At 67.4% G+C, this 95,866-nt stretch carries 64 protein-coding genes and 2 pseudogenes (1 of these 66 cut by a window edge); 33 read left to right on the top strand and 33 right to left on the bottom strand.

What is annotated here, in order from left to right:
* Positions 1–269 precede the first annotated feature (269 nt).
* Positions 270–1,463 carry a hypothetical protein gene (locus IEY87_RS31620; RefSeq protein ID WP_189142475.1) on the bottom strand — a complete coding sequence of 398 codons (1,194 nt, stop codon included), beginning with the start codon at positions 1,461–1,463 and terminating at the stop codon, positions 270–272.
* Between the two features lie 214 nt (positions 1,464–1,677).
* Here IEY87_RS31620 and IEY87_RS31615 point away from each other — a divergent pair, with 214 nt between their 5' ends.
* Positions 1,678–1,941 (top strand): hypothetical protein, encoded by a 264-nt coding sequence (locus tag IEY87_RS31615; RefSeq protein WP_194511347.1) that lies wholly within the window; start codon positions 1,678–1,680, stop codon positions 1,939–1,941.
* 2 nt (positions 1,942–1,943) lie between these two features.
* A complete protein-coding gene (locus IEY87_RS31610) occupies positions 1,944–2,243 on the top strand; it encodes a hypothetical protein (RefSeq protein WP_189142473.1) in 300 nt (99 codons plus the stop codon).
* A gap of 774 nt (positions 2,244–3,017) precedes the next feature.
* Here IEY87_RS31610 and IEY87_RS31605 read toward each other — a convergent pair.
* The 7 genes from IEY87_RS31605 to pglW all read right to left on the bottom strand — a co-directional run bounded on the left by IEY87_RS31605 (position 3,018) and on the right by pglW (position 23,649).
* Positions 3,018–5,171: a DEAD/DEAH box helicase gene (locus tag IEY87_RS31605; protein ID WP_189142472.1), complete on the bottom strand. Its 2,154-nt coding sequence runs from the start codon at positions 5,169–5,171 to the stop codon at positions 3,018–3,020.
* A 31-nt stretch (positions 5,172–5,202) separates the two neighbouring features.
* Positions 5,203–6,507, bottom strand: coding sequence for a BREX system ATP-binding protein BrxD (brxD, locus tag IEY87_RS31600; RefSeq protein ID WP_189142471.1), 1,305 nt, complete (start codon positions 6,505–6,507; stop codon positions 5,203–5,205).
* The gene (gene pglZ / locus IEY87_RS31595; protein ID WP_189142470.1) at positions 6,504–9,116 is read right to left on the bottom strand and encodes a BREX-2 system phosphatase PglZ; all 2,613 of its coding nucleotides are present in this window, start codon (positions 9,114–9,116) and stop codon (positions 6,504–6,506) included. The genes brxD and pglZ overlap by 4 nt, the downstream gene beginning before the upstream one ends.
* A 41-nt stretch (positions 9,117–9,157) precedes the next feature.
* Positions 9,158–12,859, bottom strand: coding sequence for a DUF6079 family protein (locus tag IEY87_RS31590; protein WP_189142469.1), 3,702 nt, complete (start codon positions 12,857–12,859; stop codon positions 9,158–9,160).
* 7 nt (positions 12,860–12,866) lie between these two features.
* Positions 12,867–16,433: a BREX-2 system adenine-specific DNA-methyltransferase PglX gene (gene pglX / locus IEY87_RS31585; protein ID WP_189142468.1), complete on the bottom strand. Its 3,567-nt coding sequence runs from the start codon at positions 16,431–16,433 to the stop codon at positions 12,867–12,869.
* A gap of 199 nt (positions 16,434–16,632) precedes the next feature.
* Positions 16,633–19,131: a GmrSD restriction endonuclease domain-containing protein gene (locus IEY87_RS31580; protein ID WP_189142467.1), complete on the bottom strand. Its 2,499-nt coding sequence runs from the start codon at positions 19,129–19,131 to the stop codon at positions 16,633–16,635.
* Between the two features lie 336 nt (positions 19,132–19,467).
* A complete protein-coding gene (gene pglW / locus IEY87_RS31575) occupies positions 19,468–23,649 on the bottom strand; it encodes a BREX system serine/threonine kinase PglW (protein WP_189142466.1) in 4,182 nt (1,393 codons plus the stop codon).
* A gap of 764 nt (positions 23,650–24,413) precedes the next feature.
* On the opposite strand from pglW, the gene IEY87_RS31570 reads away from it, so the two are divergent.
* The 3 genes and pseudogenes from IEY87_RS31570 to IEY87_RS31560 all read left to right on the top strand — a co-directional run.
* Complete coding sequence (locus IEY87_RS31570) at positions 24,414–25,376, top strand: protein NO VEIN domain-containing protein (protein WP_225277821.1); 963 nt, start codon at positions 24,414–24,416, stop codon at positions 25,374–25,376.
* A gap of 100 nt (positions 25,377–25,476) precedes the next feature.
* A complete protein-coding gene (locus tag IEY87_RS31565; protein ID WP_189142465.1) occupies positions 25,477–27,438 on the top strand; it encodes a DNA/RNA helicase domain-containing protein in 1,962 nt (653 codons plus the stop codon).
* Between the two features lie 277 nt (positions 27,439–27,715).
* Positions 27,716–28,014 (top strand): annotated as a pseudogene (locus IEY87_RS31560) (transposase); the annotation flags it as partial.
* Positions 28,015–28,132: 118 nt separating this feature from the next.
* On the opposite strand, the gene IEY87_RS31555 reads toward IEY87_RS31560, so the two are convergent.
* Complete coding sequence (locus tag IEY87_RS31555; RefSeq protein ID WP_189142464.1) at positions 28,133–29,047, bottom strand: hypothetical protein; 915 nt, start codon at positions 29,045–29,047, stop codon at positions 28,133–28,135.
* A gap of 553 nt (positions 29,048–29,600) precedes the next feature.
* Entirely contained in the window at positions 29,601–33,350 is a 3,750-nt protein-coding gene (locus IEY87_RS31545; protein WP_189142462.1) for an AAA family ATPase, read from the bottom strand.
* A gap of 942 nt (positions 33,351–34,292) precedes the next feature.
* On the opposite strand from IEY87_RS31545, the gene IEY87_RS31540 reads away from it, so the two are divergent.
* The 5 genes from IEY87_RS31540 to IEY87_RS31520 all read left to right on the top strand — a co-directional run bounded on the left by IEY87_RS31540 (position 34,293) and on the right by IEY87_RS31520 (position 41,638).
* Positions 34,293–36,233 carry a hypothetical protein gene (locus IEY87_RS31540; RefSeq protein ID WP_189142461.1) on the top strand — a complete coding sequence of 647 codons (1,941 nt, stop codon included), beginning with the start codon at positions 34,293–34,295 and terminating at the stop codon, positions 36,231–36,233.
* Positions 36,234–36,268: 35 nt separating this feature from the next.
* Complete coding sequence (locus tag IEY87_RS31535; protein ID WP_189142460.1) at positions 36,269–36,808, top strand: hypothetical protein; 540 nt, start codon at positions 36,269–36,271, stop codon at positions 36,806–36,808.
* A 3-nt stretch (positions 36,809–36,811) separates the two neighbouring features.
* Positions 36,812–37,114, top strand: coding sequence for a hypothetical protein (locus tag IEY87_RS31530; RefSeq protein ID WP_189142459.1), 303 nt, complete (start codon positions 36,812–36,814; stop codon positions 37,112–37,114).
* A gap of 578 nt (positions 37,115–37,692) precedes the next feature.
* Positions 37,693–39,567, top strand: coding sequence for a DUF2075 domain-containing protein (locus IEY87_RS31525; RefSeq protein ID WP_189142458.1), 1,875 nt, complete (start codon positions 37,693–37,695; stop codon positions 39,565–39,567).
* A gap of 202 nt (positions 39,568–39,769) precedes the next feature.
* On the top strand, positions 39,770–41,638 hold the full coding sequence (locus IEY87_RS31520; RefSeq protein ID WP_189142457.1) for a DNA/RNA helicase domain-containing protein: 1,869 nt from the start codon (positions 39,770–39,772) through the stop codon (positions 41,636–41,638).
* 300 nt (positions 41,639–41,938) lie between these two features.
* On the opposite strand, the gene IEY87_RS31515 is transcribed toward IEY87_RS31520, so the two are convergent.
* Together IEY87_RS31515 and IEY87_RS31510 are read right to left on the bottom strand one after the other, a co-directional pair.
* On the bottom strand, positions 41,939–43,138 hold the full coding sequence (locus IEY87_RS31515) for a lipase family protein (RefSeq protein WP_189142456.1): 1,200 nt from the start codon (positions 43,136–43,138) through the stop codon (positions 41,939–41,941).
* 367 nt (positions 43,139–43,505) lie between these two features.
* A complete protein-coding gene (locus IEY87_RS31510; RefSeq protein ID WP_189142455.1) occupies positions 43,506–45,002 on the bottom strand; it encodes a helix-turn-helix domain-containing protein in 1,497 nt (498 codons plus the stop codon).
* A 123-nt stretch (positions 45,003–45,125) separates the two neighbouring features.
* Between IEY87_RS31510 and IEY87_RS31505 the strand changes: the two genes are divergently transcribed.
* The 9 genes from IEY87_RS31505 (at position 45,126) to IEY87_RS31470 (ending at position 58,833) form a co-directional block, all read left to right on the top strand.
* Positions 45,126–48,734 carry an nSTAND1 domain-containing NTPase gene (locus IEY87_RS31505; protein ID WP_372462272.1) on the top strand — a complete coding sequence of 1,203 codons (3,609 nt, stop codon included), beginning with the start codon at positions 45,126–45,128 and terminating at the stop codon, positions 48,732–48,734.
* A gap of 59 nt (positions 48,735–48,793) precedes the next feature.
* Positions 48,794–49,447 carry a hypothetical protein gene (locus IEY87_RS31500; protein ID WP_189142453.1) on the top strand — a complete coding sequence of 218 codons (654 nt, stop codon included), beginning with the start codon at positions 48,794–48,796 and terminating at the stop codon, positions 49,445–49,447.
* A complete protein-coding gene (locus IEY87_RS31495) occupies positions 49,444–51,975 on the top strand; it encodes an NACHT domain-containing protein (protein WP_189142452.1) in 2,532 nt (843 codons plus the stop codon). Before IEY87_RS31500 ends, IEY87_RS31495 begins: the two co-directional genes overlap by 4 nt.
* Positions 51,976–52,373: 398 nt before the next feature.
* Positions 52,374–53,507 carry an RNA ligase RtcB family protein gene (locus IEY87_RS31490; RefSeq protein WP_189142451.1) on the top strand — a complete coding sequence of 378 codons (1,134 nt, stop codon included), beginning with the start codon at positions 52,374–52,376 and terminating at the stop codon, positions 53,505–53,507.
* Positions 53,504–54,127, top strand: a complete 624-nt coding sequence (prfH, locus tag IEY87_RS31485) for a peptide chain release factor H (protein WP_189142450.1) — start codon at positions 53,504–53,506, stop codon at positions 54,125–54,127. Before IEY87_RS31490 ends, prfH begins: the two co-directional genes overlap by 4 nt.
* Before the next feature lie 112 nt (positions 54,128–54,239).
* Entirely contained in the window at positions 54,240–55,475 is a 1,236-nt protein-coding gene (locus IEY87_RS31480) for a serine hydrolase domain-containing protein (protein WP_189142449.1), read from the top strand.
* A 27-nt stretch (positions 55,476–55,502) separates the two neighbouring features.
* Positions 55,503–55,625 carry a ScoMcrA-related endonuclease gene (locus IEY87_RS47445; RefSeq protein ID WP_504822947.1) on the top strand — a complete coding sequence of 41 codons (123 nt, stop codon included), beginning with the start codon at positions 55,503–55,505 and terminating at the stop codon, positions 55,623–55,625.
* Positions 55,626–55,651: 26 nt separating this feature from the next.
* A complete protein-coding gene (locus tag IEY87_RS31475) occupies positions 55,652–56,005 on the top strand; it encodes a ScoMcrA-related endonuclease (RefSeq protein WP_504822945.1) in 354 nt (117 codons plus the stop codon).
* 119 nt (positions 56,006–56,124) lie between these two features.
* Complete coding sequence (locus IEY87_RS31470) at positions 56,125–58,833, top strand: SpoIIE family protein phosphatase (protein WP_225277820.1); 2,709 nt, start codon at positions 56,125–56,127, stop codon at positions 58,831–58,833.
* A 94-nt stretch (positions 58,834–58,927) separates the two neighbouring features.
* Here the strand turns inward: IEY87_RS31470 and IEY87_RS31465 are convergent, their stop codons facing one another.
* The 3 genes from IEY87_RS31465 to IEY87_RS31455 all read right to left on the bottom strand — a co-directional run bounded on the left by IEY87_RS31465 (position 58,928) and on the right by IEY87_RS31455 (position 61,125).
* Complete coding sequence (locus IEY87_RS31465; protein ID WP_189142447.1) at positions 58,928–59,152, bottom strand: hypothetical protein; 225 nt, start codon at positions 59,150–59,152, stop codon at positions 58,928–58,930.
* A 108-nt stretch (positions 59,153–59,260) separates the two neighbouring features.
* On the bottom strand, positions 59,261–59,917 hold the full coding sequence (locus tag IEY87_RS31460) for a response regulator (RefSeq protein ID WP_189142446.1): 657 nt from the start codon (positions 59,915–59,917) through the stop codon (positions 59,261–59,263).
* Positions 59,914–61,125, bottom strand: coding sequence for a sensor histidine kinase (locus IEY87_RS31455; protein ID WP_189142445.1), 1,212 nt, complete (start codon positions 61,123–61,125; stop codon positions 59,914–59,916). The genes IEY87_RS31460 and IEY87_RS31455 overlap by 4 nt, the downstream gene beginning before the upstream one ends.
* 376 nt (positions 61,126–61,501) lie before the next feature.
* Here IEY87_RS31455 and IEY87_RS31450 point away from each other — a divergent pair, with 376 nt between their 5' ends.
* From IEY87_RS31450 to IEY87_RS47255, 5 genes and pseudogenes are all read left to right on the top strand, one after another.
* Positions 61,502–61,954 carry a hypothetical protein gene (locus tag IEY87_RS31450; RefSeq protein WP_189142444.1) on the top strand — a complete coding sequence of 151 codons (453 nt, stop codon included), beginning with the start codon at positions 61,502–61,504 and terminating at the stop codon, positions 61,952–61,954.
* Positions 61,955–62,351: 397 nt separating this feature from the next.
* The gene (locus IEY87_RS31445) at positions 62,352–67,799 is read left to right on the top strand and encodes a LamG-like jellyroll fold domain-containing protein (protein ID WP_189142443.1); all 5,448 of its coding nucleotides are present in this window, start codon (positions 62,352–62,354) and stop codon (positions 67,797–67,799) included.
* A 77-nt stretch (positions 67,800–67,876) separates the two neighbouring features.
* Positions 67,877–68,314 (top strand): hypothetical protein, encoded by a 438-nt coding sequence (locus IEY87_RS31440; protein ID WP_189142442.1) that lies wholly within the window; start codon positions 67,877–67,879, stop codon positions 68,312–68,314.
* Positions 68,212–69,062: pseudogene (locus tag IEY87_RS47260) on the top strand (carboxylesterase family protein); the annotation flags it as partial. The gene IEY87_RS31440 and the pseudogene IEY87_RS47260, both read left to right, overlap by 103 nt.
* A gap of 150 nt (positions 69,063–69,212) precedes the next feature.
* Positions 69,213–69,521: a carboxylesterase family protein gene (locus IEY87_RS47255; protein ID WP_372462273.1), complete on the top strand. Its 309-nt coding sequence runs from the start codon at positions 69,213–69,215 to the stop codon at positions 69,519–69,521.
* Here the strand turns inward: IEY87_RS47255 and IEY87_RS31430 are convergent.
* The 4 genes from IEY87_RS31430 to IEY87_RS31415 all read right to left on the bottom strand — a co-directional run bounded on the left by IEY87_RS31430 (position 69,499) and on the right by IEY87_RS31415 (position 71,368).
* Positions 69,499–69,831, bottom strand: a complete 333-nt coding sequence (locus IEY87_RS31430; protein ID WP_189142441.1) for a YnfA family protein — start codon at positions 69,829–69,831, stop codon at positions 69,499–69,501. The two genes, IEY87_RS47255 and IEY87_RS31430, sit on opposite strands and share 23 nt — an antisense overlap.
* A gap of 198 nt (positions 69,832–70,029) precedes the next feature.
* Positions 70,030–70,476 (bottom strand): MerR family transcriptional regulator, encoded by a 447-nt coding sequence (locus IEY87_RS31425; RefSeq protein ID WP_189142440.1) that lies wholly within the window; start codon positions 70,474–70,476, stop codon positions 70,030–70,032.
* Positions 70,473–70,820, bottom strand: coding sequence for a hypothetical protein (locus IEY87_RS31420; RefSeq protein WP_189142439.1), 348 nt, complete (start codon positions 70,818–70,820; stop codon positions 70,473–70,475). The genes IEY87_RS31425 and IEY87_RS31420 overlap by 4 nt, the downstream gene beginning before the upstream one ends.
* A gap of 110 nt (positions 70,821–70,930) precedes the next feature.
* Positions 70,931–71,368, bottom strand: a complete 438-nt coding sequence (locus tag IEY87_RS31415; RefSeq protein WP_189142438.1) for a MarR family winged helix-turn-helix transcriptional regulator — start codon at positions 71,366–71,368, stop codon at positions 70,931–70,933.
* A gap of 175 nt (positions 71,369–71,543) precedes the next feature.
* Between IEY87_RS31415 and IEY87_RS31410 the strand changes: the two genes are divergently transcribed.
* From IEY87_RS31410 to IEY87_RS31395, 4 genes are all read left to right on the top strand, one after another.
* Complete coding sequence (locus IEY87_RS31410; protein ID WP_189142437.1) at positions 71,544–72,530, top strand: NAD-dependent epimerase/dehydratase family protein; 987 nt, start codon at positions 71,544–71,546, stop codon at positions 72,528–72,530.
* Positions 72,531–72,669: 139 nt separating this feature from the next.
* Positions 72,670–73,140, top strand: a complete 471-nt coding sequence (locus tag IEY87_RS31405) for a hypothetical protein (RefSeq protein ID WP_189142436.1) — start codon at positions 72,670–72,672, stop codon at positions 73,138–73,140.
* A 64-nt stretch (positions 73,141–73,204) separates the two neighbouring features.
* Complete coding sequence (locus IEY87_RS31400; RefSeq protein ID WP_225277818.1) at positions 73,205–73,717, top strand: GNAT family N-acetyltransferase; 513 nt, start codon at positions 73,205–73,207, stop codon at positions 73,715–73,717.
* A 77-nt stretch (positions 73,718–73,794) separates the two neighbouring features.
* On the top strand, positions 73,795–74,229 hold the full coding sequence (locus IEY87_RS31395; RefSeq protein ID WP_189142435.1) for a DNA-binding protein: 435 nt from the start codon (positions 73,795–73,797) through the stop codon (positions 74,227–74,229).
* Positions 74,230–74,355: 126 nt separating this feature from the next.
* Here the strand turns inward: IEY87_RS31395 and IEY87_RS31390 are convergent, their stop codons facing one another.
* From IEY87_RS31390 to IEY87_RS31330, 13 genes are all read right to left on the bottom strand, one after another.
* Positions 74,356–75,288 (bottom strand): 2-hydroxy-3-oxopropionate reductase, encoded by a 933-nt coding sequence (locus tag IEY87_RS31390; RefSeq protein ID WP_372462271.1) that lies wholly within the window; start codon positions 75,286–75,288, stop codon positions 74,356–74,358.
* Complete coding sequence (locus tag IEY87_RS31385; RefSeq protein WP_189142434.1) at positions 75,285–76,079, bottom strand: hydroxypyruvate isomerase family protein; 795 nt, start codon at positions 76,077–76,079, stop codon at positions 75,285–75,287. The genes IEY87_RS31390 and IEY87_RS31385 overlap by 4 nt, the downstream gene beginning before the upstream one ends.
* Positions 76,076–76,762, bottom strand: a complete 687-nt coding sequence (locus IEY87_RS31380) for a GntR family transcriptional regulator (RefSeq protein ID WP_189142433.1) — start codon at positions 76,760–76,762, stop codon at positions 76,076–76,078. The genes IEY87_RS31385 and IEY87_RS31380 overlap by 4 nt, the downstream gene beginning before the upstream one ends.
* A gap of 48 nt (positions 76,763–76,810) precedes the next feature.
* Positions 76,811–77,740, bottom strand: a complete 930-nt coding sequence (locus IEY87_RS31375) for a D-2-hydroxyacid dehydrogenase (protein WP_189142432.1) — start codon at positions 77,738–77,740, stop codon at positions 76,811–76,813.
* On the bottom strand, positions 77,737–78,624 hold the full coding sequence (locus tag IEY87_RS31370) for a carbohydrate ABC transporter permease (RefSeq protein WP_189142431.1): 888 nt from the start codon (positions 78,622–78,624) through the stop codon (positions 77,737–77,739). Before IEY87_RS31370 ends, IEY87_RS31375 begins: the two co-directional genes overlap by 4 nt.
* Complete coding sequence (locus IEY87_RS31365) at positions 78,624–79,514, bottom strand: carbohydrate ABC transporter permease (RefSeq protein ID WP_189142430.1); 891 nt, start codon at positions 79,512–79,514, stop codon at positions 78,624–78,626. The genes IEY87_RS31370 and IEY87_RS31365 overlap by 1 nt, the downstream gene beginning before the upstream one ends.
* 9 nt (positions 79,515–79,523) lie before the next feature.
* Positions 79,524–80,810: an ABC transporter substrate-binding protein gene (locus IEY87_RS31360; RefSeq protein WP_225277817.1), complete on the bottom strand. Its 1,287-nt coding sequence runs from the start codon at positions 80,808–80,810 to the stop codon at positions 79,524–79,526.
* A complete protein-coding gene (locus IEY87_RS31355) occupies positions 80,807–82,825 on the bottom strand; it encodes an alpha-amylase family protein (RefSeq protein WP_225277816.1) in 2,019 nt (672 codons plus the stop codon). The genes IEY87_RS31360 and IEY87_RS31355 overlap by 4 nt, the downstream gene beginning before the upstream one ends.
* Positions 82,822–84,900, bottom strand: a complete 2,079-nt coding sequence (locus IEY87_RS31350; RefSeq protein WP_189142429.1) for an alpha-amylase family protein — start codon at positions 84,898–84,900, stop codon at positions 82,822–82,824. The genes IEY87_RS31355 and IEY87_RS31350 overlap by 4 nt, the downstream gene beginning before the upstream one ends.
* A gap of 143 nt (positions 84,901–85,043) precedes the next feature.
* Positions 85,044–86,204: a glycoside hydrolase family 68 protein gene (locus IEY87_RS31345; protein WP_189142428.1), complete on the bottom strand. Its 1,161-nt coding sequence runs from the start codon at positions 86,202–86,204 to the stop codon at positions 85,044–85,046.
* A 42-nt stretch (positions 86,205–86,246) separates the two neighbouring features.
* Complete coding sequence (locus tag IEY87_RS31340; protein WP_189142427.1) at positions 86,247–87,071, bottom strand: carbohydrate ABC transporter permease; 825 nt, start codon at positions 87,069–87,071, stop codon at positions 86,247–86,249.
* Positions 87,068–87,997, bottom strand: coding sequence for a carbohydrate ABC transporter permease (locus IEY87_RS31335; protein WP_225277815.1), 930 nt, complete (start codon positions 87,995–87,997; stop codon positions 87,068–87,070). Before IEY87_RS31335 ends, IEY87_RS31340 begins: the two co-directional genes overlap by 4 nt.
* Before the next feature lie 5 nt (positions 87,998–88,002).
* Positions 88,003–89,364: an ABC transporter substrate-binding protein gene (locus IEY87_RS31330; RefSeq protein WP_189142426.1), complete on the bottom strand. Its 1,362-nt coding sequence runs from the start codon at positions 89,362–89,364 to the stop codon at positions 88,003–88,005.
* Between the two features lie 147 nt (positions 89,365–89,511).
* Between IEY87_RS31330 and IEY87_RS31325 the strand changes: the two genes are divergently transcribed.
* The 4 genes from IEY87_RS31325 to IEY87_RS31310 all read left to right on the top strand — a co-directional run bounded on the left by IEY87_RS31325 (position 89,512) and on the right by IEY87_RS31310 (position 94,202).
* Complete coding sequence (locus IEY87_RS31325; RefSeq protein ID WP_189142425.1) at positions 89,512–90,585, top strand: LacI family DNA-binding transcriptional regulator; 1,074 nt, start codon at positions 89,512–89,514, stop codon at positions 90,583–90,585.
* Positions 90,586–90,933: 348 nt separating this feature from the next.
* Positions 90,934–92,253, top strand: coding sequence for a hypothetical protein (locus tag IEY87_RS31320; protein WP_189142424.1), 1,320 nt, complete (start codon positions 90,934–90,936; stop codon positions 92,251–92,253).
* A 136-nt stretch (positions 92,254–92,389) separates the two neighbouring features.
* Entirely contained in the window at positions 92,390–93,718 is a 1,329-nt protein-coding gene (locus IEY87_RS31315) for a serine/threonine-protein kinase (protein WP_189142423.1), read from the top strand.
* 199 nt (positions 93,719–93,917) lie between these two features.
* Positions 93,918–94,202: a hypothetical protein gene (locus tag IEY87_RS31310; RefSeq protein ID WP_189142422.1), complete on the top strand. Its 285-nt coding sequence runs from the start codon at positions 93,918–93,920 to the stop codon at positions 94,200–94,202.
* Positions 94,203–94,335: 133 nt separating this feature from the next.
* Here the strand turns inward: IEY87_RS31310 and IEY87_RS31305 are convergent, their stop codons facing one another.
* Entirely contained in the window at positions 94,336–95,298 is a 963-nt protein-coding gene (locus tag IEY87_RS31305; protein WP_189142421.1) for a hypothetical protein, read from the bottom strand.
* Positions 95,299–95,838: 540 nt separating this feature from the next.
* Between IEY87_RS31305 and IEY87_RS31300 the strand changes: the two genes are divergently transcribed.
* Positions 95,839–95,866, top strand: the 5' portion of a protein-coding gene (locus IEY87_RS31300) for a hypothetical protein (protein WP_189142420.1). 551 nt of this gene lie beyond the right edge of the window; the window shows 28 of its 579 coding nt (coding positions 1–28); its start codon is at positions 95,839–95,841; its stop codon lies off the right edge, out of view.

The following is a 95,866-nucleotide window of genomic DNA, read 5'->3' as shown; positions in this document are numbered from 1 at the left end:
GGTCTGCGTGCCCGGCTGCGGCTCTTCGGCCGGTCCGGGCACGCACCGCCCAGCGCGCCCACAGATGTCAGACGTCACCAGTTAACGCCGTGACGATCGCTCACTTCGGCGATCTCCGAACTGGCGGGGCGATCGGCTGCCGCGCGGCTTCCGGTGCTCGGGCCTGGCGGCCCTGCGCTCCGGGTCCGCTTGCCACCGGATGACGGGGTTCTCCGACTGTCGACGGACGGCCCCATGTGCCGTGCCAGGTACAAGCAGCGGGGCCCTAACTAGGCAGGACCATTGGAAGCTTGTACCTCATACTTCTTGAAGTGCACACTAGATGAAATGCTATAAGCGACAGAGCGTAGGGCCAGGATATATTTCACATATTCTTCCTCACTCAGACCCTGCCCTTCCTTTCCCAAAATAGCAGATCTAGCATCTGACGCCTCATGCACTAGAATGTTTCTTCGTTCCTTAATGTCGATAAGCGTGCTGTAGGTTGCTTCATGACGCTTACCTTTATAAACATACCAAGCCTTGTAGGGATCGCGTTTGAAGCGGAAAGCACTCTTGAGAAAATTGATCATTCCATGGATTGAGCGACCATTTGAGCGGAGCCTCTCGATCTCCATGTCGATCAGTTCTTGGCGTAGACTCTCTATCGAAGAGAGCTTGTTAGTCATCGAAAATAGCTGCCCATAGGACAGGCTCTCCTTCTTTCCTGCCGAGTCGAGAATTACCTGAGGATGTCTTACCAAGAGTTCCTCAATCGTCTCTCGAAGAAACACTTCGAAGCTGGTCCACTGAAGCAGGAAGGCTGCGCGAAATAGGAGAAATTCGGCCCGTTTTACTACTTTATCGACCTCCCCTAGCGAACTGGCCAACTTCAGAAAATGCTTCTGAGCCACCTCGGCCTGCACCGGGTCGGATGGATCAAATGTTAAATCGGCCGCAACCTTGGCCTTAACCACAACGTTCAACTTGATGCTGCGAAAACCGATCTCGGGCGCCTTAAAATCTGCTTCTCTCTCGCTTTCAGGCGGCCAAAGAATGACCGGGGCGCCATCGGGAGGGCGGATCCGAACCGGACCAAGCAGGCCAGCCTCTGCCTGATTGGCTACGTCCTGAGGATTTCGACCCGTTTTCTGGGCGTATTCTTCATATAAAAGCCAGCCGGCCGACATTCCAAGGATGTCTCCAATAGCGACATCGGCCATTGAAAACGACCGACGCTCAGACGTCGAATTGTCAAACGTAATATCGGTGAGCTGTTCTGGGGGAGTGGAAAGAAGGAGTTGCTGGGAAAGCGCGTATGATATCGAGGTGAGTGAGATGAGTTCCTCGATTTCCTCACTCCTGGCGACATAGGCAGCGTAAGGCGAGAACCCTTCCAGGTTGCGAGGAGCAGCCGAGGAATCATCATTGACTATCTCGATATTGTTGATGTTCGCACCTTCCGGCAACCCAGACATGTCCATAGGAGCATCTTAGCCTGGTTCCACGGCATGAAGCCCGAAGTTCGATCCTGAAAGTCACATGAGGTGCCATTTGATCTGGGAGAACGAGTGCTCTTTATGCTGCCGTCGGCCCACTGCGAAGGACACCTCGTAAGGTAGAAGCCTTACCACGAGCCGCATTCCGTGTAGTTGGTAGGGCTGGAGACGCGAATTCGGGGGTGTGAGCTGGGGTGACATGGTGGTGGCTGCAAGCCTCCATGAACAGGAGGGAGGAACTGTGAGGGGATACCTCAAGATCCCGAGCAAGGCGGATCTGCCTCCCCTTGTCGATCGCGGCCTCGTAGAACGCGTCGGCGAGCGCCACGATGATTCCCTTGATCGTAGGCCCGTCGGGTTCAAGCGGATCGATCCATCGCAGATCAGAGGAGCCTGGAAGCCGGGCAAGTACGGGAGCGCTGACGACGTCTGGATTCCGAACCCCCACTACGTGCCTAGGTGAGCATGCACGACCTCGAGTTGGTCAACTTGGCGGACGAATCCCTTCTGCCATGCCAGGTGACAGCGCAGAACGATGACGAGACATACGAGCTCCGGCTGAACCGCGCTGGCGCTTCATCGATCAAGGTTCGCTCGTCGATCGACTTCGAAGACACCTTGCGCCAGCTGAGAGCGGAGCTGCAACAGCAGAACCTGCTGTTGCTCTGTAACGGGTTCCGCCGCGATGCGTTCGTCTCCTCGATGTCGCCTCAGATGAGTGAGGGCCTGTCGTGCTACCTGGTCGTCACGGGGGAGCCCGTATGACCAGAATTGCTCGTCGAGAGCCTCGGCCTCGCGCCCAGGAGCGATGTCGTCACCGCTGACGAGGCGTCGAAGTTCATCAACGAATGGATCGCCAGCTTCGACGACTAACGAGTCTCCCCGAGCAGGCCATCGGTCCTCGGTCAGTCCTATGCCGCGCTGGCAAGAAGTCGCTAGCCACGATGATCTTGCTAACGCCGATGCTAACAACGTCCCTGGACAGCGGTGGACCCCGTTGGAAGGTGATCAAGCCAGAGAGGCCGCCGAGCAGGCTCTACTGTCAGCGGTAGACGCCCGTGCACGATCTCGAACTGGCTACGGATAAGAAGGCCGCATGGTAGCTGAGGCCGTGACGATCGCAGACTTCGGTACCCGCCATACGGGCTGGGGCGATCGCCGGCAAGGCCCTCCTACGTCGGGCTTTGCCACCGGGTGACCATGGCTGAGGTGACAGCAGCGCTGACAGCAACGTCCCCGCACGCCGACGCTGCGCGTCACCGTCCACGCACCTGACCACCGTCTCAATCAGCCAGCCAGGATGATTGATCCGCCTGAAAGCGGATGGTCAGGCTGCCACGGGGGCTTCCCTTCCTTGGGCCTGGAGGCCCTGCGGTACGGGCCCTTACCGCCGGACGGAGAACTGACCCGCTCTCAGTGGTGCCATACAGCAGCGGCATACAGCAACGCTGCCGTATAAGGGTAGGCACCATCAGCCATCACCTGCAGCTTTGACCAGGGGAAAGGCCGCTCAACGTTGTGGCTGGCTCCCGTTCCTAATCAGCGCATCGTCCAACGGGATGGTTCCGCGAGTACGGCTGCCGCCTCCTCAGGGCTAGCCAGCCGGGAGGCCAGCGTGGCGATCGCGAGTCGTCTCGGAAGGGCGACGCCGAACTTCAGTCCGGCCAGCGCCTTGTCGTCAATCTCCGGCAGGGACAGAACTGCGCCGGCTATCGCCGCCTTCCACTTCTCCGGCGTCACGTCGTCGCGGAGCCGCAGGTATTCCTCATCGACGCGCTGCCCCTCGTCCGCGATCCCGGTCAGTGTGGCCGCGAGCGTGGCGTTGGTGCAGAACCCGCCCCACGTCCACCACCGCATGTCGCCCTCCGGGTCTCGGGTTATGACGGTCCCGCCGGGGTGAACGATGTCCACGGCGTCCTCCCTGAGAACGGCGAGCCGGTCCTTGGCCCGCTGGGTGAGGCCACCCGGTGGATCATCACCGAGCAGCACCGAACGCATGGCCCGCGTCAGCGCGAAGGACAGGCCGCTGGCTCCACCGCTGCTGTTCCAGCGGGCCCGCCCCCGCCCGTCGGAGGGCTCGACGAAGCAGCGGCGCCGGCGCCAGTCGATGTAGGTGACCCGCCAGGTCCGCCCGGCGAGCAGCAGCAGCCGGGGCCCCTCCACCTCCCCGCTCAGCAGGGCCGGGTCAACGCGCCCGACCTCCTTGCGCCCCCACAGCACATTGAACTCCGGGTCGGCGGTGAACACCGAGGTCATCTCCATAAAGTGCCGGAACCCGAAGCGCCGTTCGGCCTCCGGGCCGATGAACAGCATCCCGGAATCGGAGTCCAGGTACCCATGTGCGACCAAATGCCGCACGATCGGCTCGGCTCCGCGTCCGAAGGGGGCGAGCCCATTCCACCACTCCGGCCAGAGCCGGTCCCCCACGCGGTGCTCCTGCAAGCACAACGCGAGGATCTGCTGCGCGACAATGTGCCTGGGTTCGGGGGGCGGGACAACGGGCTCGACCCAGCCGCGGCCCCACAGCAGCAGCAATCCGGCTGCCTGCAGCAGCGCATCCTCAGTGAGTGTGAGGAACAGGCAGTTGCGCACGGTACCAGCGCGGCGGCCGGTGCGACCGATGCGCTGCAGGAAGGAGGCGACGGTGGCGGGTGCATTGATCTGAATGACCCGGTCGAGATCGCCGACGTCGATACCGAGCTCCAGCGTGGAAGTGGCGACGATGACGCAGTCGCGTTCCTGCGCGAACGCCTCCTCCGATCGGCGCCGCTCATCCACAGACAGGGAAGCGTGGGAGAGGAAGGTGGTGACGCCGAGCGCCCGCAGCGAGTGGCCCAGTTCCTCAACGAGCTGTCGAGAGTCGCAGAAGACCAGCCGCTTCTCGCCCCGGTGCAGCACGGCGATCACCTTGGCGGCATTGGCCGCCGATCCGACATAGTCAAGCTGGATCTCTCCGGCCGGTACGGCTTGAGCCGCAGGCTGGGCGGGGTCCGGTGCGGCCCCCGGGACAGGACCCGATACGGCCGGCCGGGCGAGGTCCGGTGCAACAATCTGACCTGGGCGGCTCCCCAGGGCGGAGCCCTGCAGCCAGTTCAGCAGTTCGGGCGGGTTGCCAACGGTGGCCGACAGGCCGATGCGCTGGATCGGGCGGCCGAGTAGGTGGGTGAGCCGTTCCAGTACGGCGAGCAGGTGCCAGCCGCGGTCGTCCCCGGCGAAAGCGTGCACTTCGTCCACGACGACGGCCCGTACCCCGGAGAAGAACTGCCGGTGGTCGACGTTAGCGCTGACCAGCATCGCCTCTAGCGACTCGGGCGTGGTCAGCAGGATGTCGGGCCGGTCGCGCAGGATCTGCTTGCGTCGGGCCGAGGTGACGTCCCCGTGCCAGAGAGCGGCCCGCCGCCCGATCCAGCTCGCGTACCCCTCCAGCCGGGGCAGCAGGTTGTTGAGCAGCGCCTTGATCGGGCACAGGTAGACCACCGAGGTGCCCTGCCAGTTGTCCGCGGCCATCCTCGACAGCAGCGGGAACGCCGCCGCCTCGGTCTTGCCGCCCGCGGTCGGGGCGAGCAGCAGCGCGTCCGCCCCAGCGAGCACGGGTTCGATCGCGGCCTGCTGAAGCGGACGCAGATCGTGCCAGCCGAGTGTGTTGACGATGTGGTGCAGCACCACCGGGTGGAGCTCGGCGGAGCTCACCATCGCACCGTCCTCACCTGGGCGGCGGACTCCTTCATGGGACGTCCAGCGGGATGTCATCGAGTGAGGCCGCATTGCGTTCGACCTCGTTGAGCTCACCGGCCCCAACAGTCAGCTGGTAGTGCACGCGCGGGTCGAAGTCGGGGAACTGGTCGACCCGGTCGAGCACCTCGCCGACCAGCTTCTTCAGGAACACCCGGGGGGCAACGCCGACCTTGCCGCCGAGCGAGCCAGCCACGGCGCGGGCAAGGGCGGCGATGTACGCGTCGTCGACCACGCTGGCGATCCGCGACGAGGCTCCGACGGCGTACAGGTCGCGCACCCGGGTGCCCAGTTCTAGCAGGCCGTCATGGGCGAACCCGGGCAGGCGAATCTGTACGGCACGTGGGTTGTCGAACCGTGGTTCGGTAGTGAAGTCCGTGGCGAGCCGGGAAGCGAGCGGCGCGAGCCGCTGTATCCCTTGCGGCCCTTCGAAGAAGGCGGGAGTACCGGTAATGAGCACATACAGGCCAGGGAAGCGGCCGGAGTAGACCTCGTCGACGAGCTGGCGCAGCGCGTTGAGTGCCTTATCGCGCACGTCTGAGCGAACCCGCTGCAGGGTCTCGACCTCGTCGAGCACGAGCAGCAGCCCCCGGTGGCCAGAGTCACGCAGCACGGTCAACAACCCCTGCAGGAAGCCCAGGGCGCCGAAGTGGTCGAGATCGCCGCGAACTCCGGCGGCGCGTTTGGCAGACGCGGCCACGTGCGGTTGCCCGCCCAGCCAAGCCAGCACGCCCTCGGCAGTGGCCGCGTCCCCCTCGGCGACAGCCGTACGGTAGCCGCGAAGCGCGGCGGCGAAGGTGGGAGCGGACCTGCTCACCTCAGCAAGCCGCTTCTCCAGCAGCACGGCCACCGCCTCTTCCAGGGCGGCGGTGTCGGTCTCCGGTACCCCGGCGGCGAGAGAGTCCTCCTCCAGGGTGAACATCCATGCGTCGACGATCGAGCGGAGCGCGCTCGGTGAGAACTCGGCGGTGGAGAGGTTCTCGCACAGCCGCCGGTAGACGGTCTCCAGCTTGTGCAGCGGCGTCTCGGTCTCGGATATCTGCACCTCGGCGACGGCCAAACCGTGCTGTTTGGCCCGTTCGGCCAGCCAACGCGCGAAGAACGTTTTACCCGCGCCGTACTCGCCTCGGACCGCCTTGAAGACCGAGCCGCCCTGAGCCGCCGTGACCAGCTCGGCGTCGAGCGCCTCGGTGAACCGGTCGAGACCGACTGCGAGCAGGTCGAGTCCGGCCGACGGCACGGTCCCCCGCCGCAGGGCGTCGATCACCTCGCGGCGGCGGCGTTCGCTGACCTTCATGGCGCCGCCACCCCGAACTGCTCGGCGAGCACGTCGACCGAGATGACCACGGTGACCCCGTCGGGGTCGTAGCTGATCGGGTCGTAGCCATCGACGCTGAGCACCCGGCGGACCGCGGCCAGCACGCTCCGCAGCCGCGCGGCCGGCACCTCGGCCACCGCGGAGAGCGTGGACTCGTGCAGCCGTCCGCCGCCCTCGAGCAGCGCCGCGAGCACGCCGCGGACCCGGGTGACGTCGGGTGCGGCCCGGCCGGCGCGAACCCGCTGCGCAGCGTACAGCTCGGAGCCGAGCAGCTCATCCAAGAACCGCTCCAAGGCGGACTGCTGGGGCGATGCCACCTCGTCCAGGGCGATCAGCGCGCCCTGCCCCTCCGGAGCCTTCCGCGCGCGGGGGGCTGCAGCGAATTCCCTGCGGTGGGTGACGGTGGTGTTCCACCAGGCGGGCTCCTGCGCCGGAGCGGGCTTCCACCCAGCGAGATCTTTCACTGGCGACGGGCTGAACACGGCAAACGGCACGGCCACCTCGGCGGCCGAGGCCCCTCCGTGGTAGCCCGCGCGCTTGCTGCCGTAGCGCAGGTCCTCCCTCCAGGGGAGCACGACACTGCCGCCGCCGAGCAGCACGCGTTTGCCCTGTACAGCGATCTCCCCTTCGGACACCTGTCCAGTGGCAGGCCGCCAGCGGGCGGAGGTCGCGTTCGTCCCGGTTAGTGGAATGCTGCCTCGTTCGACCACGTGCCCGTGGTCGGAGGTGAGGATTAGCGTACGGCCAGCGATGCGGGCAGCCTCGGCGAGCGCCTGCAAGTGCTGCACCTGGGCGAGGGTCCAGGTGGTGCCCCCCGGGTCCATCTTGTCGAGGGAGTCATCGACGGCGTTGAGCACGACGCCGATCACCTTGGCCGATCCGTCAATCGCGGCCTTCACCTCCGGGTCGAGGCTGTGGCCGCCGGGGGTGCGCAGGTCATTCTTGTGGAACAGGCAAGCTTGAGGATCGCCGGTCACGGCCGAAAAGGCCGTCTTCTCATCGTGCTGCCCGCCGGTGCGCAGGGTCCCTGTGAGCAGGCTGGTACGGCATACCTCGGTGACGGTAGGCAGCACAGGCAGCAGGACCCTACGGTGGCCGAGGGCGGAGTCGACAAGCTCGGTCCACCGGCTACGGACGAGCTCGTCGGCCAGTTCGGCGAGAACTCCTGCGGACATGCCGTCGAGCACGACCAGCAGCGAGCGACCAAGAGGGCGCACCAGCGTGGCGAGCGCGGACTCGATCGGAACGAGGCTGCCGGGGTCGCTGTCGGCGGCGACCGCAGTGGCCAGGTGCTGGGCGAGCACCCGGTCGCGACCGCTCCGCCGCTCGGCAACCGCGTCCAGCAGCGTCCGGTAGGCCTTGGCGACCTTGTCGTCGGGGTCGCCGGTCCACACATCGGCGAAGGCCCACTCCACGTAGGCGCCGGTGCGGACCTGGTCGTGCAGCGCGTCGGCCAGCGTGGGCGCAGGCTCGTCGGAGGTGGCGAGCCAGCGCACCAGTCGCAGCGCCATCCGGGCCGTCGCCGTACGTGAGATCAGCGGAGGCAGCGCGGCTAGCTCGTGGGAGACCAGGTGGACGTGCGCGTCTTCGGCCTGGCGCAGCGTCGCCGCGTCAGGGGCGGACAGCGCCTGCCGTACAGCTTTCGCAAAGTTGCGCAACCGCACGTCGTAGGCGCCGGGGAGCAAGGCGGACTTGGCAATCAGGGTGGTGGCGTTGAACTCGAGCAGCAGGGACTCGGCACGGTCCAGCAGGCTGCCGGGGTAGTCGAGCCGGCCGATCAGTGCTACAGCTGCCCGTGCCCAGGTCTGTGCCTGTTCGGCAGGCAGATCGGCGCCACCCAGCCGGGCGCGGACCAGGCCGCGGGCCTCGGTCGCCACCGACTGGACGCCGTCTTGCCATAGCAGCCCGGCGACCAGGGCGAGCGGCACGGCGTCTCCGCCGTGCCCCGCCGCCACCGCGCGCAGGGTCCAGACGCCCGCCGGTCCGGTGACGTCGCCCAGCCACCGAGTCAGCCCCTCGCGCACGTCGGCGGGAAGCGCGGCCAAGCGGCCGAGGGCGACCGGGTCGAGCGTCCAGCGCAGCAGGCTGAGCGTGTCTGGATGCTCAGGGAGGAGGTAGGGGGCGCCGCCGATGTCGTCGCCGAACACGACCGAGGCCAGGTGGCCGAGGGCATGGTCGCGGGTGAGCGCGCCGCCGGGTACAGGCGGCCATCCCTCAGTGGGCTCCCAACGGGCCAGTGCGCTCGCTGCCCAGCCCTCGTTCAGCAGGAGCGGGTCGAGAGTGCGCGCCTCAAAGGACTGCTTGATCATCTCCCATGGTCGCAGTGCAAACAGCCTGCCGTTTGCCAGGTGAGCCCGAAGCCCGATGCCGAGGTCGCCGTCGTCCACGTCGGTGAGCACAACCAGGTAGCCGTCGCGGTGCTGCTTCACCGCCTCCCATACGGCCAGCGCCGAGGGGCAGGGCCGGACGTGGACGACGGTGTCGCCCAGCGGGAAGGAGGGCTCGCCAGCCCATTCGGGGCGGGCGTGGATGCCCACCACCCGCTGCTCCCGGTCTGCGCGCTGGACCTTGCCGACGATGGCGCGCACCACGGGCAGGGTAGCGGCGGCCAGTGGAGGCCGGAGGCCGGTCACTTCCGCACGCTCCAGGTGATGGTGATCTCCGCGTCGGGGTGCTGGGAGGCGAAGGCCCGCAGCTTTTGGACCGCCTCGTCGATCCGCGCGCCGCGCACGCTCACCGAGCCTGCCCCCTGGCCGTTGCGCGAACCCGATGTGCTGCCCGCCGTACCACCGGATCCGCCGACCGGAGAGGTGCCGCCGCCGGTCTTGTCCGGTCCGGGCCCGGGCGAGGGGTCAGGCACCCGGCTGGCCAGGAGCATCCGGGCGCGGCGGCGGGTCTCCGACAGGACGGGCCCCAGAGCCTCCTGGAACTCGTTGCGCCGGGCCGCCTCCCGCAGCCGCTCCAGGATGGCTGTGGCCTGCTGATCGCCGCTCATGGTCCCGATGGCGTCGAGCAGGTCCCAGTCCGTGCCCTCCAGCGCGGCCACGACATCGCGCGCGGACTTCAGCGACCGCCCGAGCACCTCCTCGGTGGCCCCCATCGGCGCACGGGCCAGCAGCTCAGCCAGCCCGGTCGCGTCGCCCTCCTCGGCCAGGTTCCCGACAAGCGAGGCGGCATCCCTGGCGGTGGCGAGCCTGCCGGTGTCCTGTGCGAGGCCGAGCATCTCGCGGTGGGCGGTGAGCACGGTGACGAGCTCACGAGCCGCCGTCTGAAGCTCATGCGCCTCGGCGCGGACCTTACCTGCAAGGCGGCCCACATTGGCCGCCGACTTCAGCGCCGTCACGTGCACGCCGAAGATCTTGGCCGCGCGGTCCACGGCCCGCCGCCAGTCGGGGTCGCCGGGAAGCCGGGGCAGCCGCAGTTCGTAGCCGCCGTCGATGCGGTCGAGCGGGGGCCGGGCGACGGGGCCGCTACCGTTGTGGTACCACTCGCGGTCCTGCATCAGCGCGAACGCCGCGATGACTAGGCCGCGGGTGTGGGCGTCGAGGCCGCGCGGGTGCGGCCGATCCAGCCACTCGATCAGCCTGCTGACTCCAATGGTCTCGTTCAAACCCTCCTGTGCTGCGAGCTGGGTGAAGTGCTTGCGCCAGGGGAAGGTGTCGGGGCTGAACAGGAAGGCGTTCTCCAGCCTCTCGCCGACCCCGAGTGGGTTGGCCACCCTGCCCAGGACCTCCCGGTCCTTGGCGGCCACCGGAACCCGGCCCGACTCCTCCGCCGCGGCGGCGTCGAGATACTGCAGCACGATGTTCGCGTCGCTCTTGCGGACCTCGCCGGGGAACTTGGGGTGGTCAGGGTACTGCGCCGACAGCATCTGATCCAACAGGTGAGCCAGGCAGTCGGCCAGCCGAGCGCCGACGGGCGCCCCCGGCAGGGTGATCTGCGGGTCCAGCGCGGCGAAGAACGAGCTGTGACCGCGGGCGCCGTCAATGTCGGCCGGCTCCCGCTTGGCCGCACCGTACGCCTGCTGGATGACCTGCCGGAGCTTGTCCTCCAGCGTGGCTTTGCGGTTCTTCAGCAGTGCCTTGGCTGTGGCCCTGTCCTGGATGGACAGATTGCTGGCGTTCTGCTCGTAGCGGTCGTCGGAGGCGAGCAGGTAGCGCAAGCAGACCAACTCGCCGAGATCCTTCTCACGGGCCTCGGTGAAGAATGCCGGGACCCAGGCGACAGTACGGCTGCGCACGCCGTCGCGTTCGAGGTTCTCAAACCGAGCGATGTCGTCGTTGGGGCCGTGCCCGGCCTCGTCGAATGGGAAGTCAATGACGATCTTCCACCGGTCGCCGTCGGCGAGCAGCGCCGAGTCTGGCAGCTCCTCGGCATTGCGGATGTTGCCGTAGACGATGTCGACGACGCGCCGGCTGCCTCGCCACACGAACGAGTGGCTGTAGCCGCCGCCGAGCGTATCGGCGCCGGCTCCGGACACACCGAGCGAATCGAAGATCAGCTCGCGAAGCAGGCGGCGCCGTTCGCCCTTGGTGTCCTGATTGCTGACCCGATCCAGCACGCTCTCGTAGTCCACCCCGGCGAGCTGGATGGTGATCAGCGGATTGGCCGGCTCGTCGGTGAGGTGGATCTCGCTCACTCCGGAGGCGGCGAGGTCCCTGAACAGCGCCAGCACCCGCTGGGCCTCCATGCCCTTGAGCGGGGTGGCGATGGTGCCGTGGTTGAGCGCGGCCAGCTTCTGCGCGGTGAGGGTGCGCAGCGCGGGGACGTTCGGCGCGAGCGCGGCCAACAGCGCGGTCTTGACAAGCCGGGCGTCGGTGACGAACGGGTGGGTGCGCGGCAGGTCCTTGGCGTCGTCGGCAGTGGCAAGCCGGTGCCGGTCGAGCAGCCGCGGCAGCAGCTTCTCCTCGTACAGTGTGCGCGCGTTGGCGAAGTGCTGCTTCATCTCGTCGGTGAGCGGCACGACGCCGGAGTCCATCAGCACGTCATAGATGTCCCCGACAGGGATGATGTCGTCGACGGTCAGCTCGCCCCGGCCGCGGCGCAGCAGCTCGGCCATGGTGCGCAGCGCCGTGCGCTCCCGCTGCAGCAGACTGGAGAGGGCGACCATGGTGGAGACCAGCGCCGGAGAGAACGGGTAGGTCCGCCGGAACGCCGCCGCGTCGGACGACTCGTCCAGGCCCTCCAGGAGAACGTTCCACACCTTCGGCTCGCGGGTCACCTTGGCGAACGCCGCCTCCAGCGCGCCCTCGGCTCCGGGCAGAGGAGCGAGCAGCCGCCGCTCCACGATCAACGGAAGGTTGCGGTCCTGCAGGGTGATCTTGTTGAAGCGGTCCTCCCACCAGCGAAACGTCTCGCCGATGGCGTACTTCTCCGCGCCGGGCACGTTCGCGCCGAGGAAGTCGCGCAGGTCCCGCTGTCTGGCCACGAACGACACCAGCGGCACCGCGCGGTGCGCCGCGGCCGACTCGACCAGTTTGGCGACCTTGGAGCCCTCCTTGCCGACGAACGCCGAGTCGGAGGTGCGGGAGGCGAGCCAGAGCACCAACTCGTCGAGGAAGAGCACTACGCAGTCGTAGCCGAGTTGCCTGGCGTGGGCGCTGACAACCTCCAGGCCCTCGTCCAGCGACAGGTAGGCCGCGCCCCGGGTGTAACTGCGGAAGTAAGCGTCCACGAGGGCGGACACCAGGCGGCCCCGCTCGGTGTCGCCTACCTCGGCCTGGCGGGCCCGCACATAGGAGTCGGCGTCCCATCCGGTGGCGAGCGCGCCCCAGCCGGGGTTCGCTCCGCTGCCGAGCCCGGTGAAGAACGCCTCGTCGCCGAGCCTGAAGCGCAGGTTGTCGGCATCGGCGAACAGACTGTCGGTGCTGTGCACCTCGGGCAGCGCCGCGTCCGGATGCAACCGGCGGACCTGCTCGACGTACCCGCCGAGCACTGCCTCCTCGACGGAGGACGCGCCGATCAGGTGGTAGGTGAGGCAGAGGATTTTCCGCCCGGCCAGCCACGCGTCGTGCTTGGCGAGCACGCCCTCCAGACCGCGCAGCCCGCGGGCGTCCGGGTCGTGCCGGAGTACGGCGTGCAGCACGGACATGAAGTGGCTCTTGCCGGAGCCGAACGAGCCGTGCAGGAACGCCGCGTCGCTGCGGCCCTTCTCCAGGGCCCCCTTGATATAGGACAGCGCCTCGTCGAAGGAGCTCGCGAGCTGTGGCGTGACGACGTAGCTGGCCAGGGTCGCCTTGACCGCGGAGACGCCGTCGCTGAGCTTGAGCACGAAGTCGTTCGCACTCAGCTCCTCGGGGATGGCGATGACGTCCTTGAGCAGAGTCGCCATATAGGGGTCAGGCTCCCTTCTTGGCGCGGTGGCCGCGCTGCTTGGGCTCTGGGCGCCAGGCTGCCAGCGCCTCGCGGGTCAGGCCGTGCTCGGTGAGCTGGGTCTCCAGCCAGCCGGTGAAATACTCTGCCGGGCTCGCGGCGTAAAGCGCGTCGTAGTCTCCGTACCACTGGTGCAGCCAGGACTCCAGCTCGGCGACGCCGGCCAGCAGTGGCACCGCCCGCGGATCGCCCGCCGGATAGGCGCGCTCGATCAGCAGGTTGGCCAGCGCGGTGGCCTGCTGGAGGTGGTCCCAGCCCGCCCAGCCGTACACCGGGGTGGCGTCACCCTCGCGCTCGGCCCCCGGGTAGCCGGTGAACCGCTCCTTGGGCACGTCGAGCTTTCCGCGGTGCCTCCAGTAGCTCGCGGCGATGAAGTTCTTGGACGCGTACTTCGGCGGCACCGGGATCTCAACCTTCTCCCCCGCGTCCTCCTGGCGCTGCAGGGCCCAAACGTGCTCCCAGTCCTGCCGCAGGAGCAGGCCGGCGGCAGTGTAGCGGTGGGCGGCGAGGTACGGCACGTGCTCGTTCTTGAGGAGAGCGACGAGCTCGGAGGTGACGTCGTAGTCGGGGCGGCCGAGATAGATCTCCATGACCTGCCGGAAGTGAGCGTCGGTGCGGACCAGGTCGGCGAGCTGCGCCACGCTCAGCGTCCGGGGCGCACCGCCATCGATCCAGAGGCGCTCGTCCTCCAGCCGATCGAGCAGCCAACTGCGCAGCGCCTGGGACTGCATCTTGTCGTACGGCTCCGTCGCCCAGCGCCGCTTGCACTCAGGGCGTTCGACGAGGCCGAGGAGCGGCTTGTTCGCCGTGATCTCGATCCGACGCTGGACCAGGTCACGGTATGCCTGCGGCAAGTGTGCGGGGATCTCCCGGATCGGGGTGGAGCCATGCCGGGCGAACCACTGGGTGTCGGTCTCACCGTCGAGAAGCTTGCGGCCAAGCACGATCTCGAACGCGCGCTGCCCGAGGGCCAGCGCTGGCAGGTCGTCGCCGGGGTAGGTCAGGTCCTCGTCCACGATGCCGTAGAGCTGGTAGACCTCCCAGTCCAACTCCTCCTGGACGGCGATCATCTCGGCTCGGATGGCGTCATAGCTGCGCCGGGCCTCGATCAGGGCTTCACGCGTGGGTACGGCTTGCGCGCAGACGGCCTGAGGGGTGACGAAGGCGAGTTCCTGGGCGAGCCTATCAAGCCGTCGAGCCCGCTCCAGTGGCGCGCCACTGGACAGTGGAAATTCCTGCAGTTTTGTCCCGGTGAACTCGTAGAACCGCTCCCATTCCTCGGCAGCGATGCCACCACCAATTCCTCCATTACCTTTGTCGTGACAAACTTGTTTGAGCCAGAAGCAGGCGGTGGAGGAGTTGAGCAGCCCGAGCAGCCGCAGATAATCATCTTCGGTGGCTGCCTTCGGCAGCTTGATCACTGGTGCGGTACGATTGAAGACCTTCCCACCCCGGTCCAGCACGAAGTGGTTATGCGTCGCCACAAACGCAAATGCAACGGACAACGGCATGCGATGACGATCAGCAAAGAACATCCCGAGATCGAACCAACGAAGACCGCGCTGCTCAGGAATCTTTCCGAAGTACAAGCGTTTCTTCAGATTAGTGCGCCACGCCCAGATATATTGATTTGCCTGCTTCGTCAGTTCACGCCGATCGCCGTTCCACTCCTGCGGCATCAACGTGAAATTGGAATCCTCAATCTTAAAGTCGCGAACTTCATCCCCACTGACGAGCGGGACACACAGATTGGCTAGAGCCCGCCGGCGAACCAAGTCTCGGGGGACTAGATAGACATCGTCTTCAAGAGTAAGGCAGGTCATACCGATTTCGGCGGGAATTGCTCCTAGCGTCATGCTCCGCTTACCGAGAAGCTCAGAAAGCTCTGGCGCGCCACCTCCAGAGAGCGACCATGGATGGCTGGAAAGCCGCTCGCGGGGCATGTCTGCAGCAGAGATGTATTCGGTCTCCGAAGCAGGCTGATCAACGTGATCGACAATGGAGCGCCAGACCAAACCCAGAGCGGGAATTTCCGGCTGAGTAGGCTCGCCCCGGACACCAAGAACAGCGCGAACACTGCCCAGGCGATTCGGGTATCGGTTCTTTCCGATTAGAATGACCGTCGGCGTTCCGTGACCTGGAATATAGGCGCCAGAGGTATCGATGACATGCGTCAAATCAACATTCCCGGCAAAAAACCCCTCGATCAGCTTCTTGCCGAACTCCCGCTTCATGAACGAGTTCGCGGTGATCTGGCCGACATACCCCGGTCGATCGGCGTCCCTGACCGCCAGCCGGAAGAACAGCTCAGCGAAGGGCGCCGAGAGCGCGTACTTTCCAGCACAGGTCTTCTCGTACCGCTCCCGGTACGCCTGATTGAGCGCCTTGTCCTTGACCTGGATATACGGCGGGTTGCCGACGACCACGTGGTAGCGGCCGTAGTCGAGAATGCCGGGAAACCGGTCGACGTCCTCCCAGTCGTACAGGTGCGAGGCGAGCAGGTCGTTCTCCACCAAGCCCAGCGTCATCTGTCGGCCGCCGCTCAAGCCTCCGCCGTACAACAACGTGTCCCCGGTGGCGATGTTGAGGTCGAGCGCCGGGGCATCCGGGGCATCCAACCGGGCGACACCGCACGCCTTCAGCGCCGCCACCATCAGCCGGAACTTGGTGATCGCAGTCGCGGCCGGGTTGATATCGACCCCGTGCACGCTGTCGAGCACCTTCTGCACCCGCACCCGCTCGTCCAAACCCGGCGCCTGCTCGCCCCACGCCTCCAGCAGCCGGTCGAACGCCCCCAGCAGGAAGTGCCCCGACCCGCATGTCGGGTCGATCAGCTTTAGTCCGTCAAGCCCGAAGTCGTCCAGAGCGGGCGTGAGCGTGAGGTCGAGGATGAACTCCTCCACGAAGACAGGGGTTTGCAGCAGCGCGTACCGCTTGCGGATGTGTTCGGACAGGTCCTGGTATAGGTCGCCGAGGAACCGGGTGTCCAGCTCTGCACTGTGGAAGTCGTGCGCCAGTCGTACACCGTCCTCGTCGCGCCGCCGGAACGCGGCGATCAGCGCCTCGGCCCGATCGGCGGAGATGTCCCACCACCAGATGAAGTCAGTGTCGGGGAAGAGCCCGTGCCCTGCCCGGGTGGAGCGGAGCCAGGTGAACGCCTCCCGCAGCCACTCGCGGGCGGTCAGCCGGGGGTTGCGCTGGATCCAGGCGGCCTCGGCATCGGCCGCGTCGGAGATGGCGTTGCCGGCGGCGTCGCGGGAGGCGATCCACCGGTGCCTAGTGAGGTCGTTGTCCTCGCAGAACCGGATGAACGCACAGGCGATCACCCACGAGCTCGCGGCCTGGTTACATTGCGCGGTAAGCCAGTCGTTCCAGGTCTCCCCGGTCCGACCGACCTGGTCGGCGGCCCGGTGCATCCCCTTCAACCGCGCCCCGATCTCAGGGACTCGCTCCACCTGCTCCCGCAGGTCATCAGCGACCAGCGCCGCCTGCCTCTGAAGGTCCTTAAGGAGTGCGGCGGAGACGATCGACACCTGGCTCACCTTCCCGTGACGTTACCGACCGACGACCCTGCCAGGGCCTGTGCCAGAGCGTGCCCTGCTATGCCCTACTAGTTTGGCGCACCCACCGCACCCCGCCTGACCAGCCGCATAACAATTACGAGTACTCGAAGATCCAATACGGCGCGAAGATGGCCACTCCGCTCAGCCAGGCATTCCCACCCGTCGGAGCTCAGGGCTCCTGCTGCACTATGTCCTGGAACCAGTCGAGGGCACCGAGCACCACATCCCAGACCGCCTCGTCAGCGAGCAAGGTCACACGGAATGACGGGTAGTTCTGTAGCTTCGTCACCGGGATGTCCACACCAGGAGCAGCGTTGAGTCGATCCCGGAACGCCTTACGACGTGCAGCATCATCGAGCGGCGCTCTTCGCTTGAGCGTTCCGAAGGGAATCTCAACTTTCTCAGCGTAGAAGCGGAGCGCGGCTAGAACCTCGCGTCCCCTTCGGAGAATGGGGGCACAGGAGGCTCCACCCCGGGTGTACTCCAACTCACCACCGCGGGACCTCCAGTGATCCAACAGCCGTTGCACCGCTCCGGCGACCTGAGGGCCGCTCGTCTCCCCGAGCCGCTCAAGGTAATGCCGTTGTGGGTCGCTGATGTACTGGTGCTCGCCATGGGAAAGCTCCGATTCTCGCAGGCCCTTCGCACCCAGCAGCCCCAGCTCCTTGGCCAGCTCCCGGACAATGATCCGCTGTTCAGCACGTGCCCGCCCAAGCTCGTCGAGCTCGATCCCATCGTCCACCAGCGACTGCATCGCCTGTCGCAACTCGTTTCTGGTCACCGATCGGCCATCGGACGGCGGCTCTCCGTCCGAGGTGAGCACTCGATGCCTGCCGGGTACGGATTCCTTGTCGAGGTACACCCGTACTGGTACAGCATGGGAGCCAATCAACCATGCCAAGTCACCATACGAGACCCAGGTTGCGGGTGGAATCGCGGCAAGAATCCGTGTGAGCGGCGCCCAGTCAGGCACCGGAACCTCGACGCGACTGGACTCGTCCGGGCCCGGCCAGATCTCAATGGCCCGGTCTGCAAGCTCCTCGGCTCTGGCAAGGATCTCTTCCTTCCCCCACTTATCATGCTGGGCGATCTTCTGGTTCATCGCGATGCCGCTGCCCCGAAAGAGCTCACGTTTCTGCTCAAAAGGCGTGTTGCCAAGCTCCGGGTTGTACCCAGTGAGCGTGAGGTTGCCTAAGGTGTGGACTAATTGACGGTGCATAAGCCGAGGATCATCGCCCTCTCCTGCGAGCCCGTTGAGCCAGCTTTCCGTCGGATTCTGCGGTAGTACATGCTCAATAGTGATATCCGTGGAGGAAAGGTCGGCGCGCTCCTTCGAAGGATAGCTCTCCTCCAAACGCCTTAGAATGAACTTCTGCTGCGACTGAGAGCCCCAACCGTAGAAGTTCTTCTCGGTAACGTCCCTGCGAAATTCCTTGTCTGACGACCATTTCAGTTGAGGACGAGATAATTCTGCCATAACCGTCTCAGTCACCGGCTGGTTGGGGGTGAGGAGGCGGGCGAGTCGCTGGAATACGGGGGTCAGAGAAGCCGGCACACGCCCGATGAACCGTCGCACAAGGAAGCTTTCGATGTACTGCAGAGCCTGGACGACCTCTTGATCAGCCGCATGTCCATCATCCAGAAATTCAAGAAGCTTCATGATCACCGGGTACGTTGAGGTGGTTCTGAATCCACCCAGGAAAGCGATGCTGACACCGATCGACGTCGTCTCATCGGGTTTCAATATGCGTTCCAGGTGGCCCGCTCGCCGAGCTAGCTCGACCACGTACTGCTCGACATTTTCCTCATCACCACGGGCATTATGAAGCAGCTTTTGATGGCCGCGATAGACATCCATCCTCTGAGCTTGCTCACCATACGTGAGCACAAGCATCAGACGCATGAGCTCTTCGAGTCCTTTGATGCCCAGGCGACGCTGGGCCGGCAACCAGTGTTGCTCGTAAACGTCCTCACTTCGCGTCGGCAGACACATGAAGACATAGTTGCGGATGAGATCAGCCTCGCTAAGTCTCATCCCGGTATTATTGATCGACTCGAAGATCTGGAAGACATCGTCGTCCCTCCCAGCTGCGATCTGTACAAGATCGAGGCAGTCAAGAATCACCGTCTCGATGCGCCGAATACTGTCCGGATCTGCAGGGTCATCAACCTCGATCAGCTTCTCTCGAAAAAATCGGTAAGCTTCGCCGATCTTGCCGTCGACATCTTCGCCTACCCCTTCGACGCACAACTGGAATTCCTGCCTGTCAGCGTGAGTTGGCAGAAGTCTATAGCGTCGCTCTTCCTGCTTGTCTGCATTTATAAGACACAGGCCATTTATGCGGCTCCGGTGTCCGGGATCCTCCATTGCTAGGTGATCTCTAATCACACATAACGCCAAAAGCAACGTGGTCAGCCGCTGCTGTCCGTCCACGACGATCCAACGGACATCCCACTGCACTGAATCGGGACTTGGTGCGAGCACGACCGAGCCCAAGAAGTGGCCAGCCACACCGTTCTCCTTAAGAGCAGCAGCCTGTCTGCTGATATCAGACCAGAGTCGCTCCAGCTGATCACGCCCCCAAGAGTAGGGACGCTGATAGAGAGGAACTACCATCTGCTGTTCAGCCTTGAACAGGCTGCGAAGCGTGATCTGAACGGCCTTCACCGCGACCCTCCGGCGCATGTATCGCGAGAGATCTCGACCTTCTGGATCTTCCCATGATGCCAAGGAGAGCGCAAACACGACAAAACATAACAAACGTTATCTAACGCATCATTTTGTTGAGTCGAGATATACAAACCCGCGCCTCGGAGAACGCCCAGAAGAGTGCCTCGATCGCAGCCTCGGGTCCCGGTAGACCCGGCACATCACGATCCGTCTACCCTGCAATGGCGACTCCGGTAAGGGCGGATGACTCTCACCGCCCTAACCTGATCGCCGAGATTTCACTTCAAATAGTGAGCAACGATCTCAGGTGAGACTCTGCATCTAAACAGATGACTACGAGGCAGCCGACTGCTGATGCCCGTTGACCCACGTCGTGGAGAGCCGGAGCGCACCGAGCGCGCCCGGGGCCGGGCGATGATCGAGGTACGGTCGGCCGTCCCGGTCGACGGGCACGAGCAGCCACCGGGCGGCAGGCCGTGCGGTAGCCTTGTCGGCGAGCCGCTCCAGCACGGTGAGCCGGTCGTAGCGAGCCAGCGGGGCCGCCTCCACAACGAGCAGCGGAGCCGGGTCGGTCAGCAGCATCTCCTCCAGCCCGGCCGCGGCGAGCTCGACGAGCCGGCGGAGGTTCGCAACGTCCTGCGGAGCGGCGTCCGGCCGGTCGGCTCGGAGCACGATCGACCAGTCCACGTTGTAGGCGTCGGCGCTCGCCCGCATCGCGGTGAGCAGCTCGGCGGTGACGTCCAGCACCTGGAGGCCGAACCGGTCCCGCAGCGCGGGGATCGCCCGGACGTACAACGGGTAGTCGACGCTGATCGTGACGGAACCGCGCTCCTGCAGCGATACCTCCATCTGCCGCTCGAAGTCGGCGAAGTTCCGGTCGACCGACGAACCACCTCTGAGCCGGGTCCTCGTCGGCCAGTGGGAGGTCGGGAGGTTGCTGGTCTGGATGTCCCTTGGCCGGTAGACACCGCCGCTGAAGACCAGCGGGACCTTGGCGAGGTGGAGCAGCGCGTCCAGGTCGTGGCGGCTCTCCGGCAAGTCGCCGACCTTCGGATAGCGGGCGCGAACCCGGGCCTTAAGCTGATCGAGGTCCATCCCGTGCCGGACTACACCGAGCGAGGAGGCGAGCTGCTCCAGGGCCCGCCTCGGGTCTATGCCGTGCGGATAGATCTCGCCACGACCGTTGGCCGCCGCCTTCTCCGAGGCCGCCGCGCCGAGTGCCGCGAGTCGATCGGCCGGCAGTTCGGCCATGCCTTGCGGCAGCCGTACCCCGCGGAGCACGGTCTCGGTCTGTGCGGCGCTCGGAAGCGGGTCTTCGGCGGCCAGCAGGTCGGCGACCTTACCAAGCCGTACCGCGTAGTCGAGCAGGTCGGTGCCGGGCACCGCGTCAGGATCGGTGGGCTTCTCCAAAGCGACCACGGCCGAGTCGTGGCAGCGCCGGTGCAGCAGTCTCGCCTCTCCGCCACGCTCGCCCTCGACCTCGACAGCGGCCCGCACCAGGCCCAGTGCACGGCGCGTCCGCTGGTCACCCGCTGTCTCCGAGCCACGAGAGGTGAGCAGCGCTTCCGCGATCCCCTCCGCGGAGAGCACGCCTCCCGCATCTGCGACAAGGTCGACGATCTCGTCGCGGACCTCAGTGAGGGACCTGCGCTGACGCCAGCCCTTACGAGCAGTAGGGAGGATTTGCCCCGCCCGACCCGCGGTAACGCCAGCGGCCGACCCCAGCTCGGTGTTGCTCGGCCAAGCGGACTCTGTCTCCTCCAGCCCGAGGTAGAGGCGGAGCACGCGTGCCTCTGTGGAGTCCTGCTTCGCGGCCTTCGATATCAGCGAGCGCAGCACCGCGTCGACCCCGCGCCCGGATCCGGCCGGGTTGTCGTCCTCGGCGACCGCCACAGGGGCGGACGACTGGAGCCGTGCCCGCCACTGCTTTGCCCTGCGCCTGATCTCACGCTTGGTCGGGTCTGCCACGCCAGATAGCCGGGAGAGCTCGAACGGCGAGCGGGCCAACAGGTCCCGGACGGTCCGGACGTCGATGCGGTGCAGCGCGTCGACCGCTCGCGGGGTGAGACCGGCGGAAGCAAGCAGCGTGTCCAGCGCTGCCCTACCCGCCGCCTCATCGAGCTCCTGACCGGTGACCGGGTTGACGCTGGTAGGCGTGGCCGCGGCGGGTGGGACGGCGTCGAAGACGGCCCGCCACTCGATCCGCATGCTCTCGATGGAGTCGTGACGGTCGGCGACGTTTCGGGCGAGTGCCTTGCGTAGGAAGGCGATCACTCCGTCGCGGGCCGGGCCGGGCTCGAATGCGTCCGGGTCGATCGTGACGTCGCTGTCGATCAGCGCGGGGTGGCTGTTACCGGTGCCATAAGCCGGGGCCTGCCCGGTCGCCATCTCGTGCAGCGTCACCGCCGCGGCGTACCGCTCGGCCGCCGCATCGTAGCGGGGCCGGTGCACGGGGTCGAAGAACGGGTCGAGATAGGGCGGGGTGCCGACACCGGTCTGCTCCAGCGGCGCCCTCGACAGCGAGAAGTCGAAGAGCGTGAGGTGGACCTCGCGGCTTTTGCCCAGCTCACGGAAGGCCAGGTTGTCGGGCTTGATGTCGCGGTGGTTGACGCCCGCCAGGTCGAGTGCGGACAGGATCTCGAGCAGGTCCTTGCCCCAGCGGCCCAGAAAGTCGAGAGAAAGCCGGCCTTCGCGGCGAATCATAGCCGCCAGGCTCTCCCTGCCCGCGTTCTCCAGAAGCAGAGCGGTCCGGCCGCCCACGAGCATCGGCTCTTCGAGGTTGCCCGCAATGCGCAGGTCCCGGACGAGCGGCAGCACCTCGGCCTCGTCCAGTAGCCGCTTTCGGGCTCCGTCCTCGTCCAGCGCCACCTTTAGTACGGCCTGGCCGTGCTTGGCGTCCTCGGCCTTTTTGGTGTCCTTAACGAGCAGAGCGAGCGCGGTGGAGCCCTGGCCCAGCCGCTCGACGACCTCGAACCGGACCGGATCATCGGCGGGGCCGATCTTCGAGCCGGGTACCGCGTCCAGCGGATCGACCTGCTGCGCGGCCTCCTCGGTCGCGGTGAGCTCGCCGACCAACTGCTCCAGGCCCTGGACGAACCTCTCCACCGACTCGGTCCGCAGATCGACGTCGCCCGCAGTGGCGTCCTTGACCAGGTCGATCATCGCCTGCGCGGCACCGTCCAGCTCAACAGCGACGTCAAGACCCCGTTCGCGGGCCAGTCGCTGCTGCAGCACTTCGCTGGTCTCGGCCGGTGCACTTCCCGTGAAGACCAGGTATGAGACGGCGCCGAGCCCGAATACGTCGGCCAGGATCGCGTCGGCCGCCGGGTTGTGCAGCGTCTCAGGCGCGATGTACCCGTGGGCGCCCTTGTCGGTCAGGGCCTCCAGCGTGCGGGTGCCCGCCACGTAGGTGCTGTGGCTGGGCGAGCCGGGCACCAGTTGGCCTGCGGTGTGCCAGTCGCGGATGCGTACGCCGTACCGACTATAGGCAAGGGTGCGGACGAAGATGGACAGCGGGCTCAGCCTGCGGTGCACCAGCCGCCGGGAGTGGGCATATCGCAGCGTGTTGGCGAGCGTGCGGACAAGGTCGATACGCTGATCGACAGTCAGCTCGCCGGCCTTCTGCTGTAGGAAGTGGTCGAGGCGCGTCTCGGTCGGGTCGTGCTCGAACACAACGGCGGGGCCGCGCTCGTGCTCGTAAAACTCAATCGCGCGGGCGATGCCAGGGTGGTTGAGGTTCTCCAGCGTGACGAACTCGCGCTTGGCGGCCCTCAGGATCGCGCTGCGGTCCTCCTGGGACGCAGCCTGGTTGACCAGGTAGAAGCGGACCCGGCGGACCCGTTCCAGCACCGGGTGCTTGGCCAGGTAGTCCTGCCAGCCCGGCCCCTCCGCCAGCGGGTCGTCCTCGAGCAGCATGTTGCCGACCTTGCGGTGCCGAACGCTGCGGCGCACGCCCGCTTTCTCGATCAACCTGGCCAGCTCCGCGGAGCGCCTGCCGTTGATCAGGTCTCGAGGCATCCGCGGCTCGGCGGCCAGCGCGTCCTTGACCAGCTCATCCAGCCCACCGGGCCCCTGCCCGTCGATCCGGTAGACACCGCGTCGGCCGCGTTCGGTGAGGCGCACCTGGGCGTCCGGCTGGTGGAGCACCACACCGGCGTGCACGAAGGGCAGGTCGCGCCCCCCGGCGTCGAGGAGCAGCTGTTTGAAGTGTTTGGCCTTGTTGTCGGCGAGGATGCGCGGGTTGTCCTCGGCGTCACCGTTGTGGAACCAGGTCTGGTGGTCGCCGGTGATGGTCCCCGACCAGTGCTTGAGCTCCAGGAGGTAGATGCCGCCCTTCCCGATGACCAGCAGGTCGACTTCGTACTGGCGACCGCTGCGCGTGGTGAAGGTGAAGTTGCTCCACGCCCGGTAGGGATCGGCGTCAGCAAGCCGGGCCCGGATGCCGGCAAGGCCACCGCGCTCGTGCGCGTGCTCCGAAGGTGTGACCTCGACCCACCGTTTGCTTCCGGGTTCCACCCGATCCCTCCGTTTCTCTGCGGGGAGTCTAGCGCGAGAAAGAATTCCCGCTCATGGGATCGCCGACCGAAGCAGGGGCACCGCCACGACTGTCGACCTAGCGGCAGCTCGTGCACCCGGAGCCACGGGCGTCAGGCGGGAAGGGCAGCTGGATCAGCCGCCAACGTGCGCAGCCCCGCCGACCGTACTATCGGAACGTAGCGCTCGAACTGCGTGCAGACCTCGTCCCTTGAATACTGCCCGTGACGCCAGGTACGCGAGAGAACGCCACATCAGTACGCGCCGGTCGCCGCGCCTCGCCGACACCCGCCGCGACATCCGTAGGAGACTCCAGCCCGTAGTAGTCCTTCGCCACACCGAGCACCATTGCCGAGCCTGGGCACATCACGCACAGCTCCAGGTTCGCAGCCATGACCAACGGCGCAGGCCGAGGCTTCCATCCAGGCAGCGATCCGCGTCCTCCATGGCCAGCAAAGTCAGAATGGGCCAAGCGGCTGCCCTACCCGTGCTCCTGCGCCCACGCACGTGGGATCACCTCCTCGTCACCCATGGCGACCACCGCTCCGACAGGCAACTCCGGACATGAACTTGCGAATCACCCTTCCATGTCTACTCCCGGAGGCCTCTCAACCCTCCTGCCTCACCCTGCCAGCGAGCGTCCAACCACGAGAACGCATCGGTCATGCCCTAGACTGCGAGATCCAGCCTCCGAAGTGTCCGTATTGACGGGGGAACGACCGCATCTGTCGGTTACCGTGATCGATGTGGCCAAAGCTTCGTTTCTGATGGTGCATGTGAGCCAAAGCACTACGGGGCAGGACAACCTCGCCTTCGGGCTTGAGACTCGATCTTGGGGTTTTCCCAGCCGCATCGAGGAGTATGCAGGCACCAGGATGGACTTCGTCATTCTCGGAACAGGCGTAAACCCGCGAGTCGACCTCGGGGTCTGGCTGAGCGACACGATCGATCTGTATGTGTGTCAAGCAGTGGGGATCGTCTATGAGGGAACAGCCCCACACTGGCCCGACGAGACAGATGAGCAACGCGTCAAGTATCCGACGCGGCTCGGCATCGAACCGCTCGCCAAGCTCACCAACACTCCTCTGGGCCCGGCCGGTTCCTTACCCCTGGCAGCCAGCGACGCGATCCGCCGGTCCGGTCTCCACCGTGGATTCGGCAAGCCGGTCCAGTTCGATCCCGACAAGCTGTTCAAGCTCATGGGCGTCACCCCCAAGCTCTCCTATGCCGACAGCGCTCCGATCATCCCGTTGAACCAGACTCGCCCTGTTCAGGTGCCGACGCGTCCTAAGCCTCGAAGGAACGTTAAGCATGGCACGGGTACCGGACGGCAGAGCGACCCGCGAAAGCGCGAGGCTGTCGAGCGCCACGCAGTCGACCTGGCAATACAGCATTACAGGCAGGCCGGCTGGACAGTGGAAGAGGTCGGCAAGCCCTATGACCTGCGCCTTACAAAGGCCGGCGCCGAGCGACGTGTGGAAGTTAAGGGCACCACGGGCGCCCCCACGTCGGTGGAGCTAACTGCTAATGAAGTCCAGCACGCCCGTGAGTTCCCTGAAGTCGATCTGTTCGTGGTCAGCGACATCACCGTCATGGGCATCACCCCCAACTTCACGGCCAGCGGCGGCACCACGACGTTGCTACCCGACTGGGAACCCGCTGACGAGGACCTGCGGCCGACTCGTTTCGAGTACCGCATCCCCTCCTAACGACCGTGCTGTACGGCACCGATTACCGCCGCGCTCGGATCGCTCGTATGACGTCCGGCCGACACGCACTCGTCATCTCACCCCATGAGGAGCTACGAGGGTGAAGCCCCGCTACCTGCTAGCACGTTCGGCTGGCGACTTAGCCGCAACGGACGCCGAAGACCTCGTCCAGACGCTCGTACGCCGAGCAAACGAGGTGTACCGAGTCGTTGTCAAAGATCCGGAGAAGCAGTCTTGGCGCGCCAGCATCAGAACGGTTCTCGATGTCCTGCTCCTGGCAGGGCTGGGCGACGTAATGGTACTGCTGGAGATGAGCACGCTGAGCAGCGACGCACGCATCGACATGCTGCTCGTAGGATCCCATCCCGACACCGGCGAACTGTCGGCCGTGGCCGTAGAAAACAAGCAGTGGTCAATGCTGGCTCTCAACCCTCGTACCCGCAGAATCACTCATCCCGGCGCGGGACCCGAGGACAGTCAACACCCGGTTGAGCAGGTCTGGGACTACTGCCGGGCGCTGGAACGCCAAGTGCCGATGCTGAGGGGAGCACTATGGGGCGTGGCGAACTTGCATAACGCCTCGACCACGGCCGTCGCTAAGATCATGCCCCCGGTCGGCCAGCTGCGTGCCGATGTTGACGGCAAACGTGTACGGGCCTTCGGTGATACCACCGACCGCAAGGAATTCGCCCATTTCCTCTCCACGGTGTTGAGTGCTGAGGGTGCCCGCGACCACGTCCGCCGAATCGACCGTGCGCACGTCCGCCCAAGCGAAGAAGTCATGCACGCCGCTTACGAAGCGGTTCGGGGCAGGCGAATCTTTCCACTGTTGGATGAGCAACGCGAGACGGTGGACAAGGTGCTCACCCTGGTCGAGGAGGGATTTACCGCCAACTCAAAACAGATATTCATTGTCACCGGCGGGCCGGGGACGGGCAAGACCGTCTTAGCGCTGGAGTTGTTGGGCATACTGAACGGGCTCCGTAGCTCCGCAGCCCATGCATCAGGCAGTGCGGCGTTCTCCGCAACCTTACGCAAATATGTGACCGGGCGCTATGGCGGCGTCTCCGATCTGTTCACCTATTTCAACCAGCACAGGCATCGAGAACCCAATCACCTGAACGTCTTGATCTGCGACGAGGCGCACCGCCTGCGCAAGACATCCAATCTCCGTTTCGATAAGTTTGATCAACGCTCCGACATCCCTCAGATCTACGAGCTCATCCAGGCGGCACGGGTGCCAGTGTTCCTGTTAGACCCTCACCAGGTTGTACGCAATGACGAAATAGGCTCGCCCGAGGAAATCAGGCAAGCCGGTTTAGCGTTGGGGATCCCGGATGAGCACATTCACCACATCCAGCTGCAGCGCCAGTTCCGCCACAACTACTGTCCCGAGTACATCGACTGGCTGGAAGATCTGCTTGGTTACAAGTCCGCGCCCCGTCCTTGGACCTACAAAGGCGACTTCCAACTCCTACGCGCCGATACAGCACAGCAGATGGAAGATTACCTGCGGGCACAGGTCTCCCTAGGTCATTCGGCGCGCATCACCGCGGGCTACTGCTGGGACTGGACCCACGAATATCGAGGGGGACGACTGGTCCCCGATATCCGCATCGACGACTGGGCTCGGCCGTGGAACGCCTTCAGAGGGAGTGGACGCTACAAAATACCCGATCGCACTCTGTGGGCGACCGATCCACGAGGTTTTGAGCAGATCGGATGCATCTATACTGCCCAAAGTTTCGACTGGAACTATGCTGGAGTCATTATTGGGTATGACTACACTTGGGCTGGCGATCACTGGAAGTCGGTCAATAATAAACATAGGCCTACGTGGGGACCGAAACGCCACCAGCTGGTTCGCAACATCTACCGTGTCCTGGCCAGCCGCGGTAGGCACGGAGTCGTGCTGTACTCCACCGACCACTCCACTCGGGACCTACTGGCTGAACTCAAAATACCGCCGGTACAGGACGCTCTGGCGGCATTGCATGAGGAGCACCCAAAGGCGGCCAAACCACTTTCTCCACTCCCAGTGCAGGATGTTCTCCCATGGTGACATATTGAACCCGTCCGGCATTAATGGAGGCCCCTGTGGCTGTAAAGGATGGAGACCTTGGTCGGTCGATCTCCTTCATCTCACCCCTCGCAGCGTCGGTAGCCGCCGGAGTTGAATCAGCGCGCAGTCCGGATGGCACAAAAGGGCATCCAGCAAGGTTGCGTCCACAGGAGTGGCGTACGAGTTTGGCCTGGTGACAGGCGTGGCGTCGTGAAATGAAGACGGCCATCGAGTGATCCTTCGAGTAGCTAGATCAAGATCGAAGGAGAATCAGTCGATGGCCGCAGACAACAGTGTGACGCCTGCTCAGTGGCTCGCGAAGCAGATCGAGACCGACGACCCGGATCTGTTGCGATCCATGGTGAAGACCATGGCCGAAGCGTTGATGTCGGCCGAGGCCGACAGCCTGTGCGGGGCCGCCTACGGCCAGCGCAGCCAGGAGCGGACCAACTCCCGCAACGGCTACCGGGCGCGCGAGTGGGACACCCGCGCGGGAACCATCGAGCTCGCGATTCCGAAGCTGCGTTCCGCTCCTATTACCCGGACTGGCGGCTGGAGCGACGCCGGCGGGCCGAGCTGCGGATGGCCTAACCTTGAGCTCCGGTGAGAGCTCGACCGAAACCTCGCCACTTACCTTCCTCTTCCAGACTTCTGTCAGCTTATCTAGCTGACTTTTCCGGATCTATTGGACGCCTCAATCATTGCCGTATTCCGGCTCGCCGTAGTCTGCGTAGCGCTCCTCTAAGGACTCCCGTTCGGTGCGCAGATACTGCTGCTGAATCCCAGCTGCGTGGATCTCGGCAGTGCCTTCCAGCCGCAGAGTACAAACTGGGCAGAACAACGCCGTCGCCACGTACACGACGTCGCGATAGACCCAGTCCTCTTCGATGCGCCCATCTGTGCTGCGCACAGACCTTAGCTCCAGCGGGATGCCCTCGGCGCAGGCAGGGCATCGCACCTGCTCAACAGCCTCATGAGGTAGGTTGAGTCCGCTCCGTCCCTGGAAGATGGTGCCGATACGAGCCCGCCGCACAATCAGCTCCTCGTGAGACAGGCTCGTCCGGACCTGGGCGGCCGCTTTGATCCTCTGCATCACCTCATGGACCAGCCGCTTGTCCGCTGCATCGACCAAGGCTCGTCCGTGATCAAGCAGGGCGTCGCCGAGCAAGTCCGCCGGATCCAACTCGAGATGATCGCACACGGCCTCGACTACTCGTGTGAAGTGCGGCAACCACAGTTCAACCCCTCGCTCGTACGGTGACGAGCTACTGTGTGCCTCCGCGTTGCGCAAGCCCGCCAGATAGGTGACGTCCACCGCACGCTCTTTTGTGAAGCCAGGAATGATCACACCTAACCGTTCCACGACCGTCTTGAGCGAAATGGACGTTGGATGCCCATTGGGTTTCGGATAACCTGCGGCAGCCATAATCGACTCGCCGTTCATGTCCGCGAGCAGGGTCGGGTGGACCTTCGCGAGTGGCGCGCGGAGCAGGAACTCCAGGCCAAGCAGTAGCCAATGGGCCAGCACGCCGTCATCTGCAGTGCGATGGTCAGCAGCCCTGGAGAAGTACAGCTGCGCCTTGGCGATAAATCCGTCGTACTCCCACATCACTCGCTCCATACATACGTTCGCTCCAAAACGCGGCCGGCTGGAACGGCGGGACGCCGATGGAGCAGACGCGCGTTGTCGAGTATGGCGACTCGTCCCTCTCGCCATTCAATGGTTGCAGTTGGGGCTCGGGCGTCCACCTCTTCCAGGCTCAGCCCGATTTGCGGAACACAGGTGCGCGGATCCCACCGAATCCGCCAACGCCCCCCCTTCGGCAGCGCCGCAGGCAGATGCCGCACCCGTCCAGCGCGGTCGACAGCCCGCAGGACGGTGCGGCGCAACCCGGCCAACAGGGGCGGATCCGGATCGAGGAGCTCCGTATGCGTCGTCTGGGGAATCGATAGGGCTCGAAGCACGATCCAGCGAGGCGGCCGGGACGAGATGGCACCCTCTGTGTGCCATGGAAACGCCTTCAGGCCATAGGTCCCTGACAAACTCCATGAGTCGTCTCGTTCTCGCGAAATGATCGCCTGCGGGCTTCCCCACCGCCCAGCTATCTCCGGTACGACTTCGTCGTCCATGATCGCGAAGCCGCATACGGCAAGTTCGTCCTTCACCCGCGCTGTCCAGGAGGCGTACGCCGGATCCTTGATGGAGTGGGGATCACCGGGCCGACAGGGATGATCCCGATCGCCTGGCGTGCGAGTTCGGTCCATTCGGGCTCGTTCACTCCACCGAGATCGTCCGTGCGGAGGAGGATGCCACCGGATCCGCCTCCCTCTTCGAGGGGCAGCACGTCACCCTGCCTGTACCAGCGCTCGCGTTCTTCCCACCACCTCTGATCGACTTTCTTGCCGAACATCTCCAGATGTTCCCAGTGGATCGGCCGCCCATCTGACCCAATGATTGTGAAGTCGGGGCGCTTGGTTTCACCGCCGATGGTAAGCGACTGGTCGTAGCCCCATCGATCAGGAGCTATACGGTCCAAGAGATCTGCAATGATGACCTCGCTGTGACTGCGGACGAGCACTCCCCGTGCCGTGATGTGCACTCTCTTGGCATCGAGGACGCCGGCGGATGCACCGTCCGGGAAAAACAGTTCCCGCGGGGCGGGCGGTGTGAAGAGGTCGGTCAGTCTTCGGGCGGTTTCCGAGCTCGTAGAGACAGTAAGCTCCCGTAGATCGTCGATTGAGCACTCGTGCAGCAGTGTCACTCTGTCCTGCTGGCGTGTCAGCGCGGTGTAGATCATCTCTCGGGAGAGCTTGTGCGCGGTTCCTGGAAGCACCACGATGACCTTCTGGAACTCCGATCCCTGAGACTTGTGAATCGTGATCGCCCAGGCTAGCTCCAGCGGTGGGTCCTCCTCCGCCAAACCCCGGTAGCTGTAGACCGTTCCCAACTGCGACGAGAACTCGACTTGCGTCCACCGGGGGTTGCTCCCCTTCCTGCCGACCTGGCCCACCACGACGCCGATCTCGCCGTTGGCTACATAACCCAGTCCGGTGTCCGCAGGGTACGGCTTACGTCGGCTGTTGGTGTTGTTGAGTACCTTGTCTCCGAGCACAATCTGCTCCGCCCCGAGAGGCTTGGGGACCCAGCGTTCCCGCATTGGGCGCAGGGCATCCTTGAGGGCTTTGTCGCGGAAGGTCTGCTTCAGGTGCCGGTTGATCTCGGTAGTTCCCCAGCCGTGAACCCGCGTAGGTGCAAGGATCTGCCACTTCTCGGAGGACCCAGCGGCGCCTTTACGGAAGTTGACCCATGGTCCATTGAGCTCGCCCCCATAGGAGATTTCGAAGCTCTTGGGATCGGCAATGCTCTGCTCCTCGGCGAGCGTGCGGTCTAGGACATCCAGCACACGCGACGCGTCCCAAGGGACCGCCGCCAGGGTTTCCATCGGTGTCCCGGCACGCAGACGTTCCCAGACCTCATCGAAGCCGGGAGTAACAGGATCGCCGGAGAACCATGCGGCGAGCATCAAGTCGTCCCGCACTTTCCCCCGCTGGCGGCGCAACTCGGTGAGTTCGGCGTACCCGGGCGCCACGCGCGGGAAGCCGACGCTACCCGGAGGCGGCACCAGGCGGTGGATCAGGTCGGCGAAGGGCCGTCCGGCGCCGATAGGCGGAAGCTGGCGGGGGTCACCGACCAGGACCAACCGGTCGGGGATGGGAAGCGCGTCCAGCAAGGCAGCCAGTTGCTCCTCGGTGAGCATGGACGCCTCGTCGACGACGACGGTCCCGTACGACTGAGCTTTGGGTCTGCCCGGTGCCAGGACATAGGACCGGGTGTCATCGCGGTAGCGTCCATGCCTAGTAAGAAACTGGGCGATGGTCTGCGCGGGATGCCGGACCTTGGTCTGCAACTGCACGCGAGCCTTGCCTGTCGGAGCCAGCAGCAGCATGCCTCGGGAACGGACCTTCTCATGCTCTTTCAACGCCCTGATCAAGGTGGTTTTCCCGGTTCCCGCCCGCCCGTTCAACACGCTCAACGGCGCTGCGAAGATCTCAGCGAGCGCGGCCTTCTTCTCCAAGTACGCCCTCTCTTCGGCTTCGGGGTCGGGGTCGTTTTCCGACTTGTACTCGGCCAGCACGAGATCGAGCGCGTCCGCGAGATCTTCCGGAACCGGTTGTCTGGGCCGAGCCATCTGACCATCTACGACGCTGCGGATGACATGCGCGACGAGCTCCAGTCGGGCGAGCTTGTAGGCGGGACTGCCGCTCGCCAGCCGAGTACCAGCCACGGGCGGCCAGTGGGGCGATTCTATTGAGAAGGTCAACTTGTCCGGGTGCAGGTCGTGTGCGTCGAGCTTCTCCTCTGTGATCCCGCACACCTCCGCCAGTGGCCGTTCCGCTATGCGCTGGATCGCGGTGGACATCGGCATCACCGTGTCACCTGCTTGGGCCGCAGTTTCGAGCGTATCCACCAGCAGGGCCTGCAGCCGTCGGGGATCGTCAGGGTCAGTGACTGCGGTTGGCTTGTCCATAGGGAATCGGGCTCGGATGTCCGCTTTCGGGAAGCATGCACGGTCTACAGTGCCGAACGGCACCGGCGCGGCCGTCCCTATCGTGCAGATGTGGGCTAGATAGGGATCGGCCAGGAGGTCCTCGTGCTCAAGGTTGATCTCCTGGTTGCGGAACAGGATGGTTGCCTGGTCGCTGGTGAGCTGGAACCGCGAGAGGAGCCGTAGTACGCGCAGGTCATCGGGGGTGAGTCGGGGCCAGATCTTACGATGCGTGTCCGTGATCAGCCGGGAGACGGTCTGCGGGTACCGCTGCGGGCGAGAGATCGCATCGGTGAGTACTTCCCACGGATCCGTTTCCTCCGAGGTCACACGGGCGATTTCTCTGGCCAGCAGCTTGCTGTAGCGGAATTGGAGTGCTCCGAGGACGGCGCCGAGCCCAGGAGAGGGGCCGCGCATCGTCCAGAGCTCACCGATACGTTCGCTCACCCACTCCATGGAGGTGTGCGGCACGTCGAAGCCAGCCTCCCGGCAGCGCTCAGCGGCGCGGAATAGCCGCTCCAACGCGTCGATGGCGCTGTCGTGCGAGACATGTTCTGCCGCGTAGCGGAACTCGCGGCCGCCGTTTTCCGGCGCCCAGGCCAGCAGGTCCTGGACGTCCTCGCCTCGCGCATGCCGTTCGGCCAGCTCCGTAACCGGTAGCAGGATGCCTCCGGCTCCGTTGGGGCGCAGCGTGTGCGACATGGCCGTCTCCCACATGTAGTTCGGAAACGGGGTCGGGCCGTCGGTCCGCCAGGGTCGTGGAAGCTGGAGGTCAGTGATCCGAGCCGCGCCCACCAGCAAGTGGCCCTCAGTCTTGAGGTCGTCGAAGGGCGAGTGCTTGATGTAGAAGAAGACCAGGGATTCCTTGGGTTCGACGTCATCAAAGAACCGCCTGATCAAGGCCTTCTGATTGTCGCCGTGGATTATCCAGTTGGGAGTGAATCCCAGCTCCCGGTCGACCAGCTCCTCCCGCTCGTCATCAAAGTCGGCGACATCGTATTCACGACTTACCTCCGCGATGCTCCCGCGGAGCAGCCAGTAGTACGGGATCGCCTGCACACCGAAGGCGGGTACGGTGACGGTGGTCGGCTGCAAGTGGCGCAACGCCTGGTTGTACCGGTACGGGTGCTCCAGCTCGATGGGGTACGGTCGGGAACTCAGGAAGGTCCCGCGCTCGCCCACGCAGGCGATCCGGCGAGTGTCCAGCTCGTCCAGCGACTTCCCAGCGTGCTCGACTTCATACTGATCGTCGCGTTTCTTGCCGATGTTATGCAAGAGGATGCAGGAGGCATTGTCGAGCGGATGACGACAGACCGTGCCACTCCAGCCGGAGTCATGCCAGGGGACGCGGACCGACACATGCATGGGGACCTCTCGAATACCGGAATAGGGGATGTCCGTAAACCAGGAGACATGTCTTACTTACGACAGATCCCTGAGATAGCTGTGGCCAACGCCTCGTTGGCCGGCAGAGACGGAGGTAATCGCGAGGTCAAGCATAAGCAATCCGCTGCCCATCAGAACGGCTGTAACACAAGATCCCCGCCCCCGGCGATCATCTCGCATCACAGTTGAATCGCTCGTCGGTTAGATCGGCCCAAATCCGCCAATCGCTCACATTTACAAGGCGGTGGAGCCACGACGCCAGCGATCTCTCCGCGTCGAGCCGTCCGCAAGGCTGCGAAGAGAGCAGGATGACTTGCGTTTCCCCGTGGGATCGAGGGCCATGCGAGGGACGCCAAGCGAGACAGTTGGGCTGGCAATCGGAGCCGGGATACACAGGGGATGATCTTGCTCAGTCTCACCCCGGCTCGAGCCATTACCCCAGCTCAAACTATTCAAGGAGACGCTGAAGCCCCCACTCTCCTAAAGCGGGTGCCGCAGGTTCGAATCCTGCCGGGGGCACTCTTCTCCACCAGGTATTTCGCTCCTTGACCTGCGGTTTCTTAGCCGCAGGTCTTTTGCTTTCCAGGCCCTTGCTAGGCCGCCGAGGGCACCCACGTGCAGCCGTAGGACCATGATCCAGGGATATGGTCGGGATGATCTTGGAGACGTTTCCTCAGTTCAGACAGAGATACGAGGCCATCTAAGGGCCGCGACGCTCACGGTCACTCCTTGACCGGCCGCCTGCAGTGGAACGCACACAGGTAGACCGTAATCGGAAGCACTATCGGGTTGAACCGTCCTCAGGGCGATGTGCGTACATACCATCGAACCCCCACCCATATCCGTCGGGCAGGACGCCTCCGGGTTGATCCGGATGGAGGATAGCCTGCGCATGTCTTCGGAAGATGCCGGAGGCCGGTCATGACCGAGCCGCCCCTTGAGCTTCAACCCAAGCCGTTCGACAGCCAGTACTCCGGAATCAACCCGGACGTAATGGACCGGTTCGAGCTTCTGTTCTCCCGAGCCGGTGACGTGCTGCGGCGGAACGAGCCTGCGGTGCGGCGCGCCCTGGAGAAGCTGGAGCTGGACGCCTCCGGACTGAGCGCGATGCGGGAGGCGGACATCTGGACCCGCGGCAAGGAGCCTGAGCTGCGGCGACGCAACGACACGATCAAGGCGATGAACGAGACGTGGAGAGTGTCGTCCGAGAGCGGTCTGATCGGATTCGATGAGGAGTTGCACAAGAAGGTCTCCCACGACCCGGATGCGTACGCGGCGGCGATCTATCTTCGGGAATCAGCGAAAGGTTCCCCGGTAAACAAGCAGGCTCTCGCCCAGCTTGAAAATCAGGCGAAGGACCCCCAGTTCGCCCTCAAGCTCTTGAACGCGCTGGGGCCGGAGAAGTTCAAGGAAGTGGCCGCTACGGCCGTGCTCAATGAGGACGACAAAGACGCACAGCGCCTGCTGGCCGCCCTCGGCACGGCGCTTGGTGCGTCCAGCGCACAACTCAGCTCCGACTGGCGGCAACGGCTGAGCGCGAACCTGCAACTGGGCCCGCATCGGGGACTCGCCCGGGTGCTCACCCACGGGACCTACAACAGCACGTTCCTACTGGAGGTAGCCAGAAAACTGGACGCCGCTGAACGGGGTTCCATCCACTCCAGCGCTCACCGGCCGCAGCCGATGGCGGACGTGATGGAGGCACTGCGCAAGAACCCAGCGGCCGCCCAGGGCTTCTTCAGCAGCGGCGACACACTGAAGTACTACACGACCGTGCACGACCTGGGCGACGGCGGCAAGGCGGTGGGCAAGGCCCTGGAGGCGGCCACGATCACGTTTCGGGACCACAGCGGGTCAGAGACGCGCCCGTCCTCGGGATATGTGTCGGCCAAACTCGCCTCGTATCTCATCCATCACGAATATGAGCGCATCAAGGCAGGCCAACCCGCGAAATCACTGGTGGATCCCTTCTCCTTAGGGCGCATCTTGGCTGCCTACATTCCCGACATGTCGCGAGTCGCAGCGATGCCGGGCATCGAGAAACCAGGCGTGTACATGGAGGACAATCCCAACCTGCCCGGCCGGGAGGAGTGGGGCGCACAATTCTCTAAGGAAGAGCTACGCCTCGTCATGACTGAGGCGTTCAAAGCCGACAGCAAGTCCCTCGCGATCATCACCGCGGCTCAGACGGCTTGGGCGTCCAGGCTGCTCGACCATGGCGTAGGCGTGCTGGCGGCCAAGCAGGGCACCGGAAGCCTGACTAACGCGGCCCAAGAGGCCGGCGCCGGCTTTGGCCTCATCATGGACGCGGGCAACATCGCCAAAATCGACCTGGCCAAGGAAATGGACGAGACACAGAAGCGCAATGTGCAGGCCCTCCTGGCCGTCGTCAACACCGGACTCGCCTTCCCGCAACGTGCGGCCTGGCCGATCGGGTCAACGATCCTCGGATCGTGGACAGGCATGATCGAGGACAGCGTCAAGGGCACCGCCGAGAAAACAGCTGTGTTCGAGGCCAACACCGCCCTGGAGCAAACTCGATCACTCCTTCATCAGCTCGGCGCTCAGGCCATGCTCGACCACGGTATGTTCGGCTCATCCGACCCTCCCACCAAAACCCATCCGTGGGCCTCGCTCAGCGACCTCCAACCCGGAGATGATCCGCTCAAGGCCCCCAACAACTTCCTAAAGGAAGACGGCCGACTGATGACCCCGGATGAGATGAGCGAAGGCACCGGGAAACGGTTGAACGCCTATCAGAGCTGGCTTTACCGGCAGACGAAGAACAACCCGTGGCTGGAGCTGGGGGTTCAGAGCCGGCTCAATGAGGGCTACGATCTCGGCATATCGAAATACGGGTGACCATGAGGAGTTTATTCGTCTGGACGATGGCGACCGTGATCGCGGTGACCGGGATGAGCGCCTGCGCCGGAAAGGGTGCCGAGAAGGTCGGCACATCCCCGCTTTCGACGGCATACGCACCGCCCTTCATCTGCAACTACGTTCCCAAGGCGGCCGTGGAACAAATGACCGGCGTCCGTGATCCGCTGGTAACCGGCTCGCTGAATCTGGCAGCAAAGGATCGACCTGCCATCGGCGCCTGCTCCATCTTCCAGAACAGCGGTGACAAGCCTTCCATCCTTCGGATCATGCTCGATACTGCCGGATCTCGTGGGCAGATCGACGAACAACTCCGGGACGGCTCAAAACAGCTGCCCGCGATAGTTCCCGACGGATTCGGTTACTACGTGAAGGACACCAACATGGAGACCCGAGTGGGTTCCGTGCTGGTACGCGGCAAGGTGCGGCTAGGGATAGAACTCGTGCGCGGCGACAAGGGCCGCGACAACGAGGCCGACGTAGTGGGGTTGATGAAACTGATCGCCCCCAAGCTCATCATGGGCACAGGCACCCCTCCCCCCGACACGAAGGACTGAGCCATGGCCGACGACATGGTCCCCAACCCCCTGCTCCCCGCATTACAGCAAACCCTGCGCACGATCGAGCCGCTGATCCACGACATGCAGCAGGCGCTCACCAACCGCGCCAAGGACTTCCACTCCGGCCGCATCTGGACCGGCCCGGTGGCCAAGGACTTCGATGGCGAACTCGACCGGCACACCGGCCGCGTCGTACATGCCGGCGAAGCCATCCTGAACGACCTCCGCCTGCAGATCACCCGCACCGCCGACATGGTCACTGAGAAGAACGCCTTGCAACTGATCCGCCGCTACGACCTGTGAAGGTACGCAAGGCGCATACCCCCAAGCTCGGCCTTCGGGGTGGGTATCCCGTACAGGAATTGCCCAGCCGGGTACGCGAGGAGCATAGGCCGGACTCCCAACACCGTCCGCGAGAGCGCCGCACGCCAGCTGAGCGGTGTTTACTCACTGAGGCTCAGGCGAACTGACAGCGACGGACTCCGATGATCACCGGCGCTCGACATCAAACACATGTGCCGTACGGACCAGGCCGCCTGCTTGGGATTGCCGGAGCGTACGGGCGTCCCCACGGCTTCGTTCTGATGCAGGCCATCCCAACTGGATCAAGGCATTAAGAACTCGCCCACACCTGCATCATGTGGTCGCGTCGAGATGCCGGAGCCGGCAGGCGAACGAACGCATCGCCCATTTAGCCGGATCTTTGCGCATAAGATCGACAATTGCGCTAGAAATGCATCATAGGGGGCGGTTCGTGCACTCAGAGCTACGACTTCGATGTGTCGGTCAGCAGCACAGTTGACATACCGCTCGCACTTCCCCGCTCTTCCCTGTCCGCGTCTGCCGGCTCATCGTCGGCGTCGGTTCGAAGGAGTGCTCCCGTGGGGTTGCAGTGTCTCTACCAGGGCAGTGCCGGCGCGTTAGCTGCAGCGATCGCTCGCGACGTCTTCATCGACGAGCTGAAGAAACGGTTCCGAGACGCTCATTGGCAAGATCCGGATGAGCGGGAAGTCCGTTCATGGAAAAACAGCATCCCCACCGTCATTCAGCTGCTTGTTGAGGCAGGCCTCGAAGAGGTGCAGGTGCTGTTGGAGCTGAAGGCTCCCATCACCGACGTACGTATGGACATGGTTCTCGTCGGCACCTTCCCCGGGACGGATCTCGGGTCGATCGTGGTCGTGGAGAACAAGCAGTGGTCCTGGTTGAAGCCGGACGGAAAGATGGTGCGGCTCAGCCGTGACGGGATACCTCGACTGCATCCGGCCAACCAGTTATGGGGCTATCTACAAGTATTACGCGGCTACGTGCCCATGATCGTCGATGAGAAATTATGCGGCGTCGTCAACCTGCACAACGCCCCCGCCAACATGGTCCAGGCCGTAAGGCCGAAGGATCAGGGCTTGGAGAAGCTGGTGCAGGAGTGGGTGGCGATGTACGGCGCAGAGGCTCATCGCGAGGAATTCAAGGACGTGCTTCGCCGGCGATTGTCTGGCGAGAACGCCGCACAGCAAGCCGAGACGTTGCTGCAAGCACCGGTCAAGCCCGGCCAAGGCCTGATGACGCGTGTCGCCGAGTGCGTGCGCGAACGCGCGGTCTTCCCGCTGCTGGACGAGCAGCGCGAAGCCTACGATTACGTCCGCCACCTGGTGAGTGCGAGCAAGCAAGGTGCGCGCAAGGAGATCGTCGCCATCCTCGGCGGTCCCGGCACCGGCAAGAGCGTCATCGCTGTTGAACTGCTCGGCACGCTGGCCCGCCAGAAAGTCAATGCCGTCCATGCGACCGGCAGCCGATCCTTCACCCGGACCTTGTGGAAGTACGCGGGCCCGCCCGGTAAGCAGCGCGGACTCTTCACTTACTTCAACAGCTTCTCTGACGCCACCCCCAACGACCTCGACGTGATCATTGCGGACGAGGCGCACCGCCTACGGAAGACCTCGCACAACCGCAGGAACAAGGGAGATCTGCGGGAGCCGCCACTGCAGATCGACGAGCTGATTCACGCCGCTCGCGTTCCGGTGTTCCTGCTGGACGAGCATCAAGTCGTGCGCCGCGGTGAAGTGGGATCGCTTGACCTCATTCGCTACAGGGCCGAACAACTCGGCTATGGGATCCGCGAGATCAACCTACGTCGCCAGTTCCGATGTGCCGGCTCTCCGGAGTACATCGACTGGGTCGAACGGTTGCTCATGCTCCGCCGCAGCAACGGGCGACCGGACTGGCAACCACTGGAGAACTTCACCCTCTACGTCGCCCGTACTCCGCTGGCGATGGAGAACTACCTCAAGGCCCGGGTGGCGGAGGATTACACGGCTCGGATCGCTGCGGGATTCTGCTGGCCATGGGGCGAGCCGAACGACGACGGCACCCTCCCGAACGATGTAGGCATCGGTGACTGGCACCGCCCATGGAACTCACAAGCCGACGACTACCTGGGAAACATTCCACCGTCTCCGCTGTGGGCCACCGACCCGGCCGGTTTCGGCCAGATTGGCTGCATCTACAGCGCCCAAGGCTTCGAGTACGCGTACGCCGGCGTCATCATCGGCCCCGACCTGGTGTGGCGGAACGGCTGGCAGAGCGAACGCAGCTACAACGTGGACCGCGACCAGAACCAAGCCCCGCAGTTCAGCACGGTGATCCGCAATACCTATCGAGTTCTGGCCACCCGCGGCATGCGCGGTGCGGTCCTGTACGCGACCGATCCGGCCACCAACCAGCTGCTGATCGATCTCGGCGTCCCGGTCCTCGAAGAGTGATCTACGCCGACCTCAACCTCACCGGCGAAAAGCACGTCTCTCGCGGTTCGGCTGCCGTACGGTTCCGCAGCCAACGCGCCCCCGCTACGCTTTTCGCGACCATGTGGTGCGGCCCGACGGGCTTTCGCGGTTGTACGACTCCGGTCGGAGCGGATAGGCCCCCACCCGCACGAGTTCATTCGTGCTGCCTGGGGGTCAATCCGTGACGGCTCTGCGGCTGTCTGTCGACAACTTGCTCACCTCGCCCAACGAGGCCGCTCTGGCGGAAGCCATCGTCGAACACGTACGCGCGACCACCGGACGCCGCTCCTCCCCTGCCGAGGTCAGATCCTGGCAGCGCAGCCTGCCCGTGCTCGCTCGCGACCTGGCCGACGCCGGATTGCACAGGGTCGAAATGCTCGTGGAGTACAAGCTTCCACTGACCAGCCGGCGAGCCGACGTAGTCCTCGCCGGCGTACATCCGCGGACCGGCGAAGACTCGTACGTCGTCGTCGAGCTCAAGCAGTGGAGCCGCGCCGAGCCGTCCGAGTCAGGCGAGCATCTGGTCATCGTGGACGGCATGCCGGGCGGCGAGATGCTGCACCCGACTGAGCAGGTGCGCCGGTACTGCGAGTACATGTCCGACTTCCTCGGGGTACTCAAAGGCAAGGCGAACGCCGTTTACGGAGCCGCGTACCTGCACAACGCCATGGACCTGGACATCGACGGCCTGGCGGAGCAGGTCCGCGACGAAAGCAGCCGCCTGTTCACCAAGCAACGGCGCGGCGAGTTCCTCCGGTACCTGAGCGAGCGGCTGTCCGACAAGCCGGGAGCCGACGCCGCGGACCGGCTCCTGTCCAGCGCAGTCGCTCCCAGCAAGCAGCTCATGGCCTATGCCTCGAAAGAGATCCGCGAGCGCGAGCAGTTCACGTTGCTGGACGAGCAGCAGGTCGCGTACGAACTGGTCATGGGAGCCGTCGGCAGGGCTCGACGGGCGGACTTCAAGCAGGTCGTCATCGTCACCGGCGGCCCCGGCAGCGGCAAGAGCGTCATCGCCCTGTCGCTCCTCGGCGAGTTGTTCAGGCAGGGTCGTTCGGCGCTGCACGCCACCGGCTCGCAGTCCTTCACCCAGACCATGCGCCGTTACCCCGGTCGCGGCAGCACCCGAATCAAGAACCTCTTCATGTACTTCAACAGCTTCACTGACGCCGAACAAAACGGCATGGACGTACTGATCTGCGACGAAGCACACCGCATCCGCGAGACATCCACCAACCGCTTCACCCCGGCGGTCAAAAGGACCGGACGCAGCCAGCTCGACGAGCTGTTGGCCGCGGCGCGGGTTCCGGTCTTCCTTCTCGACCAGCATCAGGTGGTACGGCCCGGCGAACTCGGCACCGTCGCCAGCATCGAGCACTACGCCCGTACTAAGGGCTACGACGTGCGGTTCGTGTCGCTCGACGAGCAGTTCCGCTGCGGCGGCAGCCGGAAGTACGAGCAGTGGGTCCTTCGCCTGCTCGGCCTGGCGGACGGTGGGCCGATGGAGTGGGACGGAGACGAGAACTTCGAGATCCAACTCGCCGACTCGCCACAAGAGCTCGAGGCATTCCTGCGCTCCAAGCCCGGCACCGCTCGCATGACCGCCGGCTACTGCTGGCCATGGAGCGACCCACGCCCCGATGACACTCTCGTCAACGACGTCGTCATCGGCGACTGGGCACGACCGTGGAACGTCAAGAAGGATCGCGCCGTAGGGGACTATCCGCCGAGCATGCTGTGGGCCAGCGAGCCGAACGGGTTCGGACAGGTTGGCTGCGTCTACACCGCCCAGGGGTTCGAGTACGACTGGAACGGCGTCATCCTGGGGCCCGATCTGACCGTCCGTGACGGGCAACTGGTCACCATGCGGGAAGAGAACCGAGACCCCGCTTTCAGGAGCCGCAAGTCCGTCCCCGATAGCGACTTCGACCAGCTCGCGCGCAACGTGTACAAGGTCCTGCTGACGCGGGGCATGAGAGGAACGGTGATCTACGCGGTCAACCCTGAGCTGCGAGATTACCTAGCCAACTTGATGCGTACAGCGAGGACTTAAGCGTCGTCTCAGGCATGCGGGCCAGAGTGTGCATGGCGAACCGGCCCCGGAACAACCAGGGCCGGAGATGGATAAATGCGGTTATAGGTCCAAGGCGTTGTTGATTTTGCTGTTGACCTGCTCTTGCTGGCCGTCGATGCACTTGGCGTAGACCCTCAACAGGACGTCGACGCTGTGACCGGCCCGCTTGGCGACCTCGGGAGCGGGAACCCCCACGTTCAGCCAGAGGGAGACCGCCGCGTGGCGGAGGTCGTAGGGTCGAGCAGCCAGCGCCTGCGGACATCGCTGAGACCGGATGGATCAAGCCCGGTTGCGCGTGAAGCCTGCGACCACCAGCGGCAGCGCCTTACGGACAGTCTGGTTGTGATCCACGTCGCCCGCGTCGGTGAGGGTCTGCGTGGCGCCGTGGGAACGCAGTTGACTCTGGCAGTACAGCGCGTTGTCGTAGGCGACGTCCACATCGCCCTTGGCGTGATGCAGGCGGACCGGAACCTCCGGCTTCCAGTTGCAGGTGGAGTCGAGCGCGGTCAGGAGCTTCTTCAGGTTGCCGGTCGGCTTGCGGACCCTGTCCAGGAACTGCGCGGTGAACAACTTCGCGGACTCCGGCGGCAACGCCTGGGCGATCTCCGCGGCCTGGTGGTTGCCGTCGAAGAGCTTCTCCACCTGCTTGTCGTACGGGGCGCGGAAAACCTTGCTCGGCGTGCCGTAGATGTCGGTGTAGCGGTCCGCCGAAACAATGAAGTAGGCCAGGTAGAGCGAAGACATCCGAATCTTGTCGTCCGCCGCGGCGGCCTCGAAAGAGCTCAGGTTGAACGGGCCGGCGATCGGAGCGAGGCCGCCCAGCTTGAAGTACGGGTCCTGACCCTGTTGCAGGAAGCGCCCCACCATCATGGTCGCGGGACCGCCCTGGGAGAAGCCGCTGACCAGCACGCGCGGGTCGAGCCGGCGCTGATGGCCCTTGGCGACGGTGCGGGTCGCGCGCAGGGCGTCCACCGGGGCGGAAACTGTGGTCCGCGGGTCTCCGTAGGTGTGGTGGCCGGGCCCCGTGCCCAGGCCGAGATAGTCAGGGGCGGACACCGCATGGCCGGCCCCCGCGAACAGCAGCGCCGAGGCGCGGTCGGTGGATTTGGCGTTTACCGAGGCCACATCGCCCCGGTAGACGGTGGTGCCGTGCAACCAGGAGACGACCTGTAAGTTGCGCCGGGTGTTGTGGGGCAGGGCGACCAACTGGCTGGCGGTGGTGGACCGGCCCTTGGCGTCGACGGTGCGATAGACCACGCGATAGGCGCGTACTCCGTACTTCACCTGAGCCGCGTCGATGCCGGTCGCCTTGAGCCGCTCGGCGACCTGGTCCTTGTCCAGCTTCTCCACCAGGGTCGAGGAGACCACGGCGCCCCGCGCCACGGTTTGTGCGTCCGCGGTTGCGGCGGCGGTGGGGAATGTGGTGACAAAGCAGCCCAGGGCGAGGCCGGCGGTCACTATGGTGCGAGAAAAGGTCATGCCAAAACCCTAGATATAGCCGCAAAGAGTGGCATTGCTGGCGGCACCCTGGCTCTTAGTAGGGCCAGCCTTACCCGCGCCGCCGTGGGGCGTGAACGGCGTCTTCGTCCCGCCTGGACCGCACCTGCCGGCCGCGCTCAGGCCGGCTCTGGACCCTCCAGTCCTGTGATCACCGTGGCCAGGCAGGTGGGCGGCTTCGGGGAGTGCGGGTCTGGCCGGGCGCAGGATCCTGGCTGTCGATCAAGGAACCCTGCGCCGGGCTCGCGTGGCGGGAACGGTGAGGTCAGCGCGGTGCGGAGTCGCGGGCGAGCGTGGACAGCTCCAGCGCCGCCCGCGTGAAGGCGCATCGCTGGCCGGGTGGCGCTGGCTACGTCAGTAAGGCGGTGCGGCAGCGGAGTCGGAGGGTGGTTTCGGCGTCGGGTGGCGGCTGCAGGGTTGAGGCGTGGGCGTGGAGGAGGGCGTTGAGGCGGTAGTGGCCTGGGGTCGGCTCCTGTAGGAGGTTGGCGTGCAAGAGATGGTCCAGCAGGCGGGTTGCCTGGGGCGTGGTGGTGTTCAGTAGCGCGGCGGCGGTGGCGAGGGGGAAGGTCGGGTGGGGGGTTGAGGCCAGGAGGCGGTAGGTCTTCTGGTGGTCGGGGGGTAGGCGTTCGTAGGAGCGGTTCAGGGCGGCGGTGACGCTTTGGTGGCCGGCCGTCAGTTCGGCGAGGGGGTCGGTGGTCAGGCGGTCGAGCAGGTGGTGGGCGTTCCAGGCGGGGTGGGTCTGGAGGCGGATGGCGGCGATGCGGATGGCGAGGGGAAGCAGGCCGCAGCGGCGGACGATTTCGGCCAGGACGTCTGGAGGTGTGTCCGGGTCGCGGCCGGTGGTGCGGGTGAACAGGGTGATCGCCTCGGTCAGGGGCAGGGTGTCCAGGGACAGGATCTGGGCGTCGCCGGGGCAGGTCAGGCGGCGGCGGCTGGTGACGATCACCTGGCAGCCGGGGGTGGCGGGGAGGAGCGGGTGGAGCTGGTGTTCGTCGGCGGCGTCGTCCAGGACGATCAGGAGCCTGCGGTCGGCCAGGACGCTGCGGTACAGCGCGGCGCGATCGTCCAGGTGCCACGGGATGTGCTCGGCGGGGATGCCCAGGGTGCGGAGTACGCGGGCGAGGGCGGCGCCCGGTTCTACCGGTGCCGTCGCCATCGGTTCTACGGGTTCCGTCGCCGCCGGCTCTACCGGTGCCGTCGCCTGGGTGTGGCCGTGCAGATCCACGAAGAGTTGTCCGTCGGGGAAGAGGGGGGCCAGGCGGTGGGCGGCGTGTACGGCCAGCACCGTTTTGCCCATTCCGGCCATGCCGTTGATGAGGACGACGGCCCTGTGAGGTTCGGGCATGGTGGTGGTACGGCCCTCCACGCATGCCACTTCGCGCTCCCGGACGCCTGGCACGGCGACGTCGGCGGGCAACTGACGCGGAATGGTCCACGGGCGCGGGTCGGCCACAGCGGGCCTGGCCGTACCCATCCCGGCCGTACCCATCCCGGCTGCGGGCGGACAGGCGACAGGGATGCGGGCCGCAGCCGGCGAGCCGGTCGCGGTCGGGGCCAGCGGGCCGGTCGTGGCTGGGGCGGAGGGGTCGGCTGAGTGGCGGTGGGCGGCTGCGTTCAGGGTTGCTTGTTCGGTGCCGTTCAGGTCCAGGGCCTTCGCCAGCAGCAGGACCGAGGTGGTTCGGGGCTGCAGCGGCCCGTCATTTTCCAGCCGGCGCACTGTCCTGACGTTCAGGCCGGCCCGTTGGGCGAGTTGTTCCTGTGTCAGCAGCGCCCGCCGGCGCCACATGCGTAGTAACGCCCCCAATGACATCCCGGCACCCCCGTTCTCCTCGTCGACCAGTCCCACGATCGAAACCGCGTCCCCCCTGTTCCGGCCACCGTTCGGACGGCATTGGACGGAATCGGACGGAACGGATAGCGGCGGTAATCCGTGCAAACGTGATTGAGGGCGTGCGGGCGATTGGCCAGAATGAGCGCCATGGGCGAGCGAGGCGGGGGCGGCCGATCCCACGATGTGTGCCCTTACCAAGGTCTGGTGCCGTTCGAGAGCACGAAGGCCGCGCTGTTCTTCGGGCGTACGCGGGCGACCCGTAGCCTCCTGGACCGCCTGGGCCGGCGGCTGGCACGGCACGGGTCCATCCTGCTCGTCTCGGGCGCCTCGGGGGTGGGCAAGTCGTCGTTGCTTCGAGCGGGGCTGATGCCGGCGCTGGCGGAGGGGATGTTGCCGCTGGCCGGGTCGCGGGACTGGCCGCGCCTGCTGGTGACGCCGAGCGCGGATCCGTTCGGTGCGCTCGCCGCGGCGTGGGTGCGGCAGTTCGGCGGGCCGGTCGAGACGGTGGCCGCGCGATTACGGGACGATCCTGCGGAAGCCCTCACCGGGCGGTTCGTGCTGGTGGTGGACCAGTTCGAGGAGCTGTTCACCCTGGTGGGCGACGAGCGGGAGCGCCAGGCGTTCGTACGGGCTCTGCATGCCCTGGCGGAGGGCCGGGACGGCGCCGGAGTGATCGTCGGGGTGCGCGCCGACTACTGGGACCGTTGCGCCGCGTACCCGCAGTTCGCCGAAGCGATTCAGGACGGTCAGGTCATCGTCGAGCCGATGACGGAGCCGGACCTGCGGCTGGCCATCACCGGCCCCGCGGCCACGGCGGGCCTGCGGCTCGAACAGGGGCTGGTGGAGATCATCCTGGCGGAGCTGCGCACCGGCGATCGGTACGCGGAGCTGCGCACCGGCGACCGGTACGAGGCCGGCGCCCTGCCCCTGCTCTCCCAGGCTCTGCGCAACACCTGGGAGCGGCGCGAGAAGGACACGCTGACGGTCCGTGGGTATGAGGACTCCGGCCGGGTACGCGACTCCGTACGGCGTACGGCCGATGAGGCCCTCGACGGGCTGCAGCCGGACGAGCGCAAGGCCGCGCTCAGGTTCTTCCGGCGGATGACGACGATCACCGCAGGTGGCCGGGTGGCGCGACGCCGGGCGACACTGGCCGAACTGCACGCCGCCGCATCCGCACAGGACGCACAGGACCCGCGGGACGCACAGGACCCGCGGGACGCGCGGGACCGGGAGCGGGAGCGGACGGCGGCGTTGCTGGCTGTGTTCGCCGACCGGCGGCTGCTCACTCTGCACGAGGACAGCGCCGAGATCGCCCATGACGCGCTCCTGACGGCCTGGCCCACCCTGCGACAGTGGCTCGAACCGGATCTTGCCGCGCAGTCGGTGTACGACGGGCTCGTCGAGGCCGCCGCGCAGTGGGCGGACAACCACCGCGACCCGGCCTTCCTCTACCGGGGACCCCGGCTGCTGGCGGTCCAGGACAGCCGGCCCCGCTGGGAGCGCGACCCCGACAGCTTCCCCCCGCCCGGCGCCACCGTGGAGAGCTTCGTCACGGCCTCCACCCGGGAGGCGCGGCGGGTGACCCGGCGCCGCCGGCTCGTCATGTCGGGGCTGGCAGCGCTGTCGGTGCTCGCCCTCGTCGCGGCCGGCACCGCCGTCAGCGCGGCGGACGACGCGAACCGGCAGCGCGGGCTGGCCAGCTCCCGCCAGCTCGCGGCGCAGAGCGAGGTGACCGGCGACACCGCCCTGGCCTCGATGCTCGCCGTGGCGGCGTGGCGGATCGCGCCCACCGACGAGGCCCGCAACCGGGTGCTGACGGCGGCGACCCGTACCGGCAGGGGGACCCTGACCGGGCACGCGCGGGGCGTGTCGGCGGTGGCGTTCAGTCCCGACGGCGCGAAGATCGCGACGGGGGGCGACGACGGGACGGCGCGGTTGTGGGACGCGGCGACGCGGCGGCAACTCGGCGCGCCGATCACACGGGCGAAGTACGACTGTTCGAGCGTACGGCTGGCCTTCAGCGACGACGGGCGGACGCTGGCCACGGCGTGCCTCGGCAGCGTCCGGTTCTACGACGTGGTCACCCGTCGCGAGCTGGGCGCCGAGGTGAAGGCCGGCGGGGTGGTCAACGCGCTGGCGTTCAATCCGGACGGCAGGACGCTGGCGACCGGCGACAGCAGCGGCGTGGTCCAGCAGTGGGACGTGGCCACGCGCCGCCCGTCCGGGGCCCCCATGGGCCGGCCGGGCGAGGGATCCGGCCACGGGACGGCCATCCACGCGCTCGCGTACAGCAGGGACGGGAAGATCCTGGTCACGGCGGGCGAGGACAAGACCGCGCGGCTCTGGGACACCGCCACGTCCCGCCGGCTCGGCGCCCCCTTCACGGGACACACCCAGCCCATTGTCGACGTCGCCATCAGCCCGGACGGGTCGACCCTGGCGACCGTGAGCTGGGACCGTACCGGCCGGGTGTGGGATGTGGCCACGCGCGCGCAGAAGGGGATGCTCAAGGACCGCACCGCCGGCTACCACTCGATCGCCTTCAGTCCGGACGGCACTCGGATCGCGACCGGCGGGGACAGCGGGCGCACCGTGGTGTGGGACACGGCCGGCCGGCAGCAGTTGTTCGCGCTGTCCGACAACTACGCCGGGGTCGACGACATCGCGTACAGCCCGGACGGGACGGTGCTGGCCGCCGCCGGGGCCGACGGCGTGGTCCGGCTGGCCGACCCGCAGGTACGTCAGCAGAAGGGGACCCGCGTGCCGGCGTTCGGGGCCGTCGCGCTGAGCCCGGACGGGCGGATCCTGGCCACCGGCGTCGCCGACGAGAAGAGCCCCGACCTCCAGTTGTGGGACGCGGCCGGCCAGCGCCCCCTCGGCCCGCCGCTGCATCCCGTGGCTGCCCGACCTGCGGCGGCGTACCGGATGGAGTTCACCCCTGACGGGCGGACGCTTCTGTCGGAGGGCCTGGACGGGGTACGGCTCTGGGACGTCGCGAGCCGCCGCGAGATCGCGCACGAGAAGTCACTCGCCCACGCCAGGATCAGCTCCGACGGCAGGTTCGTCGCCGCCCAGCGGGACAAGTCCATCGTGTTCTGGGACCTCGCGAGCCGCAGGGACACCGGGGCGCGCATCACCGTACGCGACGGTACCGACGTCATCACGGCGATGGCGCTCAGCCCCGACGGCACGATCGTGGCGACCGCGGGCTTCGACAGCCGGATCCGGTTCTTCGACGTCGCCACCGGCCGGGAGCGGCCTGGTCCGACGTTCACGGCTCACGGCGGACTCGTCAACGACCTGGCCTTCAGCCCCGACGGGCAGCGGCTGGCCGTCACGGCCTACGACAACAGCGTGCGGCTGTGGGACGTGCCGCACCGGCGTGCGGTCGGCATCGGCCTGATCGTCGAGGAGGGTGTGATGACCACGCTCGCCTTCAGCCCCGACAGCAAGGTCCTCGCCACCGGACTCACCAACGGCGAGGTGCAGCTCTGGGACCTGCTGACCTACCGGCGGCTCGGCTCGGCGATGAGAGGCCACACCAAAGGCGTGACCGATCTCGTCTACAGCGCCGACGGGACGACGGTCGCCACCGCCTCGGGAGACACGACCGCGCGGCTGTGGAACGTCCGTACGCCTCCCGACCTGGTGGCCGCGGCGTGCGCCAACGCGGGCCGCTCCCTCACCCGCGAGGAGTGGGAGAATCTCGTGCCCCAGGAGGAGTACCGCCAGACGTGCCCCTGACCCCGGCCCCGACCCCAACCCCGACCCCGATCCTGGATTCGACCACGGAGAGAGCGAGGATGTTCCTGCGAGGCTTACGGCGGCGGACAGGCAGGCCCGTCCCGGAACTGGTCGCGTTGTTCCGTTCGATCGTCGAGGGCGGCCGCGACTTCCATCCGATCGCGTCCGACTTCCTTGAGCACTTCATGGACGGCACGGGCGCGTCGAGGACGATGTCGCAGCGGTGGTTGCGCTCGTTCAAGGTGATCAAGAAGGCCGAGCGCAAGAATCAGCGCCGCTTCGAACGGCAGCTCGCCGGCCGGGCTCGGCAGCTGCGCGAGGGTGAGTCGAGCTGGTTGCACGACCACTGGGACGCGCGGATCAACGCCTTCATCGGTACGGAGCTGTTCTACGTCAGCAGGATGAGCCTGCTGCGCTCGCAGGGGTCGTTCGTACTGACCAGGGACGGGCCGGAGACGCGCGTGTCCGGCACGGTCCGGCACCGCTGGTTCGACCCCTACGACTGGGACCGCGGCCGCTGGGTCTACATCCCGCGCCACGGGCTCGTGTCCATCGCGGTCGGCCGTGACCTGGTGGCGGCCGACGAGGCCCGCAACTTCCTGATGGAGTCGCGTCACGTACAGACGCTGGAGGGCCGGTGCCGCGACGGCCGGTGGCCGCGGCGCGGCAGGGACGAGTTCGGCTGGTCGCTGGTACGGGCGGGAGAGGGATGATCGAGGAGCGTCCCCGTCCGCCGGATCCCGCAGGGGCGGTCAGCACCGCGGACTTCGTCCAGTCGCTGGTACGGCTCAAGCAGTGGGCGGGCGAGCCGTCCCTGAGCAGGCTGCGTTCGCTCGGCGGCCAGACGACGGCCACGGACGGGGCCACGGTCGACGCGTTGCCAAAGAGCACGGTCTCACACGTCCTGCGGCAGGCCGACCGGCTGCCGCGCTGGGATTTCGTCCGGGCCTTCGTCACCGCCTGCTTCCACTACTGCGACTACCCGGCCGAGCTGATCCCCGCCGAACTCGAACGCTGGCGAGCGGCCAGGACGGCCCTGGCGGAACCGTCCGCGCACATCCCCCGGCCACCGGCCCAGCCGGCCGCCGCCACCCCCGATCCCGCCGTCGAGCTGCTGATCCGCCGCGTGGTCCGCGAGGAGGACAGGGCCCGCAAGGGGCTGCTCGGCGGCTACAACCTCGCGGAGCTCTCCTTCAGTCGGTACGGCGAAACCGGCAGCCAGTACGGCGAGACCGGCAGTCAGTACGGCGAACCCAGCAGTCGGCACAGCAACAGCGGCGACAGCGGCGAGGCCGAGCATGATCTGGGCGCGATCGGCCGCTTCTTCGGTGACCTGGGCTCGCGACGCCTGCTGGTCGTGGGCGAGTCGGGGGCGGGTAAGACGGTGCTCGCGATCGAGCTGGTGCTGCAACTGCTGGAGCCCGTGCTCGCCGCCGGCGGCCGCCTCGACCAGGGCCAACTGGTGCCGGTACGGCTGAGCGCGGCCCGCTGGACCCTCGGCAGGCCGTTCGAGACCTGGCTGGCCGAGCAGTTGGCGCAGGACTTCGGGCTGGCGGCCAGGGACGCGCACCGGCTGGTGCGCGATCGCCGGGTGCTGCCGGTGGTGGACGGGCTGGACGAGCTGGACCCCGAGCCGGGATGGGGCCCGCCACGCCGGGCGATCGGGCTGCTGGCCGAGCTCAACCGCTACAGCGACCTGTCCGGCCGGCGTCCTGGCGCGGTCGTCGTGACCTGCCGGGCCGACCGGCACGCCGAACTGCGCGCGGCCCGGGCCGGGCTCGACGACGCCGCCCTGATCCACCTGCACACCCTGACCGGCCGGCAGATCGGCGCGTACCTGCGTGCCCGCTGGCCGGACGGGCACCCGCACGGCCCGCGGCGCGAGGCCGTCCACGAGGCCCTGTCCGGGCCGGCGGGCAAGGCCGTGCACGCCGCTCTCGCCACGCCGTGGCGGCTGGTGCTGACCGTGACCGCCGTGGAGTCCGGCGCCGATCCTGACGAGCTGCTGCGCGTGGATCCGGGGCTCGACACCGGTGCGGGGGCGGCGCGGATCGTCAGGAGGCTGCTGGAGGCGTACGTGCCGGCGGCGACCGTGCTCACGCCCCGTACCGCGCACGGGGCTCCGTACCAGCCGGACCAGGTGCGGTCGTGGCTGGTGCTGCTGGCCGGCCACCTCCGCCGGCAGGCCGCCCGGGGAGCCGAGGCGGACCGGCCGCCGCCCGGCCTGACGGCGATCGACATCGTGCCGCACCTGCTGTGGCCGATCGGCGGGCGGCGGCGAGTCCTGATGGCGCACTGCCTGGCCTGCGTGCTCTTCTCGTGCATCGCGATGCTGGCGTTCTGGACGGGATCGGCGGCCGACGACCCCGGCACTGGGCAGCTGCTCACCCTGACGCTCATGGCGAGCTGGGTGGCCATCGCCACCGGCCTGTCGCTGTCGCCCTGGCCGGCCGCCGCCGGTGGGCGCGGCGAGGTTCCCCGGCGGCGGCGGGTGATCGGCGGCCTGCTGGGCGCCTCGGCGGGAGTGCCCGTCGGGGTGCTCGGCGGCCTGGCCGGGCTTGTGCTGACCGGGGAGAGGGTCTTCGGGCCCGGCTTCGCCGTCGTCGCGGGCGGCATCGGCGGGCTGGTGCTCGGCGCGGTCATCGGGCTGACGGCGGCCGGACGGAGGGGCGCGGAGCGGATGACCGTCTTCGAGGTGCTCCGCGCGGAGCCGCTCACGCTGCTCGGCTTCGGGTTGTGCGGCGCGCTCACCGGGCTGGCGCCGCTGCGGCTGGCCCACGCCGGGCCGCTGCCGCTGGCGGCGGGCGTCGCCGGCGCCTTCGTCCTCGCCTTCACGCTGGGGGTCGTCTTCAAGATCGCTACCGGAGGCTGGAGCAGGGACGCGGAGCTGACCCACCCGCGTGAGGCCCTGCGCCGCAACCCCATGATCGGGATGGCCTTCGGCCTCACCGGCGGGGTCGCCGCCTTCCTGGTGTTCGTCATGAACACCGGCGTCGTGGAGTCGCTGGTGTGCGCGCTCGTCGGCGGGGTGACGTTCGGGCTGGCCTTCGGCGCGGTCGCGTGGGCCCGTACGATGATCGGGCTGGTCGTCGCGGCCACGCGCGGCCTGCTCCCGCTGCGGTTGTGGGCCTTTCTCGACTGGGCCTGCGAGGCCCGGCTGCTGCGGGTCAGCGGCGCCACCTACCAGTTCCGGCACCGCGAGTTCCAGGACTTCCTGACGCCCGCCGACGGTGACAGGTGAGCTCAAGGCCACCCAGCCGTGGTTTCGGCGCCCCGCTCGCGACGGACTGCCCCTCCGAGGCGGCTAATAAGAATGAGAGGGCCGTGATGTGCAAGAACCGGATTGATCGCTTGAAGTTCACGGCACGATGGTGAAAGTCGGGCCCTGCGCGGGCCAGGACATCTACCGGACACTCAGCGGGCACTTGCTCAGCGGGGCTCGAAACGGCCGGACTCTCGAAACTGCCGGACTCTCGATACGCGGCCGACACCTGGCATCATGCGGCCGAAAATCATTTGCCCTCGTGGGGCGGGTTCGGGGAACGTGGTGTCCATGCTGATCTGACGCGGACACTCCCGCCATTTCCCGATGCCACGGCGCTCGCTCGCGCCGTGCCCTGTTCAGCGAAGAGAGCGTCCTTGTCTCAGCAACACTCCAGCCCGCCGGCCACGGTGACCGTGTTCGCCTCCCCCGCGAGCTGGATCGAGTCCGATGCCGTCGCGCAGTGCCACCAGGTGGCCGCCCTCGACGGCATGACGCACGTCGCCGCCATGCCGGACCTGCACCCCGGCAAGGGCGCCCCGATCGGCGCGGCCATGGCGTCGACCGTGCTGTACCCGTTCCTGGTGGGCTCCGACATCGGGTGCGGTATCGCCGTGTTCCCCGTCAAGCTCAAGCGGGCCGTACCGGAGAAGCTCGCCGCCCGGTTCCCCGATCTCGATCGCGCGCTGGACCCTGAGCGGGATGCCGACGACCCGGCCTGGGCCGTGCTGAAGGGCGATGTGCCCGCGGGTCACGTCGAGGGCCTCGGCACGGTCGGCCGGGGCAACCACTTCGTCGAGCTGGCGCGCATCGGCACCATCCTCGACGCCGGTCACGCGAGCCGGCTCGGACTCGACGCCGGTGACCTGGTCCTCGTCGTCCACAGCGGCTCCCGCGGGCTGGGCGAACGGATCCTGCGGGCGCACACCGAGGTCCACGGCGCGGGCCCCGCCCCCGATCCCGCCGCCTACCTGGCGGCACATGACGACGCCGTACGGTGGGGATCGCTCAACCGGCGGCTGCTGGCCGCCCGGGTCGCCCACGCGCTGGGATTCGAGCCCGCCGAGCCGATCGTCGACCAATGCCACAACCTGGTCGAACTCCGCGACGGGAGCTACCTGCACCGCAAGGGCGCGGCGCCGGGTGACGGCCGCGACGTGCTCATCGCCGGTACGCGAGGCACCCCTTCCTACCTCGTGGCCGCCCACGCCGGGCCGGACGCCGGCCACTCCGTGGCGCATGGCGCGGGCCGCAAGATGTCGCGTTCCGACGCCCTGCGCCGGGGGCGGGCCAAGCACACGGTCGAGGAGCTGCGCCGGACGCCGGTGGGGTCGCTGGTGGTGTGCGGCGACCGGCAACTGCTCTTCGAGGAGGCGCCGACGGCCTACAAGCGCATCGAGCAGGTGATCGCCGACCTCGTCGACCATGCGCTGGCCACGCCCATCGCCACCACGATCCCGCTGGTCACGTACAAGACTCCCGAGAACCGCGGCAAGCGGGGGCGGCGGTGAGCGTTCACCTGCTCCTGTCCGCCGGGCGCGGCCCGCAGGAGTGCGCCTGGGCGCTGGCCGAGCTGCTGCACCGCCTGGAAGCCGACGCCGCCCGGCGGAACCTGGGCACCCAGCGCGCCGAGACCGTCCCGGGTGACCGGCCCGGCACCTACCGATCGGCCGTCGTCCGCATCACCGGGGACGACGCCGAGACGTTCGCCGCCTCGTGGACCGGGACTCTCTGCTGGCAGGCCCCCAGCCCGTACCGGTCCAGCACCAGCCGGAAGAACTGGTACGTCACCGCCCGGCCGTGCCGGCTGGACACCCCGCGCACCACGTTCGCCGAAGCGGACGTCGACGTCGTCGCCTGCCGCACCGGCGGCCCCGGCGGCCAGCACCGCAACAAGGCCAGCACGGCCGTACGAGCGACCCACCGTCCCACCGGAATCGTCGTCGTGGTCGACACCGAACGGCAGTTCACCCTCAACCGCCGCCTCGCCATGCGGCTGCTGCGACAGCGCATCGAGCACGATGACGAGGCAGCGGAACGCGCCGCCACGACCGCCCGCTGGCACGTCCACGACGAGCTCGTACGCGGCAACCCCACCCGTACCGAACGCCCGGTCCGGTCCCCGCGCTGACGCGAGCGTCCGCTGCGAACTCAGGCGTCCAGCAGCGGGGTCCGCTTCGACAAAGACCATGACTTCCGTAACATATGTGAGCCATGTATCGGATGTGACATAAGGGGCGTAAGTGACCGGTCTTTCTCGCCGAACTCTTCTCGCGGCAGCGCCGGCGGCGCTGATCGCCGGGCGCCCAGCGCAGGCGGCGCCACCTGCCCCTGGTGTACGCACGTCGGGAACCGCGCCGACGCAACTGGCGGGGTACGACAACCTGCTCAAGAAGTTCGTGCTGGATCGCCAGATCAGGGCCGCGCAGCTGGCCATCATGAAGAACGGCAAGATCCTGCTCGCGCGAGGCTACACCTACGACGACTCCTCCAGGGCACCAGCGGTCCCATCGCCGACGTCGTTGTTCCGGATCGCCAGCCTGAGCAAGAACATCACCTCGGCCGCTGTCATGCGCCTGGTGCAGGATGGCAAGCTGAGCCTGTCGGCCAAGGTCACTCAGCTGCTCGGCCTGACCCCGGCCGACGCCCGGATGCAGCAGGTCACCGTACTCCGCCTCATGCAGCACCTCGGCGGCTGGGACCGCGACGTCTCCAAGGACCAGCTCTGGCTGGACCACACCATCTCGGCCGCGCTCGACGTGCCGCTGCCGATCGGGCACGACGACATCATCCGGTACGCCACCGCCCGCCCGCTCGATCACGCCCCGGGCACCAAGATGGTCTACAGCAACTACGGGTACCTGCTGCTCGGCCGGATCATCGAGAAGGTCTCGGGGCAGCCCTACGAGACGTACATCAAGACCAAGCTGCTCCAGCCGCTCGGCATCACGCGCATGCGGCTCGGCGAGAGCCTCAGGAGCGAGGCCGCGACCGGCGAGGTCCGCTACGAGTCGCAGTACACGAACAAGACCGTCCTGGACACCTCCGGCACCACCGTCCCGTACCCCTACGGCGGCTTCAACATGCCCAATCAGGACGCCAACGGCGGCTGGCTGGCCTCCGCCGTGGACCTGGTCCGCTGGACCCTCGCCTTCGATCGGCCGGGCACCGTGCTCAGCTCGACCTCGATCGCCAAGCTGGTGGCCAAGCCGGAGATCGGCGTCAACGAGTACGGGTCCTGGTACGGCGGCGGCTGGTGGTGCCGCCAGGTCACCGGCCACCTCAACACCTGGCACAACGGCTCGATGCCGGGCACGTTCGCCTACCTGGCGCGGCTGCAGAACGGATTCAGCTACGCCCTGCTGTTCAACCGGCGCGAGGAGAGCGGCTCACTCGACTACGACGGGATCGATGACGACATGAACAAGGTGACCGTGTCGTCCTGGCCCACCACCGACCTGACCTCGAAATACTTCTGAGCTACGCGATCGCTCCCCCGGCCCGGGCTGCTCCGCACAGACGTCACGGCCATCGAGGAGTGCGACCAGCTGGGCCGCGATGCCTTCCTCGAGCGGTACGGCTACCGCGAGGCACGCGACTACTTCATCGCCCACAACGGACGCCGGTAGGACTCCAAGGCTGGGCGATCGCCGGCGTGGCACACCGCGGGGTCGACGGGCGCGTGCTTCGCGCTGCGGAGTTCTCTGGAGGGGCTGCGACGATGGGCAGGATCCTCGGTCACCTTGGATTCCTGCTCGATTCGCGCCACGCCGGTGTTCAGGTCTCGGACCTGGCGGGTGATCTGCATGGCCTGCAGCGCGTACGGGAAGAGCAGCCCGGCTTTGACGGTCAGGACCTTCAGGGTGCGGCGTTCCTCGCGGCCGTGGCCGCGCTCACGGCGGCGACCGTCGCGGCAAGCGGATCAAACCTGTGTACGGCGCGGAAGGCGTCCGACTTTTCGGGTTCTTTGTCATTATTTCGCAGCTTAGATACGAAACATAGGATCTAGAGCCGCAATATGGGACGAAGGCGAGAAACGATGCTAGAAGGGGCCTAAGTGCCAATTCTTCGCGAAGGAGGGCCGGAGTCATTGAGACGATCCTTGCGAGATTCCTCAGAGGCGAGCCGGTGGGCGAGAAGGTGCCTCATGCCATCCTGAACTCCTGGCGCCGCTGCCAGGCCACCGGCCTCCACCCCGACAAGCTGGACTTCGCCGACCCCGTCGAACTGGACCTCGACAACGAACTCGTCCGGATGGCCCAGCCGGTGATCGAACACTACCGGCCCGTACTCAGGGACACGAAGGCGGTCCTGCTCCTCCTGGACGAGCAGGCGAGGCTGCTCCTGCGGTGCGAGGGCGACGCGCAACTGGCGCGAGCATACGACCGGGCGAAGGCCATCCCCGGCGTGTGCTACTCCGAAGACCTGCTCGGAACCTCCGCGGGCGGCACCGCGCTGCTGGCCAGACGGCCGGTCCGGGTCGCGGGCAGCGAGCACCACGCCCGGCGCCTGTACCCCTTCACCGCCACCGGCGTCCCGATCCTGGACCCGCTGACCGGCCACGCGCGCGGCGTGCTGACGATCTCCTGTCGCAACGAGAACGAGCATCCGGCGATGGGCCGGCTCGCACGCGAGATCGCCAGGGCCATCGAGCAGCGGTTCCTGGAGCGGAGCACCGCGCGCGAGCGCACCTTGTTCGAGGCGTACCTGCGGACCGGGGACGTCCCCAGTCTCCGGCCGCCTGAGGAGACCGGCCCGCTGCTCCGTGAGCTGACCGGGGCCGATCGCCTCCTGCTGGAGGAGAAGGCCGCCGAGCTGATCGCGTACGGCAAGCGGGCGGCCGTCGAGGTCGTCCTGTCCCACGGCCGCGTGGCCACCCTGCGGTCGCTGCCGAGAACCGAGCCCGTCGGCGTGGTCGGCGTCATGGCCCAGGTCAGGATCAAGGGCGGGCCGTGGCGGGAACTCGCCGACGCCTCCGTCACGCCGGAGCCGGCCCTGCTCGAACGTCCGTCGCGTCCGCTACCGGCGGCGGTGAACACGCCTGCGGAGTCGCCCGGCCACGAGCCGAAGCCGCACACAGGCACCGATCCCTGGCTGTTCCTGTTCGGCGAGCCCGAGGTCGGCAGGATCGCAGCCACGGCGCGTAAGCGGCTGCGGCTGATGTACGAGGCCATGACGGAGATCGGCCAGACCCTGGACGTGGCGCGGACGGCCGAGGAACTCGCCGAGGTGACCCTCCCTGAGTTCGCCGACATGGTCACAGTGGATCTGTACGAGTTCGTGATCTCCGGTCAGGAGCCCTGCCCGGAGAACATGGAACTGCGGCGGACGGCGGTCAAGGGGATGCGGCAGGAGATTCTCTCCGTCGCGGCCGGGGAGCCGGTCCACTACTTCGCCTCCTCCGCCCAGGCCCGGTGCCTGTCCGAGGAGCAGGCGTTGCGGTGGCCGGACCCGCGCGATCCGGGGACCGGGGCGCCGTGGGCGGTGGACCTCGCGCCCGCGGCCGGATTCCCCGCGGGCGTCGCCGTCCCTCTGCTGGCGCACGGCAGGGTGCTGGGAGTGGCGACCTTCCTGCGCGCCGCCCCGTCCGGCTCCTTCGACGACGACGAGCTGTGGCTGGCCGAGGAGCTGGCCTCGCGGACCGCGCTGAGCATGGACAACGCCCGCCGCTTCGCCCGGGAGCACGCCATGGTGCTCGCCCTGCGTCGCAGCATGACGCCCTGGGACGTCCCCGAGAGCAGGGCCGTGGAGGTGGCGCACCGCTGCGTGCCCGCGATGACCGGGGCCAGGGGTGACTGGCACGACGTCATCCCCCTGTCGGGGGCTCGGGTCGCCCTGGTGGTGGGCGACGTCGCCGGCCGCGACCTGCACGCCGCGGGCGCCATGGCGCGCCTGCGCACCACCGTCGGCAACTTCGCCGCGCTCGACATGCCGCCCGAGGACATCCTCGGCTACCTCGACGATCTGGTACGCAGCCTGGACCGCGAGAAGGCAGGCGAAGCCGAGGGCCGGCGTACGGACCGGACCCACGGCCGCGTGGCGGGCTCGGGCGCCGACGCCACCGGCACGACCTGCGCGTACGCCGTCTACGACCCCACCTCCCAGCGCTGCGCCATCGCCTCGGCCGGACATCCGGCGCCCGCGGTCGTCCGGCCGGACGGCAGCGTGGAGTTCCTGGACCTGCCGGTGGGGTCGCCGCTCGGACGCGGAGGCGCGGTGTTCGAGACGGCCGAGGTGGACCTCCCCGAGGGCAGCAGCCTCGTGCTCTACACCAGGGGGCTGATCGGCGAGAGCGACGGCAGGAAACGGCGCCTGCGCCAGGCCCTGGCCGGCCCCGGCCGTACGGCGGAGCAGACCTGCGCCGCGGTGCTGGACGCCGTGCCGCCGGCCCACCTGTCGGATGAGTTCACCCTGCTGGTGGCCCGGACCAGCGCCACCCCGGCCGACCACGTCGCCTGCTGGGATGTGTCGCCGGATCCGGCGATGGTCGCCCAGGTGCGCGCCGAGGTCGACCGGCTGCTGGCCGCCTGGGGCATGGAGGAGCTCGGCTTCAGCACCGAACTGGTCTTCAGCGAGCTGGTGACCAACGCCATCCGGTACGGCAAAGAGCCCATCAAGGCGCGGCTGCTGCTGGACAACAGCCTGATCTGCGAGGTCTCCGACGCCGGCGAGACCTCCCCGCGCCCCCGCCGCGCCGCCGACACCGACGAGGGCGGGCGCGGGCTGTACCTGGTCGCGCAGCTCGCCGAGCGCTGGGGCACCCGCTACACCCGCCGCGGCAAGGTCATCTGGGCTGAGCTGTCCCTCACCGACCGCGATCGGCTCATCGGGTCATGAGCCTGCGGTCCACGGCCGGCGTCTTACCCGGATGCGGCACGGTCCTGCCGGCGCTCCTCCAAGGCTCCCCATGACCGCGTCCTCATGTACACGCCTATGGGTCGCGAAGGCCCGTGACGTCGAGATAGCGCAGGTACGTGCGCAGCACCTCCGGGGCGAGGTCGAGCTCCTTCCGCGGGGCCGTCACCTTGTACGGCACGTACCGCAGCAGGAAGAACCTGATGCGCGCACCGTCCCAGTAAGCCGGCCGGCCGTCACGGCTCTCGTGCCGCGCGTCGACGGCGGCGGAGAACTCTTCAGGCTCGAACCAGGTACGCACGGTCCGAGCCTCCCATCCTTACCGGGTCACCGTCTCGCCTGTCAGACGGGAGTCTCCGGCGGCCCAGGCGATGAGACGGGTGCAGGCCCTCTCGCGACCGGCGTGACTTCACCGGCTGCTCGGCTTGACCAGGCCGGAGTCGTAGGACAGGACGACCGCTTGGGCGCGGCTGGCGAGCCCCAGCTTGGCCATGAGCCGGTTGAGGTGCGTTTTGACCGTGCCCTCGCTGACCGACAGCCGCTTGGCGATCTCCTTGTTGGACAGCGCGCAGCCGACGAGGCGCAGCACCTCGGTCTCCCGGGCGGTCAGGCGGCCGAGCTCCGGGGAAGGGACGGCCGCCGGCAGGTCGACGAAGGCTTCGATCAGCCGGCGGGTGGCGCTGGGCGCGAGCAGGATGTCGCCGGAGGCGACCGTGTGGATCGCGGCGATGAGGCGCTCGGGCGGCGTGTCCTTGAGCAGGAAGCCGCCCGCGCCCAGCCGCAGCGCGTTGTAGACGTACTCGTCCAGGTCGAAGGTCGTCAGGATGAGGACCTTGGGCGCCGGCGGCTCGGCGGCGGCCAGGATCTGTTCGGTGGCGTTGAGGCCGTCCATCCCCGGCATGCGGATGTCCATGAGAACGACGTCGGGTTTGAGTGTGGCGGCGAGCCGTACCGCTTCCTCACCGTCTTCGGCCTCGCCCACCACGGTCAGTCCCGCCGCGCGCAGGAGTGCCGCCAGGCCCGCGCGGATGAGCACCTGATCGTCGACCACCAACACACTGATCATGGACCTGTTTCGCTCGACCTCGCCGGGTGGGAGCAGCGGAAGACCGCCAGCACCTCGAAGCCGCCTTGCGGCAACGGGCCCGCCTTGAGGGTGCCCTGATAGAGCCTGACACGCTCAGTCATGCCGATCAAGCCGTTGCCGTCCGGTCCCGGATCCGGCCGCGCGGAGGCGACGCCGGGGCCGTCATCGGTGACGCGGACGGTGAGCGTCGACCGGCCGTACGTGATCGTCACCTTCACCCGGGCGGGCCCGGCATGCTTGAGCACGTTGGTCAGCGACTCCTGGACGACCCGGTAGGCGCACACCTCCAGGCCGGGCGGCAGCGGCCGTACCTCTCCTTCGACGGTCGTCTCGACGGACAGGCCCGCCGCCCGGATCCGCTCCGCGATGCTGTCGATGTCCTTGAGGCCGGGCGCGGCGGCATAGAGCTTCTCGTCCTCGTCGTTCGCCTCGATGCGCAGGATCGACAGCAGCCGCCGCATCTCGTTGAGTGCCTCATGGCTGGTGTTTTCGATGACTTTCAGTGTGGCAAGCGCCGTCGGAGGATGGGACAGCGCGACGAAGCGGCCGAGACCGGCCTGTACGGAGATCACGGACATGTGATGGGCCACGACATCGTGCAGTTCGCGGGCGATCCGCAGGCGCTCCTGGGTGACGGCGCGGTCGGCGGCCGCGTCCTGCTCCCTGCGGAGCTGCGTGGCGAGGTCGGCGAGCTGCCTGGCGCGTTGGGACAGCAGCCGCACGCTGACGCCCGCGCCCAGCGTGCAGGCCGCCAGGAGGAGCGACTGCACGAGCGCCGACGGCAGGGTGACGGTGGGCTGGAGCGCCGATCCGTGGGTCCACGCGGAGACCATCAGCACGGCGCCTGTCAGGTCGGCTTTCCAGGAGCGGTGGACGGCGACCGTGTAGAGCGCGACCATCATGCCGATGGTGTTGAGGCCCGCGTGGTAGCCCTGCAGGTGGTAGACGAGCGACGCGACCGTGACGATCACCAGGACGGTCAGCGGCTTGCGCCTGCGCAGCGCGAGCGGCGCGTTCGCGAGCAAGGTCAGCGTCATCGCCTGCAGGTCGCCGGGGCGTCCCATGTCGGGTCCGTAGAGGTCCCACAGCCACGTGAGGACGACCATGGCGGAAGCCAGGGCGCTGTCGAGGAGCAGGGGGTTGAGCGAGGACAGCCGCTGGATGGCCGGGGCGGCGCTGAGGGGCATCCGTCACGCTAACTCCGAACCCGGCCGGGGCACATCAATCCCGGGGTATACCCCGGGAGTTGCAGCCGATCGCCTCGGGAACGGCCTCCTCGTCCGAAGGGCGCTCTCCACGAGGGCACCCGCTGGTACAGCCGGGCGCCCTGTCGATTTCCGCTGTGACTTCCGCGATAGACGGGTCAACCCAAGGTGAAGGCGGACAGAGCGCGAAGTGTACGGACGATTCCAACCGCGGGTTGACGCCGCGGCGCGGGTCTCTTCCTAGGCTTCGGGGTGTCGCTCTGTTGCGTTGATCGACAGCCGTTTCACGCGCTCCGCGGCGTCTTCTCATGCGGAAACCGACCGACAACGTCACTGGAAACAGAAAGGCAGGGCACGCATGCGTCTCGCGAACATCTCCCTCGCTGTCGTCATCACCGCCTCCGGCTCGGCCCTGGTGACGGCCGCCCCGGCCGTCGCGGCCCCGGCCGCGCACAGTGAGGTCTCGACCCAGGCGAGCTCGGCGGCGATGGCCCGCTGGCGCACCCAACGGCACGAGGCGCTGGGCCCGAGCAAGGGGTACTTCTCGACCTCGGCCTGGCAGCGGCCCTCGGGCGTCCGCGTGATGCAGGTCAAGGCCCGCTGCTGGGGCAACGACTCGCAGTTGAAGGTCAACCTGTGGTTCCTGCGCCGCTGGGGCGGCGGTGAGAAGGTCGCCAAGTCCGGCAAGTGGCGCTGCAACGGCAAGTACGGCATCGTCCGCATCCACAACGCGGGGCACTCGAAGTACTGGGCGACCTTCTCCCTCAGCAAGAAGCACACCGTCGAGTACTGGGTGCAGTACTACAAGTGATCCACGGCAATGGTGGCTCCGGGTCCCCGCCACACCATCATGGGCGGGGACGCCACCGGCAGGAGTCGCACACGCCGCGCCCGGCAGCCCGGGCGGCGAGAACACAGGCGACAGTGACCGAGAAGCCGCCGTGCCGGCGATTTCCCCGCTGTGATGGGCACGCGTCAGCGGACATCCGAATTGACCCTTCCTGAACAGCGAAAATGCTTACGAGAGGCATCTTTCCCGATACAAAAACGATCTTTACTTTTCTTTGTGATCATGTGACGATCGGGTCGTTTGCGTACTTTCGTTCGAAAGGATGCGAGTGACCACCAACCAACCAGCGTCCGGCTTATCCACCCGGACGCGCCGCCGCGCTGCCCTGATCGCGGCCTTGGCGCTGCCGCTCTCACTCATGAGTGCGCCTGCCATCGCCCAGGGCCCCACGCCATCCCCCACCCCGGCCTCCGCGTCGACACCGCCCGACACCTCACCAGAACTCAAGGCCGCCTGGGACAAGGCCGCCACATCCGGCAAGCCCGTCGAGGTGCCCTCCCGATTCACCGAGACCATGAAGGTCTGGGCGAATCCTGACGGCAAGAACATGCGGGCCGAGCTGTACACCCGGCCCGTACAGCTGAAGAACCCGGCCAGCGGCGCCTGGGAGCCCGTCGACACCCGCATCGTCACCCGCGACGGCAAGCTCCAGGCCGCCCGCGTCAAGACCCCGCTGACCTTCGGCGCACGCGGCGCCAAGCAGTTGGTGTCCGCCGACGGCGAGAAGGGCAAAACCGGCCTGAAAGTGACCCGGACGCTACCGGAGCCCAAAGTCTCCGGCAGCACGGTCACCTACCCCGACGCCGTCGCGCCGGGGACGGACCTGGTGGTGCGGGCCCAGGCCGACGGGTTCATCTCCCAGGTGGTCTTCCGGCAGCGGCCGACCGGCCCGGTGACCGTACGGCTGCCGCTCACCCTGCCCGAAGGCACCACGTTCGGTAAGACCCCTGACGGGCGGCCCCAGCTCAAGAACGCCAAGGGCAAGGCCGCGGCGGCGCCGATCGTGCTGACCGCCATGGACGCCAAGGTGGAGACCTCCCCCGAAGAGGGCAAGAGCTCTCCGGTCGACGCCCGCGTGCAGATCTCCGGCAGCACGTCGGAGCTGGTGTTCACCCCGGACGAGAAGTTCCTGGCCGATCCGGCGGTGACCTACCCGGTGACGATCGCCGCCGCCGACGACTGGTTCGGCGGCGGAGAACCCACTGACGCCTGGGTCAGCAAGAACAACCCCGGCAGCAACAACGCCGCGGCCGGCTGGCTGCGCGCCGGCACCACCCAGACCAGCGCCGACGTCGCCCGCGTGTACCTGAAGTTCGACACCGACGACCCTGTGCTCGAGGGCGCCACCGTGCTGGATGCGGACCTGTGGGTGTGGAACTACAAGTCCGGCGGCCCCAACGGCCAGCTGTGCGGCGACCCGATGAGCGGGTCGGGCATCGGTGCCGCCCTCATCACCTCCACGTGGGAAACCTCCACCTTGAACTGGTCCCGGCAACCCACGCTCGCCGGCGTGGCGGGCGAGAGCGGGAACAAGGCCGGCTACAACTACGAGGCCGACCCCGCCAGCTGGTGCGCCAAGGAGGAAAAGCTGGTCCACCGGGTCACCGGCATGGCCCGCGGCTGGATCGAACAAGGCGTGGACAACCACGGGATGGTGCTGCGAGCGGTCACCGAGAGCCCGGCCATCAACTGGCGGCAGTACTACGCCAGCGAACACAACGGCGACCCCTACCCGGGCTACCGCCACCCGCCCACCCTCATGATCCAGTACACCCCGGCGCCCGCGACCTACGTGGTGGTGCCCCGCAGTTATGACGGCCCGACCCCGCCCGAGCCCGACTGGGAGTCGGACAAGGCGTACATGGACGCCGGCAACGTCTACCACGACGAGTTGCCTCCCGCGAGGGCCCTGACCCCCGAAGAGGCGATGGCGGAGGCGAAGGCGGAGGGCAGATCCGCCAAGACGCGTTTCCTGGACGCCTACTATCCGGATGATCTCACCGACCAGGAGCTCGTGGACGGCATGGTCTTCGAGGAGGACCCTCCTCCGGACGAGGTGCCGCCTGACCCCAACCCTCTGCCGGAGGAGGACACCACACCTCCGGTGGTCTCGGGCACCACTCCCCCCGACGGGCAGACCGGCGTTCCGATCGGCGGTGCGATCAAGGCGGTCTTCGACGAGCCGGTGACGGACGCCCAGATCACGGTCAAGGACGCGCAGGGTGCCGACGTGGCAGGAAGCACGGCCATGAACGCCACGGACACCACACTGACCTTCACCCCGGGCGCGGCCCTCACACCCGCCACCGTCTACACCGCCGAAGTCAGCGGAGCCAAGGACTATCCCGGGAACGCGATGGCCGGGACGCACTCGTGGTCGTTCACGACGGGCGGCCCCGACGCCGAGGCGCCGGCCGTGACCGTGACCGACCCCGGCAGGGACGCCACCGGCGTGCCGACGAGCACCGCGGTGAAGGTGACGTTCAGTGAGACGGTGTCCGCTGCGCAGGTCACGCTCAAGAACCCGTCGGGCGAGGACGTGCAGGGCACCCTGGCGGGCGGGGACGCCGTGTGGACCTTCACCCCGGCCTCCCCGCTGGCTGCCCAGACGGTCTACCGTGCCGAGGTCATGGGCGCCAGGGACACTTCCGGCAACACCATGACCCCGTACACCTGGTCGTTCACCACGGCGGCGGACACGCCGCAGCCGACCCCGGGTCTGGTGGCGGCCTACGGCATGAACGAGGGCTCCGGCACGAGCGTGGCCGACTCCTCCGGGCAGAACAACACCGGGGCCGCCACCGCCGCCTCGTGGCAGAACGGCAAGTACGGCAAGGCCCTGTCGTTCAACGGCTCCTCCAGCTGGGTCACCGTCCAGGATGCCGCGTCGCTGCGGCTGACGACCGGGATGACTCTGTCGGCCTGGGTCAACCCGGCCTCGGTGGCTAACTGGAGCAGCGTGGTGGGCAAGGAGCTGAGCGACGACGGGGGCGTCTCGTACCTCCTGTACGCCGCCAACGGCGGTTCGGTTCCGTCTGGTTGGGTGCAGCCCGAGCCCTCTGCCTCCGTGTCCGTTGCCGGCACCTCCCCGTTGCCGGTCAACGCCTGGAGCCATCTGGCCGTCACCTACGACGGCACGTACCTGCGGTTGTTCGTCAACGGTCAGCAGGTCGCCGAGACCGAGTTCGGCGAGAGCCTCCACGACGACGGCAGCCCGCTGCGCATCGGCGGCAACGACCCGTGGAAGGAGTACTTCCGAGGTCTGATCGACGAGGTGCGCGTCTACAACCGCGCCCAGAGCGCCGCCGAGATCCAGACCGACATGAACACCCCTGTTGGCCGGCCGCAGCCGCCCGACACCCAGGCCCCGACCGCACCCGGCTCGCTCACCGCGACCGGCGGCCCCCGCTCGGCGTCGCTGACCTGGACGGCCGCGACCGACAACGTGGGCGTGACGGGATACACGATCCACCGCTCCACGACGCCCGGCTTCACCCCGTCGGACGCCAACCGGGTCGGCTCCGTCCAGAGCACCTCGTTCCTGGACGCCGGGCTCGCCGCGGGCACGTACTACTACCAGGTGCGCGCCGTCGACGCCGCCGGCAACACCGGGCCCGCCTCGGCCGAGGCGTCGGCCACGGCGACCGAGCCGCCCGTGAACCAGGGCCTGGTGGCCGCGTACGGCATGGACGAGGGTTCGGGCACGACCGTGGGTGACGCCTCCGGGCGCAACAACACCGGCGTGGCCACCGACACCACCTGGACGACGGGCAGGCATGGCAGGGCTCTGTCGTTCAACGGCACGTCCAGCTGGGTCACCGTCCCGCACAGCTCCGCCTTGCGCCTGACCAGCGCCTTGACGCTCTCGGCGTGGGTACGGCCTTCGACGGCGGACGACCAGTGGCACACCGTACTCATGAAGGAGACCGACCAAGGCGGGTCCTACGGCCTGTACTCCTCCATCGGCGAAGGTCCGGCCGCCTGGCTGGAGACCGCCGACGACCAAGGCGGAGTCGCCTACTACGAACCGCTGCCGGCCAATCAGTGGAGCCATCTGGCGGTCACCTACGACGGCAGCGACGCGACCCTGTACGTCAACGGCGCCCAGGTCGAGCAGACACCGTTCACCGGCGCGCTCTTCGACGACGGCGGAGCACTACGGATCGGCGGGAACGGCGTCTGGGAGGAGTACTTCAGCGGCCGGATCGACGAGGTGCGCATCTACAACCGCGCCCAGACCGCGGCCCAGATCCAGACCGACATGAACGCTCCCATCGGCGCCGGGGCGAGCGGGACGGCGCAAAGGCTGAGCACGGCTACCACCGATCCCGCCAGGATCACGAAACTGACGGTCGACGACAGCCGCACCGACAAGGGCGCCACCGCCACCTCCCGCCTGACCGCCTGGCTGCCCGCCGGGCGCGACGGCGAGGCGAAAGTGGACGTGGAGATCGCCGGCAAGCCCACCAAGTCCGTCAAGGCGAACAAAGTGACTACGGACAAGCAACTCATCTGGTCCGGCCAGGCCACCGCGGACGCCGGAGACTCCCGGGTGACGCTGCCGGTTCCCAAGGATCGGCTGCGGGCCGGGCAGGAGGTGAGGTGGCGAGCCCGCCTGACGGGGCCCGGGAGCACAGGGTCCTGGACCGGCTGGCACGACCTGACGGCCGGCACCGCCGGAACGGCGACCACGACCGCCGCCGATCCCACACCGGCCACCATCAAGCGAGTCCTGCCGAGCGGAGCGGCCACCTCCACGCCCACCGCGACCTACCAGCAGTGCCACAATGCGACAACGACCGGCAACGCGCCGTACGCGATCTCGCCGAGTCGTTTCGCGCACTGTCGTTATTCGGGCTGGGTGATCCACGTCTGGAAGTCCTTCCTCGGCTTCCCGGACTACGCCGGAAAGATCGAAGGGCATCAACTCACCTACCTTCAGGGGACAATAGACAAGCGCGAATTCACGGTCCGCAAGCACATCTACATCGACAAGGTCGAGGGCGAACCGCCTGCCGGACTCCGTTTCGCCAATCGGATCGGCTCCAACAGCCAAGGTTGCGTAGCCGGCGCGGCGGCCGGAATGACCGGCAGTCACACGGTGGCCCAGTGGAAGCAGGCCGCCGCGACCCAGTGGCACATCACCCAGACCTTCACCTCGGGTCCGGGCACGGGGTACCACCTCAAGAGTGACTGCACGATCAACTATTCCGTGATCCCGAAGCACCCGCAGGACGGTACGGAGAGCAGCACCCCGGTCCATGCCGAGGGTACGTTCCGCTGCGACAAGTCGCCGCAGGTCAAGTACCACAACAAGCGGGGAGGCGGTTGCGTTCACCTGGCGGCGGTCCCTTCGTTCACGATGACCAGGAACGACGCCAATCCCCGGGGCACGACCTTCCCCAATATGTACGATCACATCAAGACGGCTTTCACCCCCGGCGCGAAGACCTACCCCGAGCCGGGCGGCAAGTCCTATCCCGACCTGACTCAGGCGAAGAACATCCCCGGCGGAAGCTGGCGGAGCCCTCTCACCCGTCACGGATACGAGCCCACCAGAGTGGGCCTTCGTACCACCGCCGGCCGCGTCTGCGAGAAGGAGGTCAAGAAGGAGGAGGGTAAGGACTGTGACGAGTTCCCGTTCGCCTCGACCCTTGAAGGCGCCACACGCGCCAATCCGCCGCACAACTTCTCGGTCCGCCGGATCGGCGAAACAGAGAACCAGGACCACGGGCTCGTCCTGAAAGCGTGGTATTCCAACAACCGCATGCTGAACTTCGACCAGTTCTGGATCGACATTCAGTAGCGGACCCCCATAGCCGTCCGGGTTGCCCACGGGCAGCCCGGACGGCTCCACGTCAGACAAGGACCTCTTGGACGGCCATGACCGAGATCATCACCGAACTGCTCGACCAGCAAGAGATCTTGAAGTATCTCACCGGAATCGCGGATGTGGAGGAGGAGTCGGATATATACGACATCGACCCTGAAGGCTGGATCAGCGCGGGCGAGAACGCGATCGCGATCAACGAGCGGGAAAGCCCACGATGCCTGATCAAGTACGAGCTCTGGGACGGGGAGCCACCGCCACTCGACTCCTGGGACCGTAGCTGGTCCGGAAACGTACGCCTCGCGTCTGGAAGAGTGTTCGCCCTGAGCGACTATGACGGTGACACGACCTACGGCGAAGAATTCGATCTGGGCCGACGGGATACGCTCTGGCGGGTGAGCATCCATCGCAAGGCGCTGGCCCACGAGGACTTCACTCCCGACCTCGTCGGCGTCACCCTGCTGAAGGCCCGATTCTGGCCTGCGGACTGAGCCTGTATGGACGAGATCGCGAAGACCCGGTCCGGGGCCTGATCCGCGGCCACGCCCACGACGGCGTCGTCGCCTACAAGGGCATCCCGTACGCCGCCGCGCCCGACGGCGTACGGCGGTTCCTGCCGCCGCGGCCTCCCGCGCCATGGAACGGGGTGCGGGAGGCCGGCGCCTTCGGCAGCGCGCCGGCGGTCAGTGGAGTTACGGCGCCTCGTCGATGGCGCAGTACGACGGGGGCGTCCTGGCTCGGTCCGGCGTGGTCGTGGTCACCCTCAACTACCGCACCGGTTTCGAGGGATTCGGCCATCTGCCGGGTGTTCCCGACAATCGGGGCCTGCTGGACCAGCTCGCCGCGCTCGCCTGGGTTCAGGAGAACATCGCCGCCTTCGGCGGGGACCCGGGCAACGTCACCGTGTTCGGCCAGTCCGCCGGCGCGGCCTCCGCCGCCTTGCTCGCCGCGACTCCGAGGGCCGCCGGCCTGTTCCGGCGGTGCGTCCTGCAGAGTCTGCCCGCCGGCTACCTGACCGTGGCCGAGGCCCGGCAGGTCACCGAGCGGCTCGCGGCGGCCACCGGTGCCGCCCCCTCCAGGGACGCTCTGGCCGCGCTGCCCCCGCAGGCGCTGCTGGACGTACCGGATGACCGGCTGACGGGTGGGCGGCCCGGCACCGCGTTCGCTCCCGTCGTCGACGGCGACCTCGTCACCGCGCCGCCCTGGCAGGCCCTGCGCGACGGGAGGGCCGGTCACCTCGATCTCCTCTGCGGGTTCACCCACGACGAATACTCCGGAACGATCCCCGCCGGAGTCGATCCGGAGCCGGTCGCCGCCCGGTTCGGGCTCGATGCCGAGGCCGCCCGCACCTATCGCGTCGCCTACGCGGACGACGCCGTGGGCGCGCTCATGTCCGACGCCCTGGTCCGCATGCCCACCACCTGGACGGCCGAGGCCCACGCCGGGGCGGGGGGTCGTACTTGGTTGTACGACTTCGCCTGGCGAGGACCGGCCGGCGCGACCCACGGCATCGACGTCCCCTTCGTCTTCGGCCTCCCCGAGACCCGCTACGCCGCCCGCTTCCTCGGCAGCCCGCCTCCGGCCGGCTTCGCCGCCCTGCCCGAGCGGATCCGTACCGCCTGGACCTTGTTCGCGGCCACGGGCGATCCGGGCTGGCCCCGCTACGAGCCTGGGCTCAGCCGCGTGGCGCGTACATGATCACCAGGACGCCGGCCAGGCAGAGCAGCGCTCCGATGACGTCCCAGCGATCGGGCCGGAATCCGTCGACGACCATGCCCCAGGCCAGGGATCCGGCGACGAAGACGCCCCCGTAGGCGGCCAGGATGCGGCCGAAGTTCGCGTCCGGCTGCAGCGTGGCGACGAACCCGTACAGGCCCAGCGCGATGACGCCCGCGCCGATCCACAGCATGCCGCGCTGCTCGCGTACGCCCTGCCACACCAGCCAGGCGCCGCCGATCTCGGCGAGTGCGGCCAGGACGAACAGCACCAGCGAGCGAACGATCGTCATGACAGGTAGTACAGCGGATCCCGGCGCGGGGGCGCATGCCGGGTCTCTCCGATGGGGGAGGGTTTCAGCACCCGCAGCCGTTCCCGCCGCAACCGCAACCTCCGCGGGCGGTGCGGCGGCGGCCCGCCACCCTTACCGGAGGCGCTGAGGGATACCGTGACCGGCGCGGGTCTGGGTTCGTGGTGTGCGCTCACGTGATCAGCTCTCCTCGTGGGTACGATCTTCGGCCAGGTCGGCGAAGGGCAGCGGGCAGTCGGGGCAGGAGCAGTGGGTCAGGCTGTCGCAGCCGGCGTTGACCACCTGGGTCAGTGCGGTACGGATGGTGGTCAGGTCGGTGATCCTCGCCTCCACCTCGGCGATCTTCTCCTGGGCGCGGACCCGCAGGTCCGGGGTCGGATGGCCGCGCCGGCCGGTGTCGATCAGCTCGGCCACCTCCTCCAGGGTGAACCCGAGTCGCTGGGCGGCCTTGATCACGGTGAGCAGGGTGACGGTCTCGGGCGGGTAGGCGCGGTGTCCGCCCGAGCTGCGCCGTGGTTCGGCGATCAGCCCGCGGCGTTCGTAGTAGCGCAGGGTCTGGAGGTTGACGCCGGCCTGCTCGGCCACCTGCCCACTGCGCAGGTAAGGCCCCTCGATGTCCTGCCTCACGGCGAGGCGACCGCGCCGGCGCGGGCCTGCAGCGCGTCGAGCACGTCGACGTGCTCGGGCGGCACCGTCACTTCGAGCGTCAGGCTGCCGTCGGCGACGGTGAGGGTGAAGGTGAAGAACGAGCAGCAGCCGTTCTCCCGCGCCGCCAGCTCGGCGGCCCTGGCGGCGTGGTCCGGGCTGAAGACGAGCTCCAGACGCAGCCGTGCGCGATCCGGCCGTGCCACGGCTCGCACCGCATCGGCGAACAGGGTGTCGAACTCGGCCACCCGCAACGGCCGCTCGGCGGTGGGCAGCGTGCATACCGAGGGCGCCCAACCCAGGTCAAGGGCGATGTCCTGTGTCATGTCTCGACGGTAATCCTGTACCTGGGTACCGGATGCAAGCCCTCCGGCCCGGCTTTTCCCACCGGGCCGGAGATTCGCGTCGGCGTGGCGCCGGCCCCCGGCTTCGCCCGTCAGTCTCCGGCGGCGCTGAGCGTCCGCAAGATGTCGACCAGTGTCGCCATCTGCTGGGGGGTGAGCGGCTCGAACAGCTCTTCGGCCGCCCGTTCATAGCCGGCCGTCCAGTCCTGAGCCAGGGCGGCCCCCTGTGCCGTCACCCGAAGGAGCACGGACCGGCGGTCGTCCGCGCTGGTCTGGCGTTCGAGCAGCCCGTCGCGGACGAGCGCGTCGACCAGGGTGGAGGCGGTCCCCTGGGCGATGCCGACGGCCAGAGCGAGCTCGGTGAGACGAACGGGCTGCGAACGTGCCACCTCCACCACCAGGCGGGACCTCGGCGTCGACACCCCGTGCTCGCCCAGCCGCTCGTTGAAGTGCCGGACGAGAACCTTCGCCGTACGACTGAACTCGTCGGCGACCTGCGCCGGGGTCACGCTCTTCCTCGCGTGTGGCATCGCCCACCTCCTACTTGACGCACCCATCGTACGGGAGGTTACATAGACGTAGATACATCGATATCAAAGTATTTGATGGCGATGCATCAGGAAAGGGCGGTCAAGGCCGCGTGCCGAGCAGCACCGAAACCGGGCGCGCACGAGGAGTGCGTGTTCAACCCCAGGGAGTGGAAGCATGAAGATCTTTGTCACCGGCGGCAGCGGTTTCGTCGGAAGCGCTCTCGTTCATCGTCTCCTCGCCGAAGGACATGAAGTCATGGCACTTGCCAGATCGGGTTCGAGCATCCAGCGCGTCCGTGCGGCCGGAGCCGAGCCCGTTCCCGGCGACCTCGCCGACCTCCGCCAGGCCGGCTCCCCAGCGCCGATCTGGCTCGCCAAGCTGCGAGAGGCCGACGCGGTCGTGCACGTCGCGGCTCATATGGAGTTCTGGGGACCCGACTCGTTCTTCGAACGGGCCAATCACGTGCCGACGGTCGCCCTGCACGCCGCGAGCGTCGCGGCCGGGGTACGACGTTTCGTGCTCATCAGCGCCGCATCCGTCTCCACCGGCAGCCAACGTCGTCCCGTCGTCGACGAGTCGACCCCGGAAGGCCGGCCCAACATCGCCTACAGCCGCGTCAAGCTGGCCACCGAGCGCACGCTCCTGGAAGCCCACGGCGGGAACACCGAACTGGTGGTGCTCCGCCCGCCGTACATCTGGGGTCGCGGAATGACGACGATCAACGACATGGCCGAGGTCGCCGAGGCCGGACGGTTCGCCTGGATCGATCACGGCAAGCACATCGTCGACTTCGTGCACGTCCACAACCTGGTCGGCGCCGTGCTCCTCGCGCTCACCCGGGGCCGCCACGGGGGCGTCTACTACGTGACGGACGGCGCGCCGATGCCCATCCGAGACTTCCTCACTCCCCTGCTGGCGACCCGCGGCGTGGATCTGTCCAAGAGCCGCAGCGTCCCGCTGGCGATGGCGGCGCCCATGGCGGCGATGATGGACCGCACGGCACGCCTGCTTCGCCGGAAGTCGGCGCCCCCGCTGACGAACTGGCTCGTGAGCTTCACCGGCCGCGACCGTTCCTACGACATCACCGCCGCGAGGACGGAGCTGGGCTACTCGCCCGACGTGACCCTGGAGAAGGGACTGGCGGAGATGAGCTTCTCGTGAGCCGGGGGACGGTGGATCCAGGCCGGCAACTGTCGGAGCACTGATTTGACGATTGGGTCATTTTCTGGGGAATCATCCGGCAAGATGATCAGTCCTTGGTCCCCCGGATGGCGGGAGACAGTGGAGAAGGGCTGACTGCATGCGCGGGCCGACGACGACGATCCTCCTTGCCGCGGCGCTGTCGATCGGCGGGGTGATGGCCAATCCCGCCTACGCGGCCGCCTCCGCCGTCACCCCGGAGCGGGTGTGCGGTCCTGGTTTCGCCCGGGTCGCCCACAGCAAGCAGGCCGTGAAGACCCCTGGCAAACGCGTCCTCGGCTACGTCTACCTGCTGTACAACCGCAGGACCGGCTACAACTGCGTCACCACGTTCAAGACCTCGGACGTCGGTGTCTCCACCTTCGTCATGGCCACGATCACGGTGCAGACGCGGGGAACCCGCCCACGCGTGAGCGGTGAGAACGAGGGCCGGCGCGTCAAGCACTATTTGGGACCGGTGAAGACCTACGGCAAGGGCCGGTGCGTCAAATACATGGGGACGATCGAGGATGGCGGACGCGGTCTCACCGACGCGAAATCGCGCTGGAAGTCCTGGGGCAACTGCGGCTGAGCCGGATGCGACGGCCGGCCGGGGAGACCGTGGGGCAACTGCGAGTGGCGGCGCGGATGTGAGCATGAGGACGGGCATGCTGGTCAGGGACGCACGACCGGACGAGGCGGAGCTCCTGAGCGAGCTGGCGTTCCGGTCCAAGGCGTACTGGGGCTATGACGAGAGGTTCATGGCGACCTGCCGGGAGGAGCTCACCCTCTCGGCATCGCAGGTCGAGGCCCAGCGGACCATGGTGGCCGACCAGGACGGCCGAGCCCTGGGGTTCGTCACCGTGGAAGGGGAGCCGCCGGAGGGAGAGCTGGGCATGCTCTTCGTCGAACCGGACGCCATCGGGCAAGGCATCGGCCGCCTCCTGTTCGAGCACGCGGTGACCGCCGCGCGCGGGCTCGGCTTCGCGCGCCTTGTCATCGAGGCGGATCCGCATGCCGAGCCGTTCTACCTGGCGATGGGGGCCACCCGAATCGGCATGACCCCGTCCGGTTCTATCCCCGGGCGGAGCCTCCCACTGCTGGGGGTCACCGTATCGGAGCACGTGATCCCCGCCCCTGCGCGGCCTCCTTGCGACGCTCGCAGCTGACATGCAGCCCGGATGTGAACATCTTGTTTAAAACGTCTAGTTGACATCGATCTGCTTCTTGCGGCATCTTGGCTTCCATGTCCCCGAGTGCTGATCACCACCCCGACCCCTTCACGCCGCCGCATCCGGAGCAAGCACGGATGCAGCGCGTGCACGCGTCCCTGTTCCGGATCGCCGAGCGGCATGCCGCCACTGACGAGCAGCGCAGCCGACAGACTCATCCATCGGTCATCGGCCCGCATGAGGCCGTCAGGCTCGTGTCGTTCCTGCTCAGCGGGGCCGCGAAGCTGGATGACGGCGAGCCGGAGGTGGATCACGCCGACATCACCGCGGCGTTGAGTCTCGTCCCGCTGGTCCGCGGGGAGCTGGACGCGCTGGAGGCCGGGCTCCTGCAGATGGCGCGTGGCCGCGGCATGACCTGGCAGGAGATCGCCTTCGGGCTTGGACTGGGCACCGCGCAGGCCGCCAGGCAGCGCTACGAACGCCTCGCCGACCGTACGGGAACGGAGTAGGGCCGCTTCCGGCTACGTCGACCAGTCCCGCCTCCGCCATGAGGTCAGGGCGTTCGCCAGTCCGCACCGCGCACCCCTACCCGCTCTCGATCCCGCACTGGGAGGTCGAGACCACCCGCTGGTCGGTCACCGAGTCGCCGGTCTCGATCCGTCGCTGTTCCTCGCCGGCAGGTCCGTCCTGGTCGACGACGTCCCGGACAGCCGCTCGACGCCGCGCAGTAGCGCGGAGTGGTCGAGCGCGCCGTCGCCGGTCGCGTTCGCCGAGGCCACCAGTTGGGCGACGAGCGCACCGAGCGGCAGCACGACGCCGGCCTCGCGGGCGGCGGAGGTGACGATGCCCATGTCCTTGTGGTGCAGGGCGATGCGGAAGCCGGGCTCGAAGGAGTGGGCGAGCATGTTGGCGCGCTTCTGCGTCAGCACGGCCGAGCCGGCCAGGCCGCCGCCGAGCACCTCGAGCGCCGCCTCCAGATTCACCCCGTACGCCCGCAGGAACACCACGGCCTCGGCCAGCGCCTCGATGTTGGCGGCGACGATGAGCTGGTTGGCCGCCTTGACCGTCTGGCCGGAGCCGCTCGGCCCGACGTGGACAACCGTCTTGCCGACCACGTCGAAGATCGGCGTGGCGGCGTCGAAGTCGGCGCTCTCGCCGCCCACCATGATCGACAGGGCGGCGTTCCTGGCGCCGGCCTCGCCGCCCGAGACGGGAGCGTCGAGGTAGCGCAGGCCGCGCCGGGCGGCCTCGTCCGCCAGCTCGCGGGTGATGTCGGGGCGGATCGAGGAGAAGTCGATGATCAGCGTGCCGGCGGCGGCGTGTGCGAAGACGCCGTCGTCGCCGGTCAGCACGTCCTGGACGTCGAGAGAGTCGGGGACCATGAGGGCGACGACCTCGGCGCCCGTCACGGCGTCGGCGATGGACGGGGCCACTCGGCCGCCGGCCTCGGCCAGCGGCTTGGTCTTCTCGGGCGAGCGGTTGTAGCCGGTCACGCTGTGCCCGGCCTTGACGAGGTGGACGGCCATGGGGCTGCCCATGATGCCGAGGCCGATGAAGGCTATGGTCACGTTGATCCTTCCGCGCGTCGTTCGCGTGGTAGCCAGTCGAAGGCGCCCGGGCCTTCGACGCGGTATTCGAGGCCGATGTATCCGTCGTATCCGGTGGCGTACACGTCGTCGATCCACTGCTGGATCGGCAGCGTGCCGTCGCCGGGCGCACCCCGGCCAGGGGCGTCGGCGATCTGTACGTGGGCGATGCGCGGCGCGTACCGCTCGATGACGGCCGGTACGTCGTCACCGTTGGTGGCCAGGTGGTAGAAGTCGGCCAGCAGCCCGAGAGCGGGCACGTCACCCAGCCGGTCGAGCACCGCCACCGCGTCCGCGGCCGTCAGCAGCGGGTAGCGCGGCGCGCCGCTGACCGGCTCCAGCAGCACGGTGCCGCGCACACCGCGCGCGCAGGCCGCCAGCATCTCGGCGGCCAGGTCGTCCTGCTCCCTGGGGTCGGCCCCTTCCACGCGGTTGCCGTAGAGGGCGTTGAACATCTCGCAGCCGAGCCGTTCCCCTATGGAGGCCGCCACGGGGATGTTGTCGAGCAGTTCGCGTGAGCGTCCGGGCCACGACACCAGGCCGCGGTCGCCGGCCGGCATGTCGCCGGCGAAGAAGTTGAGCCCGGTCAGCTGTACCCCGGAGTCGTCGACGGCGCGTACGAACGCGTCCACCTCGCGGTCGGTGGGCTCCGCGACCGGCCACGGCCACCAGAATTCGACCGACGTGAACCCGTCGGCCGCCGCCGCGGCAGGACGAGACAGCAGGGGCAGGTCCGTGTAGAGGATCGAGCAGTTGACGGTCCACCTGGTCAAGCGGGGGTCCCTTCCGACTGTTCGCGGCGGAGCTGGCCGACCAGGCGTTCCTGGGCTTGGTCCAGATGGTGGGCGAGGCACTGCTGCGCCCGCTCGGGATCCCCGTCGCTGATCGCCTTGAGTATGTCGTCGTGTTCGTGCACCACGTTCGTCGGGTGGGTGGTGCGGTGGGCCTGGAACTGGCCCATGGTGAGGTGCACCTCCCCGAGGATCACCTCGTGCATCCTCGACAGCCGGCGGCTCCCGACGGCGGCGACCAGCGCGGAATGGAAGGCGATGTCGGCCTCCACCTGGTTGGCGAAGGCCATGTCACCGGCCGCGGCCTTCATCGACGCCTGCGCGCGCACGGCCGCGGGTGGCACGGTGGCCGTGCGGGCGAGCGCCGCGACCGCCGCGCGTTCGACGGTCTCGCGGCTGAAGTAGAGGTCGCGGATCTCGTCCTCGTCCAGTTTCGGGACCACGGCGGTCTTGTGCGTGGTACGGCGCAGCAGCCCGAGCGCGGTGAGCCGCTCCAGGCACGCCTTCGCGGTGGGGCGCGCGACGCTGTATTCGCTGGCGATGCGGACCTCGGTGAGCTTCTCCCCGGGGGCGATTTCGCCGTTGACGATGCGTTTGCGTACCGACTCGTAGAGCGCTTCCGTCAGAGACGACGGTCCGAGGGGAAAGCTGTTCTGGCTGTCCACTGAATCCCTTCAAGATCGCCGAAATCGTCAGACAAGTATACCGCCTCATTAATATCCGGCGGTCTTGTCCACGACATTCCGCAGCGGCTCTCCGCGGGTGAATCTGGCCACATTGTCGAGCAGGATGTCGAACCCCCTACGGGTGGTCTCCTGCGTGGTGGCGCCGTTGTGCGGGGTGACGATGATGTTCGGCAACGACCAGAACGGGCTGTCCTGGGGAAGCGGCTCCACGCCGTGCGCGTCCAGCCCCGCCCCTGCGATCTCGCCCCGCCGCAACGCGTCGAGCAGAGCCTCGTCGTCGGCGATCCCGCCGCGCGAGACGCAGACGAAGCACGCCGTACGTTTCATCGCCGCGAACGCCTCCCGGCCGAACCGCCCCGCGGTGGCCGCCGTGAGCGGCGCGGTGACCACCACGAAGTCCGACTCGGCGAGGAAGCGCGGGAACTCGTCCTGGCCGAGCAGTTCGTCCACGCCGGGCGCGGACGTCCCGGACCTGCGGCGCATGCCGAGCACCCGCATGTGGAACGCCTTGGCCTTGGCCGCCAGGTCGAGGCCGGCGTTGCCCAGCCCGTACAGGCCGACCGTCCGGCCCGCCAGCTCGCCGTGGACGTGGCGGTCCCAGCGGCGCTCGGCCTGGGCGCGCAGCCAGCGCGGCGCGTCCCGGCTCAGCATGAGCAGCAGCATCATCGCGTGCTCGGCCAGCGGGATCGCGCCGTTGCCGGCGGAGGAGGTGAGCGTCACGTCGCTCGCGAGCAGCCCGTCCGACAGGACCGCGTCCACGCCCGCCGCCGGGCTGTGCACCCAGCGCAGCCTGCGGGCCCCGGCCAGCAGCGGGTCCGGCACGTGGCCGACGACCGCGTCCGCGAGCTCGATCACGGGGGGCAGGTCGGCCGTGAACTCGACGTGCGCACCGGTGGCTGCCCGTCGGATGCGGTCGCGGGCCAGGTCGTCGTGGCCGCCGGTGACGATGATTCTCATTTGAGTCCCGTGGTGGCGATGCCGCGAATGAGCTGTTTCTGGGCCACGGCGAAGAAGATGAGCACGGGCAGCAGCGACACGAGCGACATCGCGAACAGCATGCCCACGCCGCTCTGCGACTCCGAGTCCACCATGGAGTTGAGCGCCACCGGCACCGTGAACATCTTCGGAGACGTGAGATAGATCAGCGGCACGAAGAAGTCGTTCCAGGTCCAGATGAAGGTGAAGATCGTGGTGGTCACGAGCGCGGGCCGCATGAGCGGCAGGACCACGTACCAGAAGGTGCGGAAGGGACCCGCGCCGTCGATCCAGGCCGCGCGGTCGAGATCGCGCGGGATGGTCCTGATGAACTGCACCATCAGGTAGATGAAGAACGCGTCGGTGGCCAGGAACTTCGGGACGAGCAGCGGGAAGTACGTGTTCACCAGGTCGAACTGGGAGAAGAAGATGTACTGCGGGATCACCAGCACGTGCATCGGCAGCATCACAGAGACCAGCGTGATGGCGAGATAGAGCTTCCGCATCCTGAATTCCAGCCTGGCCAGCGCGAACGCGGTCAGCGAGCAGGAGAAGAGGTTGCCGATGATCGAGCCGACGGTGACGACCAGCGAGTTGAGGAAGAAGACGGTGAAGGGGCGGTTGAGCGCGTTCCACCCCTCTACGAAGTTGTCGAAGGTGATCTCGCTGGGGATGATGCCGGGCTCGGTCAGGATCAGGTGGTCGGGCTTGAGCGAGCTGGCGATCATCCAGACCAGCGGATAGAGCATCAGCAGCACGAAGGCGCCGAGGCCGAGGTGCTTGAGCACGTCACGGCGGCCGCGCCGGCGTGCGGCGGCCTTGGCCGGGGTACGCGCGGACTCGAGCGAGGTGGTCGCGGTCGTCATCAGTCGTCTCCGTAGAAGACCCAGTATTTCGACAGGACGAAGTGCACGGCCGTTATCAGGGCGATCGCGCCCATCAGCACCCAGGCCAGTGCCGAGGCGTAGCCCATGTCGAAGTTCAGGAAGCCCTGCTGGTAGATGTAGAGCGTGTAGAACAGCGTCGAGTTGGCGGGGCCGCCGGTGCCGCCGCTGATGACGTGGGCCTGGGTGAAGGTCTGGAACGCGCCGATCGTCTGCAGGATCAGGTTGAAGAAGATGATCGGGGTGATCAGCGGGATCGTGACGCGGGTGAACTGCCGCACCACCCCGGCGCCGTCCACCTTGGCGGCCTCGTACAGTTCCTCAGGGACCTGGCGGAGGCCAGCCAGGAAGATGACCATCGGCGAGCCGAACGTCCACACGTTCAGGACGATCAGCGTGGACAGCGACAGGCTGGGGTTCTGCAGCCAGCTCCCGAGCTCCAGCCCGAACAGGGACAGCCCTCGGTCGACGAGGCCGTCGTCGCCGAAGATCTGCCGCCACAGGATCGCCACTGCCACGCTCGTGCCGAGCAGCGAGGGCAGGTAGAAGGCGCTGCGGTAGAAGGCCAGGCCGCGCAGGCCGCGGTCGAGGATCAGGGCGAGCAGCAGCGCGAAGCCCAGTTGCAGCGGGATGGAGACCAGGACGTAGACCGCCGTGACCCGGACGGCGGCCCAGAAGTACTCGTCCTGGAACATCCGCTCGAAGTTCTCCAGGCCGTTGAACTCCGGGGTGCTGAGGATGTTGTAGTCGGTGAAGGCCAGGTAGAGGGAGGCGAGCAGCGGCACCGCCGTGACCAGCGCCAGGCCGAGCCACCAGGGGATGAGGAACACGTGCGCGGCGCGGCCCTGGTTGAGGAGGCTGCGTTTTGCCACGACGCGCTCCTAACGGGACCGTGAGATGCCGGCCTGGATCTCGTCCAGGAGCCGTTTCGCTCCGTCGGCCGTGCTGAGCCGGCCGAGCGCTATCTCCTCCGCGGCCCTGGACATGGCCGTCCGCCAGGTGTTCGTGCCGGGGGGCGCCTCGAAGCGGGGACGGCGCTCGGCCTCGCGGCCGGCCTGCACGAGGGTGAGCATCTCCTTCTCGTCGCCGCTCGCGGATTCGAGCGACTGCTTGAAGACCTTGGGGTTGACCGGCGCGCCCATGGTCATGCCGACGGTCTTGAGCATCGCGTAGTCGTTGGTGTTGTAGTTGACGATCTTGCCGGCGGCCTCGACCTTGTCGTCGTCGATACCCTGATATATCGCCATCCGCGGGAAGTAGAGGAACTGGTATCCGGCCTGGGCGTCCTTGGCCACGGGCATCGCGCGCAGCTTGTACCGGTAGTCGGGGAACATCCTCGCCTCATCGATGATGTGGTTGGAGTTGCCCATGTTGGCCAGTACCTTCTTGCCGACCAGGGCCCAGTCGGGGCCGATGCCCTCCTGCTCGCTGAGCGACAGCACGGCGCCCGCCTTGAGCAGCTTGTCCCACCAGTCGAACCAGGCGCGCACGCTGTCCGCGGTGAAGCCGGGCTGACCGTCCTGGGTCCAGAGCTGCTCGCCACGCTGTCGCAGCCACGACTCGAACGGCAGGTCGGCGTCGGGCTCGTACGGCATGCCCTTGCGCTTGTTCGGGTTGTCCTTGGCGTACTCGATGAGGAAGGCCGCCCAGGCGTCCCAGTCGGCGTCGGCGGGCGGGAGCTCCACCTCGTCTTCCTTGGCGAACGTCTCGTTGTAGCGCAGGGCGGGGACGAAGATGCCGAACGGCATGGTGTTGAGCTGTCCACCGAGCTTGTACGACTCCAGGTCCTCCTTGGAGTAGTCGGCCAGGTTCAGGGTCGGGATGTCGTCGAGGCGCCGGTAGAGCTTGTTCTTGTGGTAGGTGAGCACCTGCGGCGAGGCGATCCAGAAGATGTCGGCCACGTCACGGGCGGAGATCTGCGTGGTCATGCGCTCCTGGAAGGCGGCGTAGTCGGCGAACTCCGGCTCGATCTGGACGCCCGGGTTCTTGGCGGCGAACTCCTTGAGGGCCTTCGTGTAGTTCTGCTGCCTGACGTTGTTGCCCCACCAGGCGTACCGCAGTGACGCACCGCCGCTGCCGGAGTCGCCGCCGCACGCCGTGAGGAAAGCCCCCACAGCCCCGGCCCCCGCCAGTTTCAGGAATCCCCGCCGATCGAGTCCGCTCATCATGATTCTCCCATCGTTCTCACAGGGGACCGGCTGCCCTGGTGATGACCTAGTGTCCATTTGTCTGACGAGACCGTCAATAGCTCATGTGTACTTGTTTGACAATTTGCTACCAGCACCTCGTAGAGGCCGAGCTCGGGCAGCCGCACCCGGTTGCCTTCGACCTCCAGCGCGTGGCCCGCGACCAGGGCCCGCACCTGCCACTCCCCGGGCCACGGCAGGTCGAGCCAGGACTCGCCGATCGGCACCGGGCGGCGGAAGCGCTGGTCGGCGTCGCCCGAGCGGTTGAGCAGGTGGATCACGCGCGCCGCCCCCGATCGCGCGGGGACGATCTCCACCTGTTCCGGCAGTCCGGTCTCCACCGCGAGGTCCGGGCCGGCACGGTCGGCGAACAGGTCGCGGTGCGCGCTCAGTCCGGTCTCCCGGTAGCCGCGGCCGACCGTCCACGGCATCAACATGCCCTTACCTTGGCCGTAGGGGGCGCTCAGCCAGCCCGGATGGCCGCTCTCACGGTGGCCGTGGCACTTCTCCGGCGGGCCGTACCTAGCCCTGGACAGCGCGAACAGGCCCGCCTCCGCCTTCTCGCCGGACTCGACCACGTGGAAGGCCCCGATGACCGGCACCATGCCCCGGTCACCGCGCAGATGCAGCGAGCGCACGGACTCCTCGCTCTCCATGCTCGCCAGGCGGCGCACCGCGGGCAGGCAATCGAGCTGCACCTCGTCCACGTCGAAGCCACTCGAACCGGTCGCCAGCACCGACCCGCCCGCCGCCACGTAGGCGTCCAGCACGCGGGCCGACCGGAGCGGGCCGAGGTCCGGCAGCACGATCAGCCGGTAGCGGGACAGATCGGTCACCGGCAGCTTGTCCTCGGGCAGGACGTCGAAGGGGATGTGTCGCTCCAGCAACGCCAGGTACAGCCCCTGGAACTCGCTGGTCGCGGGGCGTCCGTCCTTCAGCGGGTCGGGCCGGACCAGCAGCGTGCGCGCCTCGGAGACGAGGTCCCGGTAGACGTCGGCGTGGTCGCGGTGGAAGCGGGTGATCTCCGCCGCGATCTCCAGGCACTCATACGGGCTGTCGTCCGGCGTCCCCATGATGTAGGTGGACGGGATCGCGCCTCGCGAGATGGCCTGCAGCAGATACTGCGCGAAGTGGTGCGGTTCCTCCCCCGCCATCCGGTACGGCATGTCCACGAACCCCACCGAGTTGACCAGCACCGGAACGTCCGGCCGGTACGATTTCGCCGCGCTGACGTGCTCGCTGGTGCGGTGGTGCCAGAGCGGCCGGCCGACGGCGTTGTTCGCCTCGTGGAAGACGATGTCGGCGTGCTCGCCCAGGATCAGCGCGGCCTGCGGTCTCCGCCGGGCGATCTCGGCGCGGATCCGGGAGTTGAGGTCCTCGATCGTGTCCTGCGCGAACGTGCGCCACCTGAGGTATCCGGGCGAGTCCGGCCCCTCGGGCAGCTCCTCCCCGAACCGGCGGGTGCACGCCAGGCAGTGGCAGACCCCCCAGTACTTACGGCTGTAGTCCACCTCGTTGAACGACATCCAGTTGAGGAAGAACCCGTCGACCTCGTACCTGTCGAGCACCTCGCCGATGACCTCGAACAGCTTGACCTGGTAGTAGTCGCCGCTCGGGCAGACGCTGGCCAGCCCGTTGTAGACCTGGCGAGCGCCGTCGGGGGCCACGAAGCACCACTCGGGATGTTCCTCGGCCCGCCGGTGGTCGATCTTGGAGAAGTCCATCCTGGCCAGCACCCGCACGCCTCTTCGGCGGGCCGCGGCGACCGCGTCGCCGACCAGGTCGCCAGACGGGCGCTCGGCCAGTCGCGGATTGCGCGTCTGGAAATCCAGGCCGGTCGGATAGTTGGACAGGATGCCGCCGACGCTGATCAGCCAGACATTCGCCCCGAACTCCTCCAGGTAGTCGAGCACCCGCTCCACGTCGAGCCCGGCGTCCACCTCACGGAGGTTGGTCTGGAACATCTGGAACGGCTCGCGCCACCACGCCCCGCTCACGACCGCTCCCAGGTGAGGTGGACGACCTCGATGAGCCCCACGTTCGCCAGTTCCACCTCGACCCGGCCGTCGCGTACCACCGTGGCGGCCTCGGCGTCCGCGACCAGCAGGCGCGCCGTGGCCCCCCGGGCGCCGGGCGGCAGCGCGACCGACACCGTCTGGGGCGGCAGCGGGATGGTCTCCCTGATGGCGCCGCGCATGGCCATCGGGTTGGTGAGGTTCACGACGGTCACCGCGACGCCGTGCTCGTCCCGGCGTACGGCGAGGTCGGCCAGGCCGGGCCCGCGTACCGTGGCCTCGGGCTCGCCGCCGAGCGCCCACCGCACCGAGTTGGCGATCAGGAGGCCGTGGTCGGCCTGGAGGGCCTCCCAGAAGATCGCGCCGATGTCGAACGGGATGTAGACGACCCGCCCAGGCCCCTCCCTGGTGATCACTGCGGGGGCGTCCGGCGCCTGCCTGGGGTACAGCTCCTCCATCGGCAGGTCGGGGAAGTCGGGCACGAACCGGAACGGCACCCGCGTGCCCGGCCTGGCCTCGACGCGCAGCAGGTGGCTGCCGCCGATGATCCGTTCGGCGCCCCCGAAGCCGGCGTTCACCGGGTGCTCGCCGGTCAGGGCGATGTAGTTGTTCTTCACCGGGCCCCTGACGGGCGCGGTCAGGTCGACGCCGAACACGTCGGCGAGGCCGAAGCCGTCGCGCAGGTCGCCGTGCTCGTCGTACAGGGAGGACTGGTGCGCGGCCACCAGGCCGCCGCCCGCGGCGACATACTCGCGGATCACCTGGCACTCCGCGTCGCCGAGCTGCTCGGCATTGGCCAGCACCAGCACCTTGTACGGCCGCAGCCGCTCGGCGGACAGCGCCTGGTCGGCGATGAACTCGAACGGGATCCGGGCCTCGACCAGCGCCTGGTAGAACCCGTTTTCGTCGGGGAAGGTGTGCGCCGCCCCCGTCCTGAGCTGCCCGGCCCTGCTGGGGTCGAGCAGCGCGACCTCGGCGGTGACCGCCATCTCCGACAGCACCGGCTCCAGCCGCGCGTGCAGGCTGAACGCCTCCACCACCGGCGGCACCCACCGCGGGTCGGAGACGGTGGCGTTGAACTTGGTGAACCACGGGAACGCGCCCTGCGCGAACCCGTCCACGATCCACGTCCGCACCTCCTCGGGCGGGGCCACCGAGTCCTTCCACCGGTGCTGGTGGTGCTCGGGGCCGACTGAGGTGATGAGCCCGATCGGCCGGTCGGGGTACAGGCCGCGGCTGCGCTTGGCCACCCGCCCCGCCGCCCACGGAGCCTCGATCCCCGAGCGGCCCTGCTTGTCCACCACGAACATCGGGTAGACCCGCCGCACCAGCTCGGGCTCGAGGTCGCGGGCCGCGAACATGCCCAGGTTGGGGATGAAGCGGGCGTGCGGCCGCACGTCCTTGACCGCCGTGTCCCAGATCGAGACCAGCTCGCTGAGCTTGCGCCGCCGCCAGGCCACGTACGCGGGCCAGGCGGGGTCGGACGGGTCGCGCTCGCGTTTGGGCAGCTCGAACCCGGTGTCGTCGCGGAACGAGCGCTGCGCGGCCTCACTGTGGGAGATGCTGGCGTAGCCCTCCCACCGATTGGCGAAGATCGCGTCGACGTCGTACTCGCGCACGATCTCGCGGGCCACCTCGGTGATGAACTCGCGGTGGTAGTCGGTGAAGGAGCAGGTCAGCCAGATGTCCGGGTACGCCCAGTGCTCGATGGCCGCCCCCTGCGCGTCGCGCGCCAGCCATTCGGGATGCGCCTCGGCCGCCTCGGCGTGCACGGCGTGGGGGTCCACCCTGGCCATGACGTGCATGTCCAATCCCCTGGCGGCCTCGACCAGGGCGCCGAAGGGGTCGGTGTCACCGAGGTAGGTGCTGCGGTGGTGGAACGGGATGCGGGTCGGATAGTAGGCGATGTAGCCGCCGGCGCTGATGCAGGCCGCGTTGGACCTGCTGTCACGCATCACCGAGGTCCAGAAGTCGACGTCGAGATGCGCCGGGTCGTCCTCGGCCAGCGTCAGTTGCGTCCAGCGGGTCGCCGTACGCGGCCAGTCGGGTGTTCGCATCGTGACGCACCTCTCGTCGAAATGATCGTTAGACGAGAAATATTGTTATACAAGAATGCAAGAAAGACAAGGCAAGCCGACCGCCTTCCGGTGGATGACCGTACAGTGCCTTACGCCCGGCTGGAGGACGTCTCAGTCGCGCCTCAGGAACGGGCTGCGGCTCGTAGATCTGTGGTGATCGGGCCGACGGAGGTCGTCAGTCCCTCCAGGGTGAGTTTGAGCGTGGGTGCGATGGTGCCGCCGAAGCCGGCCCGTGCCTGCGCGGCTCCCGCACCTAGGAGATCGCCGCCCAGGTCGGACCGGTAGTTGGCGAAGCTGATCACCTGGAGGTCCGGCAGCACCAGCCAGGCGTAGGCCTGGTCGGGTTCGTCGGCCGGGTTCTGGAGCACGAGGCCGGATTCGTTGAGCGGCTCGTAGGGGCCGGTCAGGCTGGGGGCGGCGAAGCCGTAGAGGCCGGTGGGTGCGCTGCCGGCCGGGTGGAAGGTGCGGCGCTGGGTGGAGAAGAAGAGGTAATACCGGGAGTCGTGGACGATGACGTGCGGTCGTTCGAGCTCGTGGTTGACGCCTTCGGCGATGAGGAGGGGCGGGAGCAGGGACCAGCCGTCGGCCCCTGGCGCGGCGAGGGCGATCGCGCCGGTGAAGGTGTCCTCCCAGGCGGTGGACGCGGCGACGAGGAGGTAGTCGCGCGCGTCGGCCGGGTCACGGAACCAGCCTGGATCGCGGAACGCCCTGATCCGGCCCGGTGCCCCGTCTGCCTCATCGGCCGGCAGGTACATCCGGCCGTCGGAGCGCAGGATCTCTCGATGCTCGGCGTCCTGTCGCAGCGTGATCCGACCGCCGTCGGCGGTCAGGGCGGGGCGGGCCTCGATGACGCTCTGCCGGTACGTCGGGCGTGCTTCGCCGCGCCGCCCGGCGGCCGTGTAGTACACGGACACGGTGCCGTCGGGCCGGCGGACCGCAGATCCGGACCATTCGCGGCTGCCGGGCGAGGCGTCGTCGGCGAAGGCGTTCCCCAGGTCCTGCCACTCCTCGCCGTTCTTGCCGAGCAGACGGATCCGGGCCTTGTCGTGGCGCTCCTCCGGGTGGCCGAGGGCGGGGGCCGACAGGGTCATCCACAGCTCCTGACCGCCGATCACGCTCGTCGCGCCGTTCTCCTCCTGAATCGGCCACAGGTCCCAGAGGTCGTATTCAGGCAGGATCCGGGGTACGGCCGCGGGGTCGATGACGGGCGCCGTGGTCGTGCCGGTCTCGGTGAGCAGATCGAGGTGCCGGCGGGTCCAGCGGGCCGGTCGGTCACCGCTCACGCGGCACTCCGCCTGCGGCGGCGTTCAGCTCGGGAGACCATGTCAGCCTTTCAGGGAGCCCTGGAGCAGGGCCTTGACGAAGTGGCGCTGGAAGAGGAGGAAGATCACGAGCGTGGGGGTCAGGATCAGCAGCGATCCCGCGCACAGCAGGGGGATGTCGGTGCCCCATTGGCCCTGGAAGGCGCCCAAGGCGCCGGACATCGTGCGCTTGGCGGGGTCGTCCACCAGGACGATGGCCAGCAGGAACTGGTTCCAGGTCCACAGGAACAGCAGGATGCCCAGGGACGAGATCGCCGGCATGGCCAGGGGCACGTGGATGCGCCGGAACAACTGCCACACGTTGGCGCCGTCCATCCGCGCGCTCTCGGACAGCTCCCCCGGCATGTTGACGAAGTGGGCGCGCATCCAGAAGACGCTGAACGGCATGAACAGGCCGATGAGCGGCAGGATGATGGCCCAGCGCGTGTTCAGCAGCCCCATGTCGCGGATCTGGTAGTACAGCGGCGTGATGACGCCTTCGAACGGGAGGGTCAGGCCGAGCACGAACAGCAGGAAGATCACGCGGGCGCCGATCACGCGCAGGTGGCCGATGGCGAAGCCGGCCATCGTGCCCAGCACGATCGAGATCGGGACCACGCCCAGCACGATGAGGGCGCTGGACTTCAGCAACTCGCCCATGTTCGCGGCCTCGAAGGCCCGCGGGAAGTTGCCCCACTGGGGGTCGTCGGGCCAGGCCAGTCCGGCCGGGTAGGTGCCGGAGGGGTGCAGGGCGGTGACGAACAGGCTGAGGAACGGCAGGAGCGTGACCGCCATCAGGAAGATGAGCAGTACCCTGCCCGTCCAGGCCTCCCGCCGCGAGGTGATCATCGGTTGCCGTCCTTCGCGAACCACTGGATGGGCAGGGCACAGGCGATCACGAGCACCATGAGCACCACGGCCAGGGCCGAGGCGGTGCCCACCTCGCGCTCGGCGAAGGCCAGGTAGAAGATCTGCAGGCCGGGCACCATGGTGGTGTTGCCGGGGCCTCCCTGGGTGGCGATGTAGATGATGTCGAAGCTGGCCAGGGCCGCGATGACGGTCACGGTGACACAGACCGCGATCTCCTGCCGCAGGCTGGGGACCGTGATGGAGACGAACTCCCGCCAGGCGCCGGCGCCGTCGAGCCGGGCGGCCTCGTACAGTGCTGGGTCGATCTTGCTCATGCCGGCCAGGAGCAGCAGCGTGCACAGGCCGAGCAGCACCCAGGCGCCGATCATGCCGACCGCCGGCAGGGCGGTGTCGAAGTCGCCCAGCCAGGCCCGGGTCACCCCGCCGAGGCCGATGAGGCTGAGCAGCTGGTTGATCACTCCGGTGGAGGCCAGCAGCCAGCTCCAGGCGATGCCGGCGGCCACCAGCGGGATGACCTGCGGCAGGAAGAGCACGGTCCGCGCCACGAGGGCGAGTCGGCTCTGGGCGATGCGCCGGATGGTCGCGGCGATCGCCAGGCCCAGCACGACCGGGATGGCGCTGAAGAACGCGATCAGCTTGAAGGCGTTGATCAGCGAGTCGAACAGGTCCGGATCGGTGAAGACCTTGCCGTAGTTGGCCGGCCCCACCCAGGTGGAGGCGCCGATGCCGTTCCACTCGTACATCGAGTACTGGAACGTCAGGGTGATCGGGCGCAGGACGAACACCGCGTAGAAGATGAGCGCCGGGGCGACGAACAGCCAGCCGACCAAGCCGCGCGGGTCGCGCAGCTTGGTCGCGACCGGCCGCCGGTGCGCGGTTCGGGCGCCGGCGGAGCGGGGCGTCACCTGTCTCAGTTCCCTTCGAGCTGGCCGGTGTAGTCAGCCTGGACCTTGGTCAGCAGCTCTTGCGCTGTCAGCTGCCCGGCGACGAGCTTCTGCAGGTTCGGGGTCCAGCTCTTGGCGTAGATGGCGCCGGTGGCGTTGGCGATGAAGTCCATCGCGCCGTTGTCGCCGGCGATGTCCGCCCCGGCTTCCAGGGTGCTCGCGGTGACCTTGTCCGAGGCCACGGCCGGCATGTACGCGTCGGCCGGTCCCATCGGACGCGATCCGCCGATCTCGACGCCGATCTCGCGGGCTCGCTTGTCGGTGGCCACCCAGTTGAGGAAGAAGGCGGCGCAGTCGGCGTTCTTGGCGTTCGCGGCGATCCCGAAGGTGAGGGGCGCCGACATGGCGGCGCGCTTGCCGCCCTGTTGCGCCGGCGGCATCAGGGAGAAGCCGGCGTTGCCCGGCATCTGCTTGTCGAGGTTGCCCGACTCCCAGTCGCCGTTGAACATGAACAGGCCCTTGCCGTCGATGAAGCGGCTCATCATGGTGGCGTAGTCGACCGCGTTGATGTCCTTCTGGAAATATCCCGCCTTGGTCCATTTCTCCAGGTGCTGGGCGGCCTGAAGGTTCGACGGGGTGTCGATGGTGGCGCCCGGCTTCTGGAAGATCCAGTCGTTGATGGGCCCGGCCGGGCCGTAGGAGGCCATGAGATTCTGCAGCGGGAACGCCAGGCCGCCGGTGGCGCCGCCGTTGAACTGCAGAATGGGGGTGATGCCCGCGCTCTTGGCCTTGCCCAGCACCTGGTCGAGCTCCGCCAGCGTGGCGGGCGGCTTGGTCATGCCGACCTGGGCGGCGAGCTTCTTGTTGTAGAAGATGCCGGTCATGCTGAAGTTGAGCCCGAGGGCGTACAGGGAGCCCTCACCGCGCGGGCGGCCGCCGGGGCCCAGGCGCAGTTGCTCGAGCTGCGAGGCCGGCCACTTGTCCCAGCCGAAGGCCTGCGCGTAGCCGTCGAGGTTCTTCAGCAGGTTGTCCTTGACCAGCTCGGAGACCTGAGGCAGCCGCATCAGGTCGGGCGGGTTGTCCGCCAGCACCCGGGGGGCGTTCTGGGTGATCACCGCGAACTGGTCCTCACGGACGTCCCACGTGACGTTCGGGTGCTGTTTGGTGAACTCGGTGGTCAGCGCCTTGGGCAGCGGGAAGCCGGTCTCGAAGTAGCCGCTCACCGTGATCGGCGCCGAGCCGCAGGTGGGCGCTGCCGAAACCGGCGACGTGCCGGTGGCCTGGGGTTGCGGGCTGTTGGCGCCGGGAGCCGCGCAGGCGGCGGCCAGCGCCCCCATGGCGATCACAACCGCGACCCCGGACCTGCCGGGGTGAACGCGACGAGCCATGTGCATCTCCTCTGCTGCGTGGGACAATCGGCGCCCGGCTGATGCCCCTATTTCGTTTGCTAAATCGGGTTAGCGCCGATAGTCTCACCACACGCGTCGTACGATGTCAACCCCCCGTAACACACTCTTGACGATCGGAGATGTCGAGTGAGCCCACGACGGGTCACGCTGGCCGACGTGGCCAAGGCCGCGGGCGTCTCCCGCACGACCGCCTCGCTGGTGCTGTCAGGCCGTGGCCGGGAGCTGCGCATCTCTCACGACGTCGAGCAGCGTGTCCTCAAAGCCGCCGAAGAGCTGCAATATCGGCCCAACATCGTCTCCGTGGGCCTGCGTACGGGCACCTCCCGGACGATCGGCTTCGTCTCCGACACCGTCGCCACCTCGCGCCTGGCCGGTGACATGATCAAGGGAGCGCTCGAGGCCGCCCGCGACCGCGGCTTCATGCTGTTCATCGGTGAGACCGAAGGCGACGCCGCGCTCGAAGGCCTCCTGCTTCAGGCCATGCAGGACCGCCAGGTGGACGGGCTCATCCTGGCCTCGATGTTCACCAGGACCATCAAGCTGCCCAAAGGCATCACCGCCGCGCCCACCGTGCTGCTCAACGCGCTGTCCAAGCAGCCCACCCCTCTGCCCGCCGTCCTGCCCGACGAGGTCGAGGCCGGCCGCAGCGCCGCCCGTGTGCTGCTCGACGCCGGCCATCGCGACGGCATCTACCTGATCGGCGCCGGTCCCAGCCTGCGCGACGTGCCCTCGGGGAGCGTCGCTGCCGTGGAACGGCTCGTCGGCATCCGGGAGGCGCTCGGCGAGGCGGGCGTCAAGGTGGCGGGCGCTCGTGTCTGCCCCGACTGGCAGCCGGAGTACGGCCTCGCAGCGGCCCAGGATCTCCTGCGGACCACCCGGCCGCGTGCGCTGATCTGCTTCAACGATCGGATCGCGATGGGCGTCTACCAGGCACTCGACGACTTCGGGCTCAAAGTGCCTGCGGATGTCTCCGTCGTCTCCTTCGACGACCACCCCATCGCCTCGTGGATGCGGCCCAAGCTGACCACCGTGGCGCTGCCCCACTACGAGCTGGGCCGCAAGGCCGTGGACGTGCTGTTCACCGAGATCGACCGCGATCGTTCCGACCCCGACCGGGTGGGCGAGGTGCATCGGGTCCCGATGCCCGTCCGCAGCCGCGACTCCGTCGCCCCGTCGGCCACCGCGGAGTCGCTCGACTGAGCGCCCTCGGCCCCCGTGTCGCCCCCTGTGGAGTCGCTCTACCGGGCACCCGCGCTCGCCATCAGCAAGGGTGAGCGTTCTCGACGGATCTGTCCACGCCGGCGATTCCTGAGGCCGTAATCGAGCCTTGACACGGGTGGGACCGGCCGTAATAGTACAGCTAACCCGATTTAGCGTCACTGTAACAATGCCGGGCTCCCAGCGATCCACGGCCCGCACTCCGCTGCCTACGTGCGCAGTGGCATCCCCACCCGTCGCGAACCGGCACCACTGTTACCCATTACTAAATCGATTTAGCACAGTGGGTCACGCGTACGACGCGGCCCACGGCCGGAAAGGAAGTACCGCATGCGCATCCGCAGATGGGTCGGGGTGATGGCCTCGGCCCTGGCCATGGTCGCCTCGGGCCTGGTGTCCGCCGCGCCCGCCGACGCAAGCAGCGGCCCCGATGCCGGAATCCGCAGCATCACCCCCATCACCACGGTCTACACCTACGGGCAGAAAGTGTCCGCGGTAGCGGTCGAGTACGGCCAGAACGTCAACCCACGGGAATTGGACACCTCCACCTTCTCGGTCCAGGACACCCTCTACAACTTCCGCTTCAATCCCATCGAGGACCTGCCCAAGCTGACCGACCGCAAGGTCACCCGCGCCTACACCAACGACGCCGCCACCATCCGGGCCGACCACCGTTCGACGCCGGGCCGGTACGTCATCGTCGAGCTCGACCCCGAGCAGAACGCCGGCTGGACAGTGATCACCTCCAAGTGTCCGAACGGCCGGTGCGCGGTGCGGGTGAACCCGGATCTGCCCACCCGGGTGGTCCAGCGCAAGAACGTCTACGGACAGCCCGGGCATGGCCTCGGCAGGGGGCCGCTGCTCGCCAAGGGAACCCCGAACACCTCCAGAAAGGTGACCGAGAAGCCGGTCAACCTCCTCGTCGACGAATTCCGCTACGGCTCGTACCTGTCCAACGGGATGGTGCTGCCGTACCACTACCACCTGCCGAAGAACTACGACCCGGCCAAGACGTACCCGCTGATGGTCGTCCTGCCCGGGCACGGCATGGGCTGGGACGGGGACAACTTGATGGTCCAGGTGGCCGCGGACATTCCCGCCACGGCCTGGCTGCAGCAGAAGTGGACCGGCGGCACCGAGGACGTCATCGTGCTCGCCCCGCAGCACCAGCGCGTGGGCGGCGCGGCCGAGGCCGACCTCCTGGTCAAGCTGCTCGACCAGTTCCTCAAGGACTACGCCGTCGACAAGCGGCGGGTCTACGCCACCACCGTCTCCTACGGCTCCCAACTGCTGTGGCACGCCTTCGCCAAGCGTCCGGACCTGTTCGCCGGCGGGCTGGTGACCGGCGGCTTCGCGGTCAACGCCGAGCAGGCGGCGGCCATCGCCGCCGCGGAAGTCCCGCTCTGGGTCACCCACGGCGTACACGACCACCTGCTGAACATCAGCCTCGCCCGCACCACACGGCAACTGCTGCAGAACGCCTACACCGCACGAGGCAAGTCCCCCGAGGAGATCGGGACCCTTATGCACTACACCGAGTACGAGGACGCGGCGTTCTCCCTGCCGGACTACCACGCGGCCTACGGACCCACCTACGAGGACACCTCCATCCTCCAGTGGCTACTGAGCCGGACCAAACCGCAGGCCTGACCTGCACGATGCCTCTCGCCGCCACCATGGCGAGGGGCATCGTGCAAGCGAAGGGTCACCATCAGGGAACACAGCGCTCCTGTCAGTGATTTACTCTGATCAACTGTCCTACAGGGCAATACGGGCGGAGTGGGTCATGACAGTGGCGCAGCCTGGTCACGTGGTCGGCGGACGTTACCGCCTGATCGCCGAGCTGGGGTCGGGCGGGTTCGGGCGGGTCTGGCGTGCCCAGGACGAGGTCCTGCACGTCGAGGTGGCGATCAAGGAGCTGCGGCTGCTGCCCGGGATGTCCCAGGCGGAGCAGGACCAGCGATTGGAGCGCACCGCGCGGGAGGCCCGCAACGCCGTACGGTTACGCGCGCACGAGCACATCCTGGCCATCTACGACATCGTCTCGGACGCCGGCCTGCCGTGGATCGTGATGGAGCTGATCGACGGCCAGTCGCTGGCCGAGCACATCGAGGCGCACGGGCCGTTGCCGGTGGACAAGGCCGCGGAGCTCGCCGCCGCGCTGCTGACGGCGCTCGGCGCGGCGCACCAGGCCGGCGTCGTGCACCGCGACATCAAACCGGCCAACGTCATGCTCGGCAGGGACGGCAAGATCCTGCTCACCGACTTCGGCATCGCGGTCCACACCACCGACACCACCCTGACGGCCACCGGGATGCTCATAGGCTCCCCCGAGTACATGGCCCCGGAACGGTCACGCGGCATCGACGGGCTCCCGGCCAGTGATCTGTTCTCCCTCGGCGTGACCCTCTACCAGGCCGTCGAGGGCGTCTCACCGTTCCGTCGCAACACTCAGCCGGCCGCGCTGACCGCCGTCCTGCTGGAAGAACCGCCACCGCCGCGACGAGCGGACCGGCTCGCGCCGCTCATCACCCGGCTGCTCGACAAGGACCCGAACAGCAGACCGACCGTCGATCAGGCACTGTCCCTCCTTGGCGAGCAGCGGCCGAACCGTGACCACGTACGGAACGGCACCAGGGTCCTCCGACCTGAAGAGGTCCCTCAGCAGGGGTGGCAGCACAAGGGTGTCGCGGTGATGATGGCGATCATCTTCATGCTCGGTGTCGTCGGTCTCAGGGACGTCGGCCTCGCCTGGGAAGACTTCGAGGACGCGCTGGATGACGACGCGGGCTTCCTCCTGGCGGTCCCCATCTTCGCTGACCTCGCTCTGGCCGGCTTGCTGGGAGCGCAGGTGGCCCGGTTCGTACCGCCGGTCGCCGGTAAGACCGTTGCCTTAGTCGTGGGTGTCGTCGGGATCGCCCTCACTGGAGGCGCCACGGTTCTCGCCTTCGACGGCATGTCCATTCTCGTGAGGAGGTCTTATCTCGTGGACTACGTGGACTACGACGATGCCTGGTCGCTCTCATTGATCGGAATCACCGTCGTCATGCTCATCACCGGGGGCTGGGCCTGGGAGTCGAGGAAGCTCCGGCGCTCCGGTGTCGGCATCAAGTAAAAGTGAATCGACAATGAAGATCCGACGGGTAGCGCCTCTCCTGGTCTTCTGCGGCCTCGCTTCCTTGGCGGTGGCCTGCACCGACGCGCCTCCAGCCGTTCCGGTGGCGGAGCCCCGAGGCGCTACCTCGTCGGCCGCTCCGGCCGAAACCACGACCACCGCGCCGGCGCCCGAACCTGAGCGGCTCAGCGTGCCAGGCATGGAAGCCGGCACGAAAAGCATCCTCAAGGCAGGACCGAGGACCGGCTCCATGGTCGTCGGGGAGATCCCACCCGGCAAGAAGGAACTGTGGGTCCTGTTCCGGTGCCGAGGTCAGGGCCAGGCAGAGATCATTCTGGAGCCGGACGTCACCATGCCCTTCACCTGTCTCGACGACGTGATCAGTCCGATCATGAACCGCCTCGATCTCGGTGCGAGGAAAACTCTGACGGTACGGATCCAGGCCCCCGATTCGGTCGAGTGGGCCCTTCGCGTCACTCGTTGAGCTCGCCGAAGGGGCGGCGTACATCGGGGACTGAATGGCCGGCTTCGACACGGACGAGGACGACGACGGGCCCGCGCCGATCAGGTGGGTCCGCCGTGGCTACTGAATGGTCGGAGACCGGCCTCTGGTTCTTTCAGCTCGATTTCCACGCCGGTTCCGAGCTCGGCGCCTTCACCTGGGCGATTTCCGCGAGGTCGTCGAATTCGGGTAGACCGTCGGCGGGGGCGCGAACGACGCCGACCTGATTCGGCCTGGGCGCCGCGATGTTCCTGGGCGGACCCCAGCTCACGATGTTCGTCATGGCGCCTCCTTGGGTGTGGTATTTCTCCTTCTCCTGCGTGGAGAAGTCCGAGCCGAATTGAAAGGGCAACCCTTTCGCGTCGAAGTAGAGCGCCCAGTTCACGATCGTTTTCGCATAACTCGCGTCCGGCCGCTTCCCTGCAACCTGCCGGAAAGTGGATGAGAGGTCGTACAGTTCGGCGAACGTGAGGGCGCCGCTGTAGAACCCGGTCCGCTTGAGATCGGCGGTCTTACCCGAGGGATTCGGCACATTGAATTTCTTCTTATCGGCGTCGGCGATCAGCGCTTTCAGCGTCGCGGGCTCGAAGATGTTGATGACGTGGTCGCCGAAGGCCGTGGCGCCCGCGCCACGGTTGCCGCGCCGCGCCCATGTCCTTCCCTGGGGCAGGTCGGCGGTCCACAGCCGTCCCGTGGTGTAGAAGCGGCCCTTGGTGTTGATCCAGCGATGCGGCCGGGTCTGCGAGATGAGGCTCCGGGAGACCGGGTCGCCTTCGGCCGCGCGCTCCTTGGCCAGCGGAAGCAGGCGACGGTTGAAGTCCACCCGGCGCGTGATGCTCGCCGCGACGACTCCACCCCTGCCGAGAACCAGCGTCCCTTCCTGCATCGGGTTGTAGCGGAACACCCGGGCCGTGTGATTGGTGTATTTGTTCCGGTTATTGATTTCGACAGAGCCGTACTGCGTGAACTCCACGCTCGCGCCCTTGGCGAGCCGTTCGCGGACCGCACGCACGACGTCGGGAACGGCAGCCTCCGCCGCGGACGGAACCACGAGCATGGTCGCCGGACCGATGAGCATGGCGGATAAGAGAGCAGGTAAACGGCGCATTGAAAAGGGCCTCCTAGGCTTGGCGCAATGACCGGATGATCAACAGATGTCCCGGAGCGTACCAGTCCCTGCTCATTCAGAGCGAACTCCATCTGTCACCACGACAGGCGGAATTCGGGGAAGACTCGATTTCCCTTCTTCGGGAGCCGATGGCTCGCGGCGGATTACTTACGGTGCCGATTCGCGAGTCTGCCGGCGGCGTACACCACGCCGCCTACGAACAGGACCGCGACGAGGAGGAGTGAGCTTTTCCATGAGCCTTTTCAGGCTCCTTGGCGGGAGCCCTGGTCACAGCATGATCGCAATGCCGTCGGGCTTGTAGACGATGGGGATGATCTGGGGACTGCCATGCGCTGGAGGGTAGCCAGGGGGACCGACAACATCCTGGATCGGTTCAGGAACAGCTGTGGCAGATCGGTCACGCGTCCGGAGCGGACTCGCCGTCGTCCCACCGCCGGACGTGACTCGACCGCTACCGCGTGCCCTGGGCCGGACGGTTAGCCTTCGGTAGTGAGCTTCGGCACCTTCGCCCGTCAGG

The organism is Nonomuraea glycinis (assembly GCF_014646515.1).
Classification (GTDB): domain Bacteria; phylum Actinomycetota; class Actinomycetes; order Streptosporangiales; family Streptosporangiaceae; genus Nonomuraea; species Nonomuraea glycinis.
The sequence above is the reverse complement of the archived record's forward strand: the minus strand, read 5'-3'. Positions and strand labels throughout refer to the sequence as shown.

Coding starts and splice junctions, on each gene's coding strand:
- IEY87_RS31410 (WP_189142437.1), top strand. CDS start 71,544: ATGAAGATCTTTGTCACCGGCGGCAGCGGTTTCGTCGGAAGCGCTCTC.
- IEY87_RS31440 (WP_189142442.1), top strand. CDS start 67,877: ATGACCGAGATCATCACCGAACTGCTCGACCAGCAAGAGATCTTGAAG.
- IEY87_RS31320 (WP_189142424.1), top strand. CDS start 90,934: ATGCGCATCCGCAGATGGGTCGGGGTGATGGCCTCGGCCCTGGCCATG.
- IEY87_RS31495 (WP_189142452.1), top strand. CDS start 49,444: ATGATCGAGGAGCGTCCCCGTCCGCCGGATCCCGCAGGGGCGGTCAGC.
- IEY87_RS31370 (WP_189142431.1), bottom strand. CDS start 78,624: ATGACGACCGCGACCACCTCGCTCGAGTCCGCGCGTACCCCGGCCAAG.
- IEY87_RS31445 (WP_189142443.1), top strand. CDS start 62,352: ATGAGTGCGCCTGCCATCGCCCAGGGCCCCACGCCATCCCCCACCCCG.
- IEY87_RS47255 (WP_372462273.1), top strand. CDS start 69,213: ATGTCCGACGCCCTGGTCCGCATGCCCACCACCTGGACGGCCGAGGCC.
- IEY87_RS31450 (WP_189142444.1), top strand. CDS start 61,502: ATGCGTCTCGCGAACATCTCCCTCGCTGTCGTCATCACCGCCTCCGGC.
- IEY87_RS31555 (WP_189142464.1), bottom strand. CDS start 29,047: ATGTGGGAGTACGACGGATTTATCGCCAAGGCGCAGCTGTACTTCTCC.
- IEY87_RS31620 (WP_189142475.1), bottom strand. CDS start 1,463: ATGGACATGTCTGGGTTGCCGGAAGGTGCGAACATCAACAATATCGAG.
- IEY87_RS31615 (WP_194511347.1), top strand. CDS start 1,678: ATGGTGGTGGCTGCAAGCCTCCATGAACAGGAGGGAGGAACTGTGAGG.
- IEY87_RS31375 (WP_189142432.1), bottom strand. CDS start 77,740: ATGAGAATCATCGTCACCGGCGGCCACGACGACCTGGCCCGCGACCGC.
- IEY87_RS31305 (WP_189142421.1), bottom strand. CDS start 95,298: ATGCTCATCGGTCCGGCGACCATGCTCGTGGTTCCGTCCGCGGCGGAG.
- IEY87_RS31415 (WP_189142438.1), bottom strand. CDS start 71,368: ATGCCACACGCGAGGAAGAGCGTGACCCCGGCGCAGGTCGCCGACGAG.
- IEY87_RS31460 (WP_189142446.1), bottom strand. CDS start 59,917: ATGATCAGTGTGTTGGTGGTCGACGATCAGGTGCTCATCCGCGCGGGC.
- IEY87_RS31455 (WP_189142445.1), bottom strand. CDS start 61,125: ATGCCCCTCAGCGCCGCCCCGGCCATCCAGCGGCTGTCCTCGCTCAAC.
- IEY87_RS31395 (WP_189142435.1), top strand. CDS start 73,795: ATGTCCCCGAGTGCTGATCACCACCCCGACCCCTTCACGCCGCCGCAT.
- IEY87_RS31605 (WP_189142472.1), bottom strand. CDS start 5,171: ATGGTGAGCTCCGCCGAGCTCCACCCGGTGGTGCTGCACCACATCGTC.
- IEY87_RS31330 (WP_189142426.1), bottom strand. CDS start 89,364: ATGGCTCGTCGCGTTCACCCCGGCAGGTCCGGGGTCGCGGTTGTGATC.
- IEY87_RS31610 (WP_189142473.1), top strand. CDS start 1,944: ATGCACGACCTCGAGTTGGTCAACTTGGCGGACGAATCCCTTCTGCCA.
- IEY87_RS31405 (WP_189142436.1), top strand. CDS start 72,670: ATGCGCGGGCCGACGACGACGATCCTCCTTGCCGCGGCGCTGTCGATC.
- IEY87_RS31500 (WP_189142453.1), top strand. CDS start 48,794: ATGTTCCTGCGAGGCTTACGGCGGCGGACAGGCAGGCCCGTCCCGGAA.
- IEY87_RS31530 (WP_189142459.1), top strand. CDS start 36,812: ATGGCCGACGACATGGTCCCCAACCCCCTGCTCCCCGCATTACAGCAA.
- IEY87_RS31340 (WP_189142427.1), bottom strand. CDS start 87,071: ATGATCACCTCGCGGCGGGAGGCCTGGACGGGCAGGGTACTGCTCATC.
- IEY87_RS31505 (WP_372462272.1), top strand. CDS start 45,126: ATGAGCGCCATGGGCGAGCGAGGCGGGGGCGGCCGATCCCACGATGTG.
- IEY87_RS31515 (WP_189142456.1), bottom strand. CDS start 43,138: ATGACCTTTTCTCGCACCATAGTGACCGCCGGCCTCGCCCTGGGCTGC.
- IEY87_RS31350 (WP_189142429.1), bottom strand. CDS start 84,900: ATGCGAACACCCGACTGGCCGCGTACGGCGACCCGCTGGACGCAACTG.
- IEY87_RS31545 (WP_189142462.1), bottom strand. CDS start 33,350: ATGCATGTGTCGGTCCGCGTCCCCTGGCATGACTCCGGCTGGAGTGGC.
- IEY87_RS31590 (WP_189142469.1), bottom strand. CDS start 12,859: ATGGCGACTCTGCTCAAGGACGTCATCGCCATCCCCGAGGAGCTGAGT.
- IEY87_RS31315 (WP_189142423.1), top strand. CDS start 92,390: ATGACAGTGGCGCAGCCTGGTCACGTGGTCGGCGGACGTTACCGCCTG.
- IEY87_RS31430 (WP_189142441.1), bottom strand. CDS start 69,831: ATGACGATCGTTCGCTCGCTGGTGCTGTTCGTCCTGGCCGCACTCGCC.
- IEY87_RS31310 (WP_189142422.1), top strand. CDS start 93,918: ATGGAAGCCGGCACGAAAAGCATCCTCAAGGCAGGACCGAGGACCGGC.
- IEY87_RS31540 (WP_189142461.1), top strand. CDS start 34,293: ATGACCGAGCCGCCCCTTGAGCTTCAACCCAAGCCGTTCGACAGCCAG.
- IEY87_RS31360 (WP_225277817.1), bottom strand. CDS start 80,810: ATGATGAGCGGACTCGATCGGCGGGGATTCCTGAAACTGGCGGGGGCC.
- brxD (WP_189142471.1), bottom strand. CDS start 6,507: ATGAAGGTCAGCGAACGCCGCCGCCGCGAGGTGATCGACGCCCTGCGG.
- IEY87_RS31400 (WP_225277818.1), top strand. CDS start 73,205: ATGAGGACGGGCATGCTGGTCAGGGACGCACGACCGGACGAGGCGGAG.
- IEY87_RS31420 (WP_189142439.1), bottom strand. CDS start 70,820: ATGACACAGGACATCGCCCTTGACCTGGGTTGGGCGCCCTCGGTATGC.